Origin of the sequence: Actibacterium lipolyticum, assembly GCF_900184935.1 — a bacterium.
Classification (GTDB): Bacteria; Pseudomonadota; Alphaproteobacteria; order Rhodobacterales; family Rhodobacteraceae; genus Actibacterium_A; species Actibacterium_A lipolyticum.
This window is the reverse complement of record NZ_FXYE01000002.1, coordinates 899,147-1,011,643: the sequence shown is the minus strand read 5'-3', so window position 1 is coordinate 1,011,643 and position 112,497 is coordinate 899,147. Positions and strand designations below refer to the sequence as shown.

Annotated in this window: 109 protein-coding genes, 1 tRNA gene and 1 other RNA gene (2 of these 111 only partly in view); 70 read left to right on the top strand and 41 right to left on the bottom strand. The window is 59.4% G+C overall.

What is annotated here, in order from left to right:
* Positions 1-645: the 5' portion of a DUF1963 domain-containing protein gene (locus tag COL8621_RS13585; RefSeq protein ID WP_141137892.1), read on the bottom strand. It extends 858 nt beyond the left edge of the window; 645 of the gene's 1,503 nt are visible here — the first part of the coding sequence; the start codon lies at positions 643-645; its stop codon lies beyond the left edge, outside the window.
* A 154-nt stretch (positions 646-799) separates the two neighbouring features.
* Here COL8621_RS13585 and pheS point away from each other — a divergent pair, with 154 nt between their 5' ends.
* The 6 genes from pheS (at position 800) to COL8621_RS13555 (ending at position 6,569) form a co-directional block, all read left to right on the top strand.
* On the top strand, positions 800-1,873 hold the full coding sequence (pheS, locus tag COL8621_RS13580; protein WP_093967861.1) for a phenylalanine--tRNA ligase subunit alpha: 1,074 nt from the start codon (positions 800-802) through the stop codon (positions 1,871-1,873).
* Entirely contained in the window at positions 1,870-2,409 is a 540-nt protein-coding gene (locus COL8621_RS13575) for a hypothetical protein (protein WP_141137891.1), read from the top strand. Before pheS ends, COL8621_RS13575 begins: the two co-directional genes overlap by 4 nt.
* An 81-nt stretch (positions 2,410-2,490) precedes the next feature.
* Positions 2,491-2,913: an ASCH domain-containing protein gene (locus COL8621_RS13570; protein ID WP_093967859.1), complete on the top strand. Its 423-nt coding sequence runs from the start codon at positions 2,491-2,493 to the stop codon at positions 2,911-2,913.
* Positions 2,914-2,937: 24 nt separating this feature from the next.
* On the top strand, positions 2,938-5,337 hold the full coding sequence (pheT, locus tag COL8621_RS13565; protein WP_093967858.1) for a phenylalanine--tRNA ligase subunit beta: 2,400 nt from the start codon (positions 2,938-2,940) through the stop codon (positions 5,335-5,337).
* 116 nt (positions 5,338-5,453) lie between these two features.
* Positions 5,454-6,104 carry a phosphoribosyltransferase gene (locus COL8621_RS13560; RefSeq protein ID WP_093967857.1) on the top strand — a complete coding sequence of 217 codons (651 nt, stop codon included), beginning with the start codon at positions 5,454-5,456 and terminating at the stop codon, positions 6,102-6,104.
* 15 nt (positions 6,105-6,119) lie between these two features.
* Complete coding sequence (locus tag COL8621_RS13555) at positions 6,120-6,569, top strand: YtoQ family protein (RefSeq protein ID WP_093968589.1); 450 nt, start codon at positions 6,120-6,122, stop codon at positions 6,567-6,569.
* 3 nt (positions 6,570-6,572) lie between these two features.
* On the opposite strand, the gene COL8621_RS13550 is transcribed toward COL8621_RS13555, so the two are convergent.
* Positions 6,573-7,274 (bottom strand): glutathione binding-like protein, encoded by a 702-nt coding sequence (locus tag COL8621_RS13550; protein WP_093967856.1) that lies wholly within the window; start codon positions 7,272-7,274, stop codon positions 6,573-6,575.
* A 151-nt stretch (positions 7,275-7,425) separates the two neighbouring features.
* On the opposite strand from COL8621_RS13550, the gene mscL reads away from it, so the two are divergent.
* Positions 7,426-7,851, top strand: a complete 426-nt coding sequence (gene mscL / locus COL8621_RS13545) for a large conductance mechanosensitive channel protein MscL (RefSeq protein WP_093967855.1) — start codon at positions 7,426-7,428, stop codon at positions 7,849-7,851.
* 51 nt (positions 7,852-7,902) lie between these two features.
* Here mscL and ald read toward each other — a convergent pair whose 3' ends face one another.
* Positions 7,903-9,021, bottom strand: coding sequence for an alanine dehydrogenase (gene ald / locus COL8621_RS13540; protein ID WP_093967854.1), 1,119 nt, complete (start codon positions 9,019-9,021; stop codon positions 7,903-7,905).
* Positions 9,022-9,157: 136 nt separating this feature from the next.
* Here ald and COL8621_RS13535 point away from each other — a divergent pair, with 136 nt between their 5' ends.
* The 7 genes from COL8621_RS13535 (at position 9,158) to queF (ending at position 13,716) form a co-directional block, all read left to right on the top strand.
* Positions 9,158-9,616 carry an Lrp/AsnC family transcriptional regulator gene (locus COL8621_RS13535; protein WP_093967853.1) on the top strand — a complete coding sequence of 153 codons (459 nt, stop codon included), beginning with the start codon at positions 9,158-9,160 and terminating at the stop codon, positions 9,614-9,616.
* Positions 9,617-9,674: 58 nt separating this feature from the next.
* Positions 9,675-10,583: a polyphosphate kinase 2 gene (ppk2, locus tag COL8621_RS13530; RefSeq protein WP_093967852.1), complete on the top strand. Its 909-nt coding sequence runs from the start codon at positions 9,675-9,677 to the stop codon at positions 10,581-10,583.
* 83 nt (positions 10,584-10,666) lie between these two features.
* Positions 10,667-11,362 (top strand): ZIP family metal transporter, encoded by a 696-nt coding sequence (locus COL8621_RS13525; protein ID WP_093967851.1) that lies wholly within the window; start codon positions 10,667-10,669, stop codon positions 11,360-11,362.
* Between the two features lie 97 nt (positions 11,363-11,459).
* Complete coding sequence (queC, locus tag COL8621_RS13520; RefSeq protein WP_093967850.1) at positions 11,460-12,158, top strand: 7-cyano-7-deazaguanine synthase QueC; 699 nt, start codon at positions 11,460-11,462, stop codon at positions 12,156-12,158.
* Positions 12,158-12,514 carry a 6-carboxytetrahydropterin synthase QueD gene (gene queD, locus COL8621_RS13515; protein ID WP_093967849.1) on the top strand — a complete coding sequence of 119 codons (357 nt, stop codon included), beginning with the start codon at positions 12,158-12,160 and terminating at the stop codon, positions 12,512-12,514. Before queC ends, queD begins: the two co-directional genes overlap by 1 nt.
* On the top strand, positions 12,511-13,230 hold the full coding sequence (gene queE, locus COL8621_RS13510; RefSeq protein ID WP_093967848.1) for a 7-carboxy-7-deazaguanine synthase QueE: 720 nt from the start codon (positions 12,511-12,513) through the stop codon (positions 13,228-13,230). The genes queD and queE overlap by 4 nt, the downstream gene beginning before the upstream one ends.
* An 18-nt stretch (positions 13,231-13,248) precedes the next feature.
* Complete coding sequence (gene queF / locus COL8621_RS13505) at positions 13,249-13,716, top strand: preQ(1) synthase (protein ID WP_093967847.1); 468 nt, start codon at positions 13,249-13,251, stop codon at positions 13,714-13,716.
* Between the two features lie 87 nt (positions 13,717-13,803).
* Here the strand turns inward: queF and rpsU are convergent, their stop codons facing one another.
* Positions 13,804-14,010, bottom strand: coding sequence for a 30S ribosomal protein S21 (gene rpsU, locus COL8621_RS13500; protein WP_093967846.1), 207 nt, complete (start codon positions 14,008-14,010; stop codon positions 13,804-13,806).
* A 113-nt stretch (positions 14,011-14,123) separates the two neighbouring features.
* On the opposite strand from rpsU, the gene COL8621_RS13495 reads away from it, so the two are divergent.
* On the top strand, positions 14,124-14,822 hold the full coding sequence (locus COL8621_RS13495; protein ID WP_093967845.1) for a COQ9 family protein: 699 nt from the start codon (positions 14,124-14,126) through the stop codon (positions 14,820-14,822).
* Between the two features lie 2 nt (positions 14,823-14,824).
* Positions 14,825-15,814, top strand: a complete 990-nt coding sequence (locus tag COL8621_RS13490; RefSeq protein ID WP_093967844.1) for an NAD(P)H-quinone oxidoreductase — start codon at positions 14,825-14,827, stop codon at positions 15,812-15,814.
* Here the strand turns inward: COL8621_RS13490 and COL8621_RS13485 are convergent.
* Both COL8621_RS13485 and COL8621_RS13480 read right to left on the bottom strand, forming a co-directional pair.
* The gene (locus tag COL8621_RS13485) at positions 15,807-17,051 is read right to left on the bottom strand and encodes a Hint domain-containing protein (RefSeq protein WP_093967843.1); all 1,245 of its coding nucleotides are present in this window, start codon (positions 17,049-17,051) and stop codon (positions 15,807-15,809) included. The genes COL8621_RS13490 and COL8621_RS13485 overlap by 8 nt on opposite strands.
* Positions 17,052-17,141: 90 nt before the next feature.
* Complete coding sequence (locus COL8621_RS13480; RefSeq protein WP_093967842.1) at positions 17,142-17,771, bottom strand: ribonuclease T2 family protein; 630 nt, start codon at positions 17,769-17,771, stop codon at positions 17,142-17,144.
* Positions 17,772-17,896: 125 nt separating this feature from the next.
* Here COL8621_RS13480 and COL8621_RS13475 point away from each other — a divergent pair, with 125 nt between their 5' ends.
* Both COL8621_RS13475 and COL8621_RS13470 read left to right on the top strand, forming a co-directional pair.
* Positions 17,897-18,649 (top strand): DUF1013 domain-containing protein, encoded by a 753-nt coding sequence (locus COL8621_RS13475; protein ID WP_093967841.1) that lies wholly within the window; start codon positions 17,897-17,899, stop codon positions 18,647-18,649.
* Positions 18,650-18,716: 67 nt separating this feature from the next.
* Positions 18,717-19,850, top strand: a complete 1,134-nt coding sequence (locus tag COL8621_RS13470) for an FAD-dependent oxidoreductase (protein WP_093967840.1) — start codon at positions 18,717-18,719, stop codon at positions 19,848-19,850.
* Here COL8621_RS13470 and recR read toward each other — a convergent pair.
* The 4 genes from recR to COL8621_RS19180 are packed head-to-tail and all read right to left on the bottom strand — an operon-like array spanning position 19,847 to position 22,747.
* Positions 19,847-20,446, bottom strand: a complete 600-nt coding sequence (gene recR / locus COL8621_RS13465) for a recombination mediator RecR (protein WP_093967839.1) — start codon at positions 20,444-20,446, stop codon at positions 19,847-19,849. The genes COL8621_RS13470 and recR overlap by 4 nt on opposite strands.
* Before the next feature lie 15 nt (positions 20,447-20,461).
* On the bottom strand, positions 20,462-20,806 hold the full coding sequence (locus COL8621_RS13460; protein ID WP_093967838.1) for a YbaB/EbfC family nucleoid-associated protein: 345 nt from the start codon (positions 20,804-20,806) through the stop codon (positions 20,462-20,464).
* Positions 20,807-20,818: 12 nt separating this feature from the next.
* Complete coding sequence (locus COL8621_RS13455; protein WP_093967837.1) at positions 20,819-22,564, bottom strand: DNA polymerase III subunit gamma/tau; 1,746 nt, start codon at positions 22,562-22,564, stop codon at positions 20,819-20,821.
* Between the two features lie 15 nt (positions 22,565-22,579).
* Positions 22,580-22,747 (bottom strand): hypothetical protein, encoded by a 168-nt coding sequence (locus COL8621_RS19180; protein ID WP_176438496.1) that lies wholly within the window; start codon positions 22,745-22,747, stop codon positions 22,580-22,582.
* Positions 22,748-22,770: 23 nt separating this feature from the next.
* On the opposite strand from COL8621_RS19180, the gene COL8621_RS13450 reads away from it, so the two are divergent.
* Both COL8621_RS13450 and COL8621_RS13445 read left to right on the top strand, forming a co-directional pair.
* Positions 22,771-24,306 carry an ankyrin repeat domain-containing protein gene (locus tag COL8621_RS13450; protein WP_093967836.1) on the top strand — a complete coding sequence of 512 codons (1,536 nt, stop codon included), beginning with the start codon at positions 22,771-22,773 and terminating at the stop codon, positions 24,304-24,306.
* Between the two features lie 42 nt (positions 24,307-24,348).
* Entirely contained in the window at positions 24,349-24,666 is a 318-nt protein-coding gene (locus tag COL8621_RS13445; protein WP_093967835.1) for a hypothetical protein, read from the top strand.
* Here COL8621_RS13445 and ffs read toward each other — a convergent pair.
* Positions 24,662-24,758: signal recognition particle sRNA small type (ffs, locus tag COL8621_RS13440), an RNA gene on the bottom strand. The genes COL8621_RS13445 and ffs overlap by 5 nt on opposite strands.
* A 17-nt stretch (positions 24,759-24,775) precedes the next feature.
* Positions 24,776-25,345, bottom strand: coding sequence for a TetR/AcrR family transcriptional regulator (locus tag COL8621_RS13435; RefSeq protein WP_093967834.1), 570 nt, complete (start codon positions 25,343-25,345; stop codon positions 24,776-24,778).
* Positions 25,346-25,424: 79 nt separating this feature from the next.
* Here COL8621_RS13435 and COL8621_RS13430 point away from each other — a divergent pair, with 79 nt between their 5' ends.
* Complete coding sequence (locus tag COL8621_RS13430; RefSeq protein ID WP_093967833.1) at positions 25,425-26,300, top strand: alpha/beta hydrolase family protein; 876 nt, start codon at positions 25,425-25,427, stop codon at positions 26,298-26,300.
* Here the strand turns inward: COL8621_RS13430 and COL8621_RS13425 are convergent.
* The gene (locus COL8621_RS13425) at positions 26,297-26,935 is read right to left on the bottom strand and encodes an HAD family hydrolase (RefSeq protein WP_093967832.1); all 639 of its coding nucleotides are present in this window, start codon (positions 26,933-26,935) and stop codon (positions 26,297-26,299) included. The two genes, COL8621_RS13430 and COL8621_RS13425, sit on opposite strands and share 4 nt — an antisense overlap.
* 222 nt (positions 26,936-27,157) lie before the next feature.
* On the opposite strand from COL8621_RS13425, the gene rpiB reads away from it, so the two are divergent.
* Positions 27,158-27,607 (top strand): ribose 5-phosphate isomerase B, encoded by a 450-nt coding sequence (rpiB, locus tag COL8621_RS13420; protein WP_093967831.1) that lies wholly within the window; start codon positions 27,158-27,160, stop codon positions 27,605-27,607.
* Positions 27,608-27,669: 62 nt separating this feature from the next.
* Here rpiB and COL8621_RS13415 read toward each other — a convergent pair whose 3' ends face one another.
* Positions 27,670-29,652: a bifunctional 2',3'-cyclic-nucleotide 2'-phosphodiesterase/3'-nucleotidase gene (locus COL8621_RS13415; protein ID WP_093967830.1), complete on the bottom strand. Its 1,983-nt coding sequence runs from the start codon at positions 29,650-29,652 to the stop codon at positions 27,670-27,672.
* 175 nt (positions 29,653-29,827) lie between these two features.
* Here COL8621_RS13415 and nudC point away from each other — a divergent pair, with 175 nt between their 5' ends.
* On the top strand, positions 29,828-30,784 hold the full coding sequence (nudC, locus tag COL8621_RS13410; RefSeq protein ID WP_093967829.1) for an NAD(+) diphosphatase: 957 nt from the start codon (positions 29,828-29,830) through the stop codon (positions 30,782-30,784).
* A gap of 37 nt (positions 30,785-30,821) precedes the next feature.
* Positions 30,822-31,280 carry an SRPBCC family protein gene (locus tag COL8621_RS13405; protein WP_093967828.1) on the top strand — a complete coding sequence of 153 codons (459 nt, stop codon included), beginning with the start codon at positions 30,822-30,824 and terminating at the stop codon, positions 31,278-31,280.
* Positions 31,281-31,286: 6 nt separating this feature from the next.
* On the opposite strand, the gene COL8621_RS13400 is transcribed toward COL8621_RS13405, so the two are convergent.
* Positions 31,287-32,120, bottom strand: coding sequence for a prephenate dehydratase (locus COL8621_RS13400; protein ID WP_093968588.1), 834 nt, complete (start codon positions 32,118-32,120; stop codon positions 31,287-31,289).
* Positions 32,121-32,238: 118 nt separating this feature from the next.
* Between COL8621_RS13400 and COL8621_RS13395 the strand changes: the two genes are divergently transcribed.
* From COL8621_RS13395 to COL8621_RS13375, 5 genes are all read left to right on the top strand, one after another.
* Positions 32,239-32,757, top strand: a complete 519-nt coding sequence (locus COL8621_RS13395; protein WP_093967827.1) for a c-type cytochrome — start codon at positions 32,239-32,241, stop codon at positions 32,755-32,757.
* 165 nt (positions 32,758-32,922) lie between these two features.
* Positions 32,923-34,842 (top strand): extracellular solute-binding protein, encoded by a 1,920-nt coding sequence (locus COL8621_RS13390; RefSeq protein WP_235823873.1) that lies wholly within the window; start codon positions 32,923-32,925, stop codon positions 34,840-34,842.
* A 21-nt stretch (positions 34,843-34,863) separates the two neighbouring features.
* Positions 34,864-36,015: a microcin C ABC transporter permease YejB gene (locus COL8621_RS13385; RefSeq protein WP_093967826.1), complete on the top strand. Its 1,152-nt coding sequence runs from the start codon at positions 34,864-34,866 to the stop codon at positions 36,013-36,015.
* 2 nt (positions 36,016-36,017) lie between these two features.
* The gene (locus COL8621_RS13380; protein ID WP_093968586.1) at positions 36,018-37,127 is read left to right on the top strand and encodes an ABC transporter permease; all 1,110 of its coding nucleotides are present in this window, start codon (positions 36,018-36,020) and stop codon (positions 37,125-37,127) included.
* Entirely contained in the window at positions 37,124-38,734 is a 1,611-nt protein-coding gene (locus COL8621_RS13375; RefSeq protein WP_093967825.1) for an ABC transporter ATP-binding protein, read from the top strand. Before COL8621_RS13380 ends, COL8621_RS13375 begins: the two co-directional genes overlap by 4 nt.
* Here the strand turns inward: COL8621_RS13375 and hemN are convergent.
* Complete coding sequence (gene hemN / locus COL8621_RS13370) at positions 38,731-40,086, bottom strand: oxygen-independent coproporphyrinogen III oxidase (RefSeq protein ID WP_093967824.1); 1,356 nt, start codon at positions 40,084-40,086, stop codon at positions 38,731-38,733. The two genes, COL8621_RS13375 and hemN, sit on opposite strands and share 4 nt — an antisense overlap.
* 63 nt (positions 40,087-40,149) lie before the next feature.
* Here hemN and fnrL point away from each other — a divergent pair, with 63 nt between their 5' ends.
* Positions 40,150-40,896, top strand: coding sequence for a transcriptional regulator FnrL (gene fnrL, locus COL8621_RS13365; RefSeq protein WP_093967823.1), 747 nt, complete (start codon positions 40,150-40,152; stop codon positions 40,894-40,896).
* A 21-nt stretch (positions 40,897-40,917) separates the two neighbouring features.
* Here fnrL and COL8621_RS13360 read toward each other — a convergent pair whose 3' ends face one another.
* The gene (locus COL8621_RS13360; protein WP_093968585.1) at positions 40,918-41,757 is read right to left on the bottom strand and encodes a universal stress protein; all 840 of its coding nucleotides are present in this window, start codon (positions 41,755-41,757) and stop codon (positions 40,918-40,920) included.
* Between the two features lie 203 nt (positions 41,758-41,960).
* Here COL8621_RS13360 and ccoN point away from each other — a divergent pair, with 203 nt between their 5' ends.
* From ccoN to ccoS, 8 genes are all read left to right on the top strand, one after another.
* A complete protein-coding gene (gene ccoN, locus COL8621_RS13355) occupies positions 41,961-43,559 on the top strand; it encodes a cytochrome-c oxidase, cbb3-type subunit I (protein ID WP_093967822.1) in 1,599 nt (532 codons plus the stop codon).
* A gap of 14 nt (positions 43,560-43,573) precedes the next feature.
* Entirely contained in the window at positions 43,574-44,299 is a 726-nt protein-coding gene (gene ccoO / locus COL8621_RS13350; protein ID WP_093967821.1) for a cytochrome-c oxidase, cbb3-type subunit II, read from the top strand.
* 9 nt (positions 44,300-44,308) lie between these two features.
* Positions 44,309-44,512 carry a cbb3-type cytochrome c oxidase subunit 3 gene (locus tag COL8621_RS13345; protein ID WP_093967820.1) on the top strand — a complete coding sequence of 68 codons (204 nt, stop codon included), beginning with the start codon at positions 44,309-44,311 and terminating at the stop codon, positions 44,510-44,512.
* Complete coding sequence (ccoP, locus tag COL8621_RS13340; RefSeq protein WP_093967819.1) at positions 44,509-45,375, top strand: cytochrome-c oxidase, cbb3-type subunit III; 867 nt, start codon at positions 44,509-44,511, stop codon at positions 45,373-45,375. The genes COL8621_RS13345 and ccoP overlap by 4 nt, the downstream gene beginning before the upstream one ends.
* Before the next feature lie 256 nt (positions 45,376-45,631).
* Positions 45,632-47,062 carry a cytochrome c oxidase accessory protein CcoG gene (gene ccoG, locus COL8621_RS13335; protein ID WP_093967818.1) on the top strand — a complete coding sequence of 477 codons (1,431 nt, stop codon included), beginning with the start codon at positions 45,632-45,634 and terminating at the stop codon, positions 47,060-47,062.
* A gap of 2 nt (positions 47,063-47,064) precedes the next feature.
* Positions 47,065-47,523, top strand: coding sequence for a FixH family protein (locus COL8621_RS13330; RefSeq protein WP_093967817.1), 459 nt, complete (start codon positions 47,065-47,067; stop codon positions 47,521-47,523).
* A gap of 4 nt (positions 47,524-47,527) precedes the next feature.
* The gene (locus COL8621_RS13325) at positions 47,528-49,711 is read left to right on the top strand and encodes a heavy metal translocating P-type ATPase (RefSeq protein WP_093968584.1); all 2,184 of its coding nucleotides are present in this window, start codon (positions 47,528-47,530) and stop codon (positions 49,709-49,711) included.
* 7 nt (positions 49,712-49,718) lie between these two features.
* Positions 49,719-49,877: a cbb3-type cytochrome oxidase assembly protein CcoS gene (ccoS, locus tag COL8621_RS13320; protein WP_093967816.1), complete on the top strand. Its 159-nt coding sequence runs from the start codon at positions 49,719-49,721 to the stop codon at positions 49,875-49,877.
* Between the two features lie 11 nt (positions 49,878-49,888).
* On the opposite strand, the gene COL8621_RS13315 is transcribed toward ccoS, so the two are convergent.
* Positions 49,889-51,340, bottom strand: a complete 1,452-nt coding sequence (locus COL8621_RS13315; protein WP_370804623.1) for a D-alanyl-D-alanine carboxypeptidase family protein — start codon at positions 51,338-51,340, stop codon at positions 49,889-49,891.
* Positions 51,341-51,515: 175 nt separating this feature from the next.
* Positions 51,516-52,217, bottom strand: coding sequence for an HAD family hydrolase (locus COL8621_RS13310; RefSeq protein WP_093967814.1), 702 nt, complete (start codon positions 52,215-52,217; stop codon positions 51,516-51,518).
* 153 nt (positions 52,218-52,370) lie between these two features.
* Between COL8621_RS13310 and clpS the strand changes: the two genes are divergently transcribed.
* From clpS to COL8621_RS13295, 3 genes are read left to right on the top strand one after another with little or no spacing between them, the layout of a single operon-like run.
* Positions 52,371-52,691, top strand: coding sequence for an ATP-dependent Clp protease adapter ClpS (clpS, locus tag COL8621_RS13305; protein ID WP_093967813.1), 321 nt, complete (start codon positions 52,371-52,373; stop codon positions 52,689-52,691).
* A gap of 19 nt (positions 52,692-52,710) precedes the next feature.
* Positions 52,711-53,709, top strand: coding sequence for a class I SAM-dependent methyltransferase (locus COL8621_RS13300; RefSeq protein WP_093967812.1), 999 nt, complete (start codon positions 52,711-52,713; stop codon positions 53,707-53,709).
* A gap of 40 nt (positions 53,710-53,749) precedes the next feature.
* Positions 53,750-54,559 (top strand): SDR family NAD(P)-dependent oxidoreductase, encoded by an 810-nt coding sequence (locus COL8621_RS13295; protein WP_093967811.1) that lies wholly within the window; start codon positions 53,750-53,752, stop codon positions 54,557-54,559.
* On the opposite strand, the gene COL8621_RS13290 is transcribed toward COL8621_RS13295, so the two are convergent.
* Positions 54,556-54,945: a hypothetical protein gene (locus tag COL8621_RS13290; protein ID WP_093967810.1), complete on the bottom strand. Its 390-nt coding sequence runs from the start codon at positions 54,943-54,945 to the stop codon at positions 54,556-54,558. The genes COL8621_RS13295 and COL8621_RS13290 overlap by 4 nt on opposite strands.
* 142 nt (positions 54,946-55,087) lie before the next feature.
* Between COL8621_RS13290 and hemF the strand changes: the two genes are divergently transcribed.
* Positions 55,088-55,978 (top strand): oxygen-dependent coproporphyrinogen oxidase, encoded by an 891-nt coding sequence (gene hemF, locus COL8621_RS13285; RefSeq protein ID WP_093967809.1) that lies wholly within the window; start codon positions 55,088-55,090, stop codon positions 55,976-55,978.
* Positions 55,979-56,020: 42 nt separating this feature from the next.
* Here the strand turns inward: hemF and COL8621_RS13280 are convergent, their stop codons facing one another.
* The 3 genes from COL8621_RS13280 to hemE all read right to left on the bottom strand — a co-directional run bounded on the left by COL8621_RS13280 (position 56,021) and on the right by hemE (position 59,367).
* Positions 56,021-56,998: a hypothetical protein gene (locus tag COL8621_RS13280; RefSeq protein ID WP_093967808.1), complete on the bottom strand. Its 978-nt coding sequence runs from the start codon at positions 56,996-56,998 to the stop codon at positions 56,021-56,023.
* A complete protein-coding gene (locus tag COL8621_RS13275) occupies positions 56,995-58,248 on the bottom strand; it encodes a hypothetical protein (protein ID WP_093967807.1) in 1,254 nt (417 codons plus the stop codon). The genes COL8621_RS13280 and COL8621_RS13275 overlap by 4 nt, the downstream gene beginning before the upstream one ends.
* Positions 58,249-58,335: 87 nt before the next feature.
* Positions 58,336-59,367, bottom strand: coding sequence for a uroporphyrinogen decarboxylase (gene hemE, locus COL8621_RS13270; protein WP_093967806.1), 1,032 nt, complete (start codon positions 59,365-59,367; stop codon positions 58,336-58,338).
* Positions 59,368-59,471: 104 nt separating this feature from the next.
* Between hemE and hemC the strand changes: the two genes are divergently transcribed.
* Complete coding sequence (gene hemC / locus COL8621_RS13265) at positions 59,472-60,413, top strand: hydroxymethylbilane synthase (protein WP_093967805.1); 942 nt, start codon at positions 59,472-59,474, stop codon at positions 60,411-60,413.
* A gap of 58 nt (positions 60,414-60,471) precedes the next feature.
* Here the strand turns inward: hemC and COL8621_RS13260 are convergent, their stop codons facing one another.
* Both COL8621_RS13260 and COL8621_RS13255 read right to left on the bottom strand, forming a co-directional pair.
* On the bottom strand, positions 60,472-61,881 hold the full coding sequence (locus COL8621_RS13260) for an FAD-binding oxidoreductase (RefSeq protein ID WP_093967804.1): 1,410 nt from the start codon (positions 61,879-61,881) through the stop codon (positions 60,472-60,474).
* Positions 61,882-61,953: 72 nt separating this feature from the next.
* Positions 61,954-62,646 (bottom strand): arylesterase, encoded by a 693-nt coding sequence (locus COL8621_RS13255; RefSeq protein ID WP_093967803.1) that lies wholly within the window; start codon positions 62,644-62,646, stop codon positions 61,954-61,956.
* Here COL8621_RS13255 and COL8621_RS13250 point away from each other — a divergent pair.
* The gene (locus COL8621_RS13250; RefSeq protein ID WP_093967802.1) at positions 62,645-63,334 is read left to right on the top strand and encodes an ABC transporter ATP-binding protein; all 690 of its coding nucleotides are present in this window, start codon (positions 62,645-62,647) and stop codon (positions 63,332-63,334) included. The two genes, COL8621_RS13255 and COL8621_RS13250, sit on opposite strands and share 2 nt — an antisense overlap.
* Complete coding sequence (locus COL8621_RS13245; RefSeq protein WP_093967801.1) at positions 63,331-65,853, top strand: ABC transporter permease; 2,523 nt, start codon at positions 63,331-63,333, stop codon at positions 65,851-65,853. Before COL8621_RS13250 ends, COL8621_RS13245 begins: the two co-directional genes overlap by 4 nt.
* 1 nt (position 65,854) lies before the next feature.
* On the opposite strand, the gene COL8621_RS13240 is transcribed toward COL8621_RS13245, so the two are convergent.
* Entirely contained in the window at positions 65,855-66,865 is a 1,011-nt protein-coding gene (locus COL8621_RS13240; RefSeq protein WP_093967800.1) for an AbrB family transcriptional regulator, read from the bottom strand.
* A gap of 57 nt (positions 66,866-66,922) precedes the next feature.
* Complete coding sequence (locus COL8621_RS13235) at positions 66,923-67,846, bottom strand: PHP domain-containing protein (RefSeq protein ID WP_093967799.1); 924 nt, start codon at positions 67,844-67,846, stop codon at positions 66,923-66,925.
* A gap of 69 nt (positions 67,847-67,915) precedes the next feature.
* Between COL8621_RS13235 and COL8621_RS13230 the strand changes: the two genes are divergently transcribed.
* Positions 67,916-68,494, top strand: coding sequence for a tetratricopeptide repeat protein (locus COL8621_RS13230; protein ID WP_141137890.1), 579 nt, complete (start codon positions 67,916-67,918; stop codon positions 68,492-68,494).
* Between the two features lie 7 nt (positions 68,495-68,501).
* Here COL8621_RS13230 and COL8621_RS13225 read toward each other — a convergent pair whose 3' ends face one another.
* From COL8621_RS13225 to COL8621_RS13205, 5 genes are all read right to left on the bottom strand, one after another.
* Positions 68,502-69,197 carry a hypothetical protein gene (locus COL8621_RS13225; protein ID WP_093967797.1) on the bottom strand — a complete coding sequence of 232 codons (696 nt, stop codon included), beginning with the start codon at positions 69,195-69,197 and terminating at the stop codon, positions 68,502-68,504.
* Between the two features lie 9 nt (positions 69,198-69,206).
* Entirely contained in the window at positions 69,207-70,037 is an 831-nt protein-coding gene (locus tag COL8621_RS13220) for an ABC transporter permease (protein ID WP_093967796.1), read from the bottom strand.
* Positions 70,034-71,413 carry an ABC transporter permease gene (locus COL8621_RS13215; RefSeq protein ID WP_093967795.1) on the bottom strand — a complete coding sequence of 460 codons (1,380 nt, stop codon included), beginning with the start codon at positions 71,411-71,413 and terminating at the stop codon, positions 70,034-70,036. Before COL8621_RS13215 ends, COL8621_RS13220 begins: the two co-directional genes overlap by 4 nt.
* Entirely contained in the window at positions 71,410-72,525 is a 1,116-nt protein-coding gene (locus tag COL8621_RS13210; RefSeq protein WP_093967794.1) for an ABC transporter ATP-binding protein, read from the bottom strand. Before COL8621_RS13210 ends, COL8621_RS13215 begins: the two co-directional genes overlap by 4 nt.
* A gap of 108 nt (positions 72,526-72,633) precedes the next feature.
* Complete coding sequence (locus COL8621_RS13205; protein ID WP_093967793.1) at positions 72,634-73,758, bottom strand: extracellular solute-binding protein; 1,125 nt, start codon at positions 73,756-73,758, stop codon at positions 72,634-72,636.
* A gap of 195 nt (positions 73,759-73,953) precedes the next feature.
* Here COL8621_RS13205 and COL8621_RS13200 point away from each other — a divergent pair, with 195 nt between their 5' ends.
* The 4 genes from COL8621_RS13200 (at position 73,954) to selD (ending at position 80,319) form a co-directional block, all read left to right on the top strand.
* Positions 73,954-74,610 carry an ABC transporter ATP-binding protein gene (locus COL8621_RS13200; protein ID WP_093967792.1) on the top strand — a complete coding sequence of 219 codons (657 nt, stop codon included), beginning with the start codon at positions 73,954-73,956 and terminating at the stop codon, positions 74,608-74,610.
* Positions 74,610-77,021, top strand: coding sequence for an ABC transporter permease (locus tag COL8621_RS13195; protein ID WP_093967791.1), 2,412 nt, complete (start codon positions 74,610-74,612; stop codon positions 77,019-77,021). The genes COL8621_RS13200 and COL8621_RS13195 overlap by 1 nt, the downstream gene beginning before the upstream one ends.
* The gene (locus COL8621_RS13190; protein ID WP_093967790.1) at positions 77,011-78,051 is read left to right on the top strand and encodes a lipocalin-like domain-containing protein; all 1,041 of its coding nucleotides are present in this window, start codon (positions 77,011-77,013) and stop codon (positions 78,049-78,051) included. The genes COL8621_RS13195 and COL8621_RS13190 overlap by 11 nt, the downstream gene beginning before the upstream one ends.
* Before the next feature lie 81 nt (positions 78,052-78,132).
* Complete coding sequence (gene selD, locus COL8621_RS13185; RefSeq protein ID WP_093967789.1) at positions 78,133-80,319, top strand: selenide, water dikinase SelD; 2,187 nt, start codon at positions 78,133-78,135, stop codon at positions 80,317-80,319.
* On the opposite strand, the gene mnmH is transcribed toward selD, so the two are convergent.
* Entirely contained in the window at positions 80,303-81,367 is a 1,065-nt protein-coding gene (mnmH, locus tag COL8621_RS13180; RefSeq protein WP_093967788.1) for a tRNA 2-selenouridine(34) synthase MnmH, read from the bottom strand. The genes selD and mnmH overlap by 17 nt on opposite strands.
* Before the next feature lie 135 nt (positions 81,368-81,502).
* Here mnmH and COL8621_RS13175 point away from each other — a divergent pair, with 135 nt between their 5' ends.
* The 11 genes from COL8621_RS13175 to COL8621_RS13125 all read left to right on the top strand — a co-directional run bounded on the left by COL8621_RS13175 (position 81,503) and on the right by COL8621_RS13125 (position 91,358).
* Positions 81,503-82,885, top strand: a complete 1,383-nt coding sequence (locus tag COL8621_RS13175; protein WP_093967787.1) for a bifunctional enoyl-CoA hydratase/phosphate acetyltransferase — start codon at positions 81,503-81,505, stop codon at positions 82,883-82,885.
* Positions 82,867-84,051, top strand: coding sequence for an acetate/propionate family kinase (locus tag COL8621_RS13170; protein ID WP_235823871.1), 1,185 nt, complete (start codon positions 82,867-82,869; stop codon positions 84,049-84,051). The genes COL8621_RS13175 and COL8621_RS13170 overlap by 19 nt, the downstream gene beginning before the upstream one ends.
* Before the next feature lie 70 nt (positions 84,052-84,121).
* Positions 84,122-84,982 carry an SMP-30/gluconolactonase/LRE family protein gene (locus tag COL8621_RS13165; RefSeq protein WP_093967785.1) on the top strand — a complete coding sequence of 287 codons (861 nt, stop codon included), beginning with the start codon at positions 84,122-84,124 and terminating at the stop codon, positions 84,980-84,982.
* A gap of 126 nt (positions 84,983-85,108) precedes the next feature.
* Positions 85,109-85,185, top strand: a tRNA-Met gene (locus tag COL8621_RS13160).
* A gap of 211 nt (positions 85,186-85,396) precedes the next feature.
* On the top strand, positions 85,397-86,356 hold the full coding sequence (locus COL8621_RS13155) for an AAA family ATPase (protein WP_093968583.1): 960 nt from the start codon (positions 85,397-85,399) through the stop codon (positions 86,354-86,356).
* Entirely contained in the window at positions 86,353-87,240 is an 888-nt protein-coding gene (locus COL8621_RS13150; protein ID WP_093967784.1) for a DUF58 domain-containing protein, read from the top strand. The genes COL8621_RS13155 and COL8621_RS13150 overlap by 4 nt, the downstream gene beginning before the upstream one ends.
* Before the next feature lies 1 nt (position 87,241).
* Positions 87,242-87,625 carry a hypothetical protein gene (locus tag COL8621_RS13145; protein ID WP_093967783.1) on the top strand — a complete coding sequence of 128 codons (384 nt, stop codon included), beginning with the start codon at positions 87,242-87,244 and terminating at the stop codon, positions 87,623-87,625.
* Complete coding sequence (locus tag COL8621_RS13140; protein WP_093967782.1) at positions 87,618-88,571, top strand: VWA domain-containing protein; 954 nt, start codon at positions 87,618-87,620, stop codon at positions 88,569-88,571. The genes COL8621_RS13145 and COL8621_RS13140 overlap by 8 nt, the downstream gene beginning before the upstream one ends.
* A complete protein-coding gene (locus COL8621_RS13135) occupies positions 88,568-89,494 on the top strand; it encodes a VWA domain-containing protein (protein WP_176438495.1) in 927 nt (308 codons plus the stop codon). The genes COL8621_RS13140 and COL8621_RS13135 overlap by 4 nt, the downstream gene beginning before the upstream one ends.
* Positions 89,494-90,180 (top strand): tetratricopeptide repeat protein, encoded by a 687-nt coding sequence (locus COL8621_RS13130; RefSeq protein ID WP_093967780.1) that lies wholly within the window; start codon positions 89,494-89,496, stop codon positions 90,178-90,180. Before COL8621_RS13135 ends, COL8621_RS13130 begins: the two co-directional genes overlap by 1 nt.
* Positions 90,174-91,358 carry a BatD family protein gene (locus COL8621_RS13125; RefSeq protein ID WP_093967779.1) on the top strand — a complete coding sequence of 395 codons (1,185 nt, stop codon included), beginning with the start codon at positions 90,174-90,176 and terminating at the stop codon, positions 91,356-91,358. The genes COL8621_RS13130 and COL8621_RS13125 overlap by 7 nt, the downstream gene beginning before the upstream one ends.
* Positions 91,359-91,367: 9 nt before the next feature.
* On the opposite strand, the gene COL8621_RS13120 is transcribed toward COL8621_RS13125, so the two are convergent.
* Together COL8621_RS13120 and COL8621_RS13115 are read right to left on the bottom strand one after the other, a co-directional pair.
* Positions 91,368-93,611, bottom strand: a complete 2,244-nt coding sequence (locus COL8621_RS13120; RefSeq protein ID WP_093967778.1) for a xanthine dehydrogenase family protein molybdopterin-binding subunit — start codon at positions 93,609-93,611, stop codon at positions 91,368-91,370.
* Positions 93,612-93,614: 3 nt separating this feature from the next.
* Entirely contained in the window at positions 93,615-94,073 is a 459-nt protein-coding gene (locus COL8621_RS13115) for a (2Fe-2S)-binding protein (RefSeq protein WP_093967777.1), read from the bottom strand.
* Positions 94,074-94,280: 207 nt separating this feature from the next.
* On the opposite strand from COL8621_RS13115, the gene COL8621_RS13110 reads away from it, so the two are divergent.
* The 5 genes from COL8621_RS13110 (at position 94,281) to COL8621_RS13090 (ending at position 103,646) form a co-directional block, all read left to right on the top strand.
* Complete coding sequence (locus tag COL8621_RS13110) at positions 94,281-94,850, top strand: TetR/AcrR family transcriptional regulator (RefSeq protein WP_093967776.1); 570 nt, start codon at positions 94,281-94,283, stop codon at positions 94,848-94,850.
* On the top strand, positions 94,847-95,899 hold the full coding sequence (locus COL8621_RS13105) for an efflux RND transporter periplasmic adaptor subunit (protein ID WP_093967775.1): 1,053 nt from the start codon (positions 94,847-94,849) through the stop codon (positions 95,897-95,899). The genes COL8621_RS13110 and COL8621_RS13105 overlap by 4 nt, the downstream gene beginning before the upstream one ends.
* Positions 95,896-96,960: an efflux RND transporter periplasmic adaptor subunit gene (locus COL8621_RS13100; RefSeq protein ID WP_093967774.1), complete on the top strand. Its 1,065-nt coding sequence runs from the start codon at positions 95,896-95,898 to the stop codon at positions 96,958-96,960. The genes COL8621_RS13105 and COL8621_RS13100 overlap by 4 nt, the downstream gene beginning before the upstream one ends.
* Positions 96,957-100,001, top strand: coding sequence for an efflux RND transporter permease subunit (locus tag COL8621_RS13095; protein ID WP_093967773.1), 3,045 nt, complete (start codon positions 96,957-96,959; stop codon positions 99,999-100,001). The genes COL8621_RS13100 and COL8621_RS13095 overlap by 4 nt, the downstream gene beginning before the upstream one ends.
* A 63-nt stretch (positions 100,002-100,064) precedes the next feature.
* Positions 100,065-103,646: a hydantoinase B/oxoprolinase family protein gene (locus tag COL8621_RS13090; protein WP_093967772.1), complete on the top strand. Its 3,582-nt coding sequence runs from the start codon at positions 100,065-100,067 to the stop codon at positions 103,644-103,646.
* 38 nt (positions 103,647-103,684) lie between these two features.
* Here COL8621_RS13090 and COL8621_RS13085 read toward each other — a convergent pair whose 3' ends face one another.
* The 4 genes from COL8621_RS13085 to puuE form a co-directional block, all read right to left on the bottom strand.
* Positions 103,685-105,130 carry a uracil-xanthine permease family protein gene (locus tag COL8621_RS13085; protein WP_093967771.1) on the bottom strand — a complete coding sequence of 482 codons (1,446 nt, stop codon included), beginning with the start codon at positions 105,128-105,130 and terminating at the stop codon, positions 103,685-103,687.
* Between the two features lie 64 nt (positions 105,131-105,194).
* On the bottom strand, positions 105,195-105,683 hold the full coding sequence (locus tag COL8621_RS13080) for an ureidoglycolate lyase (protein WP_093967770.1): 489 nt from the start codon (positions 105,681-105,683) through the stop codon (positions 105,195-105,197).
* On the bottom strand, positions 105,680-106,693 hold the full coding sequence (gene alc, locus COL8621_RS13075; RefSeq protein ID WP_093967769.1) for an allantoicase: 1,014 nt from the start codon (positions 106,691-106,693) through the stop codon (positions 105,680-105,682). Before alc ends, COL8621_RS13080 begins: the two co-directional genes overlap by 4 nt.
* A 15-nt stretch (positions 106,694-106,708) precedes the next feature.
* Entirely contained in the window at positions 106,709-108,127 is a 1,419-nt protein-coding gene (puuE, locus tag COL8621_RS13070) for an allantoinase PuuE (protein WP_093967768.1), read from the bottom strand.
* Positions 108,128-108,287: 160 nt separating this feature from the next.
* Between puuE and uraH the strand changes: the two genes are divergently transcribed.
* Positions 108,288-108,653, top strand: a complete 366-nt coding sequence (gene uraH, locus COL8621_RS13065) for a hydroxyisourate hydrolase (protein WP_093967767.1) — start codon at positions 108,288-108,290, stop codon at positions 108,651-108,653.
* Here uraH and COL8621_RS13060 read toward each other — a convergent pair.
* Positions 108,638-109,564 carry a LysR family transcriptional regulator gene (locus tag COL8621_RS13060; RefSeq protein WP_093967766.1) on the bottom strand — a complete coding sequence of 309 codons (927 nt, stop codon included), beginning with the start codon at positions 109,562-109,564 and terminating at the stop codon, positions 108,638-108,640. The genes uraH and COL8621_RS13060 overlap by 16 nt on opposite strands.
* A gap of 100 nt (positions 109,565-109,664) precedes the next feature.
* On the opposite strand from COL8621_RS13060, the gene COL8621_RS13055 reads away from it, so the two are divergent.
* Positions 109,665-110,900, top strand: a complete 1,236-nt coding sequence (locus COL8621_RS13055) for a urate hydroxylase PuuD (RefSeq protein ID WP_093967765.1) — start codon at positions 109,665-109,667, stop codon at positions 110,898-110,900.
* Positions 110,901-110,906: 6 nt separating this feature from the next.
* On the opposite strand, the gene COL8621_RS13050 is transcribed toward COL8621_RS13055, so the two are convergent.
* Positions 110,907-111,818 carry a zinc ABC transporter substrate-binding protein gene (locus COL8621_RS13050; RefSeq protein WP_093967764.1) on the bottom strand — a complete coding sequence of 304 codons (912 nt, stop codon included), beginning with the start codon at positions 111,816-111,818 and terminating at the stop codon, positions 110,907-110,909.
* 75 nt (positions 111,819-111,893) lie between these two features.
* On the opposite strand from COL8621_RS13050, the gene COL8621_RS13045 reads away from it, so the two are divergent.
* Together COL8621_RS13045 and COL8621_RS13040 are read left to right on the top strand one after the other, a co-directional pair.
* Entirely contained in the window at positions 111,894-112,382 is a 489-nt protein-coding gene (locus COL8621_RS13045; protein WP_093967763.1) for a Fur family transcriptional regulator, read from the top strand.
* Positions 112,379-112,497: the 5' end (the start) of a metal ABC transporter ATP-binding protein gene (locus COL8621_RS13040; RefSeq protein ID WP_093967762.1), read on the top strand. 637 nt of this gene lie beyond the right edge of the window; only the first 119 of its 756 coding nucleotides appear in the window; its start codon is at positions 112,379-112,381; its stop codon lies off the right edge, out of view. The genes COL8621_RS13045 and COL8621_RS13040 overlap by 4 nt, the downstream gene beginning before the upstream one ends.

Here is a 112,497-nt window from a genome sequence, read left to right as displayed (position 1 = left end):
AAGTTTGGGTGGAACTGGCTGATCGGCTGGTTCATCAAGGGGCCGCAGGCGCGCAGCGTTCAGGGCCTTCATCAAAGATGCTTCTTGCAGGTCATGGGCCAGATCTTTCAGTTCTGGCTTGGTGTCCAATTCACCCCTCTGGATTGCGTGCAATTGCGGGCTCTCGGCGTCGATCGAAAGGAATGGAAGGGACTGTGCGTATTGCCTGACCAGTTCGCGGCCGCAGGGTGAAACCCCTTCCTTGTCCACGTGACGAAATGCGTTTTGTGTCAGGTTTGGTGTGCCGTCGGGCGGCGCAACTTCGGGCAAGGAGGCCACGTCCCGTTGCGTAAACAAAATGCGGGCGGGCGCCTCATAGATCGTATCGTCCCACAGGGGCAAAAAGACGAACAACGTACCCCGTTCGGGCATTTCCGGCATGTCATAAGACCGCGCGCCGACGGTCAGGGATCGCGGCATTTTTACTAGGTCGATCTGGGCAAAGAAATGCATCGGACGTCTGGCAACATCGCTTGGCCACTCCAGTTCGGCAGGCAGTTGTGGGCGGCCGCCAAGCATGTAGGGTTCACTGCCTGTCAGTGCGGTGCTTGGCAATGGGCGGATGGCCAGGGCAGGTAAGGCCTCTGGCGGATTTTCAGGTCTCACAAAGCTACTCCAATCAATGCCGCATAAGAAACTCTGCCAACATGGCAGGGTTTAGGCAAGGATCTGGCGATTTTCGTCCTGACAACGGCCCGCCAGCCTTGTTTCCCGCGCGTCTGAACGGTAACTGAAAGCACGCGTATCTGGGAGCCACGACATGGACGAGCTAAGAACAAAATACATCAAAGCCGTGGCCGAAGCCGCAGATGAAGCCGCCTTGGAAGAGCTGCGCGTTCAAGCCGTTGGCAAAAAAGGCGAAGTCAGCCTGAAAATGCGCGAGCTGGGCAAGATGACGCCCGAACAGCGTCAGGTCGCTGGCCCCGCGCTGAACGCGCTTAAGGATGAAATCAACAGCGCGCTGGCCGCCAAGAAATCCGCGCTGGCCGATGCCGCGCTGGATGAACGCCTGCGCACCGAATGGCTGGACGTGACGCTGCCGGGCCGTGGCCGCCGTCAGGGCACCATTCACCCGGTCAGCCAGGTGACCGAAGAGGTCACCGCCATCTTCGCCGACATGGGCTTTGCCGTTGCGGAAGGGCCGCAGATTGAATCTGACTGGTACAACTTCGACGCGCTGAACATCCCGCCCGAGCATCCCGCCCGGCAGGAACATGACACGTTCTTCATGCACCGCGCCGAAGGCGACAACCGCCCGCCCCACGTGCTGCGCACCCACACCAGCCCCGTGCAGATCCGCCATATGCAAACGCATGGCGCGCCCTGCCGCGTGATCGCGCCGGGCCGTGTGTACCGCATGGACATGGACCAGACCCACACGCCGATGTTCCATCAGGTCGAAGGGCTGGCCATCGACAAAGACATCTCTATGGCGAACCTGAAATGGGTGCTGGAAGAATTCTGCCGCGCGTTCTTTGAGGTGGACAAGGTCGAACTGCGCTTCCGCGCGTCGCACTTCCCGTTCACCGAACCATCGGCCGAGGTTGACCTGCGTTGTTCGTGGAAAGACGGCACCCTGAAAGTGGGCGAGGGCGACGATTGGATGGAGATCCTCGGCTCTGGCATGGTGCACCCCAAGGTGCTGGAGGCCGCAGGCGTTGACCCGGCCCAATGGCAGGGCTTTGCCTTTGGCCTTGGGATCGACCGGATCGCCATGCTGAAATACGGCATCCCCGACCTGCGCGCGTTCTTCGATTCAGACCTGCGCTGGCTGCGCCACTATGGCTTCGCCTCGCTGGACATGCCGAACCTGCATGGGGGGCTGAGTAGGTGAGTGTAGAAATTACGGCATGTCAGGAAATATGCCGCGATTTCGGTTGGGCTTCTGGCTTGGCTAACTGGTTCGCAGATTTAGCGCCAGTTCTGGCGTTGGTTTGGGCAATCTACGCATACTTTTCACAACGCAGCGCGGACCGCGAGAGCGAGTTGCGCCAAGAGCGTCGAGAGCTTTACCGTGATTTCCTTTCACAGGTCCAAGTGTTGAGAGTGAATTTTTACAGTGGGACATGGGAAGATTTTGACGAGTGGTATCAGTGCTATAAGTCGCTGGCAGGCGAGATTTTTGTGACTGCTCCAGAAGGTGTCGTGAAAAAGATAATCGAGTTGGAAAGCCCTGTGACAAAGCTTGGCTATATCCGTAAGAAGCATCGGTCCGATGAATACCGCGAACTCTGTGATGAGATTTCGAACCGGTATTTTGAAGTCATCGAAGCCATGCGTAAGGACACTTTCCCCGGTGATCAAATAAAGAGTGCTGACTTTTCGACCTTCCTAGGTAGTACAGCCCCAGAAGATGGAACTACAGAATGAGGTTCGGGGTGGCGTGGCCGAAAGGTAGTCCAGAAATTGAGACGATGCGGGCTCACGCTCGTTTCCTAGAGGGTGGCCCAAATGACCGATGAAATGGAAGACCTCCAGCAAACTTACCCTGGCGCCGGGACGTTCAAGTTCGGCGACAGTGAAACGCTGTGCAACGAACTGCTTTCCCTTGTGCGGTCCGGCAAGAAACGCGCGACGTGCGAGGCGTTTGCGGAGTTTGCCGATGACCCCGCCTCCATGCCCAAGGTTGGGCGCAGTGATATTGCCGCGAACTGGGACGGCTCGCCCGCGTTGGTCATCAAGACCACCAAGGTGGAAAAGGTCCGGTTTTGCGACGTGACAGAAGACATGGCCATGGCCGAGGGCGAATTTGAAACGCTCGACGCGTGGCGCAAAGGCCATCAGGCGTATTTTACGCGGAACGGCAATTTCGACCCGGAAATGGTTCTGGTGTTCGAACATTTCGAATTGGTTGAGGATTTGGCAGACCGCTAACGCGGTGCCGACGGAGGAAACGACATGAAATTCACACTCTCCTGGCTGAAAGATCACTTGGAAACCGAGGCGAGCCTTGATGACATCCTTTATGCCCTGACCGATTTGGGGCTAGAGGTTGAAGGCGTCGAAGACCCGGCGGCGACGCTGAAGGACTTTACCATCGCCAAGGTCACCAGTGCGCAGCAGCACCCCGATGCGGATAAGCTGCGCGTGTGTTCGGTTCAGACCGACGAAGGCGAAAAGCAGATCGTTTGCGGCGCGCCCAACGCGCGTGAAGGCATCACCGTGGTTCTGGCAAAACCGGGCATGTATATTCCGGGGCTGGATATCACCATTTCGGTCGGCAAAATCCGCGGCGTGGAAAGCCACGGCATGATGGCGTCTGAAAAAGAGCTGGAGCTGTCGGACGAACACAACGGTATTATCGAGCTTCCCTCGGGCGAGGTGGGTGAAAAGTTCGTCGATTGGCTGGCCAAGCATGATCCGTCCAAGGTCGACCCGGTGATCGAAATCGCGATTACCCCGAACCGCCCCGATGCGTTGGGTGTGCGTGGTATTGCCCGCGATCTGGCCGCGCGTGGTCTGGGCACGCTGAAGGCGCGTGACACGGCGGTGATCAAGGGTGACTTCCCGTGCCCGATCAAGGTGACGATCGACAAGGACACGCGCGAAAAGGCCTGCCCTGTATTCTATGGCCGCGTGATCCGTGGTGTGAAGAACGGCCCAAGCCCTGCGTGGCTGCAAGATTGCCTGCGCGCCATCGGGTTGCGCCCAATCTCGGCGCTGGTCGATATCACGAACTTCTTCACCTATGACCGCAACCGCCCGCTGCACGTGTTCGACGCGGATAAGGTGGCCGGTGGTCTGCGTGTGCATGGTGCGAAGGGCGGCGAAACCTTTCTTGCGCTGGATGAAAAAGAATACATCATGCAGGCTGGCATGACGGTGATTTCCGACGACAACGGCGTTGAAAGCCTTGGCGGCGTGATGGGCGGGCTGGAAAGCGGCTGTACCGAAGACACGGTGAACGTGTTCCTAGAGGCCGCGTATTTCGACCCTATCCGCACCGCGATGACGGGCCGCGCTCTGAAGATCAACTCGGACGCGCGGTATCGGTTTGAACGTGGCATCGACCCGGAATGGACCCCGCATGGCATCGACCACGCCACCCGCATGATCCTTGATCTGTGCGGCGGCGAAGCGTCCGAGGTTGTTGTGGCGGGCGAAGTGCCTGACTTCAGCCGGGCCTACAAACTGGATACCGACCGTGTGCAGTCGTTAGTGGGGATGGAGATTCCGGCGGAGACGCAGCGCGCCTCGTTGACCGCGCTTGGCTTCCGCATCGAAGGCGACATGGCACATGTGCCAAGCTGGCGCCCCGACGTGCTGGGCGAAGCTGATCTGGTGGAAGAGGTCGCGCGGATCGCGTCCCTGACCAAGTTGGAAGGCAAGCCGCTGGCGCGGACCACTACTGGCGTGCCGCGTGCCATTTTGACACCGATGCAGAAACGCGAAGGCATCGCACGGCGCACCTGTGCGGCGCTGGGGTACAATGAATGCGTCACCTATTCCTTCATCGATCGCGACAGTGCTGTGCTGTTCGGCGGCGGTGATGATGCGACGATGCTGGAAAACCCGATCTCGTCTGAAATGAGCCACATGCGCCCATCGCTTTTGCCCGGTCTTCTGCAGGCTGCGGCACGCAACCAAGCGCGCGGTTTCATGGATCTGGCATTGTTCGAAGTTGGCCCTGCCTTCCACGGCGCTGAACCTGAAGAACAGCATCTGTTGGCGACTGGTATCCTTGTCGGTCACACCGGCCCGAAAGACGTGCATGGTGCCCGCCGCGCGGTGGATGTGTATGACGCCAAAGCGGATGTAGAGGCGGTGCTGAACGCCATCGGCGCACCGGCGAAGGCGCAGATCATGCGTAATGTGCCCGAATACTGGCACCCGGGTCGTTCCGGCGCGATCTGCCTTGGGCCGAAAAAGGTTCTGGCCGTCTTTGGCGAACTGCACCCCAAGGTGCTGAACGCGATGGATGTGAAGGGCCCGGCAGTCGGCTTCTCCATCTACGTTGAGCAGCCGCCGTTCCCGAAAAAGAAATCCGCGACCCGCGCGGCGCTGAATGCCAGCGACCTGCAAGCGGTGGAACGTGATTTCGCTTTCGTCGTCGGCGCGGATGTAGAGGCGCTGACGCTGGTGAACGCGGCTGCTGGTGCCGACAAGGCGCTGATCGAAGAAGTACGTGTGTTCGATGAATTCATCGGCGGTTCGCTGGGCGAAGACATGAAATCGCTGGCCATCACTGTGCGCCTGCAACCCACCGACAAGACGTTGACCGAAAAAGACATCGAAGCCGTTGGCGCCAAGATTGTTGAAAAGGTCACCAAGGCGACGGGCGGCACGCTGCGCGGGTAAGCTTTTGGCGAAATGGAATTGAAGGGGCCGGGGGAAACTCTGGCCCCTTTTTTGTTCTGCTGTGCAAATTCGAAGGCAGATGACATAATTTGTGGGCATACCAGCAGGGGGCGACCATGTTCACAGATCGCGCACAAGCAGGCGAAGCGCTGGCCGAGGCGGTCGCAAAAGCGGCACCTGATAATCCTGTTGTACTGGCGTTGCCTCGGGGCGGGGTGCCAGTGGCCATTCCGGTTGCAAAGCGCCTGAACGCGCCGCTGGATTTGCTGATGGTGCGCAAGATCGGCGTGCCCCACCAGCCAGAGGTGGCCGCTGGCGCAGTAGTGGATGGCGATGCCCATCAGATTGTGTTCAACGATCATGTGCTGAAATACGCCGGGCTTACGCGCGAAGACTTCGCCGATGCGATTGACGAAAAGCTGGCGCAAATCGCGGAACGCCGTGGGAAATACCTTGGTGATCGGAAATCTGTGCCGCTGTCGGGCACGACGGCGATCGTTGTGGATGATGGCATCGCAACCGGCGCGACGGTCAAGGCGGCGTTGAAGGCGCTGCGCGGGGCAAAACCCGATGCGATCTGGTTGGCGGTGCCGGTCGGCCCGCTCGATGTGTTGGAAGAAATGCGCGGGCTGGTCGACAACCTGATCTGCCTAGAGGTGCCGCAGCCCTTCATCGCGGTTGGTGCCCATTATCGGCGGTTTGATCAATTCAGCGACGATGCCGTGGTGGACGCGTTGGGCGCAATGTGGAACACCGGCACCAAGTAATGCGGAGGAATGGCAATGACGTTGAAAGTTTACCTGTCTGGGGAAATCCACACCGATTGGCGCGAACAGATCGTCGAAGGCGCAAAGGGGTTGGACGCCTCGTTCAACAGCCCGGTCACCGATCACGCCGCCAGCGATGATTGCGGTGTCGCCATTTTGGGGGAAGAGCCGAACAAGTATTGGCACGACCATAAGGGCGCGATGGTAAACGCGATCCGCACCCGCAAGGGGATCGAAGATGCCGATGTCGTGGTCGTGCGCTTTGGCGACAAATACAAACAGTGGAACGCAGCGTTTGATGCGGGCTATGCCGCGGCACTTGGCAAATCGTTGATCATTCTGCACGGGCCAGATCACCAGCACGCGCTGAAAGAGGTTGATGCGACCGCCTTGGCCGTCGCCGAAGAGCCGCATCAGGTTGTCGAAATCTTGCGCTATGTTCTGACGGGCGCTTTGCCCGCCTAAGCGTTAGTCGCGCGGTGGTTGGGCGTATCCGCGTTCAACCGCCGGGCGCGCCATGAACCGTTCGTAATAGGCTTTGACGTTTGCCAGATCGTCAAAGCCAACCAGCGGGCCAGCCTCGTAAAATCCGACGACGGTGTGCAGCCAAGGCGCGATGGCGATGTCGGCGATGGAATAGTCGTCACAGACCCAGTCGCGCCCTTCAAGGCGTTGTTCCAGAACGTTCAACAGGCGCTTAGCCTCGTTCACGTAACGGTCGCGCGGGATGGGGTCGGTTACGTCTTTACCGCCCATTTTCACGAAAAAGCCCATCTGGCCGAACATGGGCCCAACACCGCCCATCTGAAACATCAACCATTGCAGCACTTCGTACCGCTTGGCCGGATCAATGGGCAGGAATTGCCCGGTTTTTTCGGCCAAATACACAAGGATCGCACCGCTTTCGAACAGGGGCAGCGGTTTTCCGTTCGGCCCTTCGGGATCAATAATCGCAGGGATTTTGTTGTTCGGGTTCAGCGAAAGGAACGCATCGCTCATCTGGTCATCGGTCGCGAAAGACACCAGATGCGCGTCATAGGGCAGACCGGTTTCTTCTAGCATAATAGAGACTTTGACGCCGTTTGGCGTGGCAAGGCCGTAGTATTGAACGGCGTTCACGTCCCGTGGTGGCCAGCGTTTTGTGATCGGGAAATCAGCAAGGGCGGTCATGTCGATCCTAACGTTTAGAGTGGTTTGGGGGAGTATCGCCTGTTTTTTCCCCAATATTTTTAGCAATGACCACGCCATTAGCGTATTATTGAATGTGCGCATATGCGCAATTGAAACAACCTAAGATCAAACCTAGGAAAAAGGTGGGGACATGCTGAACGAATTCAAAGACTTTATCGCCAAAGGCAACGTCATGGACATGGCCGTTGGTATCATCATCGGTGCTGCGTTCACTGCGATCGTAAGCTCTTTGGTTGCTGACCTGATCAACCCAATCATCGGTCTGGTTATCGGTGGCATCGACTTCTCGAACATGTTTGTCGTTCTTAGCGGCGAAGGCGAATTCGCATCGCTTGAAGCAGCACGTGAAGCCGGCGCATCGGTGTTTGCTTACGGTTCCTTCATCATGGCAATCATCAACTTCCTGATCATCGCATTCGTGGTGTTCATGCTGGTTCGTTACGTCAACAAAGTAAAAGACGCAGCGAAGAAGGAAGAAGAAGCAGCACCAGAAGCACCAGCTGGTCCTTCGCAGGAAGATCTGCTGTCTGAAATCCGCGACCTTCTGAAGAAGTAATCGCCGTTTGATTTTGCGAAAGGCCCGCCCAATGTGGCGGGCCTTTTTGCGTTAGGACTTAAGCGCCAAGTTCGGCGCGATTACATCGATCCCCAACGCCTTGCCTACCGCAAAATACGTCAGCTGCCCGTCATGAGTGTTTAACCCGTTCAGAAGATGCGGATCGTCGGTACAGGCCTGCCGCCAGCCCTTGTCGGCCAGATCCAACAGGAAGGGCATCGTTGCATTGCCAAGCGCGATGGTGGACGTGCGCGCAACCGCGCCCGGCATATTGGCCACGCAGTAATGCATCACGCCATCAACCTCGTATATCGGGTCTTCATGCGTTGTGGCGCGCGAGGTTTCGAAACACCCGCCTTGGTCAATTGCCACATCCACAATTGCGGCGCCGGGTTTCATTGTTTTCAGGTGGTCGCGCGTGACAAGTTTAGGCGCTGCCGCGCCGGGGATCAGCACGGCGCCGACGACCATGTCAGCTTCGGCCAGCAATTCATCCAGCGCCCCGGCGGAAGAGTATCGGTTCCGGAACACGCCGCCGAACACATCGTCCAAATACCGTAGCCGTGGAAGGGAACGGTCAAGCACGGTCACATCGGCCCCCATACCGGCGGCAACCCGCGCCGCGTGCGTGCCAACCACACCGCCGCCGATTACAACCACCTTGGCGGGGCCAACACCCGGTACACCGCCCAACAACACGCCACGCCCGCCATTGGCCTTTTGCAACGTCCACGCGCCAACCTGCGGCGACAGGCGACCGGCAACTTCGGACATGGGCGCAAGCAGGGGCAGGCCGCCTTGCGCGTCGGTCACGGTTTCATAGGCAATGGCCGTTACGCCGCTTTCCAACAGGTCGGTGGTTTGGGCGCAATCCGGGGCCAGATGCAGATAGGTGAACAAAAGCTGCCCCTCGCGCAGGCGCTTACGTTCAATCGCTTGGGGCTCTTTCACTTTTACGATCATTTCGGCGCGGGCAAAGACTTCTTCGGCGGTATCAACCAATGTTGCGCCCGCTGCGGCGTAATCTGCATCGGGAAAGCCAGAGCCAGCCCCGGCGTGGGTTTCGATCAGCACCTCGTGGCCGTGGGCCACGGCCTCTTGGACGGCATTTGGGGTCATGCCGACGCGAAACTCTTGCGGCTTAATCTCTTTCGGGCAGCCGATAATCATTACTCTTCCTCCCTTGGGTTTTCTTGATCTTGCGCCGGGTCATGCGAAATTGCTTTGAATTATCTCAATTGGGATTGCTTGGTTTCGCAGATTTCGTGCAAGCTTAGTGTAAATATTCGAAGGAACGTGTGCAGTTATGGAATTGGACGAAACAGACCGACGGATTCTGACGGTGATGCAAAAAGATGGGCGCATTTCGAACGCTGATCTGTCGGAACGCGTGAACCTTTCGCCGTCGGCCTGCCATCGCCGTGTTCACCGGCTGGAGGTGGACGGATATATCCGCAACTATGTCGCTTTGCTGGACGCGCGCAAAATGGGGCGGCCAACGACGGTGTTCGTGGAAATCACCCTGTCGGGGCAAGCGAACGAGGTGCTGGACGCGTTTGAAAAGGCTGTCGCCCGCGTGCCGGACGTGTTGGAATGCCACCTGATGGCGGGCAGTTTTGATTATCTGCTGAAAGTCGTGGCGCAAGACAGCGAGGATTTTGCCCGCATCCACCGTCGCCATCTGACGCGCCTGCCGGGGGTTGCGCAAATGCATTCAAGCTTTGCGTTGAAGACAGTGTTCAAGACCACTGCCTTGCCCGTCTGACACAAAACCTTCAACCGGCGCTGTTAGCGACAGTTCGGTAAAATGACAGGACAAAACCATGACCGACGATCGACAACTGGACTGGCTGGAAGCAGAGCTGGAAGACACACTGGACGAAGATTTTGAGATCGAGTTCAGCGAACCCATGCTGTCGATGGAGATCCGCAAAATCTATAACCAGCAGCACCCGGAAATGCTGGATCGCAAAGTGTATTTCCGCAATCTTTTGCGGCTTCAGTCGGAACTGATCAAGCTTCAGGATTGGGTACAGCACACCAACGCCAAGGTTCTGGTCATCATGGAAGGGCGCGACAGTGCCGGGAAGGGCGGGGTGATCAAACGGATCACCCAGCGCCTGAACCCGCGCGTCGCCCGCGTGGTGGCTTTGCCAGCCCCGTCGCGTCGGGAACAAAGTCAGTGGTATTTCCAACGCTATGTCCCGCACCTGCCTGCGGGCGGTGAAATCGTGCTGTTTGACCGGTCGTGGTACAACCGCGCCGGGGTTGAACGCGTCATGGGATTTGCCACTGACGATCAGGTCGAAACCTTCTTTCAGGATGTTCCCGAATTTGAACGTATGCTGGTGCGCTCTGGCATTATCGTTCTGAAATATTGGTTTTCGATCACGGATGAGGAGCAACAGCTTCGCTTCCTGATGCGCATCCACGACCCGATGAAACAGTGGAAGCTGTCGCCCATGGATCTGGAAAGCCGCATCCGGTGGGAGCAGTACACCAAGGCCAAGGAAGAGATGTTCGCCCGTACCAACATCCCCGAAGCCCCGTGGTACATCGTCGAAGGCAACGACAAAAAGCGCGAGCGGCTGAATTGCATTGAACACCTTCTGTCGCAAATCCCTTATGAAGAGGTGCCCAGCGAAAAGGTCAGCCTGCCAGACCGCGTGTTCAACCCTGATTACGAACGCCAAGTTCTGCCGGACGAACTTTACGTGCCGAAGGTGTATTAACACCGCTTGCATTTACAGTGCCGCTTCTGAAAACTCGGCCCATTGGGGTGCGCGGTGCGCTCCTTTGGGATCACTTTGTTTAGATGATTGTCCTTGTCATTCTGGTTGTCTCTGCCGCGCTGATTGTGGGCGCGGTCTGGGGGATTTTCGGCCCGCTGCCTGAACGCGTCGAAGGTTTCCTTTTGGCGATGGCGGGCGGGGCGCTGATCGTCACGCTGATGCTGGATATGATCAAACCGTCGATCAGTCAGGCGTCATTGGTCTCGGCGATGTTTTTCGTGGCGCTGGGGGCGGTCGTGTTTACGGCGGTCGACTACCTGATTGATGAAAAGTGGGAGGCCGGTCGCGGCGGCGGGTTGTTGGTTGCGATTACGCTGGACGGCATCCCCGAAAACCTGGCGCTGGGCGTGGCGCTGATCGGCGCTGATTTTTCCGAGGTTGCGGCCCTAGCTGGCGCGATCTTCCTTGCCAACCTCCCCGAGGCTGCGGGCGGTGCCAAACAGATGTGCCGTTCGGGCTTATCCCGGCGCACGGTGTTCTGGCTGTGGGCGGCGACGGCCGGCATCCTTGCCAGTGCTGCGTTGGTCGGTGAATGGGCGTTTGCCGGTGTTGCCCCGGAAACCATCGCGTTGACCCGATGTTTCGCAGCTGGCGCCGTCGTTGCATCCCTCGCGACAGAGGTGTTCCCGCGTGCGTTCAATGAAAACCATCACCTGTCGGGAGTGGCTGTTGCGGTTGGGCTGATCCTTGCCACGTTGCTTCACGCGCTTTCGGCCTAAGGCTTTTCCTTTCTGATCCTGTCTGCTAAAGACGCCCCGCCCGAAGGTTCGGGCACCGGTCGCAGCCTACCCGGTTCGTGAAAACAAGGACTCTGATATGAAAACTCTCGTCGTCTGCTCGGGCGGGCTAGACTCCGTTTCGCTTGCCCATAAGGTCGCGGCTGAAAATCAGCTGGTCGGCCTGATTTCGTTCAACTATGGCCAACGCCATGCCAAGGAATTGGCCAGTGCAGAAGCCTGCGCCAAACGGCTGGGCGTGCCGTTTGACCTGATCGACATTTCGCATCTGGGGGCTGCGCTGTCCGGTTCTGCCCTGACGGATGAAATTGACGTGCCCGATGGGCATTACGCCGAAGACACGATGAAGGTCACCGTTGTGCCCAACCGCAATGCCATCATGCTGGCGATTGCGTTCGGCATTGCCGCCGCGCGCGATGCGGATGCGGTGGCGACGGCCGTGCACGGGGGCGATCACTTCATCTATCCCGATTGCCGCCCAGAATTTATCGACGCGTTTCAAGCGATGCAGGACAAGGCGCTGGACGGCTACGCCAATGTCCGCCTGTATACGCCGTTCGTGCATCAGCCCAAATCGGCGATCGTCACCGCCGGTGCGGCGCATGGCACGCCCTTCGCTGAAACATGGTCCTGCTATAAGGGCGGAGAGGTTCACTGCGGCCGCTGCGGCACCTGCGTGGAACGGCGCGAGGCGTTTGACCTGGCTGGCGTCGAAGACCCCACAACCTATGCCGACCCTGATTTCTGGAAGGCCGCCGTGGCCAAAGGGGGCGCGTAATGTTCCGTATTACGAAAGAGTTCCACTTCTCTGCCTCGCACCAACTGTGCGGGTTGCCCGATGATCACCCCTGCGCGCGGCTGCACGGCCACAACTATATCGTTGAGGTAGAGCTTGCCGCAGAGGCGTTGGACGAAAACGGCTTTGTCATCGATTACCGCGAACTGTTGCCGCTGAAACGCTATATCGATGATGAACTGGATCATCGCCACCTGAACGACGTGTTCGGGCATGATATGGTCACGTCGGAACGGCTGGCAAAAACCCTGTATGACTGGTGCAAATCGCGCTGGCCGGAAACCACCGCCGTGCGGGTCAGTGAAACGCCCAAGACATGGGCCGAGTATCGCCCATGACGACCCTGCGGATTGCCGAAATCTTTGGCCCCACTATTCAGGGCGAAGGCGCGCTGATCGGGGCGCCCACGGTATTCGTGCGCGCGGGTGGCTGCGATTATCGGTGCAGCTGGTGCGACAGCCTGCATGCGGTCGATAGCGAATACCGTCACGAATGGGCACCGATGCAGCCAGAGGATGTCTGGCAAAAGGTCCGTGACCTTTCGGGCGACAAGCCGCTGACCGTGACGGTTTCGGGCGGCAACCCCGCGATTCAGGATTTTGGCCCGCTGATCGCATTGGGTAAGGCGCAAGGCTATGGCTTTGCGTTGGAAACCCAAGGATCGGTTGCGCGCGACTGGTTCGCCGAACTGGAAATGCTGGTGCTAAGCCCAAAGCCGCCGTCGTCGGGTGAAACGGTTGATTGGGCCGTGTTTGATACTTGCCTTGCTAAGGCGGGCGATGCGCCGACCGTGCTGAAGATCGTGATCTTTGACGATGCCGATTATGCCTGGGCCCGTGACGTGGCCGCGCGTTACCCCGCGCTGCCGCTGTATTTGCAGCCCGGCAATCACACCCCGCCGCCGCCCGATGCCGAAGATGCCGTGATCGATATGGACGGGATCATGGATCGGATGACATGGCTGGTGGATAAAACGCTGGCCGATGGCTGGTACTCTCCGCGTATTCTGCCGCAGTTGCATGTGCTTCTGTGGGGCAACAAGCGCGGCGTTTGATTGGAAAGGAGGCCGCTGATGGCCAACGAAGACATCTATAAGAACCTGACCATGCTGGGCGGCAAAACCGAACTGCCCAACGCACCGGAAGAGGCTGTTCTGGAACGCGTGCCCAACCCACAGGCTGGCACCGATTACGCCGTGCGTTTTACCGCGCCCGAATTCACGTCGCTTTGCCCAATGACGGGCCAACCCGATTTCGCGCATATCGTTATCGACTATGTGCCCGGTGATTGGCTGGTTGAAAGCAAATCGCTGAAGCTGTTCTTGGGATCGTTCCGCAACCACGGCGCGTTCCACGAAGATTGCACCGTGACCATCGGCAAGCGGTTGGTCGAAAAGTTGGAACCCAAATGGCTGCGCGTGGGCGGGTATTGGTACCCGCGCGGCGGCATTCCGATCGACATCTTCTATCAGACCGGGCCCGAACTGCCCGGCGTGTGGATTCCCGATCAGGGTGTACCGACCTATCGCGGGCGGGGCTGACCCCTAAAAACAACAAACCCCCGTCGGCTGGGCCGCGGGGGTCGTCGCACTAAGGCCGAAGCCTCGGTTCGCTAAGTCGATGGATGCTTAGAGCATACCTTCGCGCTGCGCTTTCTTGCGTGCGAGCTTACGGGCACGGCGTACTGCCTCTGCCTTCTCACGAGCTTTCTTTTCAGAAGGCTTCTCGAAGTGTTGACGGAGTTTCATCTCACGGAAAACACCCTCACGCTGAAGCTTTTTCTTCAGTGCGCGAAGCGCCTGATCGACGTTATTGTCACGAACACTAACCTGCATGTGGTTTTCACCACCTTTCTAGTCTGGAGTTTCGGTCAATTGCAGGAAGTGGCCGTATAGCAAAGCGGCGCTAGCTTGTCTACTATTGAGCGAACCGTAACCGGAGGCCTCCTATGTCTGCTGAAAAAGACCCAAAAGAAGCCCTGTTGGAAGCTGCATTGGCGCATGTTCCCTTTGATGGATGGAACGAAGTGACATTTCGCGCGGCCGTCGAAGAATCACATGTTGAACCCGCTTTAGCCCGTGCGCTGTGCCCGCGGGGCGCGCTTGACCTTGCCATCGCTTTTCACAAACGCGGTGACGCGGTGATGGTGCAGCGGCTGAATGACGCGGACCTGAACGAAATGCGCTTTCGCGACAAGATCGCCGCCGCCGTGCGGTTCCGTCTGGAAGCAGTTGACGACAAAGAACTGGTGCGCCGCGGCACAACGCTGTTTTCGCTGCCCCAGCACGCGGCCGATGGGGCCAAGGCGATTTGGGACACAGCCGATCTGATCTGGCGCACGCTGGGCGATACGTCGGATGACTTCAACTGGTACACAAAGCGTATGACGCTGTCTGGGGTCTATGGCTCCACCGTTCTGTATTGGCTTGGCGATGACAGCCCAGACCATGCCCGCACGTGGGAATTTCTGGACCGGCGGATTGAAAACGTCATGCAATTCGAAAAGGTCAAAGCGCAAGTGCGCCAGAACCCCTTGTTTAAACCATTCCTTGCGGGGCCGAATTGGGCGCTTGGCAAGGTCAAGCCGCCCTCTGCTACGTCGCGCACCGATATGCCCGGCCACTATGCTGGCGACAGACAGGAGTAAGAATGCCCCTTCCCGAAATGATGCGCGCCGTCGAAATTTCTGAACCCGGCGGGCCAGAGGTTCTGCGCATGACGCAGCGCCCCGTGCCAACCCCCGGTGCCGGCGAGATTGTGATTAAGCTGGCCTATGCGGGCGTAAACCGGCCCGACGCGTTGCAACGGGCGGGGTCATATGCGCCGCCTGCTTGGGCTTCGGACCTTCCGGGGTTAGAGGGCGCGGGGCAGGTTGTGGCCGTTGGCCCGAACGTTGCGGGCGTTACTGTCGGCGATGCGGTGTGCGCGCTGTTGCCGGGCGGCGGATATGCCGAATACGTGGTCACCCCAGCCGCGCATGCCTTGCCCGTGCCAGAGGGTTTGGATCTGAAACAAGCCGCCTGCCTGCCCGAGACATTCTTCACCGTCTGGTCAAACGTCTTCATGCGCGGCGGGCTTCAGGCCGGAGAGCGGTTCCTTGTGCACGGCGGTTCATCCGGGATCGGAACGACCGCGATCCAACTGGCCAACGCCTTTGGCGCGCGGGTCTTCACCACGGCTGGTTCCGACGAAAAATGCCAAGCGTGCCTTGATCTGGGGGCAGAGCGGGCCATCAACTATCGCGAAGAGGATTTCGTTGAAATCATGCGGGCCGAAGGTGGCGCGAACCTGATCCTTGATATGGTTGGCGGCAGTTATATCCCACGCAACGTAAAGGCGATGGCCGAAGAAGGGCGGATGGTTCACATCGCCTTCTTGAACGGCCCTAAGGCGGAACTGAACTTTGCGCTGGTTATGGCCAAACGGTTGACGATCACGGGGTCAACCCTGCGCCCGCAGTCTGACCTTGCCAAGGCTCAGATCGCGGATCAGCTGCGCGAAAAGGTTTGGCCTTTGCTGGATGCTGGCCGGGTCGCGCCGGTGATGGATTCCGAATTTACGCTGGAACAAGCCGCCGATGCCCACGCCCGCATGGAAGGCAGCACGCATATCGGCAAGATCGTTTTAAAGATCAGATGACAGAATAGGTTTGCGCCATCACCCTGCCAGCCAGTTGCGGGGTTGAAAGCGGTTTCCGATTTTTAAGGTGTCGCGCCGCCAATTGGCGGGCGCGGCGCCCTTTGACGAACACGCGGGCCTGCCGTGACGGGTTTGCGCATAAGTTTTCGATTGGGCGATCTAACAGATCGCAAAGTTCGCGGATTGCTTCTGGTGTCAGGCCAGCGACCGCGCATTTGCCCAGATAAAGGCTTTCAGCCGGGGCACCGTTTGCCACCAATATGTCATGCTGATCCAGCATCACGTGGTAATAGCTGACCGCCTTTGCTTTGCGTGAAATCTTTATGCCCGTGACGCTGGTCAGGTGTTTTGCCGCGACCAAAACCTCGGTTGTGCCAAACATCCGCTTGGCGATCGGGCCCGCAATCAACAGGCGATGCTGCTGCGACACGTGTAGTGCGCGTTCGGGCATGTTGTGACCCAATGCGCCAGCGCGAATACGGACGGGTGCCCGTGACGGATGCGCGGCGATTTCGGCGGCCGTCCAGTGTTTGGAATACACCCAGCGTACCGTCTGAAAGCCGTTATCCAACGTCGCGATGCGCATCTCGGGACGCAGAGCCTTAATAGCCACCGGTCCGGTTTCGGTTTGGAAAAACGTTCCGTCCGCAAAGCAAATATTGGTCACGCCGGGTGTGGGTGTGTTCACGCCAAACGTGTCACTGCCATCGGGAACGCGCTGAATGGAAAAACCGTCGGCGTCGCGGCCAAAGTTCTCTCCTGCTCCGACCAAGCTCGCGGTGGGAGAGAAAAGCTCATAGCCGTTCTGCAACCCTGTTGGATCATCCAAAGCGTCGTTGTTGAAACGCGCCGAGATGTACTCGTCGGCGAGGGGGTCGTAGACGACGATGTTGTCGCCGCTGTTGTTTATTACCGGGCTGTTACGGCCCGCGTCGAAAAACAGATCGCCCGGATTGCCTGTGGGCATCGTGCCGCCGGGCTGAATGCCCGAAATGACCATTGCATGGGCACCGGGGGCAAGGATGGTGTTGGGCGGGAAGGTGAACCAAAGGCCGACACCCGCGTCCCAAATTTGCAAGCCACCAATATCAATGGGACCATTGGATACGTTAACAAATTCGATGAATTCATCGGTGCCGTCGGCTACGCCGTTTCCATCAGTGTCATAGTTATTGCCCCCATTGGGGTCGACCAACACTTCGTTGATCGCAATACCGCCTCGAAGCAGATCGGCCATTCAACACACCCACACATAAAAAACTAGAAAATCCTAGCGTCATTGTGAATGTGTTTCAACCAAAAGGCGATTAGTGGCAGCCGGACTTTCCTAGCGAACCTCGTCCATCAAGGCGTCCCGCATCGTGCAGTCGCGCACCACATCGGCGCCGCAGTCGCGTAGCTCCAAGTCTTTGGTCAGGCAAACGCGGGCTTCCTGAATGCGGCCAGCTTTGCAGGTGATCGTCACCATGTCGGCCTCCCATTCAGGGTTGGATTGCAGGAACGCTTCTTCGACCACGCTGGCGGGCAGTTTGACGGGGCGGGTCAGCTTTCTGAAGACCTCGGGCCGGGTTACGGCCTCATAGGCGCGTCGGGCCGTCGCGTAGTATTCTTCCGAGGACAACCCAGAACACCGGCCGTGTTTCTTCCACTGGTACCACGCCAGGCCGCTGGTCCCCATGATGTCGGCCATTGCTTTGGTTTCAGACCGGGATGGATCCCGTTCTGCCGTGCGGCAATAGGCGGGCCAGCCTTTTTCGTATTGAGGCCACAGCCCGTGCATGACCCAACCGAAATCGTTTTCCGGATCACATTGCGGTGAATTCCTTGCGTCCCCTTCCAGCGCGCAAAAAGTCGGGGACCACGAAAGCGACAGAACGTAATAGTCGAAATCGCCCGCAGGTTCGCCATCGGCATGCGCCAGACGTGTGGAAAGGAACAGGATAAGCAACCAGCGCATTTTCTCTTTTCTCCAGTGGACGAGGCGACTATATACATCCCAAACCTCCCCGAAAACGAGGAATAGGTCCAGCCGGACCAGCCGTTTTCCCGGCGCGGGAGAGATTTGTTTAAAGGAGTAGGTCCATGGACAAACCGATCATGGCGAAGGCCACAGCAGTCTGGCTGGTGGACAACACAACATTGACGTTCAAACAGGTCGCTGATTTCTGTGGCCTGCACGAACTTGAAGTCCAAGGTATTGCCGATGGTGACGTCGCTGCTGGTGTTAAAGGGTTCGACCCGATCACCAACAATCAGCTGACTCAGGAAAACATCGACAAGGCCGAAGCCGACCCGATGGTTAAGCTGAAGCTGAAGTTTAACCCATCCGCCGTTGGCGAAGAAAAACGCCGTGGCCCACGGTACACCCCGCTGTCAAAGCGTCAGGATCGCCCTGCGTCCATCCTGTGGCTGGTCAAGTTCCACCCAGAACTGACCGACGGTCAGGTATCGAAACTGGTTGGTACAACCAAGCCCACCATTCAGGCAATCCGCGAGCGGACGCACTGGAACATTGCTAACATTCAGCCGATTGACCCGGTTGCCCTTGGCCTGTGTAAACAGTCTGAACTGGACGCCGCTGTTCAAAAGGCCGCCGCGAAGAAAGCTGCCGAAGGCGCTTCGATGAGCGACGATGAACGCCGCAAGCTGCTGTCGACAGAACAGTCGCTTGGCATGGAAGCCGATCCCAAAATCCCAACGGCGATTTCCGGGCTTGAGACATTCACCCTTGGCGGTGCTGATGACGAAGAAGAAGAAAAAGAAGCGGCGCTGCCAGATGCGGACAGCTTCTTCAACCTTCCAGATTCTGACGAGGATGAGGCTGACGAGGATTGATCTTGTCCCTTTGATCGACGACGCTTTAAGCCCGGCCAATTAGGTCGGGCTTTTTCGTGGGGCGGGTATGAAAATTGCGGTTATTGGGCGTGGTTTGATTGGTTCGGCAGCTGCGCGGCATTTGGCGATGGCTGGCCATGATGTTGTGTTGATTGGCCCATCGGAACCTTCGGATAAACCCACGCACCAAGGCGTTTTTGCCAGCCACTATGACGAAGGGCGCATCACGCGCGCGCTTGACCCATCTCCATTTTGGAGCGAGGTCAGCCGCGCCTCGATCGCGCGCTACCGCGAGATAGAGGCGGTAAGCGGAGTGCCGTTCTTTTCTGACGTCGGCGCAGTGATGGCCGGAACAGAGGACGGTGATTTTATGCGCAGGGTGAAAGCGGTGCGCGATGATGCCGGGATTAAGGCCGATGCGTACCAAGGCGCCGAACTGGCCGCGCGGTTCCCTTATTTTCATTTTCCTGATGGCGTGCTTGCCCTGCATGAAAAATCGGGGGCGGGCTATATCTCTCCGCGTAATTTGGTGCTGGCCCAAGGGTGCGCGGCAGAGCGTGCCGGGGCGTTGATTGTGGATGCCACGGTGCGGGGGCTTCGTGAAACTGGCGGGGCTGTGCAGATCGACACGGATACCGGCCTGTTTGAGGCTGACCGGGTGTTGGTGGCCGCAGGTGGGTTCACCAACATGATCCTGCCCAATGCGCTGCCGCTGCATGTTTACGCCCGCACCGTTGCCCTGTTCGAAGTGTCAGCGCAGGAGGCCGCCCGGTTGCACGCGATGCCTTCGCTGATCTATCTGAAACCGAATGGCGAAGATCCTTATCTGCTGCCGCCCATCCGATACCCGGACGGTAAGTTTTATCTTAAGCTGGGCGGTGATCCGTCTGACGATCCGCTCCACTCGACCGCTGAGATCAAGGAGTGGTTCCGCGGCGGTGGTTCGCCTGTGGTCGCCGAAAAACTGGCGGGTGCGATGCGCGAACGGATGCCAGATCTGAACATTATGAATGTCCACCGAAACGCGTGCGTCACCACCTATACGGATGCGGACCATCCGATCATCGACAATCTGTCGGACCGTATCACGGTGGCCGTTGCCGGATGCGGGCGGGGTGCGAAATGTTCGGATGAGTTGGGGCGGTTGGGGGCCGAAGCGATCTTTGGGCGTGGGCCTGAAATGCTGCGGCTTGCCAGTTAGAACGACTTCCGCGCCCTAAGCGCAGCGGTGATCGTGCCATCGTCAAGGTAATCAAGCTCGCCGCCAATCGGCACGCCCTGCGCAAGCGAGGTGACGGAAACGCCCAAACCTTCAAGCTGTTCGGCGATGTAATGCGCGGTCGTTTGACCGTCGACCGTCGCATTCAGGGCAAGGATCACTTCGGTGATCCCTTCGGTCTTTACCCGATCCACCAACTTTGGAATGCGCAGTTCGTCCGGGCCCATAGAATCCAGCGCAGACAGCGTGCCGCCAAGCACGTGATACCGCCCCGCGAAGGACGCGCCGCGTTCCATCGCCCACAGGTCGGCCACGTCTTCGACCACGCACAATTCGCCGGTGGCGCGTTTTTCGCTGGTGCAGATGTCGCACACATCCGATGTGCCGATGTTGCCGCAGTTCAGGCATTCACGCGCGGTGGCCGCCACAATGTGCATCGCATCGGCCAGCGGGGTCATCAACAGCCCCCGCTTTTTGATCATGTGCAAAACCGCCCGGCGTGCCGATCTGGGGCCGAGGCCGGGAAGTTTGGCCATCAGCTCGATCAGGTTTTCGATGTCGCGCGTTGCGTCGGCCATAAGGGAAGGTGCCGATTAGATCGGCAAATCCATATCAGCCGGAAGGCCCATGGATTCCAACAGGCGGCGGGTTTCGGACTTCGAACGTTCCTGCGCCTTGGCTTGTGCGTCTTTGATAGCCGCAAGGATCAGATCCTCGGCCACTTCTTTTTCGTCGGGGTGAAAGATTGACGGGTCAATATCTAGCCCGGTCAACTCGCCCTTTGCCGTGGCGGTTGCCTTAACCAGCCCTGCGCCGCTTTCGCCAACGACACTGATGGAATGCAGTTCTTCCTGCATCTCGGCCATCTTGGACTGCATTTCCTGCGCGGATTTCATCATCTTGGCCATGTCACCCATGGCGCCCAAACCTTTGAACATCGTACTTTCTCCTTAGTCTTCTTCGAACGGATCCCATTCATCTTCGACCTCGGGCAGCGCATCAGCGGCGGCTGCTTTTGCCAAAGCTTCGGGAGTTCTTATTTCGGTGATCTTTGCTTTTGGAAAGGCCAACAAGACGGCCTGAACCAGCGGGTGTTCCGTGGCTTCGGCCACCAGTGCAAGCCGGTCTGCGTCCTGTACTTCTGCGATGGTTGTTCCACCGCCAGAGTTCGTTACAGAAACCGCCCAACGCGCGCCTGTCCAGCTTTGCAATGACTGGCCCAAACGGGCGGCCAAATCGCGGGGGGCGTTTTCGGTCGGTTCAAATTCAATGCGCCCGGGGGAATAGCTGACAAGCCGAAGGGTTGTTTCGACTTCGACCAACAGCTTGATGTCGCGGTTCTTGCGGATCAACTCGACGACTTGATCGAACTGCGCGTATCGGGCCAGCGCGGATTCGGGCGCTTGGGCCAATGCGGCGACCGGGCCACCGCCGCCGCCGCCGTTGGGCGCCGGGGTGCTTGCATATGCGGTTGTGCCTTGGGGCGCAGGTGCAGGTGACGGCGCGCCGGGGCCGGGCAAAGGCGGTGGCGGCGTGTCCTGCAGTTTGCGCACCAATTCTTCGGGCGAGGGCAGGGTGGACACATGCGTCAGCCGGATGATCGCCATTTCGGCTGCCATCATCGCGTTAGGGGCCTGTGCGACCTCTTCGATCGCTTTCAACAGCATCTGCCACATGCGCGTTAGCACCCGCATTGGCAGCTTTTCACCCATCGACAGGCCGCGCGCGCGTTCGTCCGGTGAAACGGTGGGGTCTTCGGCGGCTTCGGGCGTGATTTTGATGACCGAGACCCAGTGGGTAATTTCGGCCAGATCACGCAGCACGGCCATCGGATCGGCCCCATCGGCATATTGCGAGGATAGTTCGTTCAGCGCACCAGCCGCATCGCCCGACATGATCATATCGAACAGGTCCAACACGCGGCCACGGTCGGCCAGGCCCAGCATCGCGCGCACCTGATCGGCGGTGGTTTCGCCCGCGCCGTGGCTGATTGCCTGATCCAGCAGGCTCATCGCGTCACGGACGGAACCTTCGGCGGCGCGGGTAATCAGGGCCAGCGCGTCTTCGGCAATCGCGGCGTTTTCTTTCGCGGCGATGGATTTCAGGTGGTCGATCATCACCTCGGGTTCGATCCGGCGCAGATCGAACCGCTGACACCGCGACAGGACCGTCACCGGAACCTTGCGGATTTCGGTGGTGGCGAAGATGAATTTGACGTGGGCGGGCGGTTCTTCAAGCGTCTTCAGCAGCGCGTTGAACGCGCTGTTGGACAGCATGTGAACCTCATCGATGATGTAAATCTTATACCGGGCCGAAGCCGCGCGGTAATGCACGCTGTCGATGATTTCGCGGATGTCACCAACGCCGGTGCGGGATGCGGCGTCCATCTCCATCACATCAACGTGGCGACCTTCGGCGATGGCAACGCAATGTTCGCACACACCGCAAGGGTCCGTCGTGGGTTTGCCGTTCCCATCTGGCCCGATGCAGTTCATCCCCTTTGAGATGATCCGCGCGGTGGTGGTTTTACCCGTCCCGCGAATACCGGTCATGATGAAGGCCTGCGCGATGCGGTCAGCCTCGAACGCGTTTTTCAGCGTACGCACCATCGCCTCTTGCCCGATCAGATCGGCAAAGGTGGCGGGGCGGTATTTACGGGCGAGCACCTGATAGCCGGTGTCTGGCGTGTCGGACATGGGCCCTCTCGGATTCTAAGCTTGGGCAGAGTAGGCGCTGGCTTGTCCGACGTCCAGCACTCGGGTAAGGTAATCGTGGCCATAAGGGGTTTGGCCACCTGATCCGCGGAAAGCCGTACCGGCACCCCTTTCGCAAATACCGATCACATTCTCGGTTTTGCTCATGCCCGGATAGCGGATCATCGGGCGTTCTTGCGAGGAAACCGATGGCTCTTTCCCTAGAAAAGTTGCGCCGTGACGCCAAGGCGTTGAAAAAATCCTATGAGGCTGCTGAACGCGGGGCCGCCGACCGGCTGCGTATGTATCCGCCGCGCACCATAGGTAACACACTGAAACACGCCGATTTCCTGCATGTGATTGCACGGGAAAACGGGTTCGAAAGCTGGCCGCGCCTGAAATTTGCTGCTGAAACGGTCGGGCTTGATCGCGCCGCGCGGCAACAGCGGCTGAAGATTGCGCTGTATCACGGGCAAAATTGGGTCACCCAGCGCCTTTTGGCCGATACGCCCGATTTGGCCGACGGTTTGTTTGGGCTTCAGGTTGCGCTTTATGATCGTGCTGCGGTTGAGGCGGCGTTGGCCGAAGACCCCGACGCCGCCACACGCGCCCGCGGACCGCGCAGCCCGATGCTGCATCTGGCCTTTTCCAAATACATCCACGCCGCGCCCAAGCGTCAGGACGATATGCTGGCCATCGCGCAAATGCTGGTGGATCACGGGGCGGATGTGAATGACAGCATGCCGGTAAGTGCTGAAAACGATCACCCGCTGTCTGCGCTGTACGGGGCGATTGGCCATGCCAATAACATGCCCTTAGGCCGCTGGTTTCTGGAGCGGGGCGCCAACCCCAATGATGGTGAATCGCTGTATCACGCGACCGAACTTGGCCACCACGAAGGGTTGGCCATGCTGCTGGAATACGGCGCTGACCCGCGTGGCACAAATGCGCTGCTGCGGGCGATGGATTTCAACGATCATGTGGCGGTGCAAATGCTGTTGGATGCGGGGGCGCGGGCCGATGATTTTGCCGCCGATCCGGTCGGGGGCGAAGAACCCTGGGTCGCGCCCGCGTTGCATCAAGCCGCCCGGCGGATGTGTGACCGCCGTATGGTTGATATGATCTTGGGCGCGGGCGCTGATCCGGCGCGGGAATTCCACGGGGCCAACGCCTATGCCTTTGCGCGGGTGTTTGGAAACACAGATGTCGCGCAAGCGATTGAGGAACGTGGCGCACCCCCGCTGACAGACATCGAAGAATTGCTGGCCATGGCGGCCGAGGGTCGCGATACCACCGGGCGCTTTGTTGATCCGCACACCCTGCCACCCGCATTCCGCAACATCCTGCGCGAGGTTTTGCATCTGCCCGGAAAGCTGGAACATATGAAGCGGCTTGTCGCGCTGGGGTTGGAATATGATCGCCCGGACGGGCAGGGGGTGACGCCCGTACAGGTCGCCGGTTGGGAAGGCCTGCCCAAGGTGATGGCGTTTTTCCTATCGCTTAAACCCGATCTAAGCCACGTGAACGGGTATGGCGGCACGCTGCTTTCGACAATCATCCACGGGTCCGAAAACTGCCCCGCCCGTGCCACGCGGGATCACATCACCTGCGCGCGGATCGCGTTGGAACACGGCGTCGCCTTACCCCGCCGCACCCCCGACCTTGCCGGAGAAGAGGAGATGGCCGCCTTTCTGTCAGACTGGGCCGAACGCGTTCCGGGGCAAGTCATTGATGGTGTGGGCTAACGCGCGGTTCGTCGGTTTTACGGTTCATGTTAGGCTGCTGGGATGAACGATGCGCCAAATTTCAGCCCGCGTGTGGCTTTCTGGTTGGCACTTGCACTTTGGGCGGGTGTCTTTGCCTATTCCTTTTGGGTGTTCAACACGGTGCCGCCCACGGGTGACGGGTTTACGCGCGGCCTGAACCGGATCAACGGCTTCATCGGGTGGCAGGTGCTGGCCTGTGCCTTAGCGGTGATCGTGTTTCGGGCTGGTTTGGGGTTTCCCCAAGGGTCCGCCACGCGGCGGTTTCGCGTGTTTCCACTGGCCATGGCGGCGTTGGTTGCTGCCGGTATATTGGCGCTGATCCTGTGGGGGATAAGGTGAGAGGCTGGACAACGACCCAAGCGGGGCTCGTTACGGCTGCTTCCTTCCGGACCTGACCGGGTTGGCGAGGTGCCTGCCCGCGCCAACCTCTCGATCCGTTACATATGCGTCATGCTTCGGATTCGCAAGGTCCAAGGAACTTTGAAGGCAATGCGCGCAAAACATCGGAATCTCGCCGTGCGCGGGCCAAGGTCCATGCGCCTTGAATCGTGATTAACAGCATTTCTGCTTTTTCATCGGGGCGCGGTTCGTTCAGGCGACGCGCGTGTTCAGCGACACGGTTCAGCCAGCCGGTAAAGATGCTGTTGGCGTGATCACGGAACACCTCATTTTCGGGGCCATCGAATAGGATGCCGGAAACCGGGCAGCCATCCCATGTGCCAGAGATGTCGAAAAACTTGGCCAGTTTGAAACACAGGTTGGTGCCCCCTTCGCGGAAGGTAGGGGCGTTGGCAAAGGAATCGTCGATGGTTTGCAGCAACATGTCGGATGCCAGCGTGGCGGCCGCCACGGCCAGATCGGCCTTGCCGTTTGGAAAGTGGTGATAGAGCGAGCCCTTGGGCGCGTCACTTTCGGCCAAGATCTCGGCCAAACCGACGCCGTGATAACCCTTTTGGCGGAACAGTTTCACGGCGTTTAGGGTCAGCCGGTCACGTGTGGATGCGGGTTTTGTGCTCATTCTGACTACTTAATGGCTCTAGACCGTTCGGTCCAGAGGTGCTATTGGACCGAACGGTCTAGACAGTCGGAGCCACGCCATGAACGCGCCAGCCAAATTTGAAATCACAGGGACATCTGATGTCAGCGATGTGCAAATTGATGCTGGTACGGCTCGTTTGGTGGGCAAGATTCATCGCCCAGACGGCACCCCCCGCGCGGCGGTTGTGCTGAACGGCGCAACCGGCGTTCCGCAGGGGTATTACCAAGGCTTCGCGCAGTGGTTGGCCGAAACGCAAAACCTTGCCTGCCTGACATATGATTACCGTGACTTTGGCCTGTCGGCGACAGGGCCGATCCGTCAGTCAAAGGCGACGATGGTTGATTGGGGCGTTCACGACCAACAGGCGGCCCTAAAGGTGTTGGGCGATACATTTCCCGATACACCGCTATGGGTCGTTGGGCATTCCATTGGCGGGCTGATGTTGCCGTTTCAGGATGGCGCAGATCGGGTGGAGCGTATGATTACCGTCGCCAGCGGCCCGGTTCATATCAAGGATCACCCTTGGGATTACGTGCCTTCCGTTTTGGCATTCTGGTACGGGGCAGGGCCAATCGCGACGAAGGTTCTTGGATATCTTCCCGGCAAAATCCTTGGCCTTGGGGCGGATATCCCATCCGGTGTTTATTGGCAGTGGCGGCGTTGGTGCACCACGCCCGGATTTAATCGAAATGACATCGGCCGCGCGTTGCCGCATCCGAACCCTCCCGCCATGCGCGGAGAGATGAAGGTCGTTTCGGTATCGGATGATGCGATGGTGCCGCCGTCCGCCGTGTGGCGGTTGATGGGGCTGTACCCCGAAGCGAAGAAGCGCCAGCTGACATTGCGCCCGGATGCGTTCGGGTTGAAAAAGATCGGCCATATCGGTGCGTTCGCCCGGCGCAACGCGGCGGTTTGGCCCGCCATTATCGCCTAAATCAAACCACAGGCCTTTGCGCCCTCTAGCAACGTGTCGGCAGTGTGGTGCGCACGGTTTTCGGCAGAGCGCACCACATCGGGCACCTGAACCACGGTCATCCCAGCGGCAAGTGCGGCGCGAACACCTGTGTCGCTGTCTTCAAACGCGACACAGCGGTCAGGCGCGATGCCAAGAAGGGCGGCGGCGCGAAGGTAGGGATCGGGCGCGGGTTTCGGGTTTTCCACGCAATCGACCCCGACAAGTGTTTCAAAACGCCCCGCCAACCCGGCCATCGCCAGCTTTTCAATCGCCCGCGCGCGACGGCTGGACGTTGCTATGGCCTTGGGCAGGGCGCGCGCATCGATATGGTCCAAGACTTGCAAAACGTTCGGGCGTTGGGGGATGCCATCGGCAAAGCGTTTGTCGCAGGCGCGGTTCCATTCACGGTTTAACTGCTGAATATCCAAAGCCTCGCCAACATGGGCCGTCAATCGCGCCCAGCCGGTTTTGTCATCCACACCGATAAGCGTGTGCATGAAGTCCAGCGAAACGTCATAACCAAGAGCGGCGCAGGCTTCGACACCGGCGGCCAAGGCAACGCTTTCGGTATCGATCAGCAATCCGTCCATGTCGAAAATTACGGCGTCGTACATCGGGCTCTTTCGTGAATGCGGTTCGCTGCAGTGAAAACAAAGGCCGACCGAAAACTCAAGTCATCGCTGTGACGTTGCGGATGACGGGCAACCGAACCCGATGTTCTGGTGAAGGTGGGCCATTATGGTCACTTGAAAACCGAAATAATTGACGAAACAAGGGACACCTGATTCAACGCGGTCCAGCCGCCATACTGCCTATGCGAACGGGAAAGCCTCTTCATGACAATCAACAAACGTGTCGTCCTGTCCAGCGACCATGCCGCCATTGAGCTTCGACAGGTCATTGCCGCTCATATCGCCGACCTTGGTTGGGAAGCAGTCGATATCGGCCCGACAACGCCAGAAAGCACCCATTATCCCAAGCACGGTCAAGCGGCCGCGCAGCGCGTCGCCGATGGTGATTGCCAGTTTGGCATCATCCTGTGCGGCACCGGGCAGGGCATCATGATGGCGGCAAACAAGGTAAAAGGCATTCGTTGCGGCGTTTGCGCTGATACGTTTTCGGCCCGGATGATCCGCCAACACAACGACGCCAATATGATGTCGCTGGGTGTGCGCACGCTGGGCGAAGGTCTTGCGCTTGATATCGTGGATGCGTTCCTGACGGCCGAGTTCGAAGGCGGTCGCCACGCAACGCGCGTGGATATGATTGAGCCGGTAGAGGGCTAACCCCTTTTCAGGCGGAATGTTGAACGGCGGTCCGAATTGGGCCGCCGTTTTCATTTATCCGTTCACAGGGTGATGCGGAATCGGGCGAAACCGTCGGGGCCTTCGCCTGCGGGCTCGATCTTTACGCCGGGGACCTTGTCGGCGTAGTCCGCCGCTTTGGGGCCAGTATCGAACAGCACGGTCGTGCCGGGCAGTGGTTTGAACGTCCAGTTCGCATCGGCAGACGGGTTAATGGTGCCCTGTTCTACGATATAGCGCACGATCACATCGCGGTTGGTATCTGGCGCCTCGAACACAGTGGTGGACCCATCAGCGCCCGGGAAATGCCCGCCGCCGCCAGCGCGGTAGTTGTTGGTGGCGATGATGAAAGCGTCATCCGGGTTCACCGGCTGGCCATTATAGGTCAGGTTTACGATGCGGTTGGCATCGGCATTCACCACGGTTCCTTCGCGGCTTTCGTATTTTGACGGTTGGCTAAGGTCGATCTGATACTGAACGCCGTCAATCACGTCGAAATTGTAGCTGGGGAAATCGGGGTTCAGCAGAACCTGATCGGCCTGACCCGGCGTGATCTGGTTGAACATGCCAGCACTGCGTTCCAGCCATTCCTTGACCTGCGCACCCGTTACCCGAACCGCGCGAGCGGTGTTGGGGTATAGGTACAAGTCAGCCACATTCTTGATCGCCACGTCACCGGCAGGCACGTCGGTGTAATATTCCGGGCCGCCACGGCCACCCGCCTTGAACGGTGCAGCGGCGGAAAGGATCGGCAGCCCTTCGTATTCGGTGCCTTTCATCATCTCTTCGATGTACCATTTCTGCGCGATCGAAACGATCTGCACGGATGGGTCATCCGCCACCAGCGCGAAATAGGAATGCAGCGGGGCCGAGGTTTTGCCGACCGCGCGGCGCACATAGGCAAGCGTTTCTTCGTGGTCTTTGGCGACCGAATCCAACACGTACTGTTCGCTTTCCACCAATGCCACGACACTGCGATCTTCGTTGCGTTTGGAAATTGGCAGCACTTCCGAGGCATGCGTAACCACGCGCCATTCGTTGCCGGAGCGTTCCAGCATCAGGTCGATCACACCAAGGTGCGACCCCCAGAAGCCGCCCATAACAGCAGGCTTGCCGTGGATCGTGCCCTTGGCCACATCCACGCCCGCATAGCTGTCGTAAGTGGACGAGGGGAACACAAGGTGGCTGTGCCCCGTCATGATCGCATCAATCCCGTCAATCGCCGCCAGCGGAACAGAGGCGTTTTCCATCCCTTCGGTATATTCGGCCGATCCGATGCCCGAATGGCTTAGCGCGACGATGATGTCCGCGCCTTCCTCTTTCATCTGAGGAATGTAGGCTTTGGCGGTTTCGATGATATCGCGCGCCATCACGTTGCCTTCCAGATGACGGCGATCCCAGGTCATGATCTGGGGCGGCACGAAACCGATGAAACCAACCTTGATCGGGTGCTTTTCGCCTGAACCATCGGTCACTTCGCGGTCCAGAATGACGTAAGGCTTTACCAGCGTCACGTCTTTGGTCGGGTCGCCACCGGCCTCTTTCACAACGTTGGCCGACAGAACCGGGAATTTTGCGCCCGCCAGCGATTTCATCAGGAAATCGAGGCCATAGTTGAATTCGTGGTTGCCCAGTGTCGATGCGTCAAAGCCCACGGCGTTCATCGCGGCGATGACGGGGTGCATGTCGCCCTCTTTCATGCCGCGCTCATAGGCGATGTAGTCGCCCATCGGGTTCCCCTGAAGGAAATCACCGTTGTCGATCAGCATGGAGTTTGTCGCCTCGGCGCGGATGTTTTTGATATGTGCTGCCGTGCGGGCAAGGCCGACCGTATCGATCGGGCGATCAGAATAGTAATCATACGGAAATACGTGAACGTGAAGGTCGGTCGTTTCCATGATGCGCAGGTGCGCTTGATTGGTCGCCGCACGTGCGGAAAATGGATGCAGCGCGATCAATGACGCCCCCGCGACTGTGCCAGATAAAAAGCTCCGGCGGTTGATATTCAGCGTCCGATGGTCAGTCATGAGAGCCTCCAATATCAAAGAATAGAATATCGGTAGGATAACACCGTGACGGCTTGGTGACACTATCTTTGCTGACGCTGGGTTACGAGAGGCAAAACGCCCTTAGCGCGATTTTTTCTTTCGTTGCTCAACCCTTGCACTCATGGCAGTCATAGCGGCGAAAAGGAGTGCGTGAATGCGGCATGCAGAGGAAGTGACTTTTGGCGGTTCTGGTCTGGATCGGGCGGCCCAGCTGCGTGGCGATGCGGCGGCCATCGACGACATCTGGAACGCCAGCACGACACGGGTCATGTTGCTGTGGCGCGGCAAGCCGCTGTTCGCTGACGGGGCACTTGCATGGCTTGGCTGTACGCACCCGGTTTTGGATGGCCGCAAGAAGGGCGCAGTGTTCTTGGGGCTTGAAGGGGAGGCCGCGCGATTTGCCGTCGATTTCTCTGACTGGCAGCCAGAAGAATTGCCTGACACGCTGAACACCTTCCTTGATCCAAGCGAACAGCGCCATCCAGACCTTCCTGAAAACCATGTGTTTGCAGAATTGCGCCGTTTGATGACCCTGCTATCCGCCCGAGAGGCCGAATTGGCAGCCACTGCGAAGGCCATTCTAAGCTGGCACCGTAGCCATGCGTTTTGTTCGCGATGTGGGCACAAAAGCGAAATCAGCAACGGGGGTTGGCAAAGCACCTGCCCATCCTGCGGCGGGCACCACTTTCCGCGCACGGACCCGGTGGTGATTATGCTGATTACCCACGGCAATTCCGTACTGATGGGCCGTTCCCCCGGTTGGCCCGAAGGAATGTATTCCCTTTTGGCAGGCTTCGTTGAACCCGGAGAGCCGATGGAGGCCGCCGTACGCCGCGAAGTGTTAGAGGAAACCGGCGTACCCGTCGGGCGCGTCAGCTATTTGGCGTCGCAGCCATGGCCGTTCCCGTCGTCACTGATGCTGGGCTGTTGGGGAGAGGCGTTGGGAACCGAAATCACCATCGATCCCGTCGAAATCGAAGATGCGCTTTGGGTTACACGCGAAGAAATGCTGGCAGTTTTCGCTGGCGAACACTCAAAGATCGCGCCGCCGCGTGATGGGGCCATCGCACGGTTTTTGGTGGCAAACTGGCTTGCAGACCGGTTGGATTGACGCCAAAAGAGCACTGTTTAGGTAAGCGGCGGGTGAGATGAAGTTTTCATCACGGGAAGATATCGCAGCCCCGATTGATCGGGTGTTTGCAGCCATTTCTGATTTCGATGCGTTTGAACGCGCGATTCTGCGCCGTGGCGCAACACTTGAACGGACCGATGATCTGGAACAGCCCGGCTGTGGAATGGCGTGGAAATGCAGCTTTCCGTTTCGCGGCAAAACACGTGTTCTTGACGCCGAGCTTGTGAATTTCGATTGGCCAGAACTTCTGAAAGTCGAATCTGTCAGCTCCAGTTTGAACGGATACCTGTCTGTTGAGCTGGTTCCGCTTTCACCGCGGCAAACCCGGTTGGCGATTGAGTTGGAGTTGAAGCCGCGCAGTATGAGCGCGCGCCTGTTCCTTCAGTCGCTTCGTTTGGCCAAGGCCAGCTTGACCAAGAAGTTTAAGACCGGCGTGCGCAAATTTGCGCGGGATCTGGAATACCGGATCGGCTGACGCAACTTAGCGGCGTTTTGGATCAGCGGGATAGACCCCCAAAAGCGATACATGCGACGTGAAATAGTCCAGCTCTTCCAGTGCAAGCTGTACGTTGCGATCATCTGGGTGGCCTTCAATGTCCGCATAGAATTGCGTCGCAGTGAAATGGCCATCCACCATATAGCTTTCCAGTTTGGTCATGTTCACGCCGTTGGTCGCGAAACCGCCCATCGCTTTGTAAAGCGCAGCGGGAATGTTGCGAACGCGGAAGACAAAACTGGTCATCATGCCCGCTTCGCCGCGCCGTTTCAGGTTTGGTTCGCGTGACATCACCAAGAAACGGGTCGTGTTCTTGTCGTGATCTTCGATATGGCGGGCCACAACGTTCAGGCCGTAAATCTCTCCGGCCAGCTCAGAGGCAAGCGCGCCTTGGGACGGATCGCCAAGTTCTGCGATGTGTTTGGCCGAACCGGCAGTGTCCGCGCCGGCGACGGCATCAATGCCGTGTTCGCGCAAGAAGCTGCGGCATTGGCCCAGCAGCACGGTGTGGCTTTGCGCCACGCGCACACTTTCCAGCGGGGCACCGGGCACAGCAAGAAGATTGATATGAACGCGCACGAAAGCCTCGTCCACGATATGCAGGCCTGATTCTGGCAAAAGCCGGTGAATGTCAGCGACACGGCCATAGGTGGAGTTTTCGACGGGCAACATGGCCAATTCGGCATCGCCTTTGCGCACGGCTTCGATGGTATCTTCGAAGGTTTTGCAGGGCAACGCTTCCATGTCTGGGCGGGCGTCACGGCAGGCTTGATGAGAATAGGCGCCCGGTTCCCCCTGAAAGGCAATGCGTTGTGTCATATTGTCCATCCCGCTTGTTATTGCCTGATCTGGCACTTGCAGGCGGTAACTACACCTTGCATCCTGACGATGGAAGCGGATAGATACGCCCGAATTCGGGAGTGAATGGGAACGCGACATGTTCGACACGATGACCATGACAAAGATCGTGGGTGCCTCATGCGGTGCCTTGCTTATTTTCCTTTTGGGCAAATGGGGTGCAGAGACTCTGTACCACACAGGCGGTGGCCACGGTGACCACGCTGAGCAAGCGTATGTAATCGACACCGGCGAAGAAGAAAGCGGCGGCGAAGAAGCCGTTGAAGTTGCTTTTGCTGACGTTCTGGCTGCAGCCGACGCAGGCAAAGGCGAAAAAGTTTTTGCTAAATGCAAAGCCTGCCACAAGCTTGAAGACGGTGCTAACGGCACTGGTCCGACGCTGTACGGTATCGTTGGCCGCGGCGTCGGTGCTATCGGCGACTTCCGTTATTCGGGCGCGCTTAGCGAAGCAGCCGATGTATGGACAGCTGAAAACCTGAACGGTTTCCTGGCAAGCCCCAAGGGTTTCGCGCCGGGGACGTCCATGTCTTTCTCTGGGCTGAAAAAAGTTGAAGACCGCGCCAACCTGATTGCTTTCTTGCAGTCTACCGGCGGCTAAACCGCTTCAACATGTGAAATTATTGGGGCCGCTCTGTATCAGAGCGGCCCTTTTTCATTGCCAGATCACGTCTGCTCACGGAAACTCAACTTGAACAGTGGCCTACTGCGCCATTAGCTTCATTTATCAAAGTGGCTTCAGTGTTGACCGGGGGAAAAGGAATAAATGATGACGGCAAAAGGCATGGCGCGCGCTGCAACCATTGAGCGGGAACAGGTGTCCCCCTCTAAGGCTCAACTGGTGCTATCGGGCCTACTTCTTGTTGCGTCCCTTTTGTTCTTCGCGCCGTCGGTTGAGGCCGAAGAAACCATCATCAAATCCCACGGCATTTCGACCTTCGGAGAGTTGAAGTACCCTGCCGATTTCACCCATCTGGATTATGTGAACCCAGACGCCCCCAAAGGCGGTGAAATGTCGAGCTGGGCGTTCGGCGCGTTTGATTCGATGCACCCTTATTCGATCAAAGGGCGTGCCGAGGGGCTTTCGTCGATCTTTTTCGAATCCCTTTTGATCGGGACTGCGGATGAAATCGGGTCGGCCTATGGCCTGTTGGCCGAAACGCTGGAATATCCCGAAGATCGCAGTTGGGTCATTTTCAACCTAAGGCCCGAGGCGAGATTCTCTGATGGGTCGCCGCTGACCGCCGAGGATGTGATTTTTTCCTACGAAACCTTTCTGACCAAGGGGCTAAGCAGTTATCGCACGCAGCTTGCCAAAAAGGTTAAATCGGCCGAGGCATTGGATGCCCACCGGGTGAAATATACCTTCCACGAAGGGGTTCCAACGCGGGATCTGCCACAAGACGTTGGCGGTATTCCGGTGTTTTCCAAAGCGCATTACATCGCCAATAACCGGGACTTCGAAGAAAACTCGCTGGAGCCGCTGCTGGGCTCTGCCCCGTATGTTCTGGACAGTATGGATGTAGGCAAAACCGCGATCTATCGCCTGAACTCAGACTATTGGGGGGCGCATCTGCCGATCAACAAAGGCCGCAACAATTTTGAGACGATCCGGCGTGAATATTACGCCGATTACAACGCGGCCTTCGAAGGGTTCAAAGCGGGCAACTATACATTCCGCAACGAAGCGTCCTCCAAGATCTGGGGGACAGGCTATGACTTTCCGGCCGTTGAAAAGGGCCACGTGATCCGGGCCGAACTTCACGATGGCAGCAAGGCGCCGGGGCAGGGGTTTGTTCTAAACACCCGCCGACCACAGTTGCAGGACCGCCGCGTGCGCGAAGCGATTGGCCTGATGTTCAATTTCGAATGGTCGAACGAAACCCTGTTTTACGGCATCTATGCCCGACCCAGCTCTTTCTGGGAAAACAGCCACCTTGCCGCCGAAGGCATGCCAACAGAGGCAGAGCTGGAAATTCTGACGCCGCTGGCCGACATTCTGCCGCCCGGTGTTCTGGATGAACCTGCGGTCATGGCGCCAGTGTCGTCTATGCGTCAGCTTGATCGTAAGAACCTGCGCAAAGCGTCGGCATTGTTGGACGAAGCGGGCTGGGTTGTTGGTGATGACGGGATGCGCCGGAATGCTGCGGGGGAAACCCTGCGGCTGGAATTTCTGAACGACAGTCAGACGTTTGACCGCGTTATCAACCCTTATATCGATAACCTGCGCCGACTGGGTGTGGATGCCGTGCACACGCGGGTGGACAACGCCGAGGCAACCAACCGCGAACGGCCACCGGCCTTTGATTTCGATGTGACAACCGCCTTCCTGCAAACCGGCTATATCCCGGGATCGGAACTGCGCCAGTATTTCGGGTCTGAAACGGCCGACACCTCTACCTTCAACAAGATGGGCTTAAAAAGCGAAGCGGTGGACAAACTGATCGATGTCGTACTGGCCGCATCGACCGAAGCCGAATTGGAAGTCGCGGTTAAGGCGCTGGACCGGGTGTTGCGGGCCGAACGCATCTGGGTGCCACAATGGTACAAGGACGCGCATACGGTGGCCTATTTTGATATCTACGAACATCCTGATCCGCTGCCACCCTATGCACTGGGTAATCTGGACTTCTGGTGGTACAACGCCGAAAAAGCAGAAAAACTGAAGGCCGCTGGGGCCTTCTGATAACAAGGCAGAAGCGAGCGTATGGGCGCCTATATCCTCCGGCGGTTATTGCTGATCATCCCGACATTGCTTGGGATCATGATCATCAATTTCGGGCTAACGCAATTTGTGCCCGGTGGGCCGATTGAACAGATCATTGCTCAGGTTCAGGGCGAGGGCGACGTTTTCCAAGGCATCGCTGGCGGCGGCGACGTGGGTGAATCGATGGCGGGCGGCGATGACCGTTACGCGGGCGCGCGCGGTCTGCCTCAGGATTTTCTGGACAAGCTGGAAATAGAAATGGGCTTTGCCCGGATCGTTTGCGCCGACGGGTTCGTGGGCGAGCCAACCGTAGACGCGCCAGAATGCGAAAAAGAAGCTATCCCAGTGGCCGAACGTTTCCTGATCCTGATCGGCAACTACATCACCTTCGATTTCGGTGAGAGCTATTTCCGCTCCATCTCGGTTATTGATCTGGTGCTGGAAAAGATGCCGGTTTCCATCACGCTTGGGCTTTGGTCCACGCTTATCGCCTATCTGATCTCTATCCCGCTGGGCATTCGCAAAGCTGTAAAAGACGGTTCCACCTTTGATACGTGGACATCGGGCGCGATCATCTTGGCCTATGCCATCCCGGGCTTTCTGTTCGCGGTGCTGTTGTTGGTGCTGTTTGCGGGCGGTTCGTATGTGAAATGGTTCCCGCTTAGGGGGCTAACGTCCGACGGGTTTGATGATTTAAGCCTGCTGGGCAAGATCGGCGATTATTTCTGGCACATCACCCTGCCGGTTATCGCTTCAACCATTTCCAGTTTTGCCACGCTGACGCTGCTGACCAAAAACTCGTTCCTGGATGAGATCAAGAAGCAGTACGTCATCACCGCCCGCGCCAAAGGGCTTAGCGAAAAGGGCGTGCTTTACGGCCACGTGTTCCGCAACGCGATGCTGATCGTCATCGCGGGTTTTCCGGGCCTGTTCATCAGCGTTTTCTTTGGGTCGTCGATCATCATCGAAACCATCTTCTCGCTCGACGGGCTTGGGCGTTTGGGGTTCGAGGCCGCAGTGGCGCGTGATTACCCTGTGATTTTCGCGACGCTTTATGTGTTCGGCCTGATTGGCCTGCTGATCGGTATCCTGTCTGACCTGATGTATGTGCTGGTCGATCCGCGGATCGACTTTGAAAGCCGGGAGACATGAGCATGTTCAAACTCTCTCCCCTCAACCAACGCCGTTGGCGCAACTTCCGCCGTAACAAGCGGGCCTATTGGTCGCTGGTGATCTTTGCGGTGCTGTTCGGCCTATCGCTTTTTGCCGAGCTGTTGGCGAACGACAAACCGATCATGGTCCGCTATCGCGGCGAAACCTTTGTGCCAACCTATAACTTCTATCCCGAAACCGCGTTTGGCGGCGACCTGCGCACCGAAGCGGTTTACCGCGACATAGAGGTGCAGTGCCTGATCGTGACCGGCGGGCTGGAGGATTGCTGGGACGACCCCGAAGCATTCATCGAAGACGCCCAAGACGGTGTGATCAACGGTGAAGAAATCGAAAAAGGTTTCATGCTGTGGCCGCCGATCCCCTATAGCTTCATGACGGTGAATGACATTGGCGGCACGGCCCCGTCGGCCCCGGATGGCGATCATTGGCTGGGCACGGATGACACGGCGCGCGATGTGGTGGCGCGGGTGATCTATGGCTTCCGGCTGTCGATCATCTTTACCATAATTGTTACGGCGATTGCGTCGTTTATCGGCATTATCGCGGGCGCGGTTCAGGGGTTCTTTGGCGGTTGGGTCGATCTGATCTTTCAGCGGATTATCGAAATCTGGACCTCCACGCCGCAGCTTTACATCATCATCATCCTATTCGCGATTCTGGGGCGAAGTTTCTGGCTGTTGGTGTTCCTGACGGCATTGTTCGGCTGGCCCGCCTTGGTGGGCGTTGTGCGCGCCGAATTCCTGCGGGCGCGGAATTTCGAATATGTCCGCGCGGCGCGGGCGCTGGGGGTCAGCAACTGGACAATTATGTTCCGCCATATGCTGCCCAACGCGATGGTGGCCACGCTGACACTGTTGCCGTTCATCATCACAGGCACCATCGGAACACTCGCCAGCCTCGATTTTCTTGGCTTCGGTTTGCCGTCATCGGCCCCTTCGCTGGGTGAATTGACGTTGCAAGCGAAACAGAACCTTCAGGCCCCTTGGCTGGCCTTCACCGCCTTCTTCACCTTCGCGATCATGCTGTCGTTGCTGGTGTTCATCTTTGAAGGTGTGCGTGATGCATTCGACCCCAGAAAGACCTTCCAATGACACAGATGCTAAAGGTGCGCGATCTGACGGTTAGCTTCCGTCAGGATGGGAAGGATAGCTTTGCGGTCAAAGGCGTGTCCTTTGATGTGGAAAGCGGAGAGACCGTGGCGCTGGTTGGTGAAAGCGGGTCGGGCAAATCGGTGACGGCGCTGTCTACCGTTTCGCTGCTGCCTGAAAGCGCGACGATTGCTGGTTCGATCACATATAACGGTGCCGAAATGGTCGGGGCGGATGCTAAGCGCCTGCGCGATGTGCGCGGCAACGACATCAGCTTTATCTTTCAGGAGCCGATGACATCGCTCAACCCGTTGCACACACTGGAAAAGCAGTTGGCCGAAAGCATCCAGTTGCATCAGGGGCTGACCGGCCCGGCGGTGCGTGAACGCATTCTGGAGCTGCTGCATAAGGTCGGTATTCGCGACCCTGAAACGCGGTTGGGATCTTATCCGCATCAGTTGTCCGGCGGGCAACGCCAGCGGGTGATGATCGCCATGGCGCTGGCCAACGGGCCCGATTTGCTTATCGCTGATGAACCCACCACCGCGTTGGACGTGACCATTCAGGCGCAGATACTTGAGCTGCTTGCCGATCTGAAACGCGAAGAGGGGATGAGCCTGCTATTCATCACCCACGACCTTGGCATCGTGCGCAAAATCGCCGACCGCGTTTGCGTGATGAAAGACGGTGAGATCGTAGAGGCTGGCAAAACAGATGAGATTTTTGCCAACCCGCAACATCCCTATACCCGTAAATTGCTAGAGGCAGAGGCCGCAGGCCTGCCCGATCCCGTGCCCGAAAACGCGCCAGAGGTGATCCACACAGACGCGCTGCGCATCTGGTTCCCGATCCAAGCGGGGCTAATGCGCAAAACGGTGGGGCATGTGAAAGCGGTGAACGAGGCTTCGATCTCTGTTCGGGCGGGCGAAACCTTGGGCATCGTTGGTGAAAGCGGGTCGGGTAAAACCACGCTTGCGCTGGCAATCATGCGGTTGATTTCGTCCGAAGGCGGCATCAACTTTGACGGCCAGAATATCCAAGGTTGGAAATCGCGCCAGTTGCGCCCGTTACGGCGCGATATGCAGATCGTGTTTCAGGATCCGTTCGGCTCGCTCTCTCCGCGGATGACGATTGAACAGATCGTCGCCGAAGGGCTGGGTGTTCATGGTGTGGAACCGGGCAAAGATAAGCGTCAGCTTGTGGCCGACATCCTGACAGAGGTCGGGTTGGAGCCTGAAATGATGCATCGTTATCCGCATGAGTTTTCGGGCGGTCAGCGACAGCGCATCGCCATTGCGCGCGCCATGATCCTGCGCCCCCGTGTGCTGGTTTTGGACGAACCGACATCGGCGCTTGATATGACGGTTCAGGTGCAGATCGTCGATTTGCTGCGCGACCTTCAGCGGAAGTATCAGTTGGCCTATCTGTTTATCAGCCACGATCTGCGCGTTGTGCGTGCCTTGTCGCACAAGGTGATCGTGATGAAGCAAGGCGACATCGTGGAAGCGGGCGACAGCGAGGCGATCTTTACCGCCCCGCAATCTGATTACACCCGTGCTCTGATGGAAGCCGCGTTCGATTTGAAACCGGGCGAAGTTCTAAGCGCTTAAATCGCGGAACTGTGCCCGGCCTTTGACAGGTCGTAGGCATCAAACCCGTTGGCAATTACCCGCGTCAGGGGGCGGCTGCTTTCGGGGATGTCAAAGCCGCTGTCGGTGACTTTGACCACGCCGGGAAAGCGGTCCGCGACATCCTTGAACATGCCGTTCAGGGTTGCGGGATCGATGCCAAACGTTGATTGAATTTCGCCCGCGTCGATGCGGAAATCGCACATCAGCGCCTCAATCATTCGGGCGCGCAGCTTGTCTTCTTCGGTGAAAACATGGCCGCGGGCTGTGGCGAAACGGTTGTCTTGCACATGCCCGGCATAGGCAGACGTGGCCGGCGCGTTCTGTGCATAGCCCTGCGGAAAACGCGAAATGGCAGAGGCACCAAGCCCAATCAACACGTCTGAGGTGTCATCGGTATAGCCCTGAAAATTGCGGCGCAGCCGTCCGGAACGGTTTGCAAGGTCCAGCCCGTCGCCAGCACGCGCAAAGTGGTCAATCCCGATGTCGCGGTAATCATCCCAGGCAAACAGTCGGCGTGCCGTTTCAAACAGGCGCAAACGTTCTTCTGGGCTTGGCAGGGCGTCGGTCGGGATCATCTGCTGACGCTTGGCCATCCACGGGACATGGGCGTAACCGTACAGCGCCACGCGATCGGGCGACAAGGACAGTAGCTTTTGAACGCTATCCGCGATGCGTTCGCTGGTTTGGTAGGGAAGGCCAAACAGGATATCGGCGTTCAGGCTGTTGATGCCACGGTCACGGATCATGCGAACCGCATTCGCCGTCACGTCATAGCTTTGAACGCGGCCAATCGTGTTTTGGATCATCGGATCGAAGTCTTGCACCCCGATGGAGGCGCGGGTCATCCCGGCATCGGCCAAGGCGTCAAGGCGGGCCTCGTCAATCTCGTTCGGGTCAATCTCGACCGAAAACTCTGACTTTTGGTCCAGCGGCGCGATGGCAAAGATGGCCTCTGCCAATTCGCGCATCATATCTGCGGGCAGCAATGTCGGCGTGCCGCCACCCCAATGCAGGCGTGAAAGTGTCACACCCTCTGGCAGGGTTTGGCCAAGCTTGCTTATCTCTTGTTTCAGCGTGTCCAGATAGGCGCGTACCGGCGACAGGGTTTGCGTGCCTTGCGTCCGGCATGCGCAGAACCAGCAAAGCCTGCGGCAGAATGGAATGTGAATATACAAAGATATCCGCGAACCGGGCGCGATCTGGTCGATCCACCCGGCAAATGCCACTTCGTCCACCGACGCAGAAAAATGTGGTGCCGTGGGATAACTGGTATATCGGGGCACACGCGCGTCAAATAGACCGAGGCGCGAAAGTTGCGATTCGGTACTCATTGATTTACGAATATGTTCCATGCTCGATCAGTGCTTTGATCGACATCAAGTGGGGTTACTGCGATGGCGTTTCAGGAAAAACTGACGACCCACATCGAATGTGAAAGCTGCCCAATCCGGCACCGCGCGGTCTGTGCGAAGTGTGACGTCGATGAATTGGAACTGCTGGCAGACATGAAATATTACCGCACCTATGATGCGGGCCAGACCGTTATCTGGTCGGGCGATACGATGGATTTTGTCGCCTCGGTCGTCGAAGGGATCGCGACCCTTAGTCAAACGATGGAGGACGGGCGCACCCAGATGGTTGGCCTGTTGCTGCCGTCTGATTTCGTGGGCCGCCCGGGGCGAGACGAAGCCGCATACGACGTTGTTGCCACCACCCGCCTGACAATGTGCTGCTTTCGCCGCAAACCGTTCGAAGAGCTGATGGAAAACACCCCGCACATCGGGCAGCGCCTGTTGCAGATGACGCTGGATGAATTGGACGCGGCGCGCGAATGGATGCTGCTGTTGGGTCGGAAAACCGCGCGGGAAAAGATTGCAAGCCTGCTGGCCATCATCGCGCGACGCGACGCGACGCTGAACCTGATCAGCCCCAAAGGTAAGGTGGTGTTTGACCTGCCACTTACGCGCGAAGCGATGGCCGATTATCTGGGCCTGACACTTGAAACAGTCAGCCGCCAAATCTCGGCGTTGCGACGTGATGGGGTGATTGAACTTGAAGGCAAACGCCATGTGACGGTGCCTCAGATGTCGCGGCTTCTGGATGAAACCGGCGATGATACGGACGGCGGAGTGTTCGCCTGAACACCCGCCGCCAATTCAGCTTTAGTGCGCCATCAACACAGGCACTTCGGCTTTTTCCAGCATGTTGCGGGTGGCGCCGCCCAGAATAGCCTCGCGGAAGCGCGAGTGTCCGTATGCGCCCATCACGATCAGATCGGCGTCAATGTCCTGAACATGCCGGCTTAGGACATCTGCGATGCGGGGCATTGTTTTGGCCAGTACCGCGATCTCTGACTTGATGCCGTGACGGCCCAGCATTTGCGACAAAAGCCCGCCTGGGTCAGAACGGTCGGGGCCGTGCTGAGGCGGATCAATCACCGCGATGTTCACGTAATCCGCCGCGCGAAGCATTGGAATTGCGGCGCGAATGGCCATCAAGGCTTCGGCGCTTTCGTTCCAGGCGATTACAATGCGTTTTCCGACGTCAGATGTGTCAGCTGCAACCGGCACCACCAGAACTGGCGCGTGGCCGTCGAACATGGCGGCTTCAAGGGCGGCTTCATCTTCGATGCCTTTATCGGGGCCATAGGGTTTTGGCATAACGACAAGGTCGGTGAACCGTGCGCGATGGGAAACCAAATGCGCAAGACCCGCGATTTGCGCAACAGCGGCTTCGCTGGACCAGCGAATTGTTTCTGCCGCCATGCGTTTTTTGACTGCTTTCTGGATCTCAACCGCATCTTCCTGAGCTTTTTGCAGGGTTTCCTGCATCAGCATCGCGTTGGTTCCGGCATAATAGTACCCCATCTGCGTGCGATCCACGCCAAGGCACAAGATGTCCAGATGCGCGTCTTCACGCGATGCCAGTGTGATCGCCTGTTCAAGCGCGGAAGCTTTCAGGTTGGGGTCAGTGACCACAGTCAGGATCGTTTTATATGCCACCGTAATTCTCCTCTGCGTCAGGATTGACGTATTGGCAGAGGTTAGCGCCGGGCTGCGGCGCAGGCATTGACCAAGATCAACCCCTTCGGCGCGACTGCTTGACATGGATCAATGCGGCTCTGTCTTCGGTGGGCGATATCCCAATCGTCAAAAATAGACCCGTCCGCCCACGAATCGGGACGGGAAAGACGAAGGGACGCACGATGTGGGACTATTTTAAGTTAGCCATACTTGGCCTGATCGCGTTGTTTGCCGCGATTGCAGCCAACTATGCCCGCGATGTGGCCTATCTGGTGAACGCGCTGACCATTATGCTTGTGGCAGGTGGCATGTTCTTGTGGATGGTTCGCACCGCTGGTGATGAAAAACCTGCACCCGAAACCGGGTATATGGACGGTGTTGTTCGGGCAGGGGTTATCGCAACCTGCTTTTGGGGCGTTGTTGGTTTTGCGGTGGGAACGTTCATCGCGTTTCAGCTTGCCTTTCCGTCGCTCAATTTTGAGTGGGCAGAAGGTTACGCTAACTTTGGCCGCTTGCGCCCGCTGCATACATCGGCGGTGATTTTCGCCTTTGGCGGCAACGCATTGATTTGTACATCCTTTTATGTGGTTCAACGGACATCAGCGGCACGGCTGTGGGGCGGTAATACCGCTTGGTTCGTGTTCTGGGGTTTTCAGTTGTTCATCGTTCTGGCGGCAACTGGCTATTTGCTGGGCGCGACCCAGTCCAAGGAATACGCCGAACCTGAATGGTATGTTGATTGGTGGCTGACAGTCGTTTGGCTGGCTTATCTGGCGGTGTTCATGGGTACGATCCTGAACCGTAAGGAAAAGCACATCTATGTGGCCAACTGGTTCTATCTGTCGTTCATCGTGACCGTGGCGATGCTGCATGTGGTGAACAACCTCAGCATCCCTGTTTCGATCTTTGGGTCCAAATCTGTTCAGGTTTTCGCCGGTGTGCAGGATGCCATGACGCAGTGGTGGTATGGCCACAACGCCGTGGGCTTTTTCCTGACAGCGGGCTTCTTGGGCATGATGTATTACTTCGTGCCGAAACAGGCCGAACGCCCGGTTTACAGCTATAAGCTTTCGATCATCCACTTCTGGGCGCTGATCTTCCTTTATATCTGGGCTGGTCCGCACCACCTGCATTACACGGCGCTGCCTGACTGGGCCTCGACGCTTGGCATGGTGTTCTCGATCATGTTGTGGATGCCGTCTTGGGGCGGGATGATCAACGGCCTGATGACGCTTTCGGGCGCGTGGGACAAGCTGCGCACTGATCCGATCATCCGCATGATGGTTGTGTCTGTCGGCTTCTACGGCATGTCCACGTTCGAAGGGCCGATGATGTCCATCAAAGCGGTGAACAGCCTTAGCCACTATACCGACTGGACGATCGGTCACGTGCATTCCGGCGCGCTTGGCTGGAACGGCATGATCACATTCGGCGCGCTTTACTTCCTTGTGCCAAAACTGTGGAACCGTGAACGCCTGTACAGCCTAAGCATGGTTAGCTGGCATTTCTGGTTGGCGACGATCGGCATCGTTCTGTACGCGTCGGCCATGTGGGTGTCGGGCATCATGGAAGGCCTGATGTGGCGCGAAGTCGATGCGCAGGGTTTCCTTGTCAATTCGTTCGCTGACACCGTTGCGGCCAAGTTCCCGATGTATGTCGTACGCGGCTTGGGCGGTGTGCTCTACGTCGCTGGCGCGGTCATCATGTGTTACAACCTGTGGAAAACCGTCACCTCGGTTTCGGCTGCTGCCGAAGCCCCGGTTGCGGCTCCCGCTGAATAAGGGAGGCAGCAACAATGGCTATCCTCGACAAACATAAAGTCATCGAGAAGAACGCATCGCTGCTTTTGGTGTTCAGCTTCTTGGTTGTGACCATCGGCGGGATCGTGGAAATCGCACCGCTTTTCTACCTCGAAAATACCATCGAAGAGGTGGACGGCGTGCGCCCATATTCCCCGTTAGAACTGACCGGGCGCGACATCTATATCCGCGAAGGGTGCTATGTCTGCCACAGCCAGATGATCCGCCCAATGCGGGACGAGGTGGAGCGTTACGGACACTACTCGCTTGCGGCTGAATCGATGTATGACCATCCGTTCCAGTGGGGTTCCAAACGAACGGGGCCGGATCTGGCGCGGGTCGGTGGGCGCTATTCGGATGAATGGCACGTCGACCACATGCGGGATCCGCAGTCGGTTGTGCCTGAATCCGTCATGCCTAAATACGCGTTCCTAGAGCGTAAGATGATCGACGGCGAATACATCGAAGACAACATGCGCGTGAACCGCATGGTTGGTGTTCCTTACACCGACGAGATGTTGGAAAACGCGCAGGCCGATTTCACGGTTCAGATTGATCCGTTCGGCGACACCGACGGGTTGTTGGAACGTTACCCCAATGCGCAGGTGCGCAACTTTGACGGCGCGCCGGGCATTTCGGAAATGGATGCGCTGATCGCTTATCTGCAAATGCTGGGTACTTTGGTTGATTTCTCGACCTTCGAACCTGTCGCGAACCGGTAGGGGGCAATCATGGATATGTATTCGATCACCCGCCAATTCGCTGACAGCTGGGCGCTGTTGTTTCTGACACTGTTCTTTGTGGGCGTGGTTGTCTGGGTGTTCCGCCCAGGCAGCACGCCGGGGCACAAAGAAAGCGCCAACATCCCTTTCCAGCACGAAGATAAACCCGCCAGTGACGCGGACGACGCGCATATCAAGGAGGCGCGGACATGAGCACCGACAAAAAACAACCTGATGAGGTGGAAACCACCGGCCATTCTTGGGACGGTATTCAGGAATACAACAACCCGCTTCCGCGTTGGTGGCTTTATTCCTTCTATGCCTGCATCGTTTACGCGCTTTTGTATATGGTTGCGTATCCGGCTTGGCCGCTGGTCAAACAGGCCACACCGGGTTTGCTGGGCTATTCCACCCGCGCCAACGTCGCCGCAGAAATTCAGCGGTTTGACGACATGAACGCCCCGATTGAGGCCAAGCTGGTTCAGGCCGAGCTGACCGAGATTTCCGCCGATCCTGACATGATGAACTATTCGGTGAACGCGGGTGCGGCGGTTTTTCAAACGTGGTGCGCACAGTGCCACGGTTCGGGCGCGGCCGGGGTTCAGGCCTCGGGGTATCCGAACTTGTTGGATGATGACTGGCTGTGGGGTGGCGCGATCGAAGATATCCACCTGACGATCAGTCACGGCATTCGGAACGAGCAAGACGAAGACGCCCGTTATTCCGAAATGCCTGCGTTTGGCGAAATCCTCGAGGAGGAGGAGATCGCCCAGGTCGTGCAATATGTCCGAAAGCTTTCAAACCAAGACCATGACGCTGCTCTGGCGACATCTGGAGAGACTGTGTACCTGGACAATTGCGCGGCCTGCCATATGGACGAAGGCACCGGCGACCGCTTTCAGGGCGCGCCGAACCTGACCGACGCCATCTGGCTTTATGGCGGCAGCGACGAGGCAATCACCTATACCGTTGAAAACGCCCGCTTTGGCGTGATGCCGAACTGGAACACCCGGTTAAGCGAAGCGGAAATTCGCGCTGTTTCCACCTATGTCCACCAGCTTGGCGGTGGCGAATAACACGGCTTCCGGGGGCGTTCGCGCCCTTGGTTGAATGCGCCGGCCCCCGTCCTGTTCGCGCGTTTCCTGGGGACTGGCGCATTTCAAGGAACCGAGGTTCCGCCACCAATTCGCTGGGTGGTGGTCCTCGGTTTCTCATTTTGGGCGTCGCCCGATAATTCTGCATTTTCGGTATAGGTTTGATCCACGTCAAAGATGGCGCGCGGTGTTCGGTGCGAGAAACGCCTAACGCTAGCAACGAACACAGAGTGATTCCGTGAGCTCAACAGATCAAACACCCCAACGTCTTTATTCGGCCAGGGAACCCATCTTTCCCCGCCGCGTCAGCGGCCCGTTTCGCAATCTGAAATGGTGGATCATGGCCCTTACGTTGGGTGTGTATTACCTGACCCCATGGATACGCTGGGACCGCGGCCCAAACTTGCCCGATCAGGCTGTGCTGGTCGATCTGGCGAACCGCCGTTTCTTTATGTTCTGGATCGAAATCTGGCCCCACGAATTCTATTTCGTCGCGGGGCTTTTGATTATGGCGGGGCTTGGGTTGTTCCTGTTCACATCCGCCCTTGGGCGGGTTTGGTGCGGGTACACCTGCCCGCAAACTGTCTGGACGGACTTGTTCATTCTTGTCGAACGATGGGTCGAAGGCGACAGAAACAAGCGCGTCAAGCTGTGGAACGCAAAATGGGATGCCCGCAAGGTTCGGTTGCGGGTTACCAAGTGGGTTCTGTGGCTGATGATCGCGCTGGCGACAGGTGGGGCGTGGGTCTTTTATTTCACCGATGCGCCGACGCTTCTGAAAGATTTGGTAACCTTCACCGCGCATCCCGTCGCCTATACGACAATTGCGGTTCTGGCCGCCACGACCTTTGTGTTCGGCGGCTTCATGCGCGAACAGGTCTGCATTTACATGTGCCCTTGGCCGCGCATTCAGGCCGCGATGATGGACGAAGACACCATCACAGTTGCCTATCGCGATTGGCGGGGCGAACCGCGCGGTAAACACCGTAAGGCCGAAGGCGCCGACAAGCTGGGCGATTGCATCGACTGTAACGCTTGCGTCAACGTCTGCCCAATGGGCATCGACATTCGTGATGGGCAACAGCTGGCCTGTATCACCTGCGCACTTTGCATTGATGCCTGTGATGACGTGATGGCAAAAATCGGCAAGCCGCGCGGGTTGATTGATTATATGGCCCTGACGGACGAGCCGCGCGAACGTGCCGGCAACCCGCCCAAGTCGGTCTGGAAACATATCTTCAGAACGCGGACGATCCTTTACACGACCCTGTGGTCGGCGGTTGGCATCGCGCTTGTCGTGGCATTGTTCATTCGCCCGGATCTGGACCTGACGGTGTCGCCTGTGCGTAACCCGATCTATGTGACCATGTCCGACGGGTCGATCCGCAACACCTATGACGTGCGGCTGCGCAACAAGCATGGGGAGGTGCGCCCGTTCCGCATTACGGTCAGCGGTGATCCAGCCCTGCGGGTGCAGGTTGAAGGGACGCCCTATCAGGTGGTGGATGTGCCTGCCGATACCTCCAAGCTTCAGCGGGTTTATGTGATTGCGCCCAACGGCTCTGCCCCGGCGCTGGACGAACGGACCGAGGTACGCATCTGGGTCGAAGACACAAGCAACGGTGATCGCGCTTCTGCCGAAACTGTATTCAATGGAAAAGGAAACTGATCATGGCCCAAAAAGAACTGACAGGGCGCAAGGTGCTGTTCATCACGGTTTCCGCGTTTTCCATTATCATCGCGGTGAACTTCTTTATGGCGTTCAAGGCCGTGGGCACCTTTCCGGGGCTAGAGGTAAAGAATTCGTACGTGGCCAGCCAAGAATTCGACGCCCGCCGCAAGGCGCAGCTGGAATTGGGGTGGACCGTGGATGGCGCGTATAACGACGGTACGCTTTCCCTAAGCTTCGCCGAGGCGCAAGGCGGTGCCGTTGCGCCAAAAGAATTCAGCGTTCTGATCGGGCGCACGACCGAAGCCCGCGATGACATCCGCCCCGAATTCACCGGTTACGCGGGCGAATATTCTGCTCCGCTGCAACTGGATCGGGGCAAGTGGATGATGCTTGTGCAGGCCACAGCCGAGGATGGAACACCGTTCCTGCAACGGCTAGAACTGCATGTCCGGGGCTGACGCGATGACAACACTGGCCCAACGCCCGTCGGCCTGTCCCGCCTGCGCCATTGCCCCCGCTGCCGAAGCCGTCGGCAAGGCAGATGCACCAAGCGATACGCGCATCCTTCTGTCCCTTCCCACAATTCACTGCGCGGGATGTATTTCGGCGGTGGAACGTGGCTTGAACGCGGCGCCCGGCGTCCGGTCGGCCCGCGTGAACCTGACCCTAAAACGCGTTAGCGTTGAGGCAGAGCATGACGTTTCTGCCGAAGACTTGGTCGATGTGCTGGACCGTTTGGGGTACGAGGCGCACGAACTTGACGCGGGCATTCTTTCGGCCACCGCGACCGATAGGGCAGGGCGCGACATTCTTATGCGCATGGCCGTTGCCGGTTTCGCGATGATGAACGTTATGCTGCTGTCGGTCGCCATTTGGTCGGGTGCCGCGGATGCGACGCGGGATATGTTCCACTGGATTTCGGCCGCGATTGCCCTTCCGACCATCGCGTTTTCCGCGCAGCCGTTTTTTCGCAACGCGTGGACGGCGCTTTCGGCGCGTCGGCTGAATATGGACGTTCCAATTTCGCTGGCCATTCTGTTGGCGGCGGGGATGTCCCTTTATGAAACTATGCTGTCGGGCCGGCACGCCTATTTCGATGCGGCCCTGTCGCTGACGTTCTTCCTGTTGGCGGGCCGCTACCTTGACCACCGCACACGCGCCGTTGCCCGATCCGCCGCCGAAGAATTGGCCGCGTTAGAGGTGCCGCGCGCCTTGCGCCTGACGCCAACCGGCGAAGAAACCGTTGCGATTGCCGAACTGGCCGTGGGCGACATCGTACGCGTTAAACCCGGTGGTCGGGTGCCCGTGGATGGCATCATCACCGATGGACAAAGCGAGGTTGATCGTTCCCTTCTAACCGGCGAAAGCCTTCCGGTTTTTGCGGGCAAAGACAGCATCGTTAGCGCGGGCGAGGTTAACCTGACCGGCCCCCTGACCGTTCGCGTCACCGCGGCGGGCGAGGAAAGCTCGCTTCACCGTATGGCTGATCTGGTCGCTGTGGCTGAAAGTTCGCGCAACCGTTACACATCGCTCGCGGATCGTGCGGCGCAGATTTATGCGCCGGGTGTGCATCTGCTGGCGCTGTTTGCGTTCGTTGGCTGGGTGGTTGCGTCGGGCGACGTGCGGCTTGCGCTGAACATCGCGGTTGCAGTGCTGATCATCACGTGCCCCTGCGCGCTGGGCCTTGCCGTTCCTGCGGTGACCACGGCGGCGTCTGGGCGGTTGTTTAAACGTGGGATGCTTATCAAAGACGGCACCGCGCTGGAACGCTTGGCCGAGGTGGACACCGTGGTCTTCGACAAAACTGGCACCCTTACGATGGGCACACCCGAGGCATCCAATTTGGGCGATCACCCCCGGCGCGAGCTTGAGGTTGCCTTGGCGTTGGCCAGCCAATCGGCGCATCCGTTGGCGGTTGCCCTAACCGATGCCGCGCGCAAAGCAGGCATCGCGCCCGCACGCCTTGGCGATGTGAAAGAGGTGCCGGGATACGGCATCGAAGGAACATGGGGCCAAATACCCGTTCGTTTTGGCCGTGCCGCTTGGGTGGGCGCAACGGCGGGTACATCAACGGCGGCGTGGCTGCGGATCGGTGACGGCGAACCGATAGAGTTTACATTTGCCGACAGCCTGCGCCCCGGCGCAGAAGAAGCCGTGCGCGCGTTCAAAGCGCAAGGCAAAGCGGTGCACCTGATTTCCGGCGATGCGACGGCCCCGGTGGCGGAACTCGCCGCGCGGCTGGGTATTGACGCGTGGGTGGCCGAAGCGTTGCCCGAAGACAAAGTTGCCCGTGTTCAGGCGTTAAGCGATGCGGGGCAGAAGGTGCTGATGGTTGGCGACGGGCTGAACGATGCGGCGGCGTTGGCCGGTGCGCATGTTTCGGTTTCGCCCGCAACGGCGTTGGACGCGGCGCGGGTCGCGTCGGATATCGTGCTGTTGGGGAAAGACCTGTCGCCCTTGGGCGATGCGGCCATCACGGCCGGTAAAGCGACCCAGCGGATCAAGGAAAATTTCACCATCGCCGGGCTTTATAACCTGATCGCTGTGCCGATTGCCTTGGCGGGCTTTGCCACACCGCTTGCAGCGGCCTTGGCGATGTCGGCTTCGTCGATTACGGTTTCGCTGAATGCGCTGCGGCTAAGGTAACGAACACATGGAAATGCTGGTTTATCTGATCCCGATCTCGCTCTTTCTGGGCGGTCTAGGGCTTGTGGCGTTCTTTTGGGCGCTGCGCTCGCGGCAATTCGAAGACCCCGAAGGGGATAGCCGCCGCATTCTGAACGATGATTGGGATGACGCGCCTAAACCATAGGCGCGTCAGGATCAGGATGGCCCGAAGGTGGAACATTCCGCGCCGCGCGATTCCAACCTACGGCAGGCAAGGGCGGCTTGTTCTTTCGACATTCCAACGAAATTGGCGTCAAATCCTCGGCTGTTTTTGCTGACTTTGCGCAGGGCATTGTCCAGCGTTCCCAGCTCTTTCAGGGCGGTTTTCAGCAACACACGTTCCGCTTCGTAACGCGAACCATAGCGGCCCACGTTGATCCCCCAATGCCGCCCGCTTGAGGTAGAGACGCGTGTCACCACCTCTTGCTGCTCGGGTTCGATAGACGCAAGCTGCAGATCGCTTGGGCGTGCTTTGGGCTGAACGGTTATGACCGGCGCGCTTGCCTTGGTCACGACCTCGGGCTTCTTCTGTGGCGCAACGGCGACTTCCTGTGTCGCGGCTTCGGCCACGGCCTGTTTGATGTCGTCTTTCAGCGCCAGCATCAGCTCTTCTGGAACCTCTGGCGTTGCTTGAACGGGGCGTGCTTTAGGTACGCGCGATTTCTTAAGCGTGGTGACAAGGCGAATGGTTTTGCCCGCTGGAACGCGGTCATTGCTGGCCACTGCGGTGCCACCGCCGACGCGCCCTGCATATGCGGGACGCTTGGGTTTGCGGGTCGCAATACGGGAGGGTGCCCGCTGAAAGCCAAGGTCAAGCAATTCGGCCACTTTGGCGTTGCGGGTCGCGGTGGAACGGCCGCCAAAGACGGTTGCGATGATCCGTTCGTTGCCACGCTCTGCCGAAGCGACAAGGTTAAAACCAGCGGCGCGCGTGTACCCGGTTTTGATACCGTCAGCGCCCTTATAGCTTCTAAGGAAGCTTCGGTTGGTGTGGTAAACCTCTTTCACGCCAGCGTTCGCAGTGATGCGTGAGAACAGGTTATAATACTCGGGATAGTCATAGAACACGTGGCGGCCCAGCTTGGTCATGTCACGTGCTGTCGACATATGGCCGACCTCTGTCAGGCCGTGCGCGTTTTTAAAGTTCGTGCGGCTCATGCCCATCGCCTTGGCGGTGCGGTTCATGCGGCGGGCGAACGCGGCCTCGCTGCCTTCGATGGCCTCACCAATGGCGGTGGCTGCATCGTTGGCGGATTTTACGGCCGCAGCCCGCAAAAGATAGCGCAGCTTGATCTTTTGCCCGGCCCGCAGGCCCAGCTTGGATGGCTGTTCAGAAGCGGCCTTTTTCGAAATGCGCACCATCGTATCAAGCGAGATTTCGCCATGCTCAATCGCTTCGAACGCGACATAAAGCGTCATCATCTTGGTCAGCGATGCGGGGTGCAGCTGTGCGTCGGCGTTGCGAGCATGCAAAACCTCGCCGCTGCGCGCGTCGATAACCATGGCCGCGTAAGGTGCGGCAAATGCGGTGATTGGACTGGACGCTAGAAATAGCGCCAGAAACACGTGGAAAAGCCCTTTGCGGACACACTGCCCCAAGATCTGCACGGCGATCGCCTTTTACTGCCTCATGCCGCCGGATTTTTCCGGTCAGCTTATTTTTGATTGAGGCCAGCGTAACATAAGCTTCCAAACCGCAAAACAGCTAATTTTCAAGGTGTTTAAGGGTGAAGCTGAGGTGCAACCAATATATTGAGGTCAGCAAGGCGCCAGCCACCAGATGTCAACCAAGGGAGGCCACAAGCGCCGGTAAATTTCCCAAATCGGTTAATTCGTGGAAACGGGGCTCTTGTTTGGGGGGCTCGGCGTGTTCCAGTTCCCAAGTGTGATCATGGGGCACGAAAACGCCCCACGCACCCGCGTCAATCGCCGGAATAACGTCTGATCGCAAAGAGTTACCCACCATCATCGCGCGCGCGGCACCATCGCCGTGGCGTTGGAAAATGTCGCTATAGATGTCGGGCGTTTTGTTCGAAACGATTTCGACCCCATCAAACAGATCGCCCAAGCCGGACTGGGCCAATTTACGTTCCTGATCCAACAGATCGCCCTTGGTGATCAGCAAAATACAGTGGCTTTCAGCCAGCTCTTTCACGGCTTCGGCGGCATGTGGAAGCAGCTCTATCGGGTGCTGAAGCATGTCTTGCCCCGCCGCCAAAAGCTGGGAAATAACGCTGGCAGGCACGCGTTCTTCGGTGACTTCGATTGCGGTTTCGATCATCGACAACACGAACCCCTTAACCCCAAAACCGTAATGCCCAAGGTTGCGCTTTTCAGCCTCTAGCAGGCGCGCCTGAAGGTGGTCGGCATCCGCATAGGCGGACAACAGATCCGCGAATCGTTCTTGGGTCATGCGAAAAAACTGTTCGTTCTGCCACAGCGTGTCGTCCGCATCGAAGCCTATCGTGGTCACGTTAACCGACATTTAACCAATCCTTCGACAATGTTCGGGTCACAGTAACGCACTATCGCGCCGGCCCCCTTTTCAGATGGGATACGTGCCATATATAGATGTGCTCAAGTCCCAACCATCCGAAACATGCGGAGCGCGAGTTTGGTCAGACGCTACCCTCATCAGATGTCCGATAAAAAGGACCAACCCGAAGACGACGCTGGCGTCATTACGCAGACGCGCCCAAAAACCGATCGTCCGCCGCTGTATAAGGTGATGATCCTGAATGACGATTACACGCCGATGGAATTTGTCGTTCACGTACTGGAACGTTTCTTCGGTTTAAGTCATACACAGTCCTTCGAACTTATGTTGACGGTTCACAAAAAGGGGCTCGCTGTGGTCGGGGTATTTTCATACGAGGTTGCTGAAACCAAAGTGGCGCAGGTCATGGACTTTGCTCGCCGTCATCAGCACCCGCTGCAATGCACCATGGAAAAGGAATAGGGCATCGCCCGCCTGACCTATGCGTAATTCCCGCCTTTCCATCGCTATCGACGATCTGAACCTTCCCGACGAAGGTACCATCGCCGTGTTCCGTCCACGGTCTGACACTGACCTTTCGGCACTGCCGAAAGAGCGTGTGCAGATCATCCAAGGGTTCAAGCCGGACTATGATGTTTGGGCCGCGCGTGGTTTCGACTGTACGGTCGCGCCCTCGGGGCCATATGCCGCCGCGCTGATTTTTGTGCCCCGCGCCAAGGCCGAAGTGCGCGCCTTGCTGGCCACCGCGAACGAAGTGGCGGCCGGTGGGCTGGTCATCGTTGATGGGCAAAAGACCGATGGGATCGACAGCCTTCTAAAGGAATGTCGCAAACGCACGGATGTTGCCGCGCCGCTGTCAAAGGCACATGGCAAGCTGTTCTGGTTTCCTGCCGATGCCGCCGCCTTCGCGGATCTGGCGCCAAGTACGACAACCCAATTGCCCGAAGGGTTCCAAACAGCGCCCGGTGTGTTTTCCGCTGATGCGGTTGATCGCGGATCGGCGATGTTGGCCGATGCATTACCACCCAAGTTGAAGGGCCGTGTGGCCGACCTTGGGGCCGGGTGGGGCTATCTTGCGGCGCAGGTGTTGGATCGTGCCGGTATATCGGAGCTGCACCTGATCGAGGCAGAGCATGCCGCGCTGGAATGCGCCAAGTCCAACGTCACGGACCCACGCGCACAGTTTCACTGGGCGGATGCCACGCAGTTTACGCCAGCCACGAAATTCGATGTCGTCATCTCAAACCCGCCATTTCACACAAGCCGCGCGGCCGACCCCAACTTGGGCGTCGCATTCTTGGCCGCAGCGGCACGTATGCTGACGACCTCGGGGCAGTTGTGGATCGTGGCAAACCGGCATCTTCCCTATGAGCGTAGCCTTGCAGAGCTGTTCATAGAGGTTGAAGAGGTCGCCGGTGACGCAGCGTTCAAAATCCTCCATGCAAAGCGGCCTATTTCGGCGGCTCGCCGTGGGCGCTGAAACCCACTAACCTGCCAAAGTAGAATCAGGAGTTTCGGCCATGTCATTCTCTATCGCCGGGAAAACGGCCATCGTAACCGGCGCTGCCAACGGCGTGGGTTTGGCCATTGCGCGGCACTTTACCAGCCGTGGTGCAAACGTGATGTTTGCGGATATGGATGAAACCCGGCTGGTCGATGAGATCGGGCAGGAAGCGGAAAAAGAAGAAAACGTCAGCTATTTCGCGGGTGACCTGCGAGAGCGTCTGACGATTGCCAACCTTCTATCGGCCACGCTGGATGCGTTTGAACGGGTTGATATTTTGGTCAACGCCAGCCGCCAGATGATGCCTTCTGACCCGTTGAACCCTGATGACGATGCAGTCGAACAATTGCTACAGCAAAACCTGTTCCCCAGCTTGCGGCTCAGCCAATGTGTGGCCAAACGCATGATCAAACAGGCGGAAGCCGATGGTCAGGAAGAAGGCAGCGTTGGCGCGATTATCAACCTGTCGTCCATCGCGGCACGCCGCGCGCATCCAGAACTGTTGGCCTATTCGGTTAGCTGTGCCGCGCTTGATCAGATGACGCGTTCGTTGGCCGTTGCGCTTGCGCCAGAACGTATTCGCGTGAACGCCGTCGCCTTTGGATCTGTGCTAAGTGCCAGCCTGAAAAGCACCTTGAAAGAGCATTCGGACTATCGCGCCGACATCAAAGATCACACACCGCTTTCGCGCATCGCCAAGGCCAGCGAAGTGGCCGAGGCCGTGCAATTCCTGGCGTCCGAGGGGTCATCATTCATGACTGGTCAAATCATGACCGTGGACGGCGGCCGCACTCTGTTGGACCCGGTGAATTCGCCCGCGCACTAAGCGTTGGGGTATTGCCGCGCGCAGATTGCCAGCGCGGTGGCGGTTCGTGTCTTAAGCTCTGCGAATTTGACCTTCAGGGTTTTTAGCTTTGCGCGCTCTTCATCAAGGTTGATGGCGACGGGCTCTTCGACGGTGCGTGTTTCGCTCGTATTACAGAACGAAATGCCGACTTGGCCGTCACCGGGGCGCTCTGCCCAGCATACAGTCAGGTTCGGCCGTTCGATCACCCGTGTTTCAAGCGCATATCCGCGCGCGATGTTCTGTTCGGTTTCTACGATCAGGGCGCTTACCACGTTCAGGTCGTGCTTGGCGGTTCGTTCGCATTGTTCGCGCGGGGTCGCGCAAGCGGCCAACGGCAGTAGAAGAGCAAGGGCAAGACGACGCATGAATAGGCTCCAATTCAAGTTAAGGGCACTATAGGCGCTAAGTTGCCGCACACAAATTGCTTTGATGTCGCTATCGGCGTGCTGGCAAGCATATGCCAAAGCTGATACCGAAATGCCCGACCGCAAATAGAAAGGCCCTGAAATGAGCGAGCAATTTGATGATCGCAAGGCACGCGCCTCTGCTTGGTTTCGCACATTGCGCGACGAAATCGTCGCTGCGTTTGAGGGGCTGGAAGACAGCCAGACCGAAGGCCCGTTTGCCGATCAACCCGCCGGGCGGTTCGAGGTGACAGAAACAAAACGCAGCGCCGAAGATGGTAGCGACGCAGGCGGCGGATTGATGAGCGTGATGCGCGGCGGGCGCGTCTTTGAAAAGGTCGGCGTCAATGTTTCGACCGTTTACGGCCAGCTTGGCGAACGCGCACAAAAAGCGATGGCTGCACGTGGTGTGCCAGGAATGGCGGATGATCCGCGTTTCTGGGCGTCGGGCATTTCGCTGGTGGCGCATATGCAGAACCCGCATTGCCCAGCGGTTCACATGAACACCCGAATGTTCTGGACCCCGCACGCGTGGTGGTTTGGCGGTGGGTCTGACCTGAACCCTTGTATCGAATACGCCGAAGATACGGCCCATTTTCATGCGGTTCAGAAAGAGCATTGCGACCGCCACGACGAAGGTTTTTACCCACGGTTCAAAGCGTGGGCCGACGAATATTTCTATGTCCCGCACCGTGGCCGCGCGCGCGGCGTTGGCGGTATCTTTCTTGATGATCACAACACCGGCGACTGGGAAACCGACTTTTCATTCATTCAGGATGTGGGTCGCGCGTTCTTGCCCGCCTACGTTCCGCTGATCGAAAAGCGCCGCAACACCCCATGGAGCGACGCCGACAAAGACACGCAGCTTGTTCACCGCGGGCTCTATGCCGAATATAATCTGGTCTATGATCGGGGGACGAAGTTCGGGCTGGAAACCGGCCACGATGCCAACGCGGTGCTGATGAGCTTACCACCACTGGCCAAGTGGGTCTAAAAGCCTCCGGCCCGGATGAACCGGGCCGGTATGTTTGGATCGTTACTTGCTTTCAGGCTTCATAAACTTGGCGGAACCGTCGCCCGCGGACTTAAACGCGCCACCACCGTTTAGAATTTTGATGCCGCCGCCAGCTTCGGGTTTTTCTTCGTCGTCCCCGCCCATCATCTTTTTCGCGGCTTCTTTTAGTGCTGCGAATTTGGCGAAGCGTGAGCTGTCTTCGGTTTCTTGGTAATTCGTCCGGTCGGTAAGGGTGACTTCCGCCGCGGGATCGTTCAGCCACTTCAACGTGCCCGACGCCGCAATCGTGGTCAGGTTACCGTTGTCTTTACGGCTGACTTGGAAGTTTGAAATGGCACATGTGCCTTTTTCTTCGCGCAGGGCGGTGCATTCTTCCAAAATCGCATGGTGCAGGTCCAGTTCAACCTCGTCTGCGGCACTAATTGGGATATCGCGGGTCGCGGATCGGTCGATCGGCAGATTGACGTGTTTGGTTTCAAGGCTGAAGCCATCTTTCCCTTCGATATCACCCAAGGGATAGGCGGGAAGATAGGCCAGCTCTGCTGTCACCTTAAAGAAACCGTCTTTCTTTTCGTCAACGTCGATACTGCTGAACGCGCAGGATTGGGCGAAGGTGGCAAGGGGCAGGTCGCAGCCCTGCATCATGTATTTGGGCGCGCGCGCCTGAACCCACAGTTCGTGGAATTCGGGTGCAGGGGCTTCTTCACCGTCGGCAAGCAAGGCGTCGACTGTGAAGGTCTGCGTATAGGTGACCTGCCGTAGGGCAGTAAATTTCTCTGCGCTGAAAATTGCATCGGCGCGTTTGTTCTTTTTGTGATTTCCCCAAGCGCTGTCAATTTTGCGCCCAAGACCCATCAATGCGTTAGAGGATTCCTCTGTGTTCTCACCATTGATTGCGCGGGTGAATTTGTCGGCGCGGCTAAGGACCGTCACGTTAAGAAGCAAGATGGGCAGGCCAAACAGCAAAAGCACCCCAAGGCGAAGGATCCAAGTACTCATTCTGTACGCTCCACGATTGCAGGGATGACAAGGGTTAGGTCTTCACCAAGTGCTTGACGGGCCAAAGTGTTTTGAATCTCTGCGATCGAAGCAACGCGTTCTGCCGCAGGGCCAAAATAGATGTGTTCGAAGTCGGATATTTTCACCGTTGAACCGCTGATAGATCGATAAGGAACCTTTGGCGCATCCGCGGCGGGCATCGGCCCGACCAAAACATGCGCGACGCTGGCAATGCCAACTGCGTCTTGTGCCGCGGGGAAGCCGAACCGTTCTTCGAACCAGTTGGAATATCGTTCGTGCACGGCGTGACCGCGCAGGATCACCTCTTCTTCGCGACCTTCGCGGTAATGTCCTTCATCGTAGTAAGAGCTGATGGATTGCCACGCCGGGATGTTTGCCAGAACCTCATTCTGGTCGGTCCCGGATTTGCGCATGTTCTTGATGAAACCCCAATGGTCCGCCGGTTTGCGGGCCGGGCCCATGGCGCAATCATCCAAGAACGCGTTCGATATTTCGACAGGCGTTTCCGGCGTCGGCGGGTTGACGGCCGTTGGGGCATAGGAAACAGCCGCGATATGGGCGATTTCGACGCCTTCGGCGGGAAGGATGTTCCACAAAATACGGGACGAAACTGATTGCAGGATCAAATAGACGGGCGCCGAGGTGTCGGTCACGACAACATCAACCTTACGCAGCGCACCTTCGGCGATGTGCTTGCCCCAAGTTGTTGCAGCGGTGCGTTTGCGATGTTGTTCGGCAAACCACGAAATCGTCGATTTGGCGATACCACTGTCGGTGACAACATGAAGCCCGGTTTCAACGCCGCTGCCGGTGCCGATAAAGACGTTTGCAATTGCCTCTCCCTCGGCGGGCTTGCGGAATTGGCAGTCTGTAATCGGCGCGACTTTGGTGACCGCGGCGGGGTGTGCCACGTTGTTGGATTTCAAAGATGGATAACCTTCGACGGCATCCAGAATGGAATAGGATTTAAGATCGGCCGCGATCATCAGCGGGGTCTTTTCGGTGTACCCACGCAGGTTGGCTGACCCTAGTTTTGACGGGTCTTTCTTGCCGCTGACAGAAGTAAGAGAGGTAACCCCACCGCCAAACAATGACGGCTTGCGGACAGAGGGGGCAGACACGCCGCCATCCGCGCTTGTTTCTTCTTTCTGGTCGCTTTCCCACGTTGTTATCAACACGAATGCGCCGATTACGCCAGCAAGCGTTAGTATCACCTGTGATGGTTGCATCAAAAAGCCCCGGAAACAATAATCACCTAATGGTTGATTGCATCCAGTTCTGGGCAACAATGGGGCAAGAGCCGTACGATTTGTGGATTAGCCGCGGATCGCCTCTAGCATGACGTGAACGTTGTCGGGGTTTGCGTCAGGCGTGATTCCGTGACCCAGGTTGAAAATATGGGGCCCACCCGAGAACGCTTTTACGATACGCTTCGTTTCGTCGATCAACGCTTGCCCGCCCGTAACCATATGGCCCGGCGCCAGATTACCCTGCACACAGCCATCAACCTGCACGTGTTTTGCGGCCCAATCGGCCGAGACAGAGTTATCAAGCGCGACACAGTCGGCCCCAGTTGCCTTGGCAAAACCAATATAGCCGTCGCCCGCTTCGCGTGGGAACGCGATGACGGGAATGTCGGGGTGGCGGGCCTTTAGGGCGGTGATGATTTGCTTGGTCGGTTCCAGCGCATATTTGGTGAATGCAGCGCCCTTCAGCGATCCGGCCCAGCTATCGAAAATCTTGACCACTTCGGCACCGGCTTCGATCTGTTTTGACAGGTATTCGATGGTGGCCAGCGTGATCCGTTCCATCAGCGCATCGAAGGTGGCGGTTTCTTCGGTCATCAACTTGTGGGCTGGGGCCTGATCGGGCGTGCCGCGCCCGGCAATCATATAAGTCGCCACTGTCCACGGTGCGCCAGCAAACCCAATCAGTGCCGTCTCGTCGGGCAGTTCATGCGACAGGATGCGCACGGTTTCATAGATCGGGTTCAGCGTTTCGTGGATGTCATCGATCGGCTTTAGCTTGGCGAAATCATCCGCGCCGGTGATCGTCGAAAGGCGTGGCCCTTCGCCGGTAACAAACCACAGGTCCGCACCAAGTGCTTGGGGGATCAGCAGGATATCGGCAAACAGGATCGCCGCATCGAACGCATAGCGGCGGATCGGTTGCAACGTAACCTCGGCCGCCAGTTCGGGGTTATAGCAAAGCGACAAGAAATCACCGGCCTGCGCACGGGTTGCGCGGTATTCTGGCAAATAACGGCCTGCTTGGCGCATCATCCAAACCGGCGGTACGGCCTGAGTTTCCCCTGCCAGCGCCCGCATCAGTTTCTTGGTTTCCGCCATGTTCGCCCCCTTCGGATTTCGCCAACAGGTCGTCACCTGCCTGCGGCCGCATGTCAAGGGCAGGGTGCATTGTCACGACGCCGCAGCGCGATTAGACAGGGGGCATGACCATGATGCTTCCGACTCCCGCCTCACCCCTGAAAATCGGCACGCGCGGCTCTCCGCTGGCGCTGGCGCAGGCTAACGAAACGCGCGACCGGCTGGCCGCCGCGTTCGATTTGCCGCACGAGGCGTTCCAGATCGTCGTTATCAAAACGACCGGGGATAAGATCATCGATCGCCCGCTGAAGGAAATCGGCGGCAAAGGTCTGTTCACCAAAGAGATAGAAGAGGCGATGCTGTCAGGCGATATCGACATCGCCGTTCATTCGATGAAAGACATGCCGGTGGAACAGCCCGGCGGGCTTGTTTTGGATTGTTACCTGCCTCGGGAAGATGTGCGCGATGCGTTCGTGTCGGCAAATGTTGCGCGGTTGGCCGATCTGGCCCAAGGCGCGACCGTTGGCACCTCCAGCCTGCGTCGCCGTGCACAGTTGTTGAATTATCGCCCAGATCTGAACGTGGTCGAATTCCGCGGCAACGTGCAGACCCGCCTGAAAAAGCTGGCAGATGGCGTGGCCGAGGCGACGTTCCTTGCCATGGCGGGCCTGAACCGTCTGGGCATGTCCGAAGTCGCAAAATCCGCGATTGAGGTGGAAGAGATGCTGCCCGCCGTCGCCCAAGGTGCGATCGGCATTGAACGGCGGGGCGACGACGCACGTGTTGCGAAGATGTTGGACGCGATCCACCACACGGAAACCGGCCAACGCCTTGCGGCTGAACGTGCGTTCCTTGCGGGGTTGGATGGGTCTTGCGAAACGCCTATCGGGGGGCTTGCCACGCTTGACGGTGGAACGCTGCACCTAAAGGGCGAAATCCTGCGCCCGGATGGTTCGGAACGGTTGGCGGATGCCCTCAGCGGCCCGATTGAGGATGGCGCAAAACTTGGTGCCGACCTTGCCGCCACCCTGCGCGCCCGCGCAGGTGAAGGGTTCTTCGATCATTGAATGCGCCCACCTGAGACGCCGTAGGCGTCGAGGTGAAGGGAGTGGCGCGGGACGCGCCTCAACTTGGTAACAGCTTGCCCGGGTTCATGATGCCCGTGGGGTCAAACGCCGCTTTGATCTGGGCCATCATGTCCAACGCCACGCCATCCTTGCGCCGCCGCATCGTCGCCAGCTTGGAAAGCCCGATCCCGTGTTCGGCGGAAAAGCTGCCGCGCAGGTCGGCGACGATATCCTCAACCGCTTCGCGCAGAGTATCTATCAACGCGGCGTCGTCCCGGCTGGGCCAGATGGCATAATGCAGGTTGCCGTCGCCCAAATGCCCGACGGTGATCGTATCTGCGCCTTTGTCCAATTCCCCCAACCGCGTTTCCATCCGTTCAAGGAAAATGCCCACGGCGTCCAAGGGCAGGGCGATGTCATTGTCCACCAGCGGAAGGCGCGAAAAGGTGATCTCTGCCGCCGCCTCGCGCCGCTCCCACATCTCGGCGCGCTGAGCTTGTGTTTGCGCGACGACCGCGTCCAGCAATGCGCCGTTTTCCAACATATCGGCCAAGGCTTCCTCTAATTGAGTCGCAACGGGTATGCTGCCATCAGGCTGGGGTGCGGCGTCGCGCGGGGCCGTTGCGCCGACTTCGACCAGAATGTTCACTGCATGGGTTTCAGCAAACACCGGGCGTAGGTCAGGGCGGCATTCTGCCAGACGCGCCATGTATTCGGCGGGCATGTATTCAAACGCCTCCACCGCGCCGCCGGTTTCTTCTTGCAACCTGTTCAATAACGACAGCGCATCGCCCAGCGTTGGAACCGCGACCATCGCCGTGGCATAGGCGCGCGGCTTTGGGCGCAGTTTCAGCACGGCGGCAGTGATGATACCCAGCGTCCCCTCGGCCCCGATGAACAGATCCTTCAGGTCGTATCCGGTGTTGTCTTTGTGTAGTTCGCTCATCAAATCCATCACGCGCCCGTCGGGCAGTACGACCTCTAAGCCTAGGCACAGATCCCGGGTGTTTCCGTATCGCACCACGTTCGATCCGCCCGCATTGGTGGCCAACACACCGCCCACCATTGCCGACCCGCGTGCGCCAAAGGTCAGGGGAAAGATCAGATCCTGCGCCTCTGCTGCGTCATGAAGGGATGACAGGATCACGCCCGCCTCAACCACCGCGACCCGTGCGTCGGGCCGGATTTCGCGAATGGCGTTCATCCGTTCCAGCGAAAGCATCAGCGCCCCATCGGCAAACGCGCCGCCCGCCAGCCCGGTCTTTCCAGAAACAGGCACAACGGGTGTGCCCGTGTCACTGGCAAGCCGCATGATGGCACACACTTGATCGCGGTTGGCAGGGCGCAGTACGGCGCGAGGCTGACAGGTGTACTTTCCCGTCCAGTCCTTCCCGTAAGCCGCCGCATCATCCCCTGTCAGTACATGTGCGTCGCCCACGATGCCAACCAATTGCGCGATCAATTCCATACGATCCTCCATCCGTTGGCGGCACCATCGGGGAAACGTCGCGGGTTGACCAGTGCCGCTAAGCGCCCGCACTCAACGCGCGCGGGAAATAAGCTCCAATACGCTTGGGCCCATCGCCTCGACGATCAGGGCAACGCCCTTGGCGCTTGGGTGGATGCCGTCGGGCTGCATATAGATGCGCATCGCGCCCTGCATGTCTTGCCGTTCGGTGATCGCCGACAGAAAGCTTTCAAAATGCAGCGCCTCGTATTGGGTGGCCAGTTCGGGATAGATGGCATCAAACGCGGCCTTATATTCTGGCCCGTAATTGTTGGGCGCAGGAACGCCGACCAGCATGACCGGCACGCCCTTTTGCTGCGCTGCATCCAGAATTCCAACAAGGTTGGCGCGGCTGACCTCGGGGGCGATGCCGCGCAGCAGGTCGTTGCCGCCAAGGGCGACAATCATCGCATCCACGTCATCCGTCAGGGTCCATGCGACCCGGCTTAGCCCGCCTGCTGTCGTATCCCCCGACACGCCCGCGTTGATCAGGGTTGCCTCGGCACCTTGCGCGGAAAGCCACGCCTGAAGCTGCGGTACGAACCCTTCCTCTTGTGGCAGGCCGTAACCTTGGGTCAAACTATCCCCAAGTGCCGCGATGGTTATGTTTTCAGCAAGCGCGGGCACAGTCAGGGCAACACTTGCCGCAATCGCCACGCAAAGCTTGCGCAATGCCCTGCTTGCCCCATATCGAAACAAAGAGATTTCTGACAGAAAGCCCACCATGGCCGATCCGATCCTTTCACTGACCGATGTTACACTTACCCTGAAGGGAAACGCCGGCGCGGTCGAGATACTGCATGGCATTTCGTTGGACGTAAACCAAGGCGAGACACTGGGCCTAATCGGGCCGTCGGGGTCGGGCAAATCATCGCTCCTTATGTTGATGGGCGGGCTTGAACGCGCCACGGGTGGCAAGGTTTTGGCGCTGGGTCAGGATTTGACCGCGATGAACGAAGACGCGCTGGCCCGGTTTCGCCGAAATCATATGGGGGTGGTGTTTCAGTCTTTCCACCTGATCCCGACCATGACCGCGCTTGAAAACGTGGCCACGCCGCTGGAACTTGCCGGTGCGCCCGATGCGTTTGACCGGGCCGAAGATGAATTGCGCGCCGTGGGCCTTGGCACGCGGATTGATCATTATCCAAGTCAGATGTCGGGCGGTGAACAGCAACGTGTGGCCCTTGCCCGCGCCGCCGCGCCGCGCCCTGACATCCTGTTGGCGGATGAACCCACCGGCAACCTTGATGGCGCGAATGGCGAGGCGATTATGGAGCTGCTGTTCGGGCTGCGTGACAAACACGGATCGACGCTGGTTTTGGTAACACATGCCCCCGAACTTGCTGCGCGCTGTGACCGGGTTGTGCGCCTTTCTGATGGCCGGGTTGAAGCGCAAGCAAAGGCCGCAGAATGAACATGCGGGTCGCCGCCCGGATCGCCCGGCGTGAATTGCGCGGTGGATTGCGCGGTTTCCGCGTGTTTCTGGCCTGTCTGGCGCTTGGCGTCGCGGCGATTGCGGCTGTCGGCTCTGTCCGGGTCAGCATCGAAGATGGGCTGAAGGCCAACGGGGCCGTCATTCTGGGCGGTGATGCACAAGTAACCTTTACCTACCGTTTTGCCGAACCGGCAGAGCGCGCTTGGATGAACGGCATCGCCGATCAGGTGTCCGAGGTCGTCGATTTCCGGTCGATGGCGGTGGTCGAACGTGCAGAGGCCACCGAACGGGCCCTGACACAGGTGAAAGGGGTCGATGACCTTTACCCACTTTACGGATCGGTAATGTTGGCGCCTGACCTGCCTATCGCGCAGGCGCTGGCAGGGGATCAGGCCGTGATGGCGCGGGTGCTGGCGGATCGGTTGGGGCTGTCCGTCGGTGATCAGTTTAAGCTGGGCGTCAAGGCCTTCACGCTGTCGGCAATTCTTGAACGCGCGCCCGATGATGCCGGGGGCGGGTTCAGCCTTGGCCCGCCAACGATTGTGCGCACGGATGCTTTGGACGGGGCCGGGTTGATCGAACCGGGCACGTTGTTTGACACCCATTACCGGATGATCCTGCCCGCCAACGCCGACCTTGTGGCGCTAGAGGCTGAGGCGAAGGACAAGTTCAGTGATACCGGCATGCGCTGGCGCGACAGCCGCAATGCCGCGCCGGGGATGACGCGCTTTGTTGAACGGATCGGGGCGTTTCTTGTGCTTGTCGGTCTGGCGGGTCTGGCCGTTGGGGGTGTCGGCGTTTCGGCGGCGGTGCGGGCATATCTGGATGGCAAGACGGCCGTGATCGCGACGCTGAAAACCCTTGGGGCCGAAGGGCGCACGATTTTCACCGCCTATCTGATGCAAGTGGGCGCGCTGGCGGGGCTTGGCATCGTCATTGGTCTGGCGATTGGCGCGCTGGCCCCGCTGATCTTGGGCCCGGTGATCGAGGCGCAGTTGCCCGTTCCCGCTGATTTCGCCTTCCATGCCGGCCCCTTGGCCGAGGCCGCGCTTTATGGCGTGCTGACCGCGTTGTTGTTCACCCTGTGGCCGCTGGCGCGCACGGGAGAGGTGCGCGCGGCGGCGTTGTTCCGCGATGCTGCTGGGCCAGAACGGGCGATGCCGGGGGCAACCGTTTTGATCGCCATCGTGGCGCTGGCGGTTGCGTTGATCGGCGCGGCAGCTGTGCTGTCCGGTGTACCCAAGTTGGCGCTTTCGGCGGCGGGCGGGATCATTGGCGCGCTGTTCTTACTGGTGCTGGCGGCGCGCGCTGTGCGCTGGCTGGCGCGGCGTGGGGCGCGGGCCAAAGCGGTGCGTGGCCACACGGCGCTGCGTCTTGCGCTGGGTGCCGTTGGCGGGCCGGGGGGCGAGGCGACGTCGGTCGTTCTGTCCCTTGGGTTGGGCTTGTCGGTGCTGGCGGCTGTCGGGCAGATCGACGCCAACCTGAAAAGCGCGATAGCGGAAGAGCTTCCTTCCGTCGCGCCCAGCTATTTCGTTGTGGATATTCAGCCTGACCAGTTGCCCGGCTATCTGGACCGTGTGGAAAACGACCCCGGCGTTTCAAAGGTGCAGGTCGCGCCGATGCTGCGCGGGGTGATCACGCAAATTAACGGCAAACCCGCGGCAGAGGTTGCAGGCCCACACTGGGTGCTGCGTGGTGATCGTGGCGTGACCTATTCTGCCACTCCGCCCGAAGATACAGTGATTACCGAAGGCGAATGGTGGCCCGAAGATTACGCCGGCCCCCCGGTCATGAGTTTCGCCGACGAAGAAGCCCGCGAAATGGGCCTGAAGCTGGGCGATGACGTTACCGTCAACATTCTGGGGCGCGAGGTGACGGCAAAAATTACCAGTTTCCGCGTCGTGGATTTTTCGACCGCTGGCATCGGATTTGTACTGTCGATGAACCCCGCCGCGCTGCGCGGTGCGCCGCATTCGGCGATCTCGACCATCTATGCGGACGAGGCGGCAGAGGCGGCGCTGCTGCGCGATCTGGCCTCGGCCTATCCCAACATAACGGCGATCCGTGTGCGTGACGCGATTGACCGCGTGTCAGAGGTTCTGACGGGCCTTGCCGCCGCAATCACCTATGGCGCGATGGCGACGTTGGTCACGGGGCTGTTCGTGCTGATTGGTGCGGCGGCGGCTGGCGAACGCGCGCGGGTGTTCGAAGCGGCGGTATTGAAAACCATCGGTGCGGTGCGCGGTCAGGTGCTGACCTATTTCGCGCTGCGATCCGCCATTCTGGGCGCTGCAGCAGGCGTGGTGGCGGTGCTGACGGGCGCAATCGCTGGCTGGGCCGTGATGACGTTTGTGATGGAAGGCACCTATCGTTTCGAACCGATGTCAGCCCTTTTCATCATCAGTGGCGGTATCTTTGCGACGCTGATCGCGGGGCTTGCCTTTGCGCTGCGCCCGTTGGGAAACCGCCCGGCACAGGTGTTACGCGCGCGGGAATAGTTCAGCGGTTGCGTGAGACGACGATGGGCAACACCAGCGTCAGGAAAACCAAGCGGAACACATGATGCGCGGCGACATAAGCCGGGTTTGCGTCCAGCAAAACAGACATGGCCATCATGGTTTCAAGCCCGCCGGGCGCAAAGGCGATCAGCACTGTCACGATGGGAATGCCGAACAATTGCGAAACGGCATAGGCCCCGGCAAGCGACACGATGGCGGCAAAGCTGCTTAGCGTTGCGGATGCGCCCATCGCCTGTGCCAGCATGCGAAAGCTGACACCGCCAAAACGGGTGCCGATCAGCGCGCCCATCGTCGCGAAGGCCGGAAGCGATAGCCACTGTGGCACCGACCCTTCGGTGATCGAAAACGCATGGGCAAGGGAGGACACCGCCATCCCGCCCAAGAGAAGTGCGGCGGGCACCCGCAGCCGTTGGAACAACAGCCCCAACGCGGTGGCAAGTATCAGGATCGCCGCCAGCGCGGGCAGCGCCATGGGCTGTGTGGCGGGGGCCAATCTGGGCAAAGGCTCGCCCGTCAGCAACGGGGCAATGAACGGAACCAGCAGGGTCAGCGTCAGTACCCGCAGGGACGATATTAGCGTAACGCGTGAAATGTCGGCCTTTAGGTCATCCGTTAGCCCGATCACAAAGCTTAGATGCCCCGGGGTCGCCGTTAGCAGGGCCGACATCCGGTCCATCCCGAACCACATTTGCAAAAGCCGCGCGCCAATCAAGAAAATCGCCAGAATGCACAGGCTTAGGATGATCAGGCTAAGGGGCCATTTGCCAGCCGTCGCCACGGCCTCGGGGGTGACGGCGGTGCCCATATTCGTGCCGATGATAAGAAAGATCACATCCCGTAGCCGCGCTGGAATCGCGACGCGAATGCCGGATATGCCGCAAAGCGTGACCAGAAAGGCAGGGCCCGTCAGAAAAGGCGCGGGAATGCCCAGCCAAAAGGCGGCGACAGCGCCAAAAGCACCGATGGCAAGGGTGATAAGGGTGGTCCACATGCGCGGGTGCGCCTCCGGTGGTTGTTGGGTGCAACCAAACTCCGACGGCGGGCAATGTCAATCCAGCCAGATTGGGTTGGACCACGCGCGTTTACCCGCGCGGTCGGTCACCGTAACGCGCAGCCAAGGCGAATTCGCGAACCGGTCCAAAGCGATCGCCGCAGATGTCATAGAGTTGCCGTGCTGTGCCTGCGCCGCCGTTCCGTGCCCCTGAACGATCACGGCCGCAGCGGCCGAGCATTCGACCTCAATAAACCGCCCATTGACGCGGATGTCCCGGATTTCGGGGCCTTGCGATGAATAGAACGTGCCAGCCTTCAATGCAGAGAGCAGCGCGTCTGGGTCGTTCTTTTCGGCTTTGACCATGACCCACCCGCCGAAATGATCGGGTTCGGAAAAATGCGCGTCATCCGTGGCGATTAGGTTCAGCGCGCGCCCCTCTGACAGCAACAGATCAAGCGTGTGAAACCCGTCGGGGCGGTCACAGCCCATTGCGCAACCGTGGTTATACACCTCGACCGCGTGGGCGGCTTCGATGCTGCGCGCGTCGTCCAGCGTCAGGCCAGACCACTGCGGGTGGGCGATGGCCACGTAAGCTCCGGCCTCAACACAACGGCGCGCGATTTCCGGGCCGGTTTCCTGACCTTCGACCGGCAGGAAATGTGGGGCATTGCCGGGCGCGAAATCAGCCGGAAGGCCGACGGCCACGATGTGCCACAGCTCTCCATTTTGCATGGCGCCGGAATGAACCTCGGCCCCCAGAATGGTGGTGAAGGCATCGTCGCGATACCCAACCGTGTCGGTGATCGGATAGTTGTACATCCCGATGAAATGATCGGTCAGCGCGATGAAGTCATACCCTTCAGCCTTGTACCGGCGGCATACCTCTTCGGGGGATAGAACGCCGTCAGAACGGTCCGAATGCGTGTGCAGATTTCCGCGGTAAAACCGACCCGGCGCGGTGAAGAATTGAGTTGGCATATCGCGTCCTTCCTGATCCGAACGGGTTGTGGCGCAGCACTGTGAAACCTTCGTGACAGGCTTGCACAGTTGGCAAAGATTTCCCACAGTTTAGGCATGGTGAACCTGTCGCAACTTCCCAGGCTGTTACAGCAGCAAGACTGGCCTGCAGCCGAACGTTTGTTGCGCCGCGCCGCTAAGGACAAGGCGGCGACGGCGGCGGTGTTCTATAACCTTGGTAAAGTGTTAGAGGCCGCGGGCAAACCCGCGCAAACGGCTGCGTGGTATCGTAAAGCTGTGGCGAAAGACCCAAACCATGCAAACGCTTGGTTCGAACTTGGCCGGGCCCAGCTTGCCAATCACGACTTCGCCGGTGCCGAAGGTGCGTTCGCCAAGGCCGCAGCGCTAAGCCCGGATGATGGCGATGCGTTGCTGAACCTTGCCCGCATCCGGTTACGGCTTGGCAAATGGGACACGGCGCGAGCTGCGTGGGCGCAGTTGCCTGAGAGCGCCGAAAGAACCGCCGCCATGTACCGCATAGCGGCTGAGTTGGGGGCACCGACGGCGGAACTGCGCCGCGCACTTTTGGCTGACCCAGCAGCGCGCGCGACGGCGCTTAAGGCACTGACGCGCACGGCCAAGGGGTCGCTTCCGCTGCGGCTTGGCTGAAGCGGGCCTAATGCCGGAACTGTTTTCTATAGACGCCGGTTTCGTGTTGTAGCGTTTCCTGAACCTGACGGCTTTGGGCGACCTCATCTTCGGTCATCACGGCGGTTGCCAGTTCGGGTTGCGCGCGCGGCACGGCGATAACCTGCGCCACGGGCGTGCCCGCCGGAAGGCTGCCGGAAAAGCCCGCGTCGTTCCACACGGCGGGGAAGTGGACATAGCCGTTCTTGAACGCGTCGCAATCAACCACGCCTGACAGCGTTTGAAAGGGCAGGTCGGGGCGGTTCATCGGGTGGGTGAACAGCAGCGACCAACCGGCGGGGGCCTCTAACGTCCAGAAATTGGTGAATTTCACGATCAGCTGCGCGTTCAACTGCAACGGCATTCCGGTTGCTTGTTCCGGTACATGGGCACCTATCGGCGCACGGGTGATCGGCGCGTCTGGGATGATTGGCGGGTTCCAATCCCAGCTAAGCTCGCCGTTCTGCACGCTTAGGTCAGTTGCCAGCGGGATCATGAGGCCCAGCGACAGCGCGTCGATAAACGGGGGGCAGTGTTTGACCGTGCGGATCGTGGCGCCGCCCAGCGTGTCAGAAGCCACCTCTGACGGCATTTGGCGCAGCCAATCGGGCAGGGCGTGGGCAGCCGGAACCGGCTTGGGCAGCAGCGGTTCCAGCAGTGGGTGACAGCGTGCGGTAATCTTCATCCGTATACCTTAGCCGCGCCCTTCTTTCCTGAGAAGGAACGTATGCGCCAAAGTCGCCGAGACCGTCAGCAGGATAATCACCGTGCCTACAGCGTTGATTACCGGGGGATGGCCGTTGGGATTGCGGGCCATTGCACCAATTTCCGTCGCAAAGGTACAAGACCCGCCCTTGGCGAACATCGTGGTGTTGTAATTCTCCATAGAAGCAAGGAACGCGATCACCGCCGAGGAGGCCAGCGCAGGCAGCAAGAACGGCAGGGTGATACGGCGGAACACCCGGAACGGGGTTGCGCCAAGGTCCAGCGCGGCCTCTTCCAGTTCAACCGGCTGGCGTTGCAGCCGTGCCATCAGGATAAGCATCGGATAGCCCGCCACAAAGGTGACCTGTGCCATGACGATGGTGAAAAGCCCCGCGTTCACGCCCAGCCGCCCCCAGAACACCAGCGCCGACAGGCCCAGAACAATGCCGGGCGCCAGCATGGGCGACAGAAGCACCCACCAAAGCAGCCCGTTCGCCCGGCTGCGCCAGCGGGTCAGGAACACCGCGCCCGACAGGCCCAGCAACAGCGCAATCGGCACCACGGCGGCGGCCACTTTCAGCGAATTGCCAAAGCAGGCGACGAACCGCCCCCTGTCAAGCGCGCGCAGCACCGGGTCGGCGCGCAATTGGGCCTGATCGACCCAAAAGAACGAATACCACTTGCCCGTCAGTCCACGCCAATCCGTCACCGACGGAGGCGAGGCGTTGTTGAACGACGTCACGATCATCAGCAAAAGCGGCGTGAACATAAACAGCAGAAACGCCGCCATATAAAGGTTGAGCAGCCGTTGAGAGGTCATTGTACCCTCGCGAAATCTTTGAGGCGGGTGCGCATGGCCCACATGAACACCCCGACCAATGCAAAGCACACGAACGTGTAGGCAAAGGAATAGGCGGCCCCGATGTTCGAATTTTCGGATTCAAAGAACTTGTTATAGATCGTCTGGCTGAACCATTCCGCCTGAAGCCCCCGGCTGATGATCCGCGGCACCGAAAACGCGCCAGCGGCCAGCATGAACGTGGCGATGCAGCCCACCGCGATGCCCGGCTTTGAATGCGGAATGATCACGCGGCGATGGACCCGCCACGGGCTTGCGCCCAGATCCTTGGCGGCCTCTATCTGGTTGCGGTCCAGTGTCGACATCACGTTGAAGATCGGGAACACCATGAACAGCACATAGGTGTAGACGATCACCACAAAGACGGTGCCGGGCATGCGTTTGAATTGCAGCGGGTCGTCAATCACGCCAACCCACATCAGCGCGCTGTTCAGCAGCCCTTGATTGTCGATAATCGCAGTCCAGGCGTAAATCCGCATCAGTTCGACAATCGCATAGGGGATCACAAGGCCCAAAAACAGCCAAGTCGCCCGTTCGGGCGGAGTGGCCAGCGCAACCTTGTAAGCGACCGGGTAACACAGGATCAGCGCAAGCGCCGTGGCCATCACCGCAAAGGACAGGGTGCGGGTCAGTGTGATTAGGCCCAGACGTTTGTAAACCTGCCCGTCCTGCTCATATCGCAAGCCAACAGCGGAATAGAGGGTGGCGGACAATGACCGCTCTTCGATCCGTTTCTGTTCGGGCGACATTGGGATCATCGTCGCCGACATCAAAACCTGAAAGTTGTTCAGCGACAGGTTGGATTGGGTCGCCTCTTTGCGCAGCAGTTGTTGGTACAAATCCTGTGCCACCGCTGCGATCTGGCTGGCTTGTGCGCTTTGATCCGGGATTGGTGCGGTGTCGTCCACCGATAGGGCTGGTAGGTTGTAAAGTTCATCCAGCCACGCAATTTCCCCGGTTGGGCGCACCATTGAGGTGTGGGTGTTGGCCCGGTCACATTGCAGGATATAGGGCCGGGTCGCGCCGCCACTTGCCGATGGCACCGCCATTCCACCCATAGAGGGGACCGACATTCCCCCCATCGAAGGTACGGCCAAGCCGCTGTCGGCCGGGGCCGGGGCAGGTTTGGCATAGGTCTTAAGCACGCTGACGCAGGTGTTGGCATCCCGCGCCAAGGCCCCGGCGACGGAACTGTCCAGCAGGCGTTTGGGGGCGGTGACCGCGCGTTCCAGCATCGTAAGCTGGGGCAAAACGATCAGGACAAGCGCCCAGCCCAAAATCGCCGCCACAAACAGCGAAACCAACCCGCGACCATATCCGCGCAACAGCTCTTTCATTGGGCGGCCAGTTCTTCGTGCCCGGTTTGGGCCACGGGCCCCTCGGGCAGGATAAACGCAGAAGCCGCGCTAAACCCGATGCGGGTTTCGTTGTCTGGCGCGGGGATCGGGTGCGCGCCGGTATTGCTAAGGTGCATTCCAACAGGTGCGCCATGGCTGCGCATTTGCAGATTGATGAACGCGCCTTCAAGGTCACGCCGTTCCAGTGTGGCGTTCATCTGATTGTCAAAGGTACTGCCTTGTTCAAAACCCACGTTTTCGGGTCGCACGAACAAAATGGCGCTGTCGCCCGGTTTCAGCCCCCTTGGGTTGCGGGCGAACATCTGGCCAAGGCCCGTGTCGATATAGGCCATGCCATCTTCCAAGGCGGTGATCTTGCCGGGAAACTGGTTCACCTCGCCCACGAAGGAAGCCGCGAATGAGGTGGCGGGATGCGAATAAATCTCATCCCCGGTGCCGACCTGTTCGATCCGGCCTTCGTTCATCACGGCGATCCGGTCTGACATTGTCAGCGCTTCGCCCTGATCGTGGGTGATGTAGATAAAGGTCACGCCTGTCTGTCTTTGGATCGCCCGCAATTCGGCCCGCATGTGTTGGCGCAGCTTTAGATCCAACGCGGACAGGGGTTCATCCAACAACAACACCGAAGGTTCCACCGCCAGCGCGCGCGCTATCGCCACGCGCTGTTTTTGACCGCCGGACAGTTCGGTTGGCTTCTTGTCACCCTGATCGCGCAGCGCGACCAGTGAAAGCAACTCATCCGCCTTTTGCACCCTGTCACGCTTGGACATTCCACGCGCCTCAAGCCCGAAGGCCACGTTTTCGCGCACGGTCATCAGTGGGAACAGCGCCAAGTTCTGAAAAATCAGGGCGGTGGGCCGGTCATTCGGCCCGCGCCCGCGCTGATCGTCGCCCCCAATCAGAATGCGGCCTTGCGTTGGTTCAACGAACCCGGAAACCGCCCGCAAGATGGTCGTCTTGCCACAGCCCGATGGGCCGAGAATGGAAAAAAACTCCCCCGCAGCAATTTCCAGATTGGTTGGCTGAACCGCCGTAAATCCGTTCGGATAGGTGATCGACACCCCGTCAAGGCGGACGTCCATGCCGTGCATAGCGACTCCTGCGAAATCAGTGTTGCGCCAACCCCGGTCAGCGGCGTTTGGCTGTGTGTGGATGCAAAGGCGCCCCGCATTGCGCGGAGCGCCCAGAACCCGCGCCGCTTAGGCGTTGGTGATGATCTCGACGAACTCGTTGCGGATGGGGGCGAAGAACGGCGTGTCAGCCTGCCACCACCACATGTTCGACAGAACGTCCTGAGAGTAAACGCTGTTGAACTGCGCCTTGAATTCTTCCGACGCGAAATCAGCAGCCCCCGCAACGGCCGAGTTATAGCCGGTGTTGTTGGCGAACATACCGCCCACTTCGGGCTGAAGCATAAAGTTCATGAAGGCCACGCCCTGATCCGGGTTTTCCGCACCTTTCAGCATGCCGAAACTATCAAGCCACGTGATGATGCCCTCTTTGGGGGCGCGGTAGACATAGTTGCTGTCTTCGCGGTTCAGCAGCAGGCCGGTCGTGTCCCATGTCTGGCCGATAACGCAGCCTGCTTCTTTAAACGCGGCGGTTGCTTCGGTTGCGTTGTTCCAGAATGCGCCGAAGTTTTCCTTATGCTCTAGGATCCACTTGGTCACGGCACCCCAAACGCGGCGTGCGTCATCTTCGGATTTGTAAACATCCAGCATGCGGTTCGAGGGAACTTCGCCGGTGGCGTCAAGGTACAGGCCAGCCCCCATGATCGCCGATTTCTGGCGGAACGCAGCAGCGCCTTTTGCGCCTTCCTGCAGGAACAGATCACCGAACGAAAGATCGGATTCCGCGATGGACAGTTTACCACGGTTCAGGGTGATGCCTTCTGTACCCCAGTCGAACGGCAGCAGGATTTGTTCGCCGTTAAACTGGCCGCCAAGCGACGCGCTGTCGCGCAGGAAGGACGGGATGACCGCATCAACGTTTACATCCGCCGGGACTGGCGCGAAAAAGCTTTCCCCGTTGTCGTCGATATAGCCAGACGCGTTGGTGATAGATGGGAACACGATGTCAAAGCCCTTGCCGCCATTCGCGCGAATGGTGGATTCCGCTTCGTCATTGGAACCGAACGTCGTCAGCTCTAGCTTAATGCCTGTGTCGGCTTCGAATTTCTCTGCGATGTTGGGTTGAACGTAGTCTTGCCATGCCAAAACCTTTACCGAACCTGATGATGCCAGCGCATCATTGGCCTTTAGCAGGGCGGGCGATGCAACGGCGGCACCGGCCAGTTGAATGGCGGAACGACGAGTGAATTTCATGATTTTATCCCCTTTTCTATTGGCACGAGACCGAGCCAAATCGGCCTTAATCGCGTCGCGTAACAATCAATCAAATGTTTTGTGGCGGATCCGTGAATGCTGTCATTTTTTTACTGAGCGATCAATTAAAACCGACGGAAGGTGCTGGCGCTGGAAAAGCGAACCCTGTCTAAGTGCCTATGAAGAGGATGTTTGATGCTGTTAAGTGTTCAGGGTGTGGCCAAGGCTTTTGCAAGCGGCGGGGCGCATGTGCGGGTGTTTTCCGATGTTTCATTCGACCTTGGCGCGGGCGAAACCGTCGCCCTGACCGGAGAGTCGGGCAGTGGCAAAAGCACGCTCCTTCATATTTGCGCGGGGCTGGATGCGTCTGACAGCGGGCGGATCATGCTGTGCGAACAGGACATTGCAGGGCTGAGTGACGGGGACCGCGCCCAATTGCGGCGCGACAAGGTCGGGCTGGTTTTTCAGCAGTTCAACCTGATCCCGTCGCTAAGCGTGATGGCGAACCTGTCGTTTCAGGCGCGGCTTGCGGGGCGCGAAGATCAGGATTGGACGCGGGCCTTGGCGGACCGGCTGGGTCTTAGCGCGCTTCTTTCTCGTTACCCCGAACAACTGTCTGGCGGTCAGCAACAGCGCGTCGCGATCGGCCGTGCCTTGGCCGCGCGCCCACCTCTGCTGTTGGCGGATGAACCGACAGGAAACCTTGATGAAACTACCGGCGACGGCGTCATGGATTTGCTGCAGGAACTGGTGGCTGAAACGGGCGCTGGCCTGTTGATGGTCACCCATTCCGAGCGGCTTGCCGGGCGTCTGCAGCGCCGGTTGCACCTAAGCGGCGGGGGGCTTGTGTGATGTACCGCGCGGCGCTGTCGGCCTTGTTATCACATTGGTGGCGGCATCCGTTGCAATTGGGCAGTCTGTTGTTGGGGCTGGCCTTGGCCACCGCACTTTGGTCGGGTGTTCAGGCAATCAACGGGCAGGCGCGCCAAAGCTATGATCAGGCGGCGCGCATGTTGGGGCAGGATCGGCTGGAACAGCTGGTTCCCAAAGACGGTCAGCGCTTTTCACAGGACGTGTATATCGCGCTGCGCCAAGCAGGCTGGCTTGTTTCGCCCGTGATCGAAGGGGCGTGGCAACAGGGCGATGTGCGCGTGCGTCTTATCGGCATAGACCCGGTTACCGCCCCATCAGACGTTGCGCCGGATGGCGTGACCGGGGCGGGGGACCTGCGCCCGTTTATCACGCCGCCTGGGCAGGGGTTCGCGGCACCTGACACGATCAGCATGCTGCGCGGTGTGACGGGTTTGCCGCCGCTGAGCCCATCTGAGGGTTTAGCGCCGGGCGTTGTGTTGATGGACATCGGTATCGCGCAAACGCTGCTGGGGGTGCCGGGGGAAATATCGCGGCTGGTGGTCGTGCCGGAACAACCCTTTCGGCAGGCGCCGCTGGAAAGTGTTGCGCCCCTGCTGACCAAATCCGCGCCGGGCGGTCAGGCCGACATCGCGCGGCTGACCGACAGTTTTCACCTGAACCTGACGGCGTTTGGCTTTTTGTCTTTCGCAGTTGGGCTGTTCATTGTCCATTCGGCCATCGGCCTTGCCTTCGAACAACGCCGCCCGATGCTGCGCACGCTTCGCGCCGTGGGGGTGCCGCTGAACGTGTTGACCGTCCTGCTGGCGGGCGAGGTGGTGCTTTTTGCGCTGGTGGCCGGGCTTGTCGGGATGGGGCTGGGGTATTTGATTGCCGCGACCCTGCTTCCAGATGTGGCTGCGACGCTCAGCGGGTTATACGGTGCGGACGTACCGGGGAGCTTAAGCCTTCGACCAAGTTGGTGGATTGGCGGCATGGCCATTGCGGTGCTTGGCGCGGCGGTTGCGGCAGGCCAAAGCCTGTGGCGGTTGCGCCGACTTCCGTTGCTTGCACCTGCCCAGCCACGTGCGTGGGCGCGTGCGTCGGCCCGTGGGTTGCGCAGGCAGGTTTTTCTTGCCGCTGCCTTGGCCGTTTTGGCGTTGGCGGTGGCGATCTGGGGCAGGGGCCTTGTGGCGGGGTTCGTCCTGCTGGGGGCCATGTTGATGGCGGCGGCGCTGGCGCTGCCGGCGATATTGGCGCTGCTTTTGGGCGGGGCCGAACGAGTCAGCAAGGGCGCGCTGGCGCTGTGGTTCTGGGCTGACACGCGGCAACAATTGCCGGGGCTTTCCCTTGCGCTGATGGCGTTGATGCTGGCCTTGGCGGCGAACGTGGGCGTGGGCACGATGGTGGCCAGTTTCAGGCTGACGTTTACCGGCTGGCTGGATCAGCGCCTTGCGTCCGAGCTGTACGTGAATGCCCAGGACGAGGCTGAGGCCGCCCGCTTGCGCAGCTTTCTGGAGCCGCGCGCCGATGCGGTTCTGCCCATCTGGTCGGTCAGCGCGCCGGTTCAGGGCGCCCCGGGCACGATTTACGGCATAGCCGATCACGCGACCTATCGCGAAAACTGGCCGCTGCTAAGCCATGCGCCCGGCGTGTGGGATGCGGTGGCGGCGGGGCAGGCGGCATTGGTGAACGAACAGCTATCCCGGCGGGCCGGGCTTTCGAATGGCGATATGTTGCGCCTGCCAGATGGTACCGAAATGACCATCGCGGGGGTTTATTCCGACTATGGCAATCCTCAGGGGCAGGTGATTATTGCGGTGGATGAACTGACCGCGATGTTCCCCGATGTGCCGCGCCTGCGCCATGCGGTGCGGATCGCGCCAGAAAAAGCCCCCGACCTTACCCGCGCCTTGATCGAAGAATTCGGTCTTTCGCCAGACAATGTACGTGATCAGGCGGCGATCAAATCGTTTTCGTTAGGGGTGTTTGAACAGACATTTACCGTCACGGCGGCGCTTAATGTTCTGACGATGGGGGTGGCCGGGTTTGCGATGCTGACCAGCCTTCTGACCCTATCCACGATGCGATTACCACAACTTGCGCCTGTCTGGGCCTTGGGCCTGACCCGCGCCCGCCTTGCAAGGTTAGAGCTGTTTCGCGCGCTGATGTTGGCGGGCCTGACGATGTGCGCGGCGCTTCCCGTGGGGCTTTTGTTGGCGTGGGCGTTGCTGTCGGTCGTCAATGTGGCGGCCTTTGGCTGGCAATTGCCCATGCATACGTTCCCCGCCGATTGGCTGCGGCTGGGGCTGTTGGCATTGTTGGCCGGTGGGCTGGCCGCGCTTTGGCCTGCGGTGCGGTTGGCCCGAACCTCGCCTACGGATTTGCTGAAGGTGTTCGCGCATGAACGTTAAGGTGCTCTTTATTTGGGTATTGCTGTCTGGCCCGGCGTTTGCACAGGGTTTCGCCGGTTTGGGAACCGAGGCTTCGGGCTTTGCCCGTCCAGAACGCGGGCAGGTTTTAAGCTTTCCCAAAGATCATGGGGCGCACCCGGATTATCGCATCGAATGGTGGTACCTGACCGCGAACCTGAAGGGCGAAGATGGCCGTGATTACGGTGTGCAGTGGACGTTGTTTCGATCGGCCCTTGCGCCGGATGCAGGGCAGGGATGGGCCGCGCCGCAAATCTGGATGGGCCACGCGGGCCTAACGACGCCGGACAGGCATTTTGTGGCCGAACGCTTAGCGCGGGGCGGCGTTGGGCAGGCCGGGGTGACAGCCGCCCCGTTCCGGGCGTGGGTGGATGATTGGCAGATGGCAGGGGCCACGCTGGATGACCTGCGTTTAACAGCCAACGGCACTGATTTTGCCTATGATTTGGGCCTGAAGGCCGATGGCCCGCTCGTGCTGCAAGGCGATGGCGGGTATTCGGTGAAATCGGCCAGTGGGCAGGCAAGTTTTTACTACTCGCAACCCTTTTACACGGTTGATGGCGTACTGGATCTGCCCGATGGCCCTGTGCGCGTGTCCGGCAATGCGTGGTTGGATCGCGAGTGGTCCTCTCAACCGCTGGACGAAACGCAACGCGGGTGGGATTGGGTCTCGCTTCACCTAGAGGGCGGCGTGCGGATGATGGGGTTTCAACTGCGCCAGACGGACGGTGGTGCCTATACCTCGGGGACGTGGATCATGCCCGATGGCACGGCGGAACCGTTCGGGGATGGCGTGCTGACGATGACCCCGTTGAAAACGGCAAAGGTCAATGGGCGCGATGTGCCGGTGCAATGGCGTGTTGAACTGCCGGGCCGGGGTGTCGATGTGACCCTTGGCGCATTGAACAACGCCGCGTGGATGGACACGCTGTTCCCTTATTGGGAGGGGCCGGTTGGCATTTCCGGCAGCCACACTGGTCATGGATATCTAGAGATGACAGGCTACGATTAGACCCGTGTCGCGATGTCCCTTTCCTGGTCTGGCCTCTGACGATAGGGTCGTCAAAGCCGTGTTCTGATTGGACTGTTACCTATGCAAGCGCCCCTTCCTCTGACCCGTGACCTTGTTCTGATCGGCGGTGGTCACACCCATGCGCTGGTTCTGCGGATGTGGGGGATGAACCCGCTGCCGGGTACGCGGTTGACCCTGATCAACCCCGGCCCGACGGCGCCCTATTCGGGCATGTTGCCGGGGTTTGTCGCGGGCCATTACCAGCGGGAGGCGCTGGATATTGATCTGGTCAAGCTGGCGCGTTTCGCCGGGGCGCGGATTGTCTTTGGCCGGGTTGATGGCATTGACCGCGAGGCACGATTGATCAATGTCACCGGGCGCGCGCCGATCTTCTATGACGTCGCATCGGTTGATATCGGCATCACGTCCGACCTGCCCGCATTGGAAGGTTTTACCGCCCACGCTGTCCCTGCCAAACCGTTGGGGGCTTTTGCGACGCGGTGGGATGGGTTCGTGCAATCGGCCCCCACATCGCCGCGTGTTGCGGTGATTGGTGCAGGGGTTGCTGGGGTCGAACTTTCGCTGGCGGCACAGCATCGGATGGAACAGGCGGGGCTGAACGGCCATGTTGTGTTGCTGGAAGCGGGCGAAGCTGCGCTGCGCGATATTGGCGACGGGGCGCGCCGTGCCCTTTTGGCGCAGTTGGAGCAAAAGCGGGTTGAGTTGCGCGTGAATGCCAAGATCGCGCGCGTAACAAACAACGGCGTGACGCTGGAAACTGATGAAGACATCGCCGCGGGCTTCGTTATCGGAGCGGCCGGGGCATTGCCGCAAGCGTGGTTGGGCGACACGGGCCTGCAGCTTAGCGATGGTTTCATCGATGTCGGCCCGACCCTGCAAAGCTTGAACGACCCGGCGATTTTTGCGGTGGGCGATTGCGCCCATCTGACCCATGCTCCGCGCCCCAAGGCGGGGGTCTTCGCCGTGCGCGAAGCACCTGTGTTGGTCCATAACCTGCGTGCGGCGCTTAGCGGTGGCCGGCTGCAGCCCTATCACCCGCAAAAGGATTATCTGAAGCTGATCTCGACCGGGCATAAGCGCGCGGTGGCCGACAAGCTTGGCCTGCGGCTGGAGGGGGATTGGCTTTGGCGCTGGAAAAACCAGATCGACCAGAAGTTCATGGGGAAATTCCGTGAATTGCCCGTAATGACGTCAGTGCCCGAGGTGCCGACCCGTGCGGCGCTTGGCTTGGCCGAAATGTTGCAAGGGGCCAAGCCGCCGTGTGGCGGGTGTGCGGCCAAGCCGGGTGCGCATGTGCTAAGCGATGGGCTGGCCGGATTACAGCAACCGATGCGGTCGGACGTGTTGCAAGGGGCCGGCGATGACGCGGCTGTGTTGCGCCATGGCGATGGGGTGCAGGTCATCACCGCGGACCATTTTCGGGCCTTTTTCGACGATCCTTACTTGATGGCGCGCATCGCGGCGGTACACGCGCTGGGCGACATTTGGGCGATGGGCGCGCAGCCTCAGGCGGCGTTGGCGACGCTTATTCTGCCCCGCATGCGCGACCGGATGCAGGAACAGACCCTGCGCGAGATTATGGCCGCCGCCAGCGAGGTGTTTCGCGAGGCGGGCGCAGACCTTGTGGGTGGGCACACCTCGGTCGGGCCAGAGCTGACGGTTGGGTTCACCGTGACCGGGTTGCACAGCGGCGCACCGGTCGGGCTGTCGGGTGCAAAGCCGGGCGACGTGCTGTTGCTGACAAAACCGATTGGCAGCGGCACCATATTTGCCGCTGAAATGCAGGGCCAAGCCCGGGGCGAGGATGTCGCCGCCGCGCTGGGCGTGATGGCGGGGCCACTTGGCACGGCGTCCGGCATCCTTGCCCCGGTTGCGCACGCGATGACGGATGTAACCGGGTATGGCCTTGCCGGGCATTTGCTGACGATCTTGCGCGCCTCGGGCGTTAGTGCCGATCTGTCGCTTGCGCAGGTTCCGTTTATGCAAGGCGCACTGGAACTGGCGCAAAGCGGTATCCGTTCGACCCTCTACCCCGACAACGCGGTGATGCAGGCGCAGATGGCCGGGTTTGACGAAGGCGACCCGCGCTGTGCCTTGTTGCTTGATCCACAAACCGCAGGGGGGCTGTTGGCGGCGGTTCCGCCCGAACATGTCGACGCGACGCTTGCGGAACTGTCCGCCAAGGGCGTGACCGCCGTGCGTATTGGCGTGCTTGGCGAAGGCCCGCCGCTTATCGGCTTGGGCTAAGTGTTTCGACTGCACGGGCCAAGGCCGGTGCCGCGGTGTTTAGCGTTTCAGCATCCAGCGCGTCCAACGTGAATGTTTTACTGTGTTGTTTCGCAAACCGCGCGCGTTGCTTTTCGTAGCGGGGGTCATAGTGATGCTCCATCAATGACGCGGCAAGCGGCGCGAAGGCGTTGCCTTGGGCCAGTGAAAGCCATCCCTCAATCCGTTCTTTCGGGTGCAGTTGGGACAGGGCCATCAGCGTCTTTTCCAACCGTTCCGGGCTGTCGGTGACATCGTGATAGGCGCGCGCCAGATAATCCGCCCGCGCCTGAAGCGGGGCCTGAACGACAAGCCGGGGCGCGCTTTTCATCGCCTCCCACAATCCGGGGGGCAGGTTGATTTGGCCGATCTTGCTGGATTCCCCTTCGACCACGACGGGGCGGTTTGGGTCCAACCCGCTGGCCGCCATCGCAAGGGTGGTTTCAAATCGTTTTTGCGCAGGCTGCCCGCCTGTCATCGCCCCAAAAAGAGAGCCGCGATGGTTGGCAAGCCCTTCCAGATCGATCACCTGAACACCTTGCGCCGCCAACAGAGGCAAAAGCGCTGTTTTGGCGGTGCCGGTGTTTCCTTCAAGAACGATGATGGGGCTGGGCCAAGGTTGATCATAAAGCGTGGTCTGAACCATCCGCCGATAGCTGCGATAGCCGCCGTCGATCGTATCGGCCTGCCAGCCCACCTGCCGCAGGATCAGCGCAAAAGAGCCCGACCGCTGCCCACCCCGCCAGCAATAGACCAACGGGCGATAACCCTTTGGCTTGTCCACAAGGGCCGTTTCCAGATGCAGCGCTGCGTTGCGGGCCACCAGTGCCGCGCCAAGTTTGCGGGCTTTGAACGGGCTGTCTTGGACATAGATGGTGCCAACCCGTGCGCGCTCTTCGTTGCTTAGAACCGGCAGGCTGATTGCGCCGGGAACGTGATCTTCGGCGTATTCAGCGGGGGATCGCACGTCGATCACCTCGTCAAAGGGAAGGTCGTGCAGGGCGGCAAGCGATGAAAGGGGTACTGGCATCTTATCTTGATAGGGCCTTCGCCGTGAAACCGAAAGGGTGCGCAGCGTTTGATCTGCCCCCTTTTTCGATGGTCATGAACGGGTTACGTTCACGCCAGACATTAGGCGCAGTCACCCCAAAAAAGGCCCCCGCATATGACGCTGCATACCAATATTCCGTGGTCAGAGCTTGAAATCGGCATGGAGGCGGAAAGCAGTCATGTTTGCCGCGCCGACGACTTTTATGTTTTCGCAAATTCGTCGGGAAACATGAACCCGATGCACCTGCCCAAAGAAGACGGCGATGGGGATGGCAAGCCCGAGGCACTGGCCCCCTCTATGTGGATGGGCGCGTTGATTTCCGGTGTGTTGGGCAACTTTCTGCCCGGCCCCGGCACGCTTTACAAAAGCCAACAGCTTTCGTTTTTGGGGCGTGCGCATGCTGGTGATACGATCACTGCAAAGGTCCGGCTGACGGCCAAGGGCGATGGCGGGCTGGCCACGTTTGAAACATGGGTCGAAGCCGCTGATGGCACACGCATCGCCGATGGAACGGCCGAAGTGGTGGCCCCAAGCCGCAAAATCGCGGTTGATCTGCGGGATGTGCCGGGGCTGACGGTGCAGACGCACCCACATTTGGACCACATCCTAACCCTTGCCGAACCGATGGAGCCGATGCCAACGGCCGTGATCGCGCCAGAAGATGACGCATCGCTGGGCGGTGCGTTGCTGGCCTATGAACACACGCTGTTGCGCCCGATCCTTGTGGGGTGCGCGAAAAAGATTGCGGCAGCGGCCGAACAGATTGGGGCCGACATTTCGGGCCTTCAGGTCGTCGATGTGCCTGATCATTCCGCCGCAGCGGCGGCTGCGGTTCAGATGGTCCATGATGGACAGGCCAAGGCGCTGATGAAGGGCAAGCTGCACACCGATGTGTTGCTGCGCCACGTGATCAAGCGCGAGGGAGGGCTGCGCACCCATCGCCGCCTGTCCCATGTCTTTGTGATGGATGTGCCGGGGGTTGATCACCTGTTGATGGTCACCGACGCGGCGATCAACATCTCGCCTACGTTAGAGGAAAAGGTGGATATCGTTCAAAACGCCATCAACCTTGCCCATGCTTTGGGGATCGAACAGCCCAAGGTCGGCATCCTTTCAGCGGTGGAAACGGTGAACCCGAAAATCCCATCGACGATTGACGCGGCGGTGCTGTCTAAGATGGCGGATCGCGGGCAGATCCACGGCGGGCTGGTTGATGGCCCGCTTGCCATGGACAACGCGATTGACCTTGAGGCCGCGCGTACCAAAGGCATCTCATCCGCCGTAGCAGGCCACGCCGAAGTCCTTGTCGTGCCAAACCTAGAGTCCGGGAACATGTTGGCCAAAGAGCTGACGTTTGTCGCCCACGCGCAGACGGGCGGCATTGTTCTGGGCGCGGCGTGCCCGATCATTTTGACAAGCCGTGCGGATGATGAACAGGCGCGGCTCGCCTCGTGTGCCATTGCCGTAATGATGCGCGAATGGAAGCGCGGACAATGAGCGATCAGGCCATTCTGACGATCAACGCCGGATCGTCCTCCATCAAGTTTTCGGTCTATGCCCGCGATGGCGAACCGCAAGAGTTGGGGCGGGGGCAGGTGGAAAAGCTGGGCCCGGCGGCGCGGTTGGTTGTTCACCCCGAAGGGGCCTCCGCCCTGCGCGAAGAGATTGGGCAGGCCGACCACGACATCGCCCTGCAACAAATCCTGTCGCACCTTGAACCGATCCTGCAGGGGCGGCAGGTGGTCGGCGTTGGGCATCGTATCGTCCATGGCGGCGCTGAGTTTGCCGTGCCACATGTGCTGACGCCCGATGTGATCGATCAGCTTGCCTTGTTAGAGCCGTTGGCACCGCTTCATCAGCCGTTCAACCTTGCGGCGGTTCGCGCGGCGATGGCCGCGTTTCCAGACGCACTGCAAATCGCGTGTTTCGATACGGGGTTTCATCGCGGCCATCCGTGGGCATTTGACACCTTCGCCCTGCCGCGCCGGTATTTTGACAAAGGGGTGCGCCGCTATGGGTTCCACGGGCTGTCGTATGATTACATCGCGGGGGAATTGGCGCGGCGCGATCCGGTGCTGGCGCGGGGGCGGGTGATCGTCGCGCATCTGGGCAATGGCGCGTCGATGTGTGCGATAAAGGGCGGGCAAAGCCAAAGCTCCACCATGGGGTTTTCTGCGCTGGAAGGGCTGGCCATGGGCACACGCTCTGGCGCGATTGATCCCGGCGTGCTGCTTTACCTGATGGAGGCAGAGGGGATGGGCGCAGCCGATCTGACCCAGCTGTTGTATAAGGAAAGCGGGCTAAAGGGGCTGTCGGGTCTGACGCATGACATGCGCAGCTTACTGGCATCGCCCGCGCCCGAAGCCGCGCAAGCGATCGAATATTACGTGATGCGCATTCGTCATGAACTTGGTGGGCTGACGGCAGATATCGGTGGGCTGGACGCGCTGGTTTTCACCGGGGGCGTTGGTCAAAACGCGGCCAAGATCAGGGCGCTGGTCTGTGACGGGATGGAATGGTTGGGCCTGTCGCTGGACGCGGCGGCGAATGAAAACGGGGTGGATGAGATCGGGCGGGGGCCTGTTCGCATCTTTGCGCTGCCCACTGACGAAGAACGGGTGATCGCGCGCGCCGTCAACGGTTTCCTTGCACCCGGGGGCTAAGTCGTCGAAGTTGCCCGCAATGAATTTCAGGCCGGCGGGGGAACCCTCGTCAAACAATGGGGCGACCGAGATGGATGTTTCGACTTTTGACAAAACGATTTGCACCTTGGGCGAGGGGCCGCTTTGGCACCCAGAACGGGGACAGCTTTATTGGTTCGACATCGTCGGGTGCTGTTTGCTGACCCGCGAAGGTGGCCAGACAAAAAGCTGGGATTTTGATCACCACGTTTCAGCGGCTGGTTGGGTTGATAAAGACAACTTGTTGGTCGCGTCGGAAATTGCGCTGTCGCTTTTTGATCTGACCACCGGCAAAGCGACAGAGATTGCCAAGCTAGAGGCCGACAACCCCATCACACGGTCCAATGACGGGCGGGCTGACCCGTTTGGGGGCTTTTGGATTGGCACGATGGGCAAACTTGCAGAGCCTGACGCGGGGGCGATCTATCGTTACTACCGCGGAGAGCTGCGCCAGCTTTTCCCCAACATCACGATTTCCAACGCCATCTGTTTCACACCCGACGGCGGGCATGCGTTTTTCACCGATACGGTGAAGGGCCACGTCATGCGGCAACGTTTGGGGGAAGAGGGGTGGCCCGTCGGTGAACCCGAGCTTTATCTTGATCTTGTCGCAGCAGGTTTGCGCCCCGACGGCGCTGTTGTTGATGCCGATGGGCTTTTCTGGAACGCACAATACGGGGGGGGACGGGTTTCTGCCTATGACGCCCAAGGGGCGCTGCAGCACCGAATTGATATTCCTGCACCCAATACAACATGCCCTGCGTTTGGTGGGCCAGACCTGACCGACATGTTCGTGACCTCGGCGACCCAAGGGATGAGCAAGGACAAGCGCGCCGAATGGCCACAGGCTGGCCAGACATTCAAGGTCGACTTGGGCATAAAAGGACAAGCGGAACATCGGGTGGTGATTTAGCCCCTAACGGATGGGGGAAACCCGCACCTTCAGCGTGCCTGAAAATTTTTGGGCGTTTGCGATAAAAACACGCTGGTTTCCCCCTTGACGCCCTCGCGCACCTCGCTTAGGAACCCGCTCACTCTTGGCGGAGTAGCTCAGGTGGTTAGAGCAGCGGAATCATAATCCGCGTGTCGGGGGTTCAAGTCCCTCCTCCGCTACCAAAAATCCCAAAATTATTACAGTCGCCCCGATGCGGGCTGCCCGGCCTGATCAAACAGCCGTTGATGTCTGGAAACACGGTGTTTTCCGTGCCGAACACGCGCTGCGTGACCCATACCAACGTGTGTATGGTATTAACGGGGCAGCGCACGCACAGTGTAAGCTGCGGGGGCTATTTCGTCTTTCGTTGTGCCGACTTTGGGAGGAGTGCCGGTGCCAGACAGTTTTTCATCGAACACGGCCGACAAAATTGCGGGTCTAAGAACACATTTGTCAGAAGGGCTTATTGGCCACGAAGTGCTGATAGAGCGGCTTTTGGTCGGTATCCTTGCCAGCGGCCACATCCTTGTCGAAGGGGCGCCGGGTTTGGCGAAAACGCGGGCGGTGAAATTGCTGGCCGATGCGCTGACGGGCGACTTTTCCCGCATTCAATGCACGCCTGACCTGCTTCCATCTGACCTGACCGGAACAGATGTGTTTACGCCTGATACCGGCACGTTTGAATTTTCCAAAGGGCCGGTTTTTCACAACCTCGTTCTGGTGGATGAGATTAACCGGGCCCCTCCAAAGGTGCAGTCCGCGTTGCTAGAGGCGATGGCCGAACAGCAGGTCACAAGTGGCGGCCATACGCATCAGTTGCCGGACCCGTTTGTGGTGATTGCCACGCAAAACTCCATCGAACACGAAGGGACGTTCCCCTTGCCCGAGGCGCAGCTTGATCGGTTCCTGCTGCATGTGATGCTGGAATTGCCCGATGCGGATGCCGAACGGCGCATCCTTGATCTGGTGGAGGAAGAGCAGCAGGGCGTGAAGCGTACGGCGCATCAGATTGATCTGGCAGATATCCGTACCGGCAAGGCCGAAGCGATGCAGGTACACCTGTCGCCCGCGCTCCGTGATTATATCGTGCGCTTGGTGCTGGCGACGCGCGAAGCCCCGTTTAACGATGAAATTGACCACGCGGTTTCGCCGCGCGGGTCGCTGGCTTTGGCGGCGGCGTCCAAGGCGCGCGCGTATCTGAACGGGCGTGACCATGCGCTGCCCGAGGATGTGAATGCGGTGGCCGCGGATGCCTTGGCGCACCGGCTTGTCGTCAGTTGGCGCGCTACGTCCGAAGGGCGCACCGCGCGCGGCATCGTCCACGACATCTTAGGCGCAACGGAGCCGTTATGACCGCCGCAGCGGGCGCAAGCGGATCAGGGGTCACCGTCAATGCGGCGGCCCTGATCGCGCAACGCGCCCATGTGCAACACGCGCCCGCCGATGATCCCGCGATCAGCGCGCTGCCCGGTGGTTTTTTGATCAAACGCCGGGGCAACGGACAGGTGATTGCCGACAGCCGCGCCTATGTCGAAGGGGACGATATTCGCCATGTCGATCGCGGGGCGACGGCGCGCACGGGCAAGCTGCACATCCGAACGTTCCACGAAGAACGCGACCGTGTGACCTTTTTGGTGGCCGATTTCCGCCCCTCGATGCTGTGGGGCGTGCGTCGCGCGTTTCGTTCCGTCGCCGCGGCCGAGGCTTTGGCCCGCCTTGGCTGGCAAGCGATAGAGGCGGGCGGGCGTGTGGGCCTGTTGGCGATCACTGCGCAGGGCACTGTTGTTGTGCCGGTGCGGGGGCGTGTGCGCGGGATGCTGGCGGTGATTGGCGGCTTGGTGAAAGCGCATGAAATGGCATTGGCCGCCGCCGCGGATGACCTGAACGATCCTCAGCTTGACCGGGTTCTGGTCAGCCTGAAGCGGGTGGTGCCAAGCGGTGCGGCCATCGTGATTGCTACGGGGATGGACCGCGCTGGCGTCGGGTTGAAAGACATCTTGGGCGAACTGGCGCTGCGCCGTTTCCCACGGTTGTTGATCGTCGAAGAACATGCGCTTCGTGATTTGCCTGCGGGGTATTATCCTGTGGGCGCGCCGGATGGGTCGCGCATCAATGCGATGATCAGTAGGCGCGGGGTAAAAGCGGTCGATCACAGCGAAACGCTGTCGATGGTTCCGGTGCAATACGTGGATGCCGGAGCGCCAATCCCCAACGCGATTTTGCAACTGGGGCTTTGACATGGCAGAGCGCGCCTTCACACTTGAGGATCTGGTCGCCGGACTTCAGGATATTCGTTTGCCTACGGATGCTGCGGGCGGGCAGGTGGCAGAGTTCGCCGCCGCGATGGGGCTGGGGCTGTTTCTGGCGTTCATGGTGGCGCTGTTGTTGCCGTTGATCATGAAACGGAGCACCCAGACGCGCCCTGAAACGCTTGCCGAACGGATCGACGCGCTTAGGACATTGCCGCCGGAACAACGCGCACTGGCGTTGCTGCATTTGTTGAAAGAACGCGCCCCTGATGCGGTCGCGCGGATGGGTTCGGGGCTTTACGCGCCCGGCGGCCTTCCCGACCCAACGGCGCTAGAGGCAGAGCTGTTGCGCGCGGGGGGCGGCGATGCCTGAATTTGCCGATGCTTGGTTCCTTATCCTGCTGCCGCTGCCCGTGCTGGTCTTTTACCTTGTGCCGCCTGCGGTTGCCAAAGGCGCGGCCCTTGTCGTTCCCGAAGGGGTTGGGCGCAGCGTGGTGCGCCAAGCCAAACACAGCGGCGGGATCACCCGTGGCCGATACGTGGTGCCAAGTGTGGTCTGGGTGTTGCTGGTGGTTGCGCTGGCCGGGCCACGGCAGCTTGAACCGACCCCGGCTTTGCCAATGTCTGGGCGCGATCTGGTGCTTGTGCTGGACCTGTCCGGTTCAATGGTGCGCAAGGATTTCGCGGTTGATGGTGAAACGGTCACCCGGCTGGATGCGGTTAAGAAGGTGGGCGCTGAATTTGTGCGTAACCGCGGAGGCGACAGGCTTGGCGTGGTTGTGTTCGGATCAGAGGCTTATTTCGCCGCGCCACCCACATTTGACGCCGAAGCCGTGGCCAAAACCGTCGAAGGGATGGCGATTGGCATATCCGGCCGCTCCACCAATATCAGCGAGGGGTTGGGCGTTGCGCTGAAACGGCTTGATGGCTCAACAGCGAAAAGCAGGGTCGTTATTCTGATGTCTGACGGGGTGAATAACGCAAGCGCCGCCAACCCGCGCGATGTGGCAAAGTTGGCCAGCGACATGGGCGTACGCGTTCACACCATCGCGCTTGGCCCGAACGAGGCGACCGGCGCGGAAAACGAACGCGGCGTGGTGGATGTGCCCACCTTACAGGCAGTTTCGGACATCAGCGGCGGGCAAATGTTCCGCGTCCGCACCACCGAAGATCTGATCGTCGTCACCGAATCCATCGACCAACTGGAACCTACGGCCAGTGCCGGATTGGCCGCTGAAACCTATCGCGATCTGTGGGTCTATCCGGCGGTACTTGCCGCGCTTGGTTGTCTGTTGCTGGCATGGAGGGCGCCGGCGTGACCCTGCTAAGCCAGATAATCCTGCTGCGCCCGCTTTGGCTTTTGGCTTTGCCGGTGATCGCGGTCTTGGCCGTGCTGTCGTTCCGGCGCAACGCGCGGGTTGGGGATTGGGCCAAGATGATTGACCCACACCTTATGCAAGCGATGGAACGGTTGGGCCGGGTTGACCTTCCGCGCGCGCGCGTCGCGGCGCAGCTTCCGTTTTTGGGGGCGGGGGCGATTGTTATCGCGCTGGTTGGTCCGGCGGGGCAAAGTGATGACGCACAGACGTTTCGCAACCTTGATGGCGTTGTCTTCGTGTTGGATGTGTCCGACAGCATGACACAGGATGCACGCTGGCAAGATACCGTGACCATGTCGCGGGCCGCGCTTTCCGTGCTGGGCACCAAACCGGCGGCGTTGGTGGTTTACGCCGGTGACAGCTATGTCGCATCGCCGTTGACAACGGATACGCTGCAGCTTGGTCAAACGGTGACCCTGCTGGACGGTAAAACGATCCCCGACAAGGGCAGCCGCCCGGCGCTGGCCCTGCGCCAAGCCGCGCAGATATTGGACGAGGCCGACGTGATCGCCGGGGACGTGGTGTTGATGACCGACGGCGGCGGGCTGGGGCCAGAAGCGTTGCTGGCGGCCAAGGACATCGTTGATCTTGGCGGGCGGTTGTTGGTGGCACATGCCGAAACCACGGTGGCCGAAGATGGCGCAGGCGCAACCGCGGAAGTCCAGAGTTTGGTGAATATCGGCGGCGGGCTTCTGTTCCAATTGAACGAAGCAACCGCGTTGATGGACGAACTGTCGCGATCAGATGACAAGCGATTGGAACGACAGGATTTCAGGCTGCTGTTTTGGACAGACTACGGCCGCTACTTGCTTCTGTTCGCGCTGATCCCCATCGCAGCCCTGTTTCGGCGAGAGAGGGCGTGATGCGGATGATCGTCCTCTTTCTGGCCGGGGTATTGCTTGTGCTGGCGTTGATATTGGGCGGCACGGCCCCTTTTGGGCGGGTGGCCTTGGCGCTTGGATTGAACAAAACCGCCGTGATGCTGTTATCCGATCCTTCATGGCGCGGGGTGGCGCAATACCGGGCGGGGCAGTTTGAACAGGCCGTTGCCTCGTTTCGGCAGGCCGGGCCGGAACAGATGTTCAACCTTGGCAACGCGCTGACCCGCAACGAAGAATACGCCGCCGCGCTAGAGTCATACGACCGCGCGATGATTTTGCGCGAAGATGCGCAAGCGCAGGCAAACTTTGACCTGGTGTTGGCGTTTTATGCTGGGACAGAGATTGACGCAGATTCAATCATTAAGTGGTCGGACCAGAAAGACGGTGCCTCGGCTGATTCAGGCATCGCGCAAGGGGCGGCGCGGGCGGCCAGCACGGGCGATGGCGTCACAAACAGCGGCGCGCTGCTGGGTTTACCAGAACTAACCAGTCGCGGTCGGTTGAGCGTGCGCAAGGTGTTCGATGATAAATACGTCACCGCCAGCCCCCGTTGGTTGGCGACATTGCCTGATGTTCCGGGCGCGTTTCTGGCTGCCCGCATTCTGCATGAACACAAACGCCGCGCCAAAGCTGGCGAAGGGCAACCACGGGCGGACACGCCATGGTAAAACGCGCGATCCTGATCTTGCTGCTTTTGTGGCCCGCTTGTGCGTTTTCGCAACGCGCGGTGGACCCGGCTGATCTGGTCTTGACTGTCACGCTGGAAGATACCAGCACAGCCCCTTTTCAGAACGAGATGGTGTTGCTGACAATCCACGGGGTTTATCGCCGCCACATCACGTTGGAAAAGTTGGAACAGCCCGATCTGGACGGGTTCAACTGGATGCAGCTTGGCGAAGATCATTGGTACGAAAGTCAGCTTAACGGCAAAACCGTCAAGAACATGCGCCGCCGCATGGCGCTGTTTCCGGACCGTGCTGGAAAGCTGAAGGTTGGCCCGTTTACCCATCACCTGACCCTGCTGGACGAAAACGACAACTGGTTCGAATATCAAGTTCAGTCAGACCCGCTGGACCTAGAGGTGCGCCCGGCCCCTGCCGTTGACGATTGGTGGTTTCCCGTGCGCCATCTTGAAATCACCGACAGATGGTCGAATGCCCCCGATCAGTTGGCCGAGGGAGAGGGCGTTCTGCGCGTCATCGCGGTTTCGGCGCTGGGCGTCAGCCCCGACATGATCCCGCCCATGCCAGAGCTTCATTCGCCCAGCGCGCATATCTTTGCGCACCCGGAAAAGCGGCTGGTTGATCTGACACCGCATGGCCCCGTCGCCATCGCCTATTGGCGTTGGACGATAAAGCCGCGCAACCCGCCATCGGCAATCCTTGAGCCGATAGAGTTTTCTTATTTCGATACGGTCGCCCGACAGATGCGGACGGCCAAAATCTCGGCCCAGCGGATCGCGATTTCGGAGGCGGACATGCCGCCGCCCCGGCCCGAGGAAAACGTGGCGGAACCGGCCAAGCTGCGCGCTGGCGCGTTGTGGGCGGGGTTGATTGGCGCGTTTGGCATTGGTCTGGTGGGGATTGTCGGCACCGGGCATGTGTTTTCAGCAGATCGGGTTTCACACTGGCTGGCCATTCGCCGCTTGAAATCAGCCCTTCGCAAAGCTGCACGGCAAAGCGATATGGCCGGGCTGCGCCAAGCGGGGCACGCCCTGCACAGTATGGCCGGGCCCGATCAGGCCCGGCAGGGTTTGTTGGCGGAACTGGACACCGCGATTTACAGCGCCGAAAGCCACGGTTTTGATCCAAAGGCCTTTCAGCGCCGGTTTAACGCGACGTTGTAATCTGCCCGTTCAGACGAAATCGATGTGCTTGTTCAACGGCAATTCGCGGATGCGCTGTCCGGTGGCGGCGAAGATGGCGTTTGCCAAGGCAGGCGCGGCAGGCGGGACGCTGGGTTCGCCGATACCGCGAATATCGTCAGTGGTTTCCAGCCCGCGCACCTCAATTTCGGGGCATTGGTACAGGCGCATTCCTTCGAAGTCGTGGAAATTGGTCTGTTCTGGCATTCCGTCGTCATAGGTCAGTTCGCAGTTCATTGCGTGGCCAAGCCCCCAGACAACGCCGCCCTGCACCTGATTTTCGAAATTCACCGGGTCCAACACTTTGCCGACCTCGGCGGCCACGTACACCTTGTTGATGCGGATGCCATCGGGGGTATTTGTCACCTCGACCACCTCGGCGGTTGGGACGCCGAATGACAGGGTAAAGGCGACACCCCGCCCGCGATCTGGGCCAAGGTCGTTGCCCCAGTTGGACATTTCGGCGACAGCCTCCAACACCCGGCGGGACGGGGCGTGCCAGCACAGGCGGATACGCTCCTCCATCGGGTCCGCCCCGGCGGCGTGGATCAGTTCGTCTAGAAAACAGTCGTGCAAGAACCCGTTGCCCGATGCCCCGACAGACCGCCACGAACTGACAGGAACAAGCGGCGGCACGCGGTAACCCGTTACGCGGTAATTGGGGATGGCAAAGGGCTGATCCCACGCGCCCGCGATAATCGCGATGTCGGGGCCGGGAAGGGATTGGTTCAGCCGCCCCATCTGCGAAGACGCAACCGATGGGGCCGCAATGCCAAGGTCATAGGCTTCGACATGGCCATCTTTCACGACGCCGCGCGCGCGTGCCATTTGCATCGGGCGGGGGAAGTCATGTGTCATGTCCTCTTCGCGCGACCACGTCATCTTGATGGGCACACCTTCGACGGCTTGGGCCAGTTCGACCGCTTGGCGGATAAAGTCATCCTCAAGCCGCCGCCCAAAGCTGCCGCCGCTGATCTGTACGTGCAGATGGATGTTTTCGGCGTCCAGCCCGCTGACCTCTGCCGCTGCAGCCATTGCGAAGATCGGGATTTGCGTGCTGGTCCAGATATCCAGCCGCCCGTCCTTCAGTTGCACAACCGCGTTCATCGGTTCCAATGGCGCATGCGCCAGATATGGGATGCGGTATTCAGCCTCTAGCACGGTGTCGGCGCTTTCGAAGGCGGCCTCTACATCGCCGTCATTCTTGAACCGGCTGTCCTTGCGGTCTTTGCTGAACGAGGTGCCGACCTTTTCCCACATCGCCTCCATATCTGCGGGGTAGGGCGCTGGGCCCCAGTCAAATTCAATCGCTTCGGCGGCTTGAAAGGCGCGCCAGGTGTTGTTGGCAATCACGCCGACGCCGCCGGTGACAGGCACGACCTTCAGCACGCCATTTGCGGTTTCGGCCGCAGTCGCATCAAAGCCGTTCACATCACCGCCAAGGCGCGGGTTGGTGCGCACGGTGGCGTAGACCATGCCGGGCATCGTCATATCGATACCGTATTGGGCGGTGCCAGTGACCTTGCCCAGCGTATCAAGGCGGGTCATCGGTTTGCCCAAATAACGCCATTCGCTTTCCGGCTTTAGCGCCACCTCGCGCGGTGGCTGAATTCCGGCGGCGACCGGGGCCAGTTCGGAATAGCTTAGCATTGTGCCGTCGGGCAAGACGACGGAACCGTCCTTGGTGGAGAGCGTTTCCTTGGCGATGCCGGTGACTTGCGCGGCCGCTTCCAGCAGCACCTGCCGGGCGGTTGCGCCTGCGACGCGTAGCTTTTCAAAGGCGTCAGGAACGGTGCTTGACCCACCGGTGATTTGCAGCCCCATGAATTTTGACACCACATCACCAAACGCGCGGGCGTTCTTGGCGACAAACCCGGTATCGGTGGCGGGAAAGGGGAAGCCTTCGGCGGCGACTTTGCCATTGTAATAGGCGGGGCTGGGCGGGCCGGGATCAACGCGGATGTCTTCCCACGCCAGATCAAGCTCTTCTGCCAGCAACGCCGCCTGAACCGAATAGGCGCCCTGCCCAAAGTCCGTGCGCGGGGTGATAAGGGTGACACCCGTCTGATCTATGTGGACATAGGGCGTCAGCGCGGCCTCGCCTTCGGCCAGATCATCGGTCAGCGGGTTTCTTACGGGCTGCTTATAGGCGTAAACGCCGAACGCCACACCGCCAGCAATGGCGGCAGAGCCGATAAGGAACGTGCGACGCGCGATGCTTCCGATACGTGACATGGCTTACCCTTCGCTTAGCTTGGCGGCGGCGGTTTTGACCGCAGCGCGAATACGGGGGTAGGTGCCACAGCGGCACAGGTTGCCCGACATTGCGTCGTCAATGTCTTCGTCAGTCGGAGCAGGGTTTTCTTCAAGAAGTGACGCGGCTTGCATGATTTGGCCCGATTGGCAGTAACCGCATTGGGCGACCTGATGCTCAAACCACGCGGCTTGGACGGCGTGCATGGCATCGGGGGTTCCAAGGCCTTCGATGGTTGTCACGTCGCCATCGACATCCCCAACTTGAACAGAACATGATCGCACGGCGACCCCGTCAATATGTACGGTACAGGCCCCACACATTGCGATGCCACACCCGTATTTGGGGCCTGTGATGCCAAGCTCGTCACGCAGGGCCCACAACAGGGGCATGTCGGGTTCGACGTCTAGGTCATGGGCGTTTCCATTGACGGTCAACTTCATCGGTGGCCTCCCTCATATTCTTTTTCTTAGCTTGAAAGGTAACTCTGGGGGGCGACCTTACAACCCTGAAAGTGGTGATCAGCAGGCTGTGTTCACGCAAGGTCAATCGGCGCACACGATTCCGTTGGGGCGTTTAAATCTGGGTTGACCCTTGGAATTCGCTTACTGTACCAGCTGGACGGTACAGTAAATTCAGGCCGACTCGATATGACAAAGAAAAGAGGCACAGGCGCGCGCCCCCGTATCCTTGAAGCGGCCGAGGTGATCGCAAACCGCGATGGCGCCCGGCATTTGACGCTGGACGCGGCGGCAAAAGAGGCAGGCGTCAGCAAAGGCGGCGTCCTTTACCACTTTCCCACCAAAGAGGCGCTGTTGGCGGGGATGATGGATTGCGCCCTGACGGGCATGCATGAAATCCTTGAGAAAAACAGGGAACGCCTGAAGGGTAAAACCCACCCGACCTTGCGGGCGATGGTGCACACATCACGCGATATGCTGTGTGAAAAAATTGGTGTGCGGGTGGCGCTTGTGACGGGGTTGTCCGAAAACCCTGCGTTGCTGGAACCCTTGCGCAAAGTATTTGCCGCGCTTTGGGATGATATTCGCGCGGATTGCCCTGATCCAGCTGCGGCCTATGTGATTTGGACAGCCGTCGAAGGAATGATGTTCTTTGCCATGTTCGAAGTATCGCCAGCCGCCGCCCCCGATAATTCCGAATTGTTTGAGCGTCTTGAAAGCATGGTGGACGCGTTGCCGGTAAACGAGGTTCCGAAATGAGATTGTTCCCCTACATCGCTGCGGTGTGCCTGTTGGCATTCACCGCCCAAGCGGAGGAGCCGCTGGCAGTGCGCATCGTTACCGCCACGCCAAAGGTTGAATCACTTAGCTTTTCGTTGACGGGCGAGATTTTGGCCCGTGAAGAGGTGACTGTTTCATTCCCCGTCGGCGGGCGCGTCGTAAGCGTGCTGGTCGAAGAAGGGGACGTTGTGGCCAAGGGCGCGGCGTTGGCGCATATGGAATCCGTTCAGCAAGAACAGGCATTGCGCGCGGCCGAGGCTGGGCTTTCAACGGCGGATGCTGATTTTCGGCAAGCATCCGAAGCGTTTGAACGTCAGGTCGCGCTTTTGGCGCGCGGCGCAACAACGCGGATCAGCCGCGATGCCGCCGAAGATGCCCTAAGCATCGCACAAGGCACGCTGGCACAAGCGCAGGCTGATCTAGAACGCGCGCATAAGGCACTGGCCGATACAACCCTATTGGCACCCGAAGATGCCACCGTGACCAGCCGAGATGTTGAGCTGGGCCAAGTCGTCGGCGCGGCGCAGTCGGTGCTGACACTGGCTTTGGGCAGCGCGTTGGATGCGGTGTTCAATGTGCCAGAGGCACTGCCGACAACAGGCGCCGTGAACGGTTTTGTCGCGCTTTCGCTGATTGATCGTGACAGCGACTTGTTTTCGGGCGTTATCCGCGAAACTTCGCCTTTGGTGGATCCGGCGACGGGGACGGTTCTGGTGACCGTTGGTGTCAGCGATGCACCGGCGAACGTGTCATACGGCGATCCGGTACGCGGAACCGTTCGCATGGATGACGCGCCGCATATCACGCTGCCTTATACCGCGATGTCGGCGACGGTTGATGGGCCTGCGGTGTGGGTGGTTGATCCCGAAACGATGCAGGTTTCTATCCGTCAGGTCGTAATTGACCGCTTTGAAACAGGGCGCATCGTGCTGAACAGCGGTTTGGAAGCCGGTGAATTGATCGTCACGGATGGTGCGCAGCTTATGTACCCCGGTCGTGTTGTTCGTTCTGTGGAGGTGCCCCAATGAGAACGGTTCTTGCCCTTCTAACCCTATTGGCCACACCCGTTTTCGCGGAAGAGTCGGCAACGCCGGTTGAAACTGCGCCGCGCCCGGTTGTGTCCGAACAGGTGAACACCCAAACCGGAGAGCGGACAACATATGTCGGGTCTGTCGCGGCCCGCGTGGAAACCGACCTTGCCTTTCCCCTGATCGGCACGATTGCCGAACGTGGCGCTGAACTGGGCGATATCGTCAAAGCAGGCGATCTGTTGGCGCAGCTTAGTCCGGAAGACCTTGATTCAGACGTTCGCGCCGCCGAGGCTGGTGTGACCGTCGCAACGGCGCAGCTTAGATCGGCCAAGGATGCCGATGAACGTGCGCGCGCGTTGGAACAACGCGGCGTTGGCAGTGCTGTTCAGACCGAAGATACCGAACGTGCGCTGGCCGCCGCCACTGCGCGGCTGGAACAAGCAAATTCGACCCTGGCCCGCGCGCAAGAGATGCGCAGCTTTGCTGATCTGACCGCGCCACAGGACGGTATCATCACGCAGGTCTATGCCGAAGCTGGCGTGACTCTTGCCGCAGGTGAGCCGGTGCTAAGCCTTGCGGCCACTGACGGGCGCGAAATTGTTATCGACCTGACGGAACAGGACTCGGCCGCGATGGATATCGGCGCGACCTTCGATGTGTGGCTTGTCGCACGCAGCGACATTCGCTCTCAGGCGACGCTGACGCGGATCGACCCCGTTGCCGAACGCTCCACCCGCACGCGGCGCTTGCACCTAACATTGGAGGAGCCCGCCGATGGGTTCTTGCTGGGCAGTCTTGCATGGGCCGCGCCGGTTGACGGTGCAGAAGCCGGAATAAGCATCCCGCTTGCGGCGGTCGTTGATCCACAGGGCGCGCCACATGTGTGGGTCGTGGATCGCAGCACAAATACGGTTGCCCGGACCAAGGTTGTTCTTGGCGAACAGTTTGGCGCGCGCGTGCGTGTGACCGACGGGCTGACGGCGGGGGATGAGGTCATCACCCGAGGTATCAATTCAATCGAGGACGGGCAGCGTGTTGGCCCGCGCGTATCGCAATGAAACGTTTCAATCTGTCAGACTGGGCGCTGAACCACCGGTCGTTTGTTTGGTTCCTGATGATCATTTCACTGATTGCGGGCGCGATTTCCTATATGAATATCGGGCGCGAGGAAGACCCGGACTTTTCGATCAAAACCATGATCATTGCCGCGGCTCTGCCGGGGGCGGACGTGCAGCAAACGCTGACCCAAGTCACCGACAGGATCGAGAAAAAGCTAGAAGATCTGGACGAGCTTGATTTCACCCGCTCTGTCACGCGGCCCGGCGAAGCGATCGTTTATGTCGAACTGTTGGCAACCACCGATGCGGCGCAATTGAAAACCATCTGGCAAACCGTCCGCAACATGATGAACGACATCAAGGGCGACTTTCCAGAAGAGTTTGCGGGTTTTCAGTTCAACGACAATTTCGGGGATGTTTTCGGCAACCTCTATGCCTTCACCTCGGATGGGTTTTCGCCACGCGAATTGCGCGACTATGTCGAAGATGTCCGCCGCTCTGTTCAGGCGCTGGAGGATTCCGGCAAGGTCGAGATTTACGGAACGCGGGATGAGGTGATCTATCTTGAATTCTCAACCGAACGTCTGGCGGCGATGGGGGTTAATCAGGAACTGGTGCAATCCACCCTTGCGGCGCAGAACGCCATCCTGCCATCGGGTGTGATCCATGCAGGGCCGGAACGGATGTTGGTACGGGTCGGTGGGCAATTTTCTGGCGTTGATAGCTTGGAAGACATCAACCTGCGTGTTGACGACCGCTTTTTCCGCCTTGCCGATGTAGCCGAAATTCGCCGTGGCTATGAAGACCCAGCGGCGGAGCTGTTCCGGTTCAACGGTGAAGAGGCAATCGGCCTTGCCGTTGGTATGCGCAAAGGCGCCAACATCATCGACTTCGGCGAAGAGCTTAGCGCGGTCATCGACCGGGCGCAGGCGGATCTGCCGATTGGTATCGAAATCCATCAAGTGGCCGACCAACCCCATGTCGTAGACGAAGCCGTGGGCCATTTCATCCAAGCCCTTGTTGAGGCGGTGTTGATCGTTCTGATCGTCAGTTTCGTCAGCCTTGGCGTGCGCGCCGGGCTGGTGGTGACAGTGACCATCCCACTGGTTCTGGCCATCACATTCGTCATTTTGGAATACACCGGCATCACGTTGCAGCGGATATCGCTTGGGGCGCTGATTATCTCTCTTGGGTTGTTGGTCGATGACGCGATGATTGCGATTGAAACCATGATTTCGCGTTTGGAAATCGGGGAAAGCCTTAGCAAGGCGGCGTCATATGCGTGGACCTCTATCGCGTTTCCAATGCTGTCGGGGACGTTGGTGACGGTTGCGGGGTTCATTCCCATAGGTCTGAACAGTTCCGCGGCGGGTGAATTCACGTTCTCTTTGTTCGTCGTGATTGCCGTGTCGTTGGTGATTTCGTGGATCGTGGCCGTGCTTTTCGCGCCGTTGCTTGGCGTCACGATGCTGCCCGCAAAGATGAAGCACCATTCCACAGGGCCGGGCCGTTTGCGGCGGATGTTCCACAAGGTGCTGCGCGTTGCGATGCGGTTCCGGTGGCTGACAATCGGGCTGACGGTTGCTGCCTTTATGTTTTCGGTCTTTTCGATGCGGTTTGTCGAACAGCAGTTCTTTCCAAACTCTGACCGGCCGGAATTGGTTGTTGATATGACCCTGCCGCAGAACGCCTCCATCGCGCAAACACAGGCCCAGATGGATCGGTTTGAACAGAACCTGATCGACAATGAAAATGCGTCGTTCTGGTCGTCCTATGTGGGCCGTGGCGCGCCGCGGTTCTTGTTGGCGTTTGACGTGCCAACGCCGGGGCCGAACACTGGCCAGATCGTTATCCAGACCCCATCGGTTGAAGCGCGCGATGCGTTGCGGGCCGAACTGACGGCCGTTGCCGAAAACGAATTTCCCGGCACCGATGTCTTTGTCAAACTTCTAGAGATCGGCCCGCCCGTTGGTCGCCCTGTGCAATACCGCATGTCCGGCCCGGACATTGAGGTGCTGCGCGATCACGCCCGTGATTTCGCCAGCCTGATGGCCAGTGACGAACGGGTGACGGGTATCGTTCTGGACTGGAACGAGCCGACCCGCGTTGTGCGTGTTGATATCCTTCACGACAAGGCGCGGCAGGTTGGCCTGACCTCGCGCGATATCGCGTCGGCGTTGAACGCGATTTATGACGGCAGCGCGGTAACGCAGCTGCGCGATGACGCTTATCTGGTGGATATCGTCGCGCGGGGCGATGCTACGTCGCGCCAATCCGTCGAGCTGTTGTCGAACCTGCAGCTTAGCGCTTCAAGCGGGACGTCAATTCCGCTGCGGTCGGTTGCGACGTTCCGGTTTGAGACGGAACAGCCGGTTATTCACCAACGCAGTCGGATGCCGACGATCACCATCAAGGGGGGCATCGCGACCGATGATCAGCCCGCGACGGTGGTTAATGATCTGGCCGAAAAGGTCGCCGCGTTTAATCAGGCGTTACCGTTTGGGTACAAGGCCGAAGTCGGCGGTACAGTTGAAGCCAGCGCTGACAGTCAGGCACCCATCGCCGCCGTTGTGCCACTGATGATCCTGATCATGCTGTTCCTGATCATGGTGCAAATGCAAAGCTTCCGCCTGACCTTCGTTGTGCTGTGCGTGGCACCGCTGGGCCTGATCGGCGTGGTGGCGGCGCTGGTGCCATCGGGCGCGCCGCTGGGCTTTGTGGCGATCCTTGGGGTGCTGGCGTTGGTCGGTATCCTGATCCGAAACTCGATCATCTTGGTGAGCGAGATTGAGGTGCTGCGCAAAGCGGGCCGTTCCGCATGGGACGCCGTGTTCGAGGCAAGCGATAGCCGCGCCCGCCCGATCCTGCTGACGGCGGCGGCGGCCAGTTTGGCGCTTATCCCGATCTCGCGCCAGATCTTCTGGGGGCCGATGGCCTTTGCTATGATGGGCGGTATCATTGCCGGTACTGTCATCACGTTGGTCTTTGTGCCCGCGCTGTATCTGGCCGTGTTCCGGGTTAAGCGCGAGCCCGGCGAATAGCGCGCGATTGACAATCCTGACCCCATCCGTGAAGCCAAAGAAACTTCACCAATGGGGGCAGGGATGAGCGATAAAGCTTGGGAGTTCTGGATCGACCGCGGCGGCACCTTCACCGATATCGTCGCCCGCGCGCCGGATGGGGGCCTTAGCACCCACAAGCTGCTTTCCGAAAACCCCGAACGTTACCGTGATGCGGCGGTGCAGGGCATCCGCGAGGTGCTGGGGCTGACCCCCGATGACGCCATCCCCGATGCGGCCATTCGCGCGGTTAAGATGGGCACGACGGTTGCCACCAACGCGCTGTTGGAACGTAAGGGCGAACGCACCCTGCTGTTGATCACCGAAGGGTTCGGCGACCTGCTGCGCATCGGCTATCAAACCCGCCCGCGCCTGTTCGATCTGGAAATCAAACGCCCCGATCTGCTGTATGAAACCGTCGCCGAATTGCCCGAACGGCTGGACGCGGACGGTAAAGTCCTGCGCCCGCTGGATGAAGGCGCCGCCCGCGCCGCGCTTCAGGCCGCGTTTGACGATGGCATTCGCGCCGTCGCCATCGCCTGCTTGCACGCCTATCTGAACCCGGTGCACGAAGCGCGGGTGGCCGAAATTGCACGCGAGGTCGGGTTCACGCAGGTTTCGACCAGCCATCAGGTCTCGCGTCTGGTTAAGCTGGTCGGGCGGGGCGATACGACCGTGGTGGATGCGTATTTGTCGCCGATCCTGCGCCGGTATGTCGATCAGGTGGCCGGTGCGCTTGATATGGGCCGCGCGTGTGAGCGGCTGTTGTTCATGCAATCCAACGGCGGCCTAACCGATGCGGGGCTATTTCAGGGCAAGGATGCGATCCTGTCCGGCCCGGCAGGTGGGATCGTCGGTATGGTCAAGACAGCCGCCGCCGCAGGGTTTGACCGGCTGATTGGGTTTGACATGGGTGGAACCTCCACCGATGTCAGCCACTTCGCTGGCGATTATGAACGCAGCTTCGAAACAGAGGTCGCAGGCGTGCGTATGCGCGCCCCGATGATGGATATTCACACGGTCGCCGCCGGGGGCGGGTCGATCTGTTCCTTCCGCGACGGGCGGTATCAGGTGGGCCCGGAAAGCGCGGGTGCCGATCCCGGCCCGGCCTGTTATCGCCGCGGCGGGCCGCTGACGGTGACGGATTGCAACGTGATGCTGGGCAAGCTGAACCCGGCGCATTTCCCGCATGTGTTCGGCCCTGACGGTGATCAGCCGCTAGACGGCGATGTTGTGCGCGAAAAGTTCACGGCGCTGGCGGCAGAGATTGCCGCCGCCACAGGCCAACCCGCCGAAGAGCCCGAGGCGGTGGCCGAAGGTTTCTTGCGCATCGCCGTGGACAACATGGCCAACGCGATCAAAAAGATCAGCGTTCAGCGCGGGCATGATGTGACCCAATACACGCTGCAATGTTTCGGCGGTGCGGGCGGGCAGCATGCCTGCCTTGTGGCCGATGCGCTGGGTATGCGCCGCGTGTTCCTGCACCCGTTCGCGGGGGTTTTGTCGGCCTATGGCATGGGCCTTGCCGAAATCCGCGCGATGGAGGAACGGCAGGTCGATGCGCCGCTGTCTGATCTTGCCACGGCTGAAACCGTGCTGGCCGAGTTGACGCGAACGGCAAAGGCCGAGGTCGCCGGTCAGGGCGTCGCGCCCGCCGCGATCAGAACCGAGGCGCGCGCCCACCTGCGTTATGACGGGTCGCATCAGGCGCTAGAGGTGCCGTTCGGCACAGCAGCCGATATGCAAAAAGCGTTTGAGGATGCGCATCACAACCGCTTTGGCTTCACCTCGCCCGAGCGGGCGATTTTGTTCGATATGGTCAATGCCGAAGCTATCGGTGTTACGGGTGAAGCGCCCGTTGGTCTGCCATCTGCCGGTGTCGGCGCGCCTTTGGCGCATGTGGCGATGCAGGGTGATACGGTGCCGCTGTATGATCGCGCCGCGTTGGCTGCTGAAGCCGCCGTTCAAGGCCCGGCCATCATCACAGAACCCACAGGAACAAACATCGTTGAACCGGGCTGGTCCGCCCATGTCGATAGCTTCGGCAACCTGATCCTTGAACGGACAGAGGCAAAGGCCCGCCCCAACGCCGCCGGAACGCAGGCCGACCCGGTGCTGTTGGAGGTGTTCAACAACCTGTTCATGTCGATCGCGGATCAGATGGGCGCGACTTTGGCGAACACGTCATGGTCGGTGAACATCAAAGAGCGGCTCGATTTTTCATGCGCGATCTTTGATGCGGCGGGCGACTTGGTTGCGAACGCGCCGCATGTGCCGGTGCATTTGGGCTCTATGTCGGACAGCATCAAAACCGTGATGCGCGAAAACGCGGGCGCGATCCGGCCCGGCGATGCGTTTATGCTGAACTCTCCCTACAACGGCGGCACGCATTTGCCGGATGTTACCGTGGCGACGCCCGTGTTCGTGGGGGATGATGTGCTGTTCTGGCTTGGCTCGCGCGGGCATCACGCCGATATCGGTGGGCGCACGCCGGGGTCAGCCCCGCCCGATAGCACCCATATCGACGAAGAAGGGGTGTTGATCGACAACGTGCGTTTGGTTGATCAAGGCAAGTTGCAAGAGGCGCTGGCCGAACAGGTTCTTTCCAGTGGGCGATATCCCTGCCGCAACATTCCGCAGAACATGGCGGATCTGAAGGCGCAGGTGGCGGCGAACGAAACCGGGCGGCGCGAACTGCTGAAGGTGGTGCAATCCTATGGCGCGGAAACCGTCGCCGCCTATATGGGCCACGTGCAAGACAACGCCGAAGAAAGCGTGCGCCGGGTGATCGACAAGCTTAGCGATGGCGGCTTCATCTATCCGATGGATCATGGTGCCACGATCAAGGTTCATGTGCGGGTGGATCGCACCAATCGGGAGGCCGTGATTGATTTTACCGGCACCAGCGAACAGCACAAAGGCAACTATAACGCGCCGTTCTCAATTTGCCGCGCCGTGGTTCTTTATGTTTTTCGAACATTGGTGGGGTCTGACATCCCGCTTAACGAAGGCTGCCTGAAACCGCTTAAGATCATCGCGCCAGAAGGCACCATGTTGAACCCCGCGTACCCCGCCGCCGTGATTGCAGGGAATACCGAGGTCAGCCAAGCCACCTGTAACGCTCTTTATGGTGCGCTGGGCGAGATCGCTTGTTCGCAGGCGACGATGAACAATTTCATCTGGGGAAATGACGACTTTCAGAACTATGAAACCATCGCGGGTGGCACTGGCGCGGGGCCGGGTTTTAACGGCTGTGACGCGGTGCAAAGCCATATGACCAACACCCGGATGACCGACCCTGAAATCTTGGAAAAACGTTTCCCAGTGCGGCTGGAGGCGTTCGGCATCCGCCCCAGTTCGGGCGGTAATGGGCACTGGCACGGTGGCAACGGCGTGCTGCGGCGACTTAGGTTTCTGGAGCCTGTGACGGTGACGACCCTGTGTTCGCACCGCGAAATCCCACCCTTTGGCGTGAATGGCGGTGCCCCCGGCGCAACGGGGCGCAACGCGGCCGAATTGCCGGATGGCACGCGGGTTGATCTGAAAGGAAATGACGAGATTGACCTGCCTGCCGGGGGGCTGTTCGAAATGCAAACGCCCGGCGGCGGTGGCTGGGGTAAGCCCTGAACGGTCCGGCCCCCACGCAGTGCGGGGGCCGATGTGGCTTAGCCGTTTTGAGAGTTGCCGGACATACCGCCCGCAACTTGGTCTGTCGCTTCGTCGGCCAGTTCTTGTGGCAGAACAAGGTTCAGGACGATCGCGATCAACGCCGCTGGCAAGATGCCAGAGGCCCCCAAAATGCGCAGCGTGTCAGGCAAGTGCTGCAACGCGTTTGGTGCGCCGGGGGCGACGTTCATCACCTCTAGCTGAAGACCAAGCCCAACGGATAGCGCCACGGCGAAGATCACCATGTTGCGCCGGTTCCAGACCACGTCAGACAGCATGGAAATACCGGCGGCCACGACCATGCCGAACATGACGATCACGCCGCCGCCCAGCACCTCTATCGGGATGGTGCGGATAACGCCGCCGACCTTGGGGATCAGCCCACAGATGATCAGGAAGATCGCGCCGATGGTCACCACGTGGCGGCTCATCACGCCGGTCATGGCGATCAGGCCAACGTTCTGACTGAACGAGGTGTTGGGAAACCCGCCAAAGATACCGGCGATTGCCGTGCCGAAACCATCGGCAAAGGTTGCGCCCTGAATCTCTTTATCCGTGGCTTCGCGGCCTGCGCCGCCTTTGGTGATGCCGGATACGTCGCCAACCGTTTCAACGGCCGATACGAAGGCCATAAGGCAAAAGCCGATGATCGCGGCGGCGCTGAATTCGAACCCGTATTTAAACGGCTGCGGCAACGCAAACGCGGCAGAGCGTGCCCAGCTTCCGCTGATTGCATCGAACGACAGCATCCCAACGGCGAGGGCATAGAAATACCCCACGATAATGCCGATCAACACGGCAGAGATGGAAAGCATCCCGCGCGCAAAGAATTTCAACGCAAGGGTCACGAAAATCACCACAAGCGCGGCGGACCAGCTAAGCAAGCTGCCATAGCTTTCAGCGCCGCTTGCCTTGGCCGGAACGCCACCGGCGGCGTATTCGATGCCGACCTTGACCAGCGCCAGACCGATCATGGTGACCACAAGCCCAGTCACCAGCGGTGGCAGGGCAAAGCGGATTTTGCCAATCACGGTGCCAAGCATTGCGTGGAACAAACCGCCGACCAGCACGCCGCCAAACAGCGCGGCCAAGCCATCAACCCCTTTGCCCGCAACCAGCGGGATCATGATTGGGATGAAGGCAAAGCTGGTGCCTTGAACGATTGGCAAACGCGCGCCAACAGGGCCAAAGCCGATGGTTTGGATCAGCGTCGCCACCCCGGCGAACAGCATCGACATTTGGATAAGGTACAAAAGTTGCGGAAAATCTGGGGAGTTTGAGCCAAACCCAAACCCAGCCGCACCCGCCACGATAATCGCGGGCGTCACGTTGGAAACGAACATTGCCAGCACATGTTGGATGCCCAGCGGGATCGCCTTGGCCAATGCTGGTGTGTAATTTGGGTCGCGCAGCTGGGCCGCGGTTCCAATCGAATTCTTTGTCATTATTCTCTCCTGTTAGACCTCGTTCCATTTTGCCGCCGCTTATGAGTGTGGCGTTACAAAATCATCAGAATTGAACGGTGTAATGGGGTGTTAGGGTGTGCTCCTCTAGGTTGGGGGTGTTGCCGATGCGGTCGATCACGGCGAACAAGCCGGGGGCGTGAAGAGGGGTCAGAACCCCGTGCCATGTGCCGCGGTGAAAGTTGATGCCTTGGCCGGGGGATGTAAGAAACGCCAGCGGCGCGCCCGGTTTTCCGCCATCATCAGGGGCAGTGATTACCAGAAAGGGGTGTTCGCTCATCGGGATGAAGGCTTGGCTGCCGTCTGGGTGACGTTCCATCAAATCCAGCGTCAGGGGCAGGGCGCGGGGCTGAGCCTTGAACAGGCTGATCCCGGCGCGCCCATCTGGGCCAAAATCCATCTGCGCGCGGTCATGGAACCGCCCGCACAGGCCCTGATTAATGATCTTGTCAGGGTCGCCCGCGCAATCCAGCACATCCCCGAATGGCGCGAAGGCCTGGGCCGTAAGGGGCTGGATCGTGACGGTATCGCTCATTCAGGGCGACCGAACAGACGCAACCGGCTGACGCCGCCGTCGGGGAAGATGTTGAACCGAACGTGGGTCACGGGGCCCAGATCATCCAGCGCGTCGTTGAATTCGTGGATGGAATCCGCCGTCAGCCGTTGTTCGGGCAACAAGGTGCGCCAGAACATCGAATCCGTGATCAATGCGTCCGTCAGCCCATCGCCGAAGGTCTGCAAATCCGCCGCTTGGATGGAGCATCTGTCGGGGAAGTTTCCTTTGAAATGGGCGGTGTCGACCACGGCATTGGTAATGCGCCCGCGCGCGCCAAGGGCAAGGATCATCCAGTCATAGCCGGGTTCACGACGGCGGCGGGTTTCCCAACCGTCGCCCATGTTGACCCCGCGACCCGGAGCCAACAGCCGATGGTAGCTGCCGTAATGCGCATCGGAAAACGCCAAGATACGCCCGCCGTTCAGGGCCGAGACCAGATCGATGTCTTGGCCGTTGTCCATCGGGTCCAGCTCTGGCACGCCGAACACGCGCAGGCGGGCCACGCCGCCATCGGGATAGATATGCAGGCGCAGGTGGGTCCAGCTTTCAAAGCTGTCGCATTTGAAAAAGTGGTTGGCGTTGGCGCCCAGCGGTTTGTTGGGCAGGATCTTGACCCACGTCGCGTCTGTCAGGTCATCGCCCTTAACACTGCAGGCTTCGATCATGCAGGCGGGGGCATAGTTGCCGGTGAAATGCGCGGTATCGACGTCAAAGCCAAGGATACGACCCGGCGCAGCCAGTTTGATGGTGGCATGGTCGTGCCCGCCATCGCGGCGGCGCTGACTTTCCCAGCCGTCCATCCATTTGCCGTGGTCGTCGAATTTATCAGGGATAAAAACGGGGTCGTGATCGTCCAGCATGCGTTCCAGCGGGGCGAAGAATTCATTGGTGGCCGAAACCGCCTTTGCGCCCAACCCAGCAGAGGCAAGGTTGATGCCTGTGCGGGCATAAAGCGGAACATCGGGGTTCAGAGACTCGATCGAGGGCATGTTTGTTCTTCTTGTTTAAGAGGGCAGCATATCGTTCAGGCGCAGGCGGGCGATACGCTCTACCTGCTGACATGCGGTTTTGAATTCGGTGGCGCGGTCGTTGTTCAACCGCGTTTCAAAGGCGGCAAGGATGCCCGCCTTGTCATGGTCGCGCACGGCGATGATGAAGGGAAAGCCGAACTTAGCGGTGTAATCGGCGTTCAACTTGGTAAAGGCCGCGCGTTCATCGTCGGTTAGGGCATCCAACCCGGCGCTGGCTTGTTCTGCGGTGCTTTCATCCGTCAGGCGTTTGGCGGCGGCCAGTTTTCCGGCAAGGTCGGGGTGCGCGTTTAGCACGTCCAGCCGTTCCTCGTCTGACGCAGAGCGGAAGGCGCGGGCAAGGGTGGAATGCACCCCCACGGCGCAATCATGCGCAGGGCCAAGTTCCAGCGCATGGGCGCGTTCGGCGACCCAAGCGGAATGTTCGAACACACCACCAAAGGCCGCGACGAAGGCGTCTTTGGTCATTTCTGACGGGCGCTTGAACCGCTGGGGTGGGTGGTTTGCGGCCCAGTGTTCGGCAATGTCGATGCGGCGTGCGAACCAGACGCCGGCGTGGCGCTTGGCGTATTCGATGAATTTGCGCACGGCTTCGATACGGCCGGGGCGACCGACAAGGCGGCAATGAAGACCGATGGACAGCATCTTGGCCTGCCCATGCGAGCCTTCCGCATATAGCGCATCGAAACTGTCGCGCAGGTAGGCAAAGAACTGATCGCCAGAGTTGAACCCCTGCGGCGTGGCAAAGCGCATGTCGTTCGTATCCAGCGTATAGGGCACGATAAGCTGATCCCGGTCACCGATATGCATCCAATACGGAAGGTCATCGGCATAGGTATCAGCGACATAGTCGAACCCGCCTTCTTCGGCGGCCAAACGCACGGTGTTGTCAGAACAGCGCCCGGTGTACCAGCCGCGCGGGCGTTCGCCGGTGACTTCGGTATGAAGGCGGATCGCTTCTGCCATGTCGGCGCGCTCATCTTCAGCAGCGGCGTCTTTGTATTCGATCCATTTTAGGCCGTGGCTGGCGATTTCCCAGTCGGCGGTTTGCATCGCTTCGACCTGTTCGGGCGAACGGGCAAGGGCGGTGGCCACGCCGTAGACGGTGACAGGAACCTTTTCGCCGGTGAACAACCGGTGCAGCCGCCAGAAGCCGGCACGCGCACCGTATTCATAGATCGACTCCATGTTCCAATGGCGCTGGCCCGGCCATGGTGCGGCCCCGACGATTTCGGACAAGAATGCCTCGGACGCGGCATCGCCGTGCAGAATGCAGTTTTCGCCGCCCTCTTCGTAATTGATGACGAATTGAACGGCGATGCGGGCCCCGTTGGGCCATTTCGGGTCGGGCGGTGTGGAACCGTGCCCGCGCATATCACGAGGGTATCGCGTCACGCTTGCTTCTCCTGATTGGATATGACGTGTCTATGACAGTTCCCTTTTGGCATTTTTCAAGAAAATATTGAAAGACTTTCAGGGGCTTCGAAAACGCGCCAAATCGGGGCGATACATGTATTAAAGATGATGAAACAGGCAACTGGCAAAGGAAACAGGCATGGCAAAGACGGGCGGCTATTTGACAACGCATGTTTTGGACACAGCGCGCGGCGTTCCGGCAGCGGGGATAAACATCGCGCTGTATCGGGTTTCTGGCAACAGCCATCGTAAGATAGCTGAGGCCGTGACAAACGCCGACGGGCGCACCGACAGCCCGATCTTGCCCGATGGGAAGTTCAAGGCCGGCCAGTACGAGTTGATCTTTTTCACCGGTGACTATCTTCGCAGCACAGGGCAGGTGACGGGCGAGAACCTGTTTTTAGACACGGTTCCCATTCGGTTCGGCGTCGATGACGACACTGCGCATTACCATGTGCCGCTGTTGCTGTCGCCGTTCGGCTATTCCACCTATCGCGGTAGCTGAGCCAAGCTGGTCGCCAATTCCTCGCGGCAGCGGGTGACCATGAAATCGACGAACAGGCGTACCTTGGTGTCTTTGAACCGGCGTGATGGGTAAAGGCAGGCAAGCTGCGTCGGCACCGGCGGCGTTTCCGTGGCAACGGCGACCAACGCGCCGCTGGCCAAGTACTGTGCAACTTCGAACGCGGGTTTCAGGACGATCCCGCGCCCGGCCAGCGCCCATTCGGTCAGCACATCGCCATCGTCAGATTCCAGCGGGCCGGTGATGTCGAACCGCTGTGGCCCTTCGGGGGTCATAAGGGGCCAGCGGAACTCTTTCGCGCCGGGAAAGCGCAGGTTCAGGCAGTCGTGGCTATCGGCGATAAGGGCGGCTCCATCCTTGGGGGTTCCGCGTCGCGCGATGTAGGATGGGGCGGCGCAAAGAACGCGCTGACATTCGGCAATGGCGCGGACCTTCAAATCGCTATCGGCCAAGGGGCCAAGGTGAAACGCCACATCCAGCCCTTCGCCGGTGACGTCGATCACGCGGTCAGACATGCGAAGACGAATGTTGATCTGCGGATACATATCCTTGAACGCGGGCACGTGCGGTGCAATGAACCGCCGCCCAACACCCAACGGCGCGGCGACAAAAACCGTGCCCCGCGGGCTGTCGGTGGATTGGATAACGCGGGCTTCGGCCTCCTCTATCGTATCAAGGATATTGCGGGCCCCGTCGTAAAACAGCCGCCCGTTTTCGGTGGGCTTTAACGCCCGCGTGGTGCGGTTAAACAGGCGCACGCCAAGGTGCTTTTCCAGCTCTGCGATACGTGACGAGGCAACAGCGGGCGAGGTGCGCTGATCGCGCGCGGCCGCGCTCATGCTGCCCAAATCATAGACACGGACGAACATTTTGATGTTGTTTACGTAGGCCATAATGATTTTTCGGCTTTGTTTGAAAGTCTTGCTTCATTTCATGAATTAACAAAAAGGTGCCGCGCGGTATAGCGTAGGGATATCAAACAGGAGGCGTGTGATGCTGGAACTGGCGCTGGTCGAAGAATGGGCGCAGTTTGCCGCGCGCTGGGTGCATGTGATCACCGCAATCGCGTGGATCGGTTCGTCGTTCTATTTCATCGCGCTTGATCTGGGCTTGCACCGTGATCGAAACCTTGCCAGCGGCGCTGATGGCGAAGAATGGCAGGTCCACGGCGGCGGGTTCTATCACATCCAGAAATATCTGATCGCGCCTGACAGCATGCCGGACCATTTGGTGTGGTTTAAATGGGAAAGCTATGCGACGTGGCTGTCCGGTTTTGTGATGCTGGTGCTGGTCTATTACCTTGGCGCGGATCTGTATCTGGTCGATCCGGCGGTATTGGACATTCCGATCTGGGCCGCGATCTGCATTTCGCTGGGCTCGCTTGGGTTCGGGTGGCTGGCGTATGACCTGATCTGCAAATCCAAGTTCGGCGACGATAACACGCGGTTGATGCTGTTTTTGTACGTCGTGCTGGTCGTGATGGCGTGGGGGTACACGCAGGTGTTCACGGGCCGCGCGGCGTTGCTGCATTTGGGGGCGTTCACGGCGACGATCATGTCGGCCAACGTGTTTATGATCATCATCCCGAACCAGAAAATCGTGGTGGCCGATCTGAAGGCAGGGCGGGTGCCAGACGCGAAATACGGTAAGATCGCCAAGCAGCGTTCGACGCATAACAACTATCTAACGTTGCCGGTGTTGTTCCTGATGCTGAGCAACCATTACCCGTTGGCGTTTGCCAGCAAGTATAACTGGTTGATCGCCAGCCTTGTGTTCCTGATGGGGGTAACGATCCGCCATTACTTCAACACGATCCACGCCCGCAAAGGAAACCCGCGCTGGACATGGGCCGCCACCGCCGCCTTGTTCGCCGCGATAGTGGCGCTGTCGATGGTGCCGCTGTATTCGGATGCGGATTTTGAGGAAGAAGGGGCCGCGCTTACCCCGTTCGAACAACAATTCGCCAGTGCCGAAGGGTTCGAAGATGTCTATTATACCGTGCTTGGCCGCTGTTCGATGTGCCATGCGAAAGAGCCCGGTTGGGGCCGCATGCGTCATGCGCCCAAAGGCGTGGTGTTAGAGACAGAGGCAGAGGTGGCCCGCCACGCCAAACAGATATTTCTGCAGGCGGGCGTGACCCACGCGATGCCCCCGGCGAATGTATCCTACATGGAACCGGCAGAGCGTGCCGCGATCGTCGAATGGTATCGCGCGGCAGTCGAAGGATAGGCGGCGTTAGCCTTCGTCGTTCACGCAATCGGCAATCGTTTGCGCCAGCCCGGTCAGCAGGGCGCTGTACAGCGATGCGCCGTAGGGCAGGCTGGAACCGGATGGATCAAGCGGCGCGCCAGTCTTGACCTCTGACCCTTCGACAATCGCGGTAAGGTAGGCCGGGTCGTGCTGCGCCTCGGGGAAGATGCAAACCACGCCTTCGTGCGCCAGTTCATCGCGCAAATGTGCAAGCCGCGCGGCACCGGGCGCGGCGGCGTCACCCATCGTTATGCTGCCGACGATATTCAGACCAAAAGCTTCGGCAAAATAGGTGTAGGCGTCGTGGAACATCATGATTGGCACGCCTTGGGCCGGGGCGAGCGTTGCGTTTATCTGTGCAGTCGTGGCTGTGATCGCGCCGTCGGCCGCCGCTGCATTTGCCAAATACACGTCGGCATGTTCGGGATCGGCGGTTGCCAGCTCTGCGGCCATCGCGGCAATCCAGGTGGAGGCATTTGCCGGGTCCAACCATGCGTGGGGGTCTAACCCTTCGTGGTCATGGCCCTCTTCCACATGTTCTTCCTCGTGCTCATCATGCTCTTCGGCGAAGGAATGGGTCGTCGTGCCGGGTACTTCTAGCAATTCGATTGCGGTGCCCGCGACGCCAATGCCGCTAACGGCGCGGTCCAGCCACGGCGTAAGCTCTGGCCCGACCCAGAACAGCAAATCCGCCTTGGACAGTGCACTGGCCTGCGATGGTTTCATCTGAAAATGATGCGGGTCGGCCCCAGATGAAAGCAGCAGCATTGGTTCGCCAAGATCACCCATCACCTGCGCAGCAAGAGAGTGGACGGCGGGGATATCCGTAACAACGCGCGGAACTTCGGAAAATGCGGGGGTCGCGATAATGGTAGCAAGAGCAATAAGAGGGCGCATAACGATGTCCGATGTATGTTGCGTTCTGAGCGATTTATGTGATATGTAATACCATAACATGTCAAGCAGGTAATCATGACCACCCCAAAAGCTCCGTTGGCGTTTGCCGAACATGACCATACCGCATGCAGCGGCGAAGGGTTGGCCCGTGCCGACGCTTTGGCCAAGGCCAAGGGGCTTAGGTTGACGCCGGTTCGCCGCCGCGCGCTGGAAATTCTTTTGGAATCGCATCAGGCAATGGGCGCCTACGAGGTGCTGGAACGACTGGCCGAGGATGGTTACGGAAAGCAGCCCCCGGTGGCGTATCGCGCGCTGGACTTTCTGGTCGACAATGGGCTGGCCCACCGTATCCGGCGCCTAAACGCGTTCACCGCGTGCATGCACCCCGGAGAGGCGCACCGGCCCGCGTTTTTCATTTGCACCGGCTGCAACCAAGTGGCAGAGGCGCCCGGCGCCCCTGTGGCGCAAGCCATGGAAGAGGCCGCTGATTTGGTCGGCTTTCAAATTGAACGGCTTAACATCGAAGCAGTGGGCCTGTGCCCCACCTGCCAGGAGGAAGCATGAGCCTGATTTCGGCCAGCAAGATGAGCGTCTGTTTCGGCGGCGTAACGGTTTTGCGCGATGTGGATTTCACAATCGAACCAGGAGAGATTGTGACCGTCGTTGGCCCCAACGGGTC

Bases quoted from the DNA above. Each gene is read 5' to 3' on its own strand.
- COL8621_RS13555 (WP_093968589.1), top strand. From the start codon at position 6,120: ATGACGTTGAAAGTTTACCTGTCTGGGGAAATCCACACCGATTGGCGC.
- COL8621_RS13275 (WP_093967807.1), bottom strand. From the start codon at position 58,248: ATGCAACCATCACAGGTGATACTAACGCTTGCTGGCGTAATCGGCGCA.
- COL8621_RS13480 (WP_093967842.1), bottom strand. From the start codon at position 17,771: ATGCGCTGGTTGCTTATCCTGTTCCTTTCCACACGTCTGGCGCATGCC.
- COL8621_RS13295 (WP_093967811.1), top strand. From the start codon at position 53,750: ATGTCATTCTCTATCGCCGGGAAAACGGCCATCGTAACCGGCGCTGCC.
- COL8621_RS13240 (WP_093967800.1), bottom strand. From the start codon at position 66,865: ATGTGGACCACCCTTATCACCCTTGCCATCGGTGCTTTTGGCGCTGTC.
- hemF (WP_093967809.1), top strand. From the start codon at position 55,088: ATGAGCGAGCAATTTGATGATCGCAAGGCACGCGCCTCTGCTTGGTTT.
- COL8621_RS13535 (WP_093967853.1), top strand. From the start codon at position 9,158: ATGGAATTGGACGAAACAGACCGACGGATTCTGACGGTGATGCAAAAA.
- uraH (WP_093967767.1), top strand. From the start codon at position 108,288: ATGGCAAAGACGGGCGGCTATTTGACAACGCATGTTTTGGACACAGCG.
- COL8621_RS13210 (WP_093967794.1), bottom strand. From the start codon at position 72,525: ATGCACGGCATGGACGTCCGCCTTGACGGGGTGTCGATCACCTATCCG.
- COL8621_RS13300 (WP_093967812.1), top strand. From the start codon at position 52,711: ATGCGTAATTCCCGCCTTTCCATCGCTATCGACGATCTGAACCTTCCC.
- COL8621_RS13045 (WP_093967763.1), top strand. From the start codon at position 111,894: ATGACCACCCCAAAAGCTCCGTTGGCGTTTGCCGAACATGACCATACC.
- COL8621_RS13495 (WP_093967845.1), top strand. From the start codon at position 14,124: ATGTCTGCTGAAAAAGACCCAAAAGAAGCCCTGTTGGAAGCTGCATTG.
- ppk2 (WP_093967852.1), top strand. From the start codon at position 9,675: ATGACCGACGATCGACAACTGGACTGGCTGGAAGCAGAGCTGGAAGAC.
- COL8621_RS13550 (WP_093967856.1), bottom strand. From the start codon at position 7,274: ATGACCGCCCTTGCTGATTTCCCGATCACAAAACGCTGGCCACCACGG.
- rpiB (WP_093967831.1), top strand. From the start codon at position 27,158: ATGACAATCAACAAACGTGTCGTCCTGTCCAGCGACCATGCCGCCATT.
- COL8621_RS13445 (WP_093967835.1), top strand. From the start codon at position 24,349: ATGAACGATGCGCCAAATTTCAGCCCGCGTGTGGCTTTCTGGTTGGCA.
- queD (WP_093967849.1), top strand. From the start codon at position 12,158: ATGTTCCGTATTACGAAAGAGTTCCACTTCTCTGCCTCGCACCAACTG.
- ald (WP_093967854.1), bottom strand. From the start codon at position 9,021: ATGATTATCGGCTGCCCGAAAGAGATTAAGCCGCAAGAGTTTCGCGTC.
- COL8621_RS13220 (WP_093967796.1), bottom strand. From the start codon at position 70,037: ATGACCTCTCAACGGCTGCTCAACCTTTATATGGCGGCGTTTCTGCTG.
- hemN (WP_093967824.1), bottom strand. From the start codon at position 40,086: ATGAGTACCGAATCGCAACTTTCGCGCCTCGGTCTATTTGACGCGCGT.
- COL8621_RS13345 (WP_093967820.1), top strand. From the start codon at position 44,309: ATGGATATGTATTCGATCACCCGCCAATTCGCTGACAGCTGGGCGCTG.
- COL8621_RS13140 (WP_093967782.1), top strand. From the start codon at position 87,618: ATGCCTGAATTTGCCGATGCTTGGTTCCTTATCCTGCTGCCGCTGCCC.
- COL8621_RS13105 (WP_093967775.1), top strand. From the start codon at position 94,847: ATGAGATTGTTCCCCTACATCGCTGCGGTGTGCCTGTTGGCATTCACC.
- COL8621_RS13260 (WP_093967804.1), bottom strand. From the start codon at position 61,881: ATGGAATTGATCGCGCAATTGGTTGGCATCGTGGGCGACGCACATGTA.
- COL8621_RS13130 (WP_093967780.1), top strand. From the start codon at position 89,494: ATGCGGATGATCGTCCTCTTTCTGGCCGGGGTATTGCTTGTGCTGGCG.
- nudC (WP_093967829.1), top strand. From the start codon at position 29,828: ATGCGGCATGCAGAGGAAGTGACTTTTGGCGGTTCTGGTCTGGATCGG.
- COL8621_RS13235 (WP_093967799.1), bottom strand. From the start codon at position 67,846: ATGCCAACTCAATTCTTCACCGCGCCGGGTCGGTTTTACCGCGGAAAT.
- COL8621_RS13145 (WP_093967783.1), top strand. From the start codon at position 87,242: ATGGCAGAGCGCGCCTTCACACTTGAGGATCTGGTCGCCGGACTTCAG.
- COL8621_RS13165 (WP_093967785.1), top strand. From the start codon at position 84,122: ATGGATGTTTCGACTTTTGACAAAACGATTTGCACCTTGGGCGAGGGG.
- pheS (WP_093967861.1), top strand. From the start codon at position 800: ATGGACGAGCTAAGAACAAAATACATCAAAGCCGTGGCCGAAGCCGCA.
- queE (WP_093967848.1), top strand. From the start codon at position 12,511: ATGACGACCCTGCGGATTGCCGAAATCTTTGGCCCCACTATTCAGGGC.
- recR (WP_093967839.1), bottom strand. From the start codon at position 20,446: ATGGCCGACGCAACGCGCGACATCGAAAACCTGATCGAGCTGATGGCC.
- COL8621_RS13195 (WP_093967791.1), top strand. From the start codon at position 74,610: ATGTACCGCGCGGCGCTGTCGGCCTTGTTATCACATTGGTGGCGGCAT.
- COL8621_RS13435 (WP_093967834.1), bottom strand. From the start codon at position 25,345: ATGAGCACAAAACCCGCATCCACACGTGACCGGCTGACCCTAAACGCC.
- COL8621_RS13450 (WP_093967836.1), top strand. From the start codon at position 22,771: ATGGCTCTTTCCCTAGAAAAGTTGCGCCGTGACGCCAAGGCGTTGAAA.
- COL8621_RS13570 (WP_093967859.1), top strand. From the start codon at position 2,491: ATGACCGATGAAATGGAAGACCTCCAGCAAACTTACCCTGGCGCCGGG.
- COL8621_RS13095 (WP_093967773.1), top strand. From the start codon at position 96,957: ATGAAACGTTTCAATCTGTCAGACTGGGCGCTGAACCACCGGTCGTTT.
- ccoN (WP_093967822.1), top strand. From the start codon at position 41,961: ATGTGGGACTATTTTAAGTTAGCCATACTTGGCCTGATCGCGTTGTTT.
- COL8621_RS13085 (WP_093967771.1), bottom strand. From the start codon at position 105,130: ATGACAAAGAATTCGATTGGAACCGCGGCCCAGCTGCGCGACCCAAAT.
- COL8621_RS13215 (WP_093967795.1), bottom strand. From the start codon at position 71,413: ATGAAAGAGCTGTTGCGCGGATATGGTCGCGGGTTGGTTTCGCTGTTT.
- COL8621_RS13455 (WP_093967837.1), bottom strand. From the start codon at position 22,564: ATGTCCGACACGCCAGACACCGGCTATCAGGTGCTCGCCCGTAAATAC.
- COL8621_RS13400 (WP_093968588.1), bottom strand. From the start codon at position 32,120: ATGACACAACGCATTGCCTTTCAGGGGGAACCGGGCGCCTATTCTCAT.
- COL8621_RS13395 (WP_093967827.1), top strand. From the start codon at position 32,239: ATGTTCGACACGATGACCATGACAAAGATCGTGGGTGCCTCATGCGGT.
- mnmH (WP_093967788.1), bottom strand. From the start codon at position 81,367: ATGCCAGTACCCCTTTCATCGCTTGCCGCCCTGCACGACCTTCCCTTT.
- COL8621_RS13125 (WP_093967779.1), top strand. From the start codon at position 90,174: ATGGTAAAACGCGCGATCCTGATCTTGCTGCTTTTGTGGCCCGCTTGT.
- COL8621_RS13390 (WP_235823873.1), top strand. From the start codon at position 32,923: ATGATGACGGCAAAAGGCATGGCGCGCGCTGCAACCATTGAGCGGGAA.
- COL8621_RS13385 (WP_093967826.1), top strand. From the start codon at position 34,864: ATGGGCGCCTATATCCTCCGGCGGTTATTGCTGATCATCCCGACATTG.
- hemC (WP_093967805.1), top strand. From the start codon at position 59,472: ATGACCATGATGCTTCCGACTCCCGCCTCACCCCTGAAAATCGGCACG.
- queC (WP_093967850.1), top strand. From the start codon at position 11,460: ATGAAAACTCTCGTCGTCTGCTCGGGCGGGCTAGACTCCGTTTCGCTT.
- COL8621_RS13375 (WP_093967825.1), top strand. From the start codon at position 37,124: ATGACACAGATGCTAAAGGTGCGCGATCTGACGGTTAGCTTCCGTCAG.
- ccoO (WP_093967821.1), top strand. From the start codon at position 43,574: ATGGCTATCCTCGACAAACATAAAGTCATCGAGAAGAACGCATCGCTG.
- rpsU (WP_093967846.1), bottom strand. From the start codon at position 14,010: ATGCAGGTTAGTGTTCGTGACAATAACGTCGATCAGGCGCTTCGCGCA.
- COL8621_RS13055 (WP_093967765.1), top strand. From the start codon at position 109,665: ATGCTGGAACTGGCGCTGGTCGAAGAATGGGCGCAGTTTGCCGCGCGC.
- mscL (WP_093967855.1), top strand. From the start codon at position 7,426: ATGCTGAACGAATTCAAAGACTTTATCGCCAAAGGCAACGTCATGGAC.
- COL8621_RS13425 (WP_093967832.1), bottom strand. From the start codon at position 26,935: ATGTACGACGCCGTAATTTTCGACATGGACGGATTGCTGATCGATACC.
- COL8621_RS13560 (WP_093967857.1), top strand. From the start codon at position 5,454: ATGTTCACAGATCGCGCACAAGCAGGCGAAGCGCTGGCCGAGGCGGTC.
- COL8621_RS13490 (WP_093967844.1), top strand. From the start codon at position 14,825: ATGCCCCTTCCCGAAATGATGCGCGCCGTCGAAATTTCTGAACCCGGC.
- COL8621_RS13310 (WP_093967814.1), bottom strand. From the start codon at position 52,217: ATGTCGGTTAACGTGACCACGATAGGCTTCGATGCGGACGACACGCTG.
- COL8621_RS13200 (WP_093967792.1), top strand. From the start codon at position 73,954: ATGCTGTTAAGTGTTCAGGGTGTGGCCAAGGCTTTTGCAAGCGGCGGG.
- ccoS (WP_093967816.1), top strand. From the start codon at position 49,719: ATGGAAATGCTGGTTTATCTGATCCCGATCTCGCTCTTTCTGGGCGGT.
- COL8621_RS13225 (WP_093967797.1), bottom strand. From the start codon at position 69,197: ATGAAGATTACCGCACGCTGTCACCCACTGCTGGAACCGCTGCTGCCC.
- COL8621_RS13460 (WP_093967838.1), bottom strand. From the start codon at position 20,806: ATGTTCAAAGGTTTGGGCGCCATGGGTGACATGGCCAAGATGATGAAA.
- alc (WP_093967769.1), bottom strand. From the start codon at position 106,693: ATGCCCTCGATCGAGTCTCTGAACCCCGATGTTCCGCTTTATGCCCGC.
- COL8621_RS13525 (WP_093967851.1), top strand. From the start codon at position 10,667: ATGATTGTCCTTGTCATTCTGGTTGTCTCTGCCGCGCTGATTGTGGGC.
- COL8621_RS13485 (WP_093967843.1), bottom strand. From the start codon at position 17,051: ATGGCCGATCTGCTTCGAGGCGGTATTGCGATCAACGAAGTGTTGGTC.
- COL8621_RS13060 (WP_093967766.1), bottom strand. From the start codon at position 109,564: ATGGCCTACGTAAACAACATCAAAATGTTCGTCCGTGTCTATGATTTG.
- COL8621_RS13290 (WP_093967810.1), bottom strand. From the start codon at position 54,945: ATGCGTCGTCTTGCCCTTGCTCTTCTACTGCCGTTGGCCGCTTGCGCG.
- COL8621_RS13120 (WP_093967778.1), bottom strand. From the start codon at position 93,611: ATGTCACGTATCGGAAGCATCGCGCGTCGCACGTTCCTTATCGGCTCT.
- COL8621_RS13415 (WP_093967830.1), bottom strand. From the start codon at position 29,652: ATGACTGACCATCGGACGCTGAATATCAACCGCCGGAGCTTTTTATCT.
- COL8621_RS13205 (WP_093967793.1), bottom strand. From the start codon at position 73,758: ATGAAATTCACTCGTCGTTCCGCCATTCAACTGGCCGGTGCCGCCGTT.
- COL8621_RS13115 (WP_093967777.1), bottom strand. From the start codon at position 94,073: ATGAAGTTGACCGTCAATGGAAACGCCCATGACCTAGACGTCGAACCC.
- queF (WP_093967847.1), top strand. From the start codon at position 13,249: ATGGCCAACGAAGACATCTATAAGAACCTGACCATGCTGGGCGGCAAA.
- COL8621_RS13090 (WP_093967772.1), top strand. From the start codon at position 100,065: ATGAGCGATAAAGCTTGGGAGTTCTGGATCGACCGCGGCGGCACCTTC.
- clpS (WP_093967813.1), top strand. From the start codon at position 52,371: ATGTCCGATAAAAAGGACCAACCCGAAGACGACGCTGGCGTCATTACG.
- COL8621_RS13170 (WP_235823871.1), top strand. From the start codon at position 82,867: ATGGAAGCGCGGACAATGAGCGATCAGGCCATTCTGACGATCAACGCC.
- COL8621_RS13475 (WP_093967841.1), top strand. From the start codon at position 17,897: ATGGACAAACCGATCATGGCGAAGGCCACAGCAGTCTGGCTGGTGGAC.
- selD (WP_093967789.1), top strand. From the start codon at position 78,133: ATGCAAGCGCCCCTTCCTCTGACCCGTGACCTTGTTCTGATCGGCGGT.
- COL8621_RS13405 (WP_093967828.1), top strand. From the start codon at position 30,822: ATGAAGTTTTCATCACGGGAAGATATCGCAGCCCCGATTGATCGGGTG.
- COL8621_RS13175 (WP_093967787.1), top strand. From the start codon at position 81,503: ATGACGCTGCATACCAATATTCCGTGGTCAGAGCTTGAAATCGGCATG.
- COL8621_RS13430 (WP_093967833.1), top strand. From the start codon at position 25,425: ATGAACGCGCCAGCCAAATTTGAAATCACAGGGACATCTGATGTCAGC.
- COL8621_RS13280 (WP_093967808.1), bottom strand. From the start codon at position 56,998: ATGAGTACTTGGATCCTTCGCCTTGGGGTGCTTTTGCTGTTTGGCCTG.
- COL8621_RS13255 (WP_093967803.1), bottom strand. From the start codon at position 62,646: ATGGTGGGCTTTCTGTCAGAAATCTCTTTGTTTCGATATGGGGCAAGC.
- COL8621_RS13080 (WP_093967770.1), bottom strand. From the start codon at position 105,683: ATGAGCGATACCGTCACGATCCAGCCCCTTACGGCCCAGGCCTTCGCG.
- COL8621_RS19180 (WP_176438496.1), bottom strand. From the start codon at position 22,747: ATGATCCGCTATCCGGGCATGAGCAAAACCGAGAATGTGATCGGTATT.
- COL8621_RS13330 (WP_093967817.1), top strand. From the start codon at position 47,065: ATGGCCCAAAAAGAACTGACAGGGCGCAAGGTGCTGTTCATCACGGTT.
- COL8621_RS13380 (WP_093968586.1), top strand. From the start codon at position 36,018: ATGTTCAAACTCTCTCCCCTCAACCAACGCCGTTGGCGCAACTTCCGC.
- COL8621_RS13245 (WP_093967801.1), top strand. From the start codon at position 63,331: ATGAACATGCGGGTCGCCGCCCGGATCGCCCGGCGTGAATTGCGCGGT.
- pheT (WP_093967858.1), top strand. From the start codon at position 2,938: ATGAAATTCACACTCTCCTGGCTGAAAGATCACTTGGAAACCGAGGCG.
- COL8621_RS13190 (WP_093967790.1), top strand. From the start codon at position 77,011: ATGAACGTTAAGGTGCTCTTTATTTGGGTATTGCTGTCTGGCCCGGCG.
- COL8621_RS13470 (WP_093967840.1), top strand. From the start codon at position 18,717: ATGAAAATTGCGGTTATTGGGCGTGGTTTGATTGGTTCGGCAGCTGCG.
- COL8621_RS13150 (WP_093967784.1), top strand. From the start codon at position 86,353: ATGACCGCCGCAGCGGGCGCAAGCGGATCAGGGGTCACCGTCAATGCG.
- COL8621_RS13325 (WP_093968584.1), top strand. From the start codon at position 47,528: ATGACAACACTGGCCCAACGCCCGTCGGCCTGTCCCGCCTGCGCCATT.
- COL8621_RS13250 (WP_093967802.1), top strand. From the start codon at position 62,645: ATGGCCGATCCGATCCTTTCACTGACCGATGTTACACTTACCCTGAAG.
- COL8621_RS13050 (WP_093967764.1), bottom strand. From the start codon at position 111,818: ATGCGCCCTCTTATTGCTCTTGCTACCATTATCGCGACCCCCGCATTT.
- hemE (WP_093967806.1), bottom strand. From the start codon at position 59,367: ATGGCGGAAACCAAGAAACTGATGCGGGCGCTGGCAGGGGAAACTCAG.
- ccoP (WP_093967819.1), top strand. From the start codon at position 44,509: ATGAGCACCGACAAAAAACAACCTGATGAGGTGGAAACCACCGGCCAT.
- COL8621_RS13110 (WP_093967776.1), top strand. From the start codon at position 94,281: ATGACAAAGAAAAGAGGCACAGGCGCGCGCCCCCGTATCCTTGAAGCG.
- COL8621_RS13100 (WP_093967774.1), top strand. From the start codon at position 95,896: ATGAGAACGGTTCTTGCCCTTCTAACCCTATTGGCCACACCCGTTTTC.
- fnrL (WP_093967823.1), top strand. From the start codon at position 40,150: ATGGCGTTTCAGGAAAAACTGACGACCCACATCGAATGTGAAAGCTGC.